The following is a 112,615-nucleotide window of genomic DNA, read 5'->3' as shown; positions in this document are numbered from 1 at the left end:
ACACCGACTCCAAGGCCTACCGCTTCGGTGACGTCCTCAACCTCGTGCACGCCTCCCCCGACCCGGACAGGCCCTGGCAGGGCGAGCTGTTCCGCTACGCCCTGGACCGCAGGCACAACCCGCAGACCGCGCAGGTCCCGGAGGGCGCCCGCACCCTCGCCGCGCACCGGGCGCTGATGGAGCTGCCGGTCTCCGAGCGGCGTGGCGTGGTCCTCGCCGCGGACGGCGCCGAGCGGCTGGCGGCGGCCGGCATGACCTGGGAGGCGCTGGCCGGCTGGCTGCAGGGGCCGCTGGACGCGGCCGCCTGGGAGGCGGTCATCCCGTCGATGGGGGCGATGGCGCTGCTGCGCAACCTGCGCAACTTCGACGAGGCCGGGGTCTCGGACGCGGTGGCCGCGCAGGTCGCCGCGAAGATCTCCGACCCGGAGGTCGTCGCCCGGTCCCGGCAGTTCCCCTTCCGCTACCTGGCCGCCTACCAGCACGCGCCCTCGCTGCGCTGGGCGTACCCGCTGGAGCAGGCGCTCGGCCATTCGCTGGCCAACGTACCGGCGCTGCCCGGCCGCACGCTGGTCCTCGTCGACCGTTCCGGGTCGATGTGGTCCCCGCTGTCGGACCGCTCCCGGCTCAACCGGGCCGACGCCGCGGCCGTCTTCGGAGCGGCGCTGGCACTGCGGGCCGAGCGTGCCGACCTCGTGCAGTTCGGCACGTCCAGCGCGGCGGTCCCCCACACCCGGGGCGAGTCCGTGCTGAAGGTGCTCGAACGGTTCGGGGACCTCGGTGGCACCTACACGGCCGAGGCCGTGAAGAAGCACTACCGGGACCACGACCGGGTGTTGATCGTGACGGACGAGCAGGCGGGCGCCTTCGGCCACAACGGGGACCCGACGCAGCACGTGCCGTCCGACGTGCCCGTCTACACCTGGAACCTGGCGGGTTACCAGGTGGGCCACGCCCCCTCGGGCAGCGGGAACCGGCACACCTTCGGCGGGCTCACGGACGCGGCCTTCCGGATGGTCTCGCTGATCGAGGGCGGCCGGAACGCCGACTGGCCGTGGCTTCAGACCCGTTCGTGAAGCCGTGAGTCCGAATACGGGCTCTCGCGGCGCGGGCTGTCCTCCCATTCGCCGTCGAGGAACGGGGCGAACATGGCGAACAACATCAGGAGGCCCAGCGCGATGCCGACCCCGCCCAGGATGATGCCGGCCAGGGCCATCCCGCCGTTGTCGGCTTCCCCGCGGTTGGCCTTGCCCTTGCCCAGGGCGCCGAAGACGACGGCGCCGATGCCGAGCGCCACGGCCATGAAGCTGGTGATGCAGCCCACGACCGCGAGGATGCCGAGGACGAGCGAGGTGATGCCGAAGCCGTTGCTGGGCCGGCGCCCGTACGGCGGGTACGCGCCGGGGAACGGGTACCCCTGCTGGGCGGGATACCCCGGATACCCGGGATACCCCGGATACCCGGGACCGGGATGTCCCGCGTCGCCGGGGTATCCGTAGCCGGGCTGGGCCGCCGGGTAGCCGTACGCCGCCGAGGCGGGGCCGGCCGCCGGCGCGCTCGCGGCGGGGCCGGGCGCGGCGGGGGTCGTCTGCTCGCCCGGCATCCCGGCGAGCGTCGGCTGGTCGTGCACGGACGGCGGGCCCGACACGCCCGGCGTGCCGTGCGTACCCTGCGACTTGCCCAGGTCCACCACGGGCCGCTCCGGCGGCGCCCACGGGTCCCGCGGCTCGGGACTGCTGTCGTTCATACGGAGCCCCCCTCTCTCGTACAGCCATGCTAAGCGCTGCCACCGACGGTCACGGCCGTGCCTACGATGAGGCGTCCTGCCCGCACCCCCGCCCATCCGGAGGCATCCCCCATGACCGACCTGCACCCCTTCATCGCGGGGCTGCCCAAGGCCGAGCTCCACGTCCACCACGTCGGCTCGGCCTCCCCTCGGATCGTGGCCGAGCTCGCCGCCCGGCACCCCGACTCGAAGGTGCCCACCGACCCCGACGCCCTCGCGGACTACTTCACCTTCACCGACTTCGCCCACTTCATCGAGGTCTACCTGTCGGTCGTCGACCTCGTCCGCACCCCCGAGGACGTACGGCTGCTGACCTTCGAGGTCGCCCGCGACATGGCCCGGCAGAACATCCGCTACGCCGAGCTGACCATCACCCCGTACTCCTCCACCCGCCGCGGCATCGACGAGAAGGCCTTCATGGAGGCCATCGAGGACGCCCGCAAGGCCGCCGAGAAGGAACTCGGCGTCATCCTGCGCTGGTGCTTCGACATCCCCGGCGAGGCCGGCCTGGAGGCCGCCGCCGAGACCGCGCGGCTCGCCGTCGACCTGCGCCCCGAGGGCCTGGTCTCCTTCGGCCTGGGCGGACCCGAGATCGGCGTTCCGCGCCCGCAGTTCAAGCCGTACTTCGACGCCGCGCGGGCCGCCGGCCTGCACAGCGTGCCGCACGCCGGCGAGACCACCGGCCCGGAGACCGTCTGGGACGCCATCCGCGAACTGGGCGCCGAGCGCATCGGCCACGGCATCAGCTCCGTCCAGGACCCGGAGCTGCTCGCCCACCTCGCCGAGCACCGCATCGCGCTGGAGGTCTGCCCGACCTCGAACATCGCCACGCGCGCGGTGACCGACCTGGACCGGCACCCGGTCAAGGAGATGGTCGCGGCGGGCGTGCTCGTCACGATCAACAGCGACGACCCGCCGATGTTCGGCTCCGACCTCAACAACGAGTACGCGGTGGCCGCGCGCCTCCTGGACCTCGACGAGCGCGGGCTGGCGCAGCTCGCGAAGAACGCCGTCGAGGCGTCCTTCCTGGACCCGGCCGGCAAGGAGAAGCTCAACGCGGAGATCGACACGTACACCGAGCAATGGCTCGCGCGCTGAAGTCCCCCCGAGAATGGGGCCATGCGCACCCTGACTGCCATCGGCCACCGCGGCGATCCCTACCGCGTCCGTGAGAACACCCTGCCCTCGATCCGCTCCGCCTTCGCCCGCGGGGCGGACGCGGTCGAGGTCGACGTACGGCTGACCCGTGACGGGGTGCCGGTCCTCCTCCACGACGAGTCGCTCCAGCGGCTGTGGAACCACGACGTGCGGCTCGACGAGATCTCGGCCGCACAGCTGGCGGAGCTGACCGGGGGCGCCGTTCCGACGCTGCGCGACGCGCTGATGACGGCCGGGGCGGGCCGGCTGATGCTCGACCTCCCGGGCGCCACGCCCGAGGCGGTCCGCAGTGTCGTGGGCCTGGTCCGGGAGTGCGGTGCGCGCGAGCGTACGTTCTACTGCGCGGGACCGGGGTCGATGCTGGCGCTCCGCGCGGCCGATCCCGGCGCGGAGATCGCGCTGACCTGGACCACGCTCTCGCCGCCCCGGCGGGTCCTCATCGACGCGGTGGCTCCGCGCTGGCTCAACTACCGCTTCGGGCTGGTGAGCCGGGAGCTGGCGGACGCACTGCACCGGGACGGCCTGCTGGTGTCGGCCTGGACCGCCGACACCAGGCGGACGATGAAGGGGCTCATCGCGGCGGGGGTCGATGCGATCACCACGAACCGGGTGGACGCGCTGACGGCCGTGCGGGCCGAGTTCGGCCGGTGATACCCGCGCTGGGCCGGCCCGTGCGGCGGTTGCGCGGGGCCCGGCCGTGGGTCGTGGACCTGGGCCTGACGGTGCTGGTGCAACTGGCCGTGACGATGCCGTTCGTGCTGCCGCGGGAGCCCGGGCTGCCTCCGGTGACCTGGGCCTCGTACGCGGTCACCACGCTGAGCGTGGTGCCACTGGTGTGGCGGCGGCGCCGGCCCGTCCTGGTCCTGGTGGCGATCCTGCTGATCGGCGGCGTCTACAAGGTGATGATGGACGGCCCCGGCCAGCCGCTCCCCTACGCCGGGCTGATGGCCTTCTACACGGTCGCCCTGCAGTGTCCGGGACGGGTGCGGGCGGCGGTCGGGGCGGGTTCGGTGGTGGCGGTCGGCGCTTCGGTGGGGCTGGGGACGGGCTCGGCCAGGGAGCTGTCCTTCACCCTGTTCTGCGCGGGCGCCGCCTACGTGCTGGGCCGGCTCCAGTACACCCGGCAGGCCTACACCGCGGCCGTCGAGGACCGGGCGGCGCAGCTGGAGCGGGCCAACCGGATCGAGGCGGAGCAGGCCGTGGCCCGGGAGCGGGCCCGGATCGCGCGGGAGATGCACGACATCCTTTCGCACGCAGTCAGCATCATGATCGTGCAGGCGGAGGCCGGGCCGGTGGCGGTGCGGCGGGCGCCGGAGCGGGCCGAGGCGGCCTTCGAGGCGATCTCGGAGACGGGCCGGGAGGCGATGGCGCAGCTGCGCACGATGCTGGGGGTGCTCCGCGAGGCGGACGGCCCAGCGCCGCGCGAGCCGCAGCCGGGGGTGGCGGCGCTCCCGGCTCTGCTGGACCGGGTGCGCCGGGGCGGGCCGGAGATCGCCTACGAGGAGACGGGCGAGGTCAGGGGGCTTTCTCCGGCGGTGGACACGGCCGTCTACCGCATCGTGCAGGAGGCGCTGACGAACGTGGTGAAGCACGCGCGGGCCCGGCGGGTGGGCGTACGGCTGCACCACGGGGCGCGCGAGGTGGCGATCACCGTGACCGACGACGGGCGGGGGCCGGCGGGCGGGAGCGTCGGCGGGGGTCACGGACTGGTCGGGATCCGGGAACGGGCGGCGGCGCACGGGGGCACGGCGGTGTGCGGCCCGGGGCCGGACGGGACCGGCTTCTCGGTGCGGGCGGTGCTTGTAACCTCACCGCTGGGGGTGGGCAATTGACGATCCGTGTGGTGGTGGCCGACGACCAGGAGCTGGTGCGCAGCGGGTTCGCGATGATCCTCGGCGTCCAGGAGGACATCGAGGTGGTGGCGGAGGTCGGGGACGGTGCGGCGGCGGTCGCGGCCGTGGAGCGGCTGGCTGCGGACGTGGCGCTGCTGGACGTGCGGATGCCGGTGCTGGACGGGATCGAGGCGTGCCGGTCGATCTCGGCGGGCAGCGCGTGCCGGACGGTGATGCTGACGACCTTCGACTCGGACGAGTACGTGTACGAGGCGCTGCACGCCGGGGCGAGCGGGTTCCTGCTGAAGGACGTGCGGCGGGACGACCTGGTCCACGCGGTACGGGTGGTGGCGGCGGGCGAGTCCCTGCTGGCGCCCTCGGTGGCGCGTCGGCTGATCGAGGAGTACACGGCGGCGAGGGTGCGGGCGCCCGCGCTGCCGGTGGAGCGGCTGGAGGTGCTGACCGCGCGGGAGCGGGAGACGCTGCTGCACCTGGGGCGGGGGCTGTCGAACGCGGAGATCGCGGCGGCGCTGGTGGTGAGCGAGCACACGGTGAAGTCCCATGTGGGGAACGTGCTGGCGAAGCTGGGGCTGCGCGACCGGATCCAGGCGGTGATCTGCGCGTACGAGACGGGGCTGATCGCGGCGGGTACTCCCTCTGGCGGGTGAGGGGACGGCGTGTCGCCTCCCTCGCACCGGTGAGTTGTCGTACCGGTGAAGACCCCTCTCACTGGTGATCCGCAGACACCCCTGTGAGCTGGAGCATTGGGGTCATCGGGGCGGAGGGCTCCGAGGGATCGCAGGGGGAGCACACCGTCATGAACGCAAGGATGCGCACGTTGATCGCCGCGGCGCTGGTCGTCGGGCTGGTGTCGGGGCCGGCCGTCGCCCACGCCGCGTCGGCTTCCGGACCGGTAGCGGCGTCCGCCGGCTCGGGGCGGAGCGCGCCGCTGGTGTCGACACCGCCGAACGCGGCCGCGCTGGAGGCCGCGATCGCCGGGCTCGGTCCGCGGCACCGGGACGCGACGGCCGCGCTGGTCCGGGTGGGCGGCACGGCCGGCTGCTGGCAGGGCAGTTCCGGTGTGGCGGACGTCCGTACGGGGCGCGATGCCGTCGAGCAGGGCCGGTTCCGGGCGGGGTCGGTGACCAAGGCGTTCACGACGGCGGTCGTCCTCCAGCTGGCGGCGGAGGGCCGGCTGGATCTCGACGGGCCGGTCCGGCGCCACCTGCCCGGGACACTCCCCGATGCCTACGGGGGCGTCACCGTACGGCAGTTGCTCGACCACACCAGCGGGATACCGGCGGCCGACGGGCCGGGCGACTCCTTCGAGGCGCAGTGGGAGCACCGGTTCGACGTGACCGATCCGCGCGTACAGGTCGCCAACGCGGTCGCGAAAGAGCGGGAGTTCGCGCCCGGCACGGCCCAGCACTACCTGAACATCAACTACACGGTGCTCGGTCTGCTGATCGAGAAGGTGACGGGCATGCGGTACGAGGACGCCGTCGGCGCCCGGATCCTGCGGCCGCTGGGTCTGTACCGGACGTCGTTCCCGGGGCGGACCGAGACGGGGATCCGAGGTCCGCACAACCGGGGGTACCAGGCGATACCGAAGGCGGACGGGTCGCGCGAGCTGCGTGACGTGACCGAGTGGAACTCCTCGGACCGGTGGGCGGCGGGCGACATCATCTCGACGACGGCGGACCTGGAGCGTTTCACCGTGGCCCTGTTCAGCGGCCGGGTCGTGCCGCAGGCACAGCTGGAGGCCATGTTCACGGTGCCGGGGGTGAAGGACTTCGAGAGCGGTGAGCCGGCGGCGATGACGGCCGGGCTGTCCAGGATCGTCCTGCCGGACGGCACGGTGGCCTGGGGCAAGTCGGGCGGCCGGCACGGCTACAACACCGCGATAGGTGCGACCCGGGACCTCTCCCGCACCCTGGTCTACTCGGTGAACGCGACGGACGCCAAGGGCCAGGACATGAACCCGGTGGCCCTCGGCGTCATCATGGCGGCCTTTACGAAGTAGCGCCCGCCTCCAGGCGTTTGATCATGCGGCGCAGGATCAGGAGGGGGATCACCCCGAAGACCCCGAACGACATGTCGATGACGCTCCACCAGAAGGGGATGCCGCGGATCGGGCCGCAGATGAGGGCCAGGGGGATCACTCCGGCACAGGCGATCATGCCGGCCTCGATGATCCAGATGTTGCGGACGGGGTCGCGGTACACGCCGTAGAAGAAGACGGCGATGACGAGGTGGGCGAAGGCGAGCCAGTCGGTCCCGTACAGGAGGAAGGGGTAGTCGGCATCGGCCCGCTCCAGCCCTTCGCCCACCCGTCGCAGCCATATGTTGTCGACCAGGGCGTTGCCCCAGCGGACCTCGCTGACCAGGGGGAAGGCCGTGAGGCCGCTGAGCACCAGGCAGACGACGAAGACGAACAGCCAGGCACGGATCCGCCGCTCAAGGGCGCTTCTCTCGCTCATGGAAGGAAGCCTACGCCTATTTCTGAACACGTTCAGCCAAAGGGCTGAACATGTTCAATTCTGTGTCCGGACGGTGATCAGAGCCCGACGATCGCGTTCCACCGCCTGGCGAGGGAGCGTCGCTCGGCCGAGGAGATGTCGCGGGCGACGGCGAGCCGCCGGCGCATGTCGTCGTCGGGGAAGACCAGCGGGTTCTCGGCGAGTTCGGCGGTCTCCTTGTCGTCCGAGCCGGCCAGCACCTCCCGGGCCGCCGGGACGGGGCAGACGTAGTTCACGGAGGCGGCGAGCTGCGCGGCCACCTGTGGGTCGTAGTAGTGGTCGACGAGGGCCTCGGCATTGGCCTTGTGCCGGGCCAGGTTGGGGACGAGCAGGCTCTCGGCCCACAGTTCGCCGCCCTCCTCGGGGACCACGAACTCGATGTCCGGGTTGTCGGCCTGGAGCTGGATGGCGTCGCCGGAGTAGGCCTGGCAGGCGAGGACGTCGCCCTTGCTGAGATCGGAGGTGTAGTCGTTGCCGGTGAAGCGGCGGATGTGCCTCTTCTTCACCAGGCTCTCGACCTGGTCGCACATCCGGTGGAAGTCGGATTCGGTCCAGCGCGTGACGTCGACCCCGTTGCCCTGCATCAGCAGGCCGAAGGATTCGTCGAGCCCGGAGAAGAGGGTGACCTTGCCCGCCAGGTCGGGGTGCCACAGGTCCTGGACGGACTTGATCTCCCGGCCCAGGGCCTTGCGGTTGTAGGCGATGCCGGTGATCCCGGACTGCCACGGGACGGTGTGCAGCCGGCCTTCGTCGAAGGCGGGGGAACGCAGCTGCGGATCGAGGTGACGGGTGACGTTGGGCTGCGCCGACCGGTCCATCTTCTGGGCCCAGCCCAGGTGGACGAAGCGGGCGGCCATCCAGTCGCTGACCACGACCAGGTCGTGGCCGGTCTCCTGGCGGTTCATCAGGGCCGGGCTGACCTTGCCGAAGAACTCGTCGTTGTCGTTGATCTCCTCGCTGTAGCGGACCTCGATGCCGGTCCGCTCGGAGAAGGCATCCAGAGTCGGGCGGCTCTCCTCGTCCTCCTCGTCGGTGTCGATGTAGAGCGGCCAGTTGGAGAAGGCGACGCTGCGGTCCCGCTCCGAGAGGTCCGGACCCACCCGCCCTTCCTCGGGGACGTAGGCGGGCGGAACGCCGCATCCGACGAGGGCGGCCGACAGGCCCGCGGCACCGAGTCCGGCGAGCGCGGCGCGGCGGGAGAAGGCGAGTTGAGGCATGGGCACAGCCTCGGCGAACGCGGAAGGGCGGGCAATAGACATGTTGTCTACTGCCCGCCCCTTCAACGCTCTGCTGTGATCGATGCGGCCGATCAGCCGTCGAGCGAGGTCATCACGTGCTTGATGCGCGTGTAGTCCTCGAAGCCGTAGGCGGAGAGGTCCTTGCCGTAGCCGGACTTCTTGAAGCCGCCGTGCGGCATCTCGGCGACGAGCGGGATGTGGGTGTTGATCCACACGCAGCCGAAGTCGAGGTTCTTGGACATGCGCATCGCACGGCCGTGGTCCTTGGTCCACACGGAGGAGGCGAGGGCGAACTCGACGCCGTTCGCGTACTCCAGGGCCTGGGACTCGTCCGTGAAGGACTGGACGGTGATGACGGGGCCGAAGACCTCGTTCTGGATGATCTCGTCGTCCTGCTTGAGGCCGGAGACCACGGTCGGGGCGTAGAAGTAGCCCTTCTCGCCCACCTGGTGACCGCCCGCCTCGACCTTGGCGTGGGCGGGGAGCCGCTCGATGAAGCCCGCCACCTGCTTGAGCTGGTTCGGGTTGTTCAGCGGGCCGTACAGCACGTCCTCGTCGTCCGGCGCACCGGTCCTGGTGTCGGCGGCGGCCTTGGCGAGCGCGGCCACGAACTCGTCGTGGATCGACTCGTGCACGAGCACGCGGGTGGCGGCGGTGCAGTCCTGACCGGCGTTGAAGTAGCCGGCGACCGCGATGTCCTCGACGGCCTTCGGGATGTCGGCGTCCTCGAAGACGACGACCGGGGCCTTGCCGCCGAGCTCCAGGTGGACGCGCTTGACGTCCTTGGACGCGCTTTCGGCGACCTGCATGCCCGCGCGCACCGAGCCGGTGATGGAGGCCATCGCCGGGGTCGAGTGCTCGACCATGGCCCGGCCGGTCTCGCGGTCACCGCAGATGACGTTGAAGACGCCCTTGGGCAGGACCGAGTCGATGATCTCCGCCATCAGGACGGTGGAGGCCGGGGTGGTGTCGGAGGGCTTGAGCACGACCGTGTTGCCCGCCGCGATGGCCGGGGCGAACTTCCACACGGCCATCATCATCGGGTAGTTCCACGGCGCGACCTGGGCGCACACGCCGACCGGCTCGCGGCGGATGATCGAGGTCATCCCGTCCATGTACTCGCCGGCCGAGCGGCCCTCGAGCAGGCGGGCCGCACCCGCGAAGAAGCGGATCTGGTCCACCATCGGCGGCAGCTCCTCGCTGGCCGTGAGGCCCAGCGGCTTGCCGGTGTTCTCCGACTCCGCGGCGACGAGCTCGTCCGCGCGCGCCTCGAAGGCGTCCGCGATCTTCAGCAGCGCCTTCTGGCGCTCGGCGGGGGTGGTGTCGCGCCAACCCGGGAACGCGGCCGCGGCGGCGGCCATGGCGGCGTCGACATCGGCCTGGCCCGAGAGCGGGGCGGTCGCGTACACCTCGCCGGTGGCGGGGTTGACCACCTCGGTGGTGCGCCCGTCGGCGGCGTCCTTGAACTCCCCGCCGATGTAGTTGCGCAGACGACGCAGTTCGGTGGTCACTACAGCCACACTCCTGATCACATGTCCAACGATTGAGACGAATACCAAGCCTAGCCTCTTGGCGGAGGCTTTCGACAGACCCGAACCTCACCAACTACGAAATCAGTGAGATCCGAGTCGCCAAACAACGGATTTCATTGATTCCGTCTTGCGGAACAGACGACTCCTCGTGCACAGTGGGCTCGTGGTCAGTCGAAGCGCAGATTCCAGGAACAGACAACCGTCCCCTTCGGTCGATGCTGTGTCCCTGGCGATCATCGAGCAACTGCAGGAGGACGGCCGCCGTCCTTATGCGTCGATCGGCAAGGCCGTCGGCCTGTCGGAGGCGGCTGTGCGCCAACGCGTGCAGAAGCTGCTCGACCAGGGCGTCATGCAGATCGTCGCCGTCACCGACCCGCTCACCGTGGGCCTGCGGCGTCAGGCCATGGTCGGCATCAACGTCGAGGGTGACCTCGATCCGGTGGCCGACGCGCTGACCGCGATGGCCGAGTGCGAGTACGTGGTGATGACCGCGGGGTCGTTCGACCTGATGGTGGAGATCGTCTGCGAGGACGACGACCACCTGCTCGAAACGATCAACAAGAAGATCCGCACGCTCCCCGGCGTGCGATCAACCGAAAGCTTCGTTTATCTGAAGCTGAAGAAGCAGACCTACATGTGGGGAACTCGATAGCCCGTGAGCCAGGACCTCTCCAAGACCGCATACGACCACCTGTGGATGCACTTCACCCGCATGTCGTCGTACGAGAACGCACCCGTCCCCACCATCGTGCGTGGTGAGGGCACCTACATCTTCGACGACAAGGGCAAGCGCTACCTCGACGGTCTCGCCGGACTGTTCGTGGTCAACGCCGGTCACGGCCGCAAGGAGCTGGCCGAGGTCGCCTACAAGCAGGCGCAGCAGCTGGCGTTCTTCCCGGTGTGGTCCTACGCCCACCCGATGGCCGTCGAGCTCGCCGAGCGCCTGGCGAACTACGCCCCGGGCGACCTCAACAAGGTCTTCTTCACCACCGGCGGCGGCGAGGCCGTCGAGACCGCGTGGAAGCTGGCCAAGCAGTACTTCAAGCTGCAGGGCAAGCCCACCAAGTACAAGGTCATCTCGCGTGCGGTCGCCTACCACGGCACCCCGCAGGGCGCCCTGTCGATCACGGGTCTGCCGGCCCTCAAGGCTCCCTTCGAGCCGCTGGTGCCCGGTGCGCACAAGGTGCCGAACACCAACATCTACCGCGCCCCGATCTACGGCGACGACCCCGAGGCCTTCGGCCGCTGGTGCGCCGACCAGATCGAGCAGCAGATCCTCTTCGAGGGCGCCGACACCGTCGCCGCCGTCTTCCTGGAGCCGGTGCAGAACGCCGGCGGCTGCTTCCCGCCCCCGCCCGGCTACTTCCAGCGGGTCCGCGAGATCTGCGACGAGTACGACGTGCTCCTCGTCTCCGACGAGACGATCTGTGCCTTCGGCCGCCTCGGCACGATGTTCGCCTGTGACAAGTTCGGCTACGTGCCGGACATGATCACCTGCGCAAAGGGCATGACCTCGGGCTACTCCCCGATCGGCGCCTGCATCATCTCGGACCGCCTCGCGGAGCCGTTCTACAAGGGCGACAACACCTTCCTGCACGGCTACACCTTCGGCGGACACCCGGTGTCCTCCGCGGTGGCCCTCGCCAACCTCGACATCTTCGACAAGGAAGGCCTCAACCAGCACGTGCTGGACAACGAGGGCGCCTTCCTCCAGACGCTGCAGAAGCTGCACGACCTGCCGATCGTCGGCGACGTCCGCGGCAACGGCTACTTCTACGGCATCGAGCTCGTCAAGGACAAGGTCACCAAGGAGTCCTTCACGGACGAGGAGACCGAGCGCGTGCTCTACGGCTTCCTCTCCAAGGCCCTCTTCGAGAACGGCCTGTACTGCCGGGCCGACGACCGCGGCGACCCGGTCATCCAGCTGGCGCCGCCGCTCACCGCGGACCAGGGCACCTTCGACGAGATCGAGGGCATCCTGCGCACGGTGCTCACCGAAGCGTGGACCAAGCTCTGACCAGGCTCCGAACAGTCTGACGGTGCGGTAGTCCGATCACACGGCCCGGATCCTTCGTTCGAGTGAGAACGCGGGGGTCCGGGCCGTGTGCTGTCACCATCCAAGCGGTTCATCTCTTTACATCTCAGTGCGGCGCCAGTGACCGAAAGGGCTCCGTTTCGTTCCCTCGGACGGAGGTGTACGCCATGGTGGCCCCACCGGACAATGCCCCGCCGGACAATGACGTTCTCTGGGCGCGGTCCCTTCACTACGCGCACGGCGGTGCCCCCGCCCTCGTCGACGTCTCCCTCGGAGTCCGCCAGGGCGAGATCGTGGCCCTGACCGGAGCCCGCGGCAGCGGCAAGACCACGCTGCTGCGGTGCCTGTCCGGACAGCTGCTCCCCTCCGAGGGCGAGGTCTGGTTCAACAGCGTCCCCGTGCACACCATGGGGGACCTGTCCCGCGAGCGGCTGCGCCGCGACCGCTTCGGCTGGCTCGGCCCCGAACCCCAGCTGCTGCCCGAGCTGAAGGTCTGGGAGAACGCGGCCCTGCCGCTGCTGCTCACCGGGGCCTCCCACCGCAGCGCCAAGCACGCCGCCTGCGAATGGCTCGACCGCCTGGACATCGCGGCCTTCGCCCGCAAGCGGCCCGCCGCGCTCAGCCGCGCCGAGTGCCAGCGGGTCGCCCTCGCCCGGGCCCTGGTCACCGTGCCCTCGGTGATCTACGCCGACGAGCCCACCGCCCCGCTGCACCGGTCCGACCGGGCCCTGCTGCTGCGGACGCTGACCACCGCGGCCCGCTCCCACGAGATCACCGTGCTGCTGGCCACCGACGACGAGGCCACCGCGGCCGTCGCGGACCGTCGCCTGACCCTGGTCGACGGCCGCCTCGCGGGGACCGCCGACGCCTCCCCGCTCCCCGACACCCCGGAGGGCCAGGCCGCGTGCTCGCTCTCCGCCTAGCCCGCGGCTCCCGGCCCGTCGTCCAGCTGCGGCGGCTGCTCGTCGCCGCCGCCTCCGCCGGGACCGGCTTCCTGCTGCTGTACGTACTCGCCGGAGCCGTGGACCGGCCCGCCGGATCGTTCCCTCGCCTGCTGTGGGCGCTGGTCCCGCTGGCCGCGACGGTCCACTTCGCCGTCGCCGTCGCCCGGGCCGACCCCTCGACCCGGCCCCGCGAGGGGCTGGACGCCGCCGGGCTGGGACCCGTACGGCTGACCCTGACCGCCGCGATCTCCACGGCCGTCGCCTGCACCCTGGGCAGCGCCATGGCCCTGGCCGTCTTCCTCCACCTGCGCGGGGACCTCGCCGGGCTGCCGTTCGACGGCACCGGCGCGCGGCTGCTCCACGCCGAGCAGCCGCTGCCCCTGGCGGCCGCCCTCATCCTGCTGGCCCTCGTACCGGTGACCGCTTCGGCCGCCACCGTGCTCGCGCTGCGTCCGCACCGGCCGCTGGCCCCGCAGACCGCCCTGCCCTGGGGCATCGCACTGACCGCCTGCGGGCTCGCCGTCGAGGCCTACGCGGGCCGGGACGGCGGCGGGGTGCTCGCCGGCTGGGCGCTGACCGCCGTCGGGCTGGCCCTCGCCGGGCCGGGTCTGGCCTACGCCTGCGGCAGCCTGGTCCAGGCCGTGCGCCCGGGCGCGCTCCGGCTGCTGGCCGGGCGGTCCCTGCAGGAGCAGGCCTCCCGGATCGGGCCGCCGCTGGGCGTGCTGTGCTCCGTCGCCGCCGGGGCCCTGACCGCCCTCGCCCTGCGGGACCGGGGCGGACTGCACGTACCGCTGGGTCCGCTGGCCTGGCCGGCCGCCGCCCTGGTGGCCCTGTGCGCCGCCGCGACCCTTCTCACATCCGCGGTGGAGGGCCGTCGGAGCGGCGCCGCCGGGCGCGAGGCCATGCTCGATCTGGCAGCCCCCGCAAGGGTCCTGCGTGCGGCGGCGGGTCTGCGGGCCACGGCGCTCGTGGCCGTGTGCGTACCGCTCAGCTGGGGTGTGGCACAGCTGACGTCGCTGGCGCTGACCCGCTGAGGCACGCAGCCCTTAGGGTGGGCCGAATGGTCAACGCAGACATCGAGATCGAGACGCTCGCCGAATTCGACCAGGTCGTGGCCCGCGGCTCGCTCAGCGGCTACCGGATCCAGTCGGTCAACCTGCTGGAGCGGACCTTCGCGCTGCTGGCCGCCGACACCTCGGCGGCCGTCTTCCTGGGCTGCGCGATGGAGCCCGATGCCTCGGCGAAGGTCCGCGCGGACGGCGCGCTGGTCTTCCCGCCCGTTCCGGACCTGCCCTTCAACCCGTACCGGGGCCTGCTCTACACGCCGGAGGAGCTCTTCGAGGGGCTGCCCGACGGCTACGAGGCCACCCCGGACGCCGGGGCGTACTCCTGGTTCCGGGAGACCGCGACCGACGGGGACGTCTTCTCCTCGATGCTGCGCTCCGTGCACGACGACGCCATCTCCGACGCCCTCGACGAGCATCTCGCCGCCGCCCGCGTGGTGGGCGTGATGGGCGGCCACGCCATGTCCCGGGGCAGTGCCGACTACCGCGGTGCGGCGGAGCTCGGCCGGGCGCTGACCCGGTCCGGGCTGACCGTGGCCACGGGCGGCGGACCCGGCGCGATGGAGGCCGCCAACCTCGGCGCCTACCTGGCGCCGGCCCCGGACGAGGCCCTGGTGGAGGCCCTGGAGCTGCTGGCCAAGGCCCCGTCCTTCGAGCCGTCGGTGTCCGACTGGGCGCGCGCCGCCTTCGCCGTACGCGACCGCTGGCCCGGCGGCGGCGACTCGGTGGGCATCCCCACCTGGTTCTACGGTCACGAGCCGCCGAACGCCTTCGCCGCGCACATCGCCAAGTACTTCGCGAACGCCACGCGCGAGGACGGGCTCCTGGCCCGGTCCACCGCGGGCGTGGTCTTCCTGCCCGGCGCGGCCGGCACCGTCCAGGAGATATTCGACGCCGCGACGCCGAACTACTACGGCTCCCGGGGTGAGCCGGCACCGATGGTCCTGGTCGGCCACACCCACTGGACCGAACACCTCCCGGCCTGGCCCCTGCTCCGGGCGCTGGCCCGGGGCCGGGCGATGGAGTCGCGGATCGCGCTCGTCGACTCGGTGGACGAGGTTCCCGGCGTGCTCGCCTCGATGCGCTGACCCGCGCTTTCGAAGAGCTGGGCCGCCGAGGCAACTTCCGGGCCGATTCCCACGTCTGGCAGAGGTACCGCAAAACCTGCCAGACGTGAACGGAGCCATCGGTGCTCATAGGCCTGCTGACCGCTGTCGCGGCATCCATCTGCTACGGCACGGGATCCGTGCTGCAAGCCGTCGGATCGCGCCGCGCCGCCCGGATGTCCCCCACGGCGGCCGGGGTGACCGCCCACGGCGGCCCCAACCTCTCGTCCACCGCGAAGGCGGCGATGACGTGGGAGTTCATCGTCGGCACGATCCTGGACTTCGTCGGCTTCGGACTCGGCGCGCTGGCCGCCCGCCTCCTGCCGCTCTTCCTGTCCCAGACGGTGATCAGCGCCAACCTGGTGATCACGGCCGTGCTGAGCGTGAAGATGCTGGGCATCCGGCTGAGCCGCAAGGAATGGGCCTCCATCGGAGTCGTCTGCACCGCGCTGGTGCTGCTGGCGACGGCGGCGGGCCACGAGGGCGGCCACCACGCGCCGATGTCCACGCACTGGTGGCTGCTGGGGATCACCACGCTGCTGATGGTCGGCGGCACGGTGGCCGTCCGCCTCCTCGGTGGCGGCGCCGCGATCCTGGCGGGCCTGCTGTCGGGCCTGGGCTTCGGCGCACTCGGCGTCGGCGTGCGGATCCTGGACGGCATCGACCCGTTCGACCTCGGCACCCTGCTCACCGACCCGGCCCTCTACGCCATCCTGCTGGCCGGCGTCGGCGGCATGTACCTGCACACCGTCGCCCTGCAGATCGGCTCGGTCAACGGAGCCACGGCGGCCCTCGTCGTCGGCGAGACGGTGCTCCCCGGCGCGATCGGAGTGCTCTGGCTCGGCGACGCGTCCCGCCCGGGCCTCGCCTGGCTGGCGGTGGCCGGTTTCGTCATGGCCGTGACCGGCGCCGTCGCGGTCGCCTGGTACGGCAAGCACGAGGGCGCCGAGGAGGACACCGCGGCCCCGGTACCGCAGCCGGTCGGCTGACCCCCGGCCGGCCGGGCGGCGCCGCCCCGCTCCCTCACCCGGTCGGCCGTCCCCCGCTGGTGACGCGGCGACGGCTGTCGCTTGCTGGACCGGGGGGAGAGAGCGAGGGGTTCATGGAGCCCACGACCGATCGGCTGAAGACGCCGCGCGCGGCCGGAATGGCCGGTGTCGCCTTCGCCCTGCTGCTCGGTGCGGCGATCGTCCTGATGCGGATCTCCATTCCTGGCGACGCCGCCGACGCGACCATCGACCAGGACCGCCGCTGGGCGGTCCAGCTGGCCCTGCAGATCGTGCCGTTCGCCGGCATCTTCTTCCTCTGGTTCATGGGCGCCCTCCGCGCGCACACCGGTGAGGCCGAGGACCGGTTCATCGCGACCGTGTTCCTCGGCAGCGGCTTCGTGTTCGTGGCCGCCCTCTTCGCGGCCGCCGCGGCGGCCGGCACCGTGCTGAACGAGGAGACGCCCTCCGACTTCGGCCGCCACTACGCCTACACCCTGCTCGCGACGTACGCCATGCGCATGGCCGCGGTGTTCGTCCTCGCGACCTCGATGATCGGGCGGACGCTCGGCGTCTTCCCCCGGCCGCTGGCCATGCTGGGCACCCTCGTCGGCCTGATCCTGATCGTGGTGGGCGCCGGCGTCCCCTGGTCGGAGCTGCTGTTCCCGGCCTGGGCTCTGGTCATCAGCCTCTACATCCTGCGCGTCCGGCGCACGGCCGCGCCGACGGACCGCGCCGGGCCGCCCTGAACCCCTCCTGACCTGGCGGTCCGTGCTCCGGCAGGCGGCCCGTGGGTACCGCGTGCATGCTGGTGGGCAGGGGAGGAAACGGGGGGTACCCGGGGGGCGACGGGGATCAACAGCCGAGGGAAAGGCAGATCCGTCATGAGGCTTGTCGTCGACCTCAACCGCTGCCAGGGATACGCCCAGTGCGCTTTCCTCGCTCCCGACGTCTTCGCCATGCACGGCGACGAGTCGCTCCTCTACAACCCGGAGGCGGCTGCCGAGCAGCGCGAGGACGTCGCCCGCGCTGTTGCGGCCTGCCCCGTCGGCGCGATCCTCCTCGAACTCACCGACGAGGACATGGCGGACATTGGGTCCCAGGACGCCGTGGCCGGGGCCGGCGCCGGTTCCGGAGGTTCACGGTGACCGGTGAACACACACGCGACGGGGCCCTGGAGCACCTCAAGCGCGAGGGCCGCATCGTCATCGTCGGCGCTTCGCTCGCGGGTCTGCGGGCCGCCGAAACCATGCGTGACAAGGGGTTCGCCGGTTCGCTCACGATGATCGGCGACGAACCCTACGAGCCGTACGACCGGCCCCCGCTGTCCAAGCAGGTCCTGCTGGGCAACGCGGTGGCGGACCACACGGCGCTCCCCCGCCGCCGGGCGATCGACGCCGACTGGCGTCTCGGAGTCCCGGCGACGGGCCTGGACATGGCCGCCCGCCGGGTCCGGCTCGGCAACGGCGACGAGGTCGAGTACGACCGGCTGCTGATCGCCACCGGCGTCCGCGCCCGGCCCTGGCCCAACCCCGAGGAGGGCGAGCTCGAAGGGGTCTTCGTCCTGCGCACCCGCGACGACGGCGAAGGACTGCAGCGCGCCCTCGCCGCCAACCCCCGCCGGGTACTCGTCATCGGAGCCGGGTTCACCGGGTCCGAGATCGCCTCCGCCTGCCGGGAACGCGGCCTGAAGGTGACCGTCGCCGAACGCGGCTCGGCCCCGCTGGTCGGCGCGCTCGGCGCAGTGATCGGCGAAGTGGCGGCCGAAATGCACCGGGAGCACGAGGTCGACCTGCGCACCGGCGTCATGGTCACCGCGCTGGAGGGCGATCCCGCGGGCCGGGTCCGCGCCGCCCACCTCTCCGACGGCTCCACCGTGGAGGCCGACGTGGTCGTCGTCTCCCTCGGCGCACAGCGCAACACCGAGTGGCTCGCCGGGTCCGGACTGGGCGCCGGGCCCCGGGGCATCGCCTGCGACGCGGGCTGCCGGGCCTTCGACGTCCGGGGCATCGTCACCGACGACATCTACGTGGCGGGTGACGTGGCACGTTCCCCGCACGCCCTGTTCGGCTACCAGTTCCTCTCCCTGGAGCACTGGGGCAACGCCGTCGCACAGGCCGACACCGCCGCGCACAACATGCTCAGCGAGAGCGCGGACCGCCGCCCCCACCTGTGGGTGCCGGCCTTCTGGTCCTCGCAGTTCGGCGTGAACATCAAGTCGGTCGGGGTACCGCCGATGGGGACGGAAATCCTCATCACCCAGGGCTCGCTGAGCGAGCGCCGGTTCGCGGCCGTCTACGGGTACCAGGGGCGGGTGATCGCCGCAGTGACCTTCGACAACTGCCGCTGGCTGCCCTTCTACGAGCAGCAGATCGAGAGCACCGCGCCGTTCCCGCCGCCGTTCTCCACGGTGGACCGCAGGCCGGAGGGGAACAAGCCGGTGCCGGCGGACTTCCCCGACCCTTCGGTGCCGACCCACGGCCCGACCATCACCCTCAGCGGCTACTCGCCGGCCGACCGGAAGATGACCTTCACCCCCGGGCGCTGACCGCGCCGCGACCGCCCCCGAGGATCACGAGGACCCGTCATGACACAAGCCCTCCTGCGGGAGATCATCGACTACGCGAACCGGGCCAATCCGTACCCGCTGTACGAGGAGCTCCGCCAGACCCCGGTGTCCCACGAGGGCAACGGCCCGTACGTCGTCAGCACGTACTACGAGATCCAGAGCCTGCTGCACGACCCCCGGATCAGCTCCGACTCGCGCAACCTGAAGGCGACCGGTGACGATCCGCTGGGGCAGTCCGCCGACGACGAGGGGACGGCCCTGCCCCCCTCCTTCCTCAAGCTCGACCCGCCGGACCACGACCGCCTGCGCCGCATGACGAACCGGCCCTTCGGGCCGCCGCACTCCCCGCACCGGGTGCACGACATGCGCGACGAACTCGACGGCCTGGTCGCCGGGCTCATCGACGGCATCGCCGGCTCCGGCGACCTGGACCGGGTCGACCTGGTCGACCAGTTCGCGTACCCCTTCCCGGTCACGGTGATCTGCCGCCTGCTCGGGGTGCCCCACGAGGACGAACCGCGCTTCCACGTCTGGGCGGAGACCCTCGCCGCCAGCCTGGACCCCGACCCGGACGCGGACCCCACCCAGCGGGGCAAGGGCACCACGGACGCCCGGATGGAGCTGGGCATGTACCTGGCCGGGCTGATCGAGGAGCGGCGCAAGAACCCCGGCGACGACATGCTGTCCCAGCTGGCGACCGCGGACGGCCCGGACGGCGCGATGACCACGATGGAGGCGCTCAGCACCTCCGCGCTGCTGCTGATCGCGGGCCACGAGACCACGGTCAACCTCATCACCAACGGCATGCTGACGCTGCTGCGCCACCCGGACGTCCTCAAGCGGCTGCGCGAGGAACCCGGTCTGTCGGTCCCGATCGTGGAAGAGCTGCTGCGGTACGAGCCGCCGGTGCAGCTGCTGCCGCAGCGCACCACGCTCTCCGACATCGAGGTCGCGGGGGTCACCATCCCCAAGGGCGCGTCCCTGTGGCTGATGCTGGCCTCCGGCAACCGTGACCCGAAGCGGTTCGAGAACCCGGACCGCTTCGACCCCGACCGCAAGGACATCCAGCACCTGGGGCTCGGCAGCGGCATCCACAGCTGCTTCGGGGCGCCGCTCGCCCGGCAGGAGGCGCAGCTGGCGCTGAGCGAGCTGGCCCGCCGGCTGGTGAACCCGCGACTGCTGGAGGACCCGCCGCCGTACCGCCAGAACGCGGTGCTGCGCGGCCCCCGGCACCTGCCGATCGCCTGCGACGGCGTCCTGCCGAGGGCCGGCTGAGCCCTAGGTCGTATCCGCTAGCAGCCGCCCGGGGGGAGGACGACGACCTCGGCGGGGGCGAAGGACACGGCGACCCGGTCGCCGGTGGCCGGAGCCCCCGCCAGGCCGCACTCGGCCTCCAGCACCGGGCCGCCCTCCGGCCGCAACAGCAGGGCGACGTGGGTTCCGCGGAAGGTCCGGGACACCACCTCGCACCGCAGGCCCGCCTCGCAGAGCACCACTCCCGCCGGGCGGATCAGTAGGCGCTGCTCCCCCTCGGGGGAGCCGGCCGGGACCGGAACCTTGCCCCAGGCGGTCGCCGCGACCGCTCCCGTGACCGTCGCCGGGACGACGTTCTCGAAGCCGAGGAAGCGTGCCACGAACTCCGATGCGGGCCGTTGCCACACCTCCAGGGGGGTCCCGGCCTGCGCGATCCGGCCGTCCCGCATCACCACGACCCGGTCGGCCAGGGCGAAGGCCTCCCCCTGGTCGTGCGTGACGGCCAGGACCGTCGTCCCCAGCCGCGAGAACAGCCCCCGCAGCTCGACGACGAGCCGCTCCCGCAGCCCCCGGTCCAGCTGTCCGAGCGGTTCGTCGAGCATCAGCAGCCGCGGTGACGGCGCCAGCGCGCGGGCCAGCGCCACCCGCTGCTGCTCGCCGCCGGACAGGGAGGCCACCGCCCGGCCCTGCGCCCCGGGGAGCCCGACCAGTTCCAGCAGCTCCGCGACCCGGGCGGCGTACGACGCGCGACCGCCGCCGCGCATCCGCAGGCCGAAGGAGACGTTCGCGCCGACGTCGCGGTGCGGGAAGAGCTGGTGGTCCTGGAACATCAGGCCCACGCCCCGCCGGTGCACGGGGACGCCGGCCTGGTCCGCCCCGCCCAGCAGCACCCGCCCGCCGGACACCTGCTGGAGCCCGGCGACGACCCGCAGCAGCGTGGACTTCCCGCTGCCGCTCGGGCCCAGGACGCACACGGTCTCGTGCTCGGCGACCGCCAGGTCCACGGCGTCGACGACCGCGCGCTCACCGAAGCGGACCGACACCCCGTCCAGCTGAAGCAGTGTCATCAGAACTCTCCGGAGGTCTTGTCGGGTCGCAGTCGCTCCAGCACCAGCAGGGACACCGCGCACACCAGCATCAGGATCGTGCTCAGGGCCATCGCCTGCCCGTAGTTCAGCTCGCCGGCCCGACCCAGCAGCCGCGCCACGGCCACCGGCAGCGTCGGCTGGTCGGGCCGCGCGATGAAGACGGTCGCGCCGAACTCCCCCAGCGACACGGCGAAGGCGAACCCGGCCGCGATCAGCAGCGCCCTGCGCACCAGCGGGAGGTCCACCTCCCGCCAGGCGCGCAGCGGTGACGCGCCGAGCACGGCGGCGGCCTCCCGCAGCCGCCCGTCGACCGCGCGCAGGACCGGCAGCATGGTCCGTACGACGAAGGGCACGCCCACCAGGGCCTGCGCCAGCGGCACCAGGATCCACGAAGTCCGCAGGTCCAGCGGCGGTTCGTCCAGGGTGATCAGGAAGCCGAAGCCGACGGTCACGGCGGACACGCCCAGCGGGAGCATCAGCATCGCGTCGAAGCCCCGTACGAAGCGGCCCCCGCGCCGGGTGAGCGCCGCGGCCGCGAGTCCCCCGATGACCAGGGCGATCGCGGTGGCGGCGAGCGCGTACTGCAGGGAGTTCCAGATCGCCTCCAGCGGCGGCACCAGGAAGGTTCCGCCACCGGCGCCGGCGTCCTGCAGGGCCCGGTAGAAGCCGAGGCCGTAGCCGCCGGGGGTGTCGAAGGACCGCTCGACCAGTACGGCCAGCGGCGCCACGATCAACAGCCCGACGGTCAGCAGGACACCGCCCAGCAGGGTGCGCTGCGCCCAGCCGCGCGGCCGGTGGGTGGTGCGGCCCGGATCGACCAGGCGCAGCGCGGTCTCGCGCCGGCGCACGGTCCAGGCGTGCAGGGCGAGGATCGCGCCGATCGCGGCGAACTGCACCATCGTCAGTACGGCCGCCGTCGACAGGTCCAGCAGCTGCGCGGTCTGCCGGTAGACCTCCACCTCCAGGGTGGAGTAGGCGGGTCCGCCCAGGATCAGGACGACGCCGAATGAGCTGAAGGTGAAGAGGAACACCATCAGGGAGGCCGCGGCCACGGCCGGGGCCAACGCGGGCAGCGTCACCTTGCGCCAGGCGGCGAACCGGCCGGCGCCCAGCACCCGGGCGGCCTCCTCCTGGCGCGGGTCGAGCTGGGCCCACAGGCCGCCGACCGTGCGGACGATGACGGCGTAGTTGAAGAAGACGTGCGCCAGCAGGATCGCCCAGACGGTGGTGTCGAGGCGGACGCCCGCCGTTTCGTCCAGCAGTCCGCCGCGCCCCAGCAGTGCGAGGAAGGCGGTGCCCACGACCACCGTCGGGAGCACGAAGGGAACGGTCACCACGGCCCGCAGCAGCTGCTTGCCGGGGAACTCGAAGCGCGCGAAGACGTACGCGCCGGGCAGTGCGATCAGCAGCGTGAGCACGGTGGAGGCGAGCGCCTGCCACGTGGTGAACCACAGCACGTCGGCGATGTCGGGGCGGGCCAGCACCTCGCCGAACCGGTCGAACTGCCATCCGGTGTCGGTCTTGAGGCCGCGGCCCACGATCGCGGCGACGGGGTAGGCGAAGAACAGCCCGAAGAAGGCGAGGGGGAGGGCCATCAGGGCGAGACGGACGACGGTGGCCCGCCGGCTCTCGCCCTGTCCGGGTACCCGCCCCGGTCCGGGGACCGGGGCGGCGTCGGCCGACGCCGCGCCCGGCTCCTTCGTACCGCCTACTTCACGACGAGCGCGGTCCATGCCTTGACCCACTGCTCACGGTTCTTGGCGATGGTCTCCGGGGTGACGTTCTCCGGCTTCTCGACCACCACACCGTGCTTGGTGAACAGCTCCGGCAGCGCGGCGTCCTTGGTCACCGGGTTCACGAACATCTGGAGCGGCATGTCCTCCTGGAACTTCTTGCTGATCAGGAAGTCCACGAGGGCCTTGCCGCCCTCCTCGTTCTTCGCGCCCTTGAGCAGGCCCGCGAACTCGATCTGACGGAAGCAGGTGCCGGTGGCGACGCCCGTCGGCGCCTCGGCCGGCTGGGGCTCGCCGTACAGCACCTCGACCGGCGGGCTGGAGGCGTAGGAGACGACCAGCGGGCGGTCGCCCTTGGCCTTCTTGCCGCCCGCGGAACCGGAGAAGCGCTCGTTGTAGGCCTGCTCCCAGCCGTCGACGACCTCGACGCCGTTGGCCTTCAGCTTGCTCCAGTAGTCCTTCCAGCCGTCCTCGCCGTACTTGCCGACGGAGGCGAGCACGAAGCCGAGACCGGGAGAGGAGGTGGCGGCGTTCTCGACCACCAGCAGGTTCTTGTACTCCGGCTTGGTCAGGTCGTCCAGCGTCTGCGGCGGGGCGATCTTCTTGTCGGCGAAGTAGGCCTTGTCGTAGTTGACGCAGATGTCGCCGGAGTCGATCGGGGTGACCCGGTGCTCCTTGTCGAGCACGTACTCGGGCTTCACCTCGGCCAGGCCCTTGGCCTCGTAGGGGGTGAAGATGCCGTTGTCGAGGGCGCGCGAGAGCAGGGTGTTGTCCACGCCGAAGAAGACGTCTCCGCGCGGGGAGCCCTTGGTGAGGATCTCCTGGTTCAGGGCGGCGCCGGCGTCCCCGGACTTCAGGACCTTGACGGTGTAGCCGCTCTGCTGCTCGAACTCCTTGAGGACCGACTCGGTCACGTTGAAGGAGTCGTGGGAGACGAGCGTGACGGTCTTGGACTTCGGGGCGTCGCTCGCACCCGCGGGCTTGTCCTTGGCGTCGCCGCAGGCGCTGAGCGTGGTGACGCCCAGCGCGGCCGCGAGCGCGGCGCCCGCGATCTTCTTGGTGGTGCTCACTGGTGAATTCCTCCTGGGATGACCAGGAGAAGACGCGGCCCTGCCCGGCGCTCTGTGCGAGCGGACGCCGGGCAGGGCGCAACAGCTTGAGTGGTGACCGAACTTCCTACCCCGAATGACCGGGGCGAGGTTCAGAGGGTCTGCGGATGACGGAACCGCACTCTCAGCGCTGTGGCGCTCCCCTGTCGGAATATGCAATTGGTTCGGCCACAGGGTACCCCGTGGCCGAATGTGACCGGCCGGAAGCGGACGCTAGCGCTCCGAGGCGGCCAGCTGGCCGCACGCGCCGTCGATCTCCTGGCCGCGGGTGTCACGCACGGTCACGGGCACGCCGTGGCGGGCGATGGCGTCGACGAAGGCCTTCTCGTCCTCGGGCCGCGAGGCGGTCCACTTGGAACCGGGCGTCGGGTTCAGCGGGATCAGGTTGACGTGTACGCGCTTGCCCTTGAGCAGCCGGCCCAGGAGGTCGCCACGCCACGCCTGGTCGTTGATGTCGCGGATCAGGGCGTACTCGATCGAGATCCGGCGGCCGGACTTCTCGGCGTACTCCCATGCGGCGTCGAGGACCTCACGGACCTTCCAGCGGGTGTTCACCGGGACCAGGGTGTCGCGCAGCTCGTCGTCCGGGGCGTGCAGCGAGACGGCCAGACGGCACTTGAAGCCCTCGTCGGCGAAGCGCAGCATGGCAGGGACCAGGCCGACGGTGGAGACGGTGATGCCGCGCTGGGACAGGCCCAGGCCGTCGGGCTCGGGGTCGGTGAGCCGGCGGATGGCGCCGACGACGCGGTTGTAGTTGGCCAGCGGCTCGCCCATGCCCATGAAGACGATGTTCGACAGCCGGGCGGGGCCGCCGGGGACCTCGCCGTCGCGCAGGGCGCGCATGCCGTCGACGATCTGGTGCACGATCTCGGCGGTGGAGAGGTTGCGGTCCAGGCCCGCCTGGCCGGTGGCGCAGAACGGGCAGTTCATGCCGCAGCCGGCCTGCGAGGAGATGCACATGGTGACCCGGTCGGGGTAGCGCATCAGCACGGACTCCACGAGGGTGCCGTCGTGCAGCTTCCACAGGGTCTTGCGGGTGGTGTCGTTGTCACAGCTGATGTGCCGGACGACGTTCATCAGGTCCGGGAGGAGCTCCTGCTGGAGCTTGGTCCGGGAGCCCGCGGGGATGTCCGTCCACTCCGCCGGGTCGTGCGCGTAGCGGGCGAAGTAGTGCTGAGAGAGCTGCTTGGCCCGGAAGGGCTTCTCACCGATCGCGGCGACCGCCTCGCGGCGCTCGGCCGGAGTCATGTCGGCGAGGTGGCGGGGCGGCTTCTTGACCCCGCGGGGAGCGACGAAGGTGAGCTCACCCGGAGCGGGACGGGGGGCCATGCGGTACTCCTCAGTACGACGAGGTGGGGGTCACCCCGCGCGTGCAGGGCCGGTCCGCGGCTCGGCCGCTGGACGGAAAGGGCGCGCCGCGTACACGCGGCGCGCCCTCCAGGATAACCCGACCGGGACCGGTCAGCCGGTGCCGACGAAAGCCGCCAGCAGCAGCCACACCACGGGAGCGGTGGGCAGCAGCGAGTCCAGCCGGTCCATGATGCCGCCGTGCCCCGGCAGCAGGGTGCCCATGTCCTTGATGCCCAGGTCCCTCTTGATCATCGACTCGCCCAGGTCGCCCAGGGTGGCGCTGACCGCGACGGCGAGGCCGAGCAGCAGGCCCTGCCACCAGGCGCCGCCGTCGATCAGGAACTCCATGCAGAGCGCGCCGGCGACCATGGCGAAGGCCACCGCGCCGAACAGTCCCTCGCGGGTCTTGCCGGGGCTGATGCGCGGCGCGAGCTTGGTCTTCCCGAAGCGCCAGCCCACCGCGTAGGCCCCGGTGTCGCTGACCACGGTCAGGAGCAGGAAGGTGATCACGCGCTGCGGGCCGTCGTCTGCGGTGAGCAGCATCGCGACGAAGGTGGCCAGGAAAGGCACGTAGAACGCCGCGAAGGCACCCGCCGTGACGTCCTTGAGGTAGTCCTCGGGCGGTTCGGTCATCCGCCACACCAGGACGGCCAGCACCGTCAGCGCCATGGCCACCCAGGCGCCCTCGGCCCCCCGGACGTATCCGGCGATGACCATGGCCGCGCCACCGACCGCGAGCGGGACCAGAGGGGCCTTGATGCCCTTCTTCTCCTGCAGACGGGAAGTGAGCTCCCACAGGCCGACGACGACCGCGACGACGACGACGCCGACGAAGACCGCCTTGACGATCAGCAGCGATGCGAAGATCACCGCGCCGAGACCGACGCCCACCCCTATCGCGGCACGCAGGTCCCGCCCCGCGCGCTTCTTCTGCGGCGGGGGGGAGGAGTCCTGCGGGTGCTCGGCATGCGGAGGCGGGGGGCTGGGCATGGGCTCCTGCGGCGGCGTATCGGCGCGGAAGAGGGAGCCGCCGTCCGAGGCGGCCCCCCGATCGCGTGCTTCCCGGTCGTCGAAGTCACGGCCGGCGGCATCGGGCACGATGGGCATGGGCCGAGTGTGCGGGCCCACCTGCGCATCGTATGCGGGACCCGCCGGAACCGGCTCCGGCTGCCAGGAAGAGTCGTTCATCAGACTTCGAGGAGCTCGGCTTCCTTGTGCTTGAGGAGCTCGTCCACCTGCGCGACGTACTTCGCGGTGGTGTCGTCGAGCTCCTTCTCGGCGCGACGGACCTCGTCCTCGCCGGCCTCCTTGTCCTTGACGAGCTTGTCGAGCGCGTCCTTGGCCTTGCGGCGCACGGAACGGATGGAGACCTTGGAGTCCTCGGCCTTGTTCTTGGCGACCTTGATGTACTCCTTGCGGCGCTCACCGGTCAGCTCCGGGAACGTCACCCGGATGATCCGGCCGTCGTTGCTCGGGTTGACACCGAGGTCGGAGTCGCGGATGGCCTGCTCGATGTTGCGCAGCGCGGACGCGTCGAACGGCGTCACGATGGCCATGCGCGGCTCGGGGACCGCGAACGAGGCGAGCTGGTTGATGGGCGTGATGGCGCCGTAGTAGTCGGCGACGATCTTGTTGAACATCGCCGGGTGCGCACGGCCGGTGCGGATCGCGGCGAAGTCCTCCTTCGCGACGACGACGGCCTTCTCCATCTTCTCCTCGGCCTCGAGGAGGATTTCTTCGATCACCACGTGCTCCTGCATGTCTTGAATGGATGGTTCAGGCGGGCGGGCGGGCCGGTCCGGGCCGCCCGGACCGGCAGCGGACTGCTCAGGCCCGGGTTTCCTGGTCGCTGACGAGCGTGCCGATCTTCTCACCCTTGACGGCGCGGGCGATATTGCCCTCGGCGAGCAGCTCGAAGACGAGGATCGGCAGCTTGTTGTCGCGGCAGAGGGTGATCGCGGTGGCGTCGGCGACCTTGAGGTCGCGCGAGAGGACCTCTCCGTACTCCAGCGCGTCGAACTTCACCGCGTCCGGGTTCTTCTTCGGGTCGGAGTCGTAGACCCCGTCGACACCGTTCTTGCCCATGAGGAGGGCTTCGGCGTCGATCTCCAGGGCGCGCTGGGCGGCCGTGGTGTCGGTGGAGAAGTAGGGCATGCCCATGCCCGCGCCGAAGATGACGACGCGGCCCTTCTCCAGGTGGCGCACGGCGCGCAGCGGGATGTACGGCTCCGCGACCTGGCCCATGGTGATGGCGGTCTGCACGCGGGAGTCGATGCCCTCCTTCTCCAGGAAGTCCTGGAGCGCGAGGCAGTTCATCACCGTTCCGAGCATGCCCATGTAGTCGGACCGCGCCCGGTCCATGCCGCGCTGCTGGAGCTCGGCGCCTCGGAAGAAGTTGCCGCCGCCGATCACGACGGCGATCTCCGCGCCGTCGCGGACCACCGCGGCGATCTCACGCGCGATGGCGTGGACGACGTCGGGATCGACGCCCAGTCCTCCGCCACCGGAGAAGGCCTCGCCCGACAGCTTCAGCATGAAGCGGCGGCCCTTCTTGAACTGGTCGCTCTTGTCGTCGGAAGCGGTGTGGGGGTCCACGCCCTGATTCATGGAGATCTCCTCGTGCACATACGAAGAAGGCCATTGCCGGTGGGTCCTTGCGGTTCCCTCTACGGCAATGGCCTCCTCGTCAGATCTGCGGTCGCCTCGCGCAAGCGCGGACGACTGCTTCAGACCCTACCGGGGTCCGGTGTCCGTCGCGTACGGACGGACTCAGATGCCGACCTTGATGCGGGTGAAGCGCTTCAGGGTGACACCGGCCTCGTCCAGAACCTTCTGGACGGACTTCTTGTTGTCCAGGGCGTAGGCCTGGCCGAGCAGCGTGGCGTCCTTGAAGAAGCCGTTGACGCGACCCTCGACGATCTTGGCGATGGCAGCCTCGGGCTTGCCCTCCGCGCGGGTGACCTCTTCGGCGATGCGGCGCTCGGACTCGACCTTCTCGGCCGGGACGTCCTCGGCGGACAGCCACTGCGGGGCGAACGCGGCGATGTGCTGCGCGACGCCGCGGGCGACCTCGGCGTTCTCCTTGTCGAGCTCGACCAAGACGCCGATCTGGAACGGCAGGTCGGGCATCGTGCGGTGCATGTACGCGGTCACGTAGCCGCCGGTGAACTGCGCGAAGCGGTCCAGGACGATCTTCTCGCCGAGGTTGGCGTTGGCCTCGTCGACGAAAGCGGTGACGGTCTGACCGGGCTTGATCTCGGACGCGAGCAGCGCCTCGATGTCGGCCGGGGAGGTGGCGGCGACGTGCGCGGCCAGCTCGTTGGCGACGGCCAGGAACTTCTCGCCCTTGGCGACGAAGTCGGTCTCGCACTTCAGCTCGACGATGACACCGGAGGTGTTGTCGTCGGCGATGAGGGAGACGACGGCACCGTTCTCGGCAGAACGGCCCTCGCGCTTGGCGACGCCCTTCTGGCCCTTGATGCGGAGCGCTTCCTGGGCCTTGTCGACGTCACCGTCGGCGTCCACGAGCGCGTTCTTGCAGTCCAGCATGCCGGCGCCGGTGAGCTCGCGGAGCTTCTTGACGTCAGCGGCGGTGTAGTTCGCCATGAGTCTGTGATTCTCTCTCGAAGTCGTAGATCTACGGGTGAACGGCGGAGGCGCCGCGCTCGTGGCGCGGCTCCCCCGCCGTCATCGTCCGTGCTGTGAGTGCCCGGCGCGTGAACGCCGGGCGCTCTCAGTGGGTCAGGCCTGCTCGGCGTCGGCGGCCGGGGCCTCGACAGCCTCGGCGGCCGGGGCCTCGGCGGCAGGGGCCTCGGCGGCCGGGGCGGCAGCGGCCTCGGCGTCGTCGGCCTTCTTCTCGCCCTCGAGCAGGTCGCGCTCCCACTCGGCGAGCGGCTCGGCGGCGGCCTTCTCGCCCGGCTTCGAGTCGCCGGTCGCAGCGCCGGAGCGGGCGATGAGGCCCTCGGCGACGGCGTCGGCGATCACGCGGGTGAGCAGGGTGACGGAACGGATCGCGTCGTCGTTGCCCGGGATCTTGTAGTCGACCTCGTCGGGGTCGCAGTTGGTGTCGAGGATCGCGACGACCGGGATGTGGAGCTTGCGCGCCTCACCGACGGCGATGTGCTCCTTCTTGGTGTCGACGATCCAGACGGCGCTGGGAACCTTCGACATCTCGCGGATACCACCGAGGGTCTTCTCCAGCTTGGCCTTCTCGCGGGAGAGGACCAGGAGCTCCTTCTTGGTGAGACCCGAGGCGGCGACGTCCTCGAAGTCGATCGCCTCAAGCTCCTTCAGACGCTGGAGGCGCTTGTAGACGGTGGAGAAGTTGGTGAGCATGCCACCGAGCCAGCGCTGGTTGACGTACGGCATGCCAACGCGCGTCGCCTGCTCGGCGATGGCCTCCTGGGCCTGCTTCTTGGTACCGACGAACATGATGGAGCCACCGTGCGCGACGGTCTCCTTCACGAACTCGTAGGCGCGGTCGATGTACGACAGCGACTGCAGCAGGTCGATGATGTAGATGCCGTTGCGCTCCGTGAAGATGAAGCGCTTCATCTTCGGGTTCCAACGGCGGGTCTGGTGACCGAAGTGGACGCCGCTTTCCAGCAGCTCCCGCATCGTGACGACGGCCATGGCCATCTCCTTGGTTTCTCGGTTTGGTTCCTGACGCCCCACCGCGCCCTGCCCCCATGAGGGGACCGAGAGACGCTGTCACCTGGCCGTTTCGGGCTGATGCCGGGGCGTGCGAAGTCGACCCGGTGACCCGGATCGCCACAAGAAGTGTACGGGACCCGGCGGTATGCCGGGTGACGCCGTTGTCCACAGTGCCCCGACCGTCCACAGTCCGGCCCACCGGCCGGGGGGCCGCGGGACGCTGAGCGGCATGACGACACTGCTGCTCAGCCTGCTCCTGCTCCTGGCCCAGACGGCCCTGCCCGCGGCGCCGCCCGTGGTCCGGCCGCTGCCCGCGCCGCTGTCGGTGGCGCGCTGGTGGGACCCGCCCCCGACCCCGTACGCGGCCGGACACCGCGGGGTGGACCTGGCCGCCCCGGTGGGCGCGGAGCTGCGCGCCGTCGCCGCGGGCCGGGTCCACCACGCCGGGCCGGTCGCGGGCCGCGGGGTCCTCTCGCTCGCCCTGCCGAACGGTCTGCGCACGACCTACGAACCGGTCCGGCCGCTGGTCACGGAGGGCGAGGAGGTCTCGGCGGGGCAGGTGGTGGCGGTGCTCACGGAGGGGTCGCACTGCCCGACGGCGTGCCTGCACTGGGGGCTGTTGTCGGGCGAGGTGTACCTCAATCCGCTGGCGCTCCTGGCGCGGCCCACCCCGCGCCTGCTGCCGCACCCGCGACCGGACGGCGCGTGGAGCGGGCCGGCGGGGACCGACGGCAGCGGGCTCAGCCCTGGACGCCCCGCAGGGCGATGGCCAGGGCCGTCTCCGTGATGACCTCGGGATCCTCCGCGGCGCCGAGTTCGATGCGGCGCACGGCGGCGTCCACGACCCCCTGCAGGAGCATCGCGGCCAGCCTGGGCTGTTCCTGCCCGAGGGCGGCCAGCGCCTCGACGATCATCGCGATCAGCCCGCCGTGGGCGGCCCGGATCTTCTCCCGGGCCCCCGCGTCCAGCTCGCTGGCCGAGATCGCCACGACCGCCCGGTGCCGCCGGTCCCCCACCAGTCCCAGCTGGCTGCGCACGTAGGCCTCGACCTTCGCCTCCGGCGAGTCGGCCCGCTCCATCGCCGCCTCGATCTCGGCGGCCCACACGGGGAAGTCCACGGCGCACAGCTCTTCGACCACGGCCGCGCGGGAGCGGAAGTACTCGTACACGGAGGACCGGGCGAGTCCGGTCCGCTCCGCCAGGGCGGGGAAGGTCAGCGCCTCCGTACCGCCTTCGGACAGCAGGGAACGCGCGGCGTCCAAGAGGGCGCCGCGCTGCATCGACCGGTGCTCGGCCACGGAGGCCGCTCGAATCCTGGGCACACATCCACTCTACGGAGGTACCGCAAGCTCACCGCCCCACATCTGCCAACTTCGCTCGCAGTTGCAGCACTGACTTGGTGTGGATCTGGCTGACCCGGCTCTCGGTGACGCCCAGCACGTTGCCGATCTCGGCCAGGGTGAGGCCCTCGTAGTAGTAGAGGGTCACGACGGTCTTCTCGCGTTCGGGCAGCGTGTTGATGGCCCGTGCCAGCAGGCGCCGCAGTTCGCGGTCCTCCGCCACCTCCACCGGATTGTCGGCGGCGGTGTCCTCCAGCGTGTCCATCAGCGAGAGACGGTCGCCGCCCTCGCCGCCGACGTGCAGCAGCTCCTCCAGGGCGACCACGTTCGCCAGCGACAACTGGCTGAAGACGGTGTGGAGGTCCTCCACGCCGATCCCCATCTCGCCGGCGACCTCGGTCTCCGTCGGGGTGCGCCGCAGCTGGGCCTCCAGCGTGGCGTAGGCCCGCTCCACGGCGCGCGCCTTCTGCCGGACCGAGCGGGGGATCCAGTCCAGCGCCCGCAGTTCGTCGATCATCGCGCCGCGGATCCGGGTGATCGCGTACGTCTCGAACTTGATCGAGCGGTCGATGTCGAACTTCTCGATGGCGTCGATCAGCCCGAAGACCCCGGAGGAGACGAAGTCGGCCTGCTCCACGTTGGGCGGCAGGCCCACGCTGACCCGGCCTGCCACGTACTTCACCAGGGGTGAGTAGTGCAGGATCAGCTGCTCCCGCAGCCGTTCGTCACCCGAGTCCTTGTACGAGCGCCACAGCACCTCCAGGGACGAGGGCGCGGTGGACCGCACGCTGCCGCGGGCAGCGGGAGGCACCGCAGCGCGGTCGGACCCTGAGGTGTGTGGGGGCATGCTTCGCCTTTGCCGGAGCCGGATTCCTTGGGAGCGTAGCGTGACGAAAGTGTCGCGGTGCGCGAAGAGTACGGGATGGCGCGGGGGCCGAGGGGCGCCCCGGCTCGCGCGGGCGACCCGGGACCGGCGCCTGGCGCACGGTCCCGGCGACTGCCACCGGGAGGACCGCGTCTCTCATCTCTTTCACTCTTCCACCGGAAGTCCCCAGGTCAACGACCGCCTCGCCGGGTGGCTCGGGTTTGTATGCCCCCTCCAGCCGTTCATCCGCTCAACTGCCAGCCGTCGCCCTGCCGTTCGACGAACCCCAGAGAGTGAAGTTCGTACAGTCTGCCGATGACTTCATCGGTGCCGGTGCCGCAGGCAAGTGCCAGCTCGGCCGCGGTCGTGGGGCGTCCGGCCGGGAGGGCTTCGAGTACGCGGGCCGTTTCGCGGTCCAGCAGGTCGCGGGCGAGCACGGGGCCGCGCCGCTCGGGGGCCAGCTCCCCCATGGAGCCGACGAGTTCGACCACTTCCGCCGCGTCGGTGACCAGCACGGCCTCACCTCTGAGGAGTTCGTGCACGCCCGCCGAGAGCCCGCTGGTGGCGGGCCCGGGGACGCCCATCGTGAACCGTCCGAGCCGCTGCGCGCGCCGGGCGGTGACCAGGGAGCCGCTGCGGTGGGCGGCCTCCACGACGACGGTGCCGCGGGTGAGGGCGGCGATGACCCGGTTGCGCAGGACGAACCGGCTGGGTGTGGGGTGGCTGCCCGGCGGCAGCTCCCCGACGACGAGTCCTTGGCCGGCGATCCGGCCGAGCAGCCCTGCGTGTCCGCGGGGATAGGCGACGTCCACCCCGCAGGCGAGCACCGCCGCGGTCGCCCCGCCGGAGGCGAGGGCCCCCCTGTGCGCGGCCCCGTCGATCCCGAAGGCGGCGCCGGAGACCACGACCCAGCCGCGCTCGGCGAGGCCGGCGGCCAGCGTCTGCGCCATGTGCGCGCCGTACGGGGTGCAGGCCCGGGCCCCGACCACGGCGACCGAACGCAGTGCCCACGTACGCAGGTTGGAGCGGCCCCGCAGCCAGAGGCCGACGGGGCGTTCGTCGCCCAGGTCGTCCAGCTGCGTCGGCCACTCCGCCGACCCCGGGAAGACGAACCGGCCTCCCGACCCGGCGGCCAGTTCGAGGTCGCGCCGGGGGTCGGCCAGCGCCGCCCGTCTGCGGTAGGCGGCGAGCCGCTCCGGTCCGACCCCGGGCGGAGTCCGCCATGGCGCCTCCGGGCCGGTCAGCAGCCGGAGCAGTCCCGTGGCGCCGTGCTCCCGGATCCAGCGCCCGCCGTGCGCGTCCCCGGGCTCCAGCACCCGCGTCAGGGCCGCCCGCGCCAGCAGCTCCTCGTCCTGTGCGCCCGTCATGTCCCGGCCCCCGGAACCGACATGGCCCCACGGGCGATACCGGTCCGCAGCTCCAGCGCCACGGCCACGTCCAGCGCCTCGGGCCGGTCCCGTCCCCGCAGGTCGGCGACGGTCCAGGCGACCCGCAGGACCCGGTCCAGCCCGCGCGCGGTGAGCAGTCCCCGCTCCAGTTCCCGCTCGGCCTGCGCCAGCGCCCCCGGCGCCGCCTGCCAACGGGTCCTCAGTTCCTGCCCCGGCACTTCCGAGTTGAGCCGCCAGGCCGTGCCGGTGAGCCGGGCCCCGGCGCGCTCCCGGGCCTCCCGCACCCGGTCGGCGACCACCGCGGTGGACTCCCCCCGGCCGCCCCGGCCCAGCAGGTCGCTGCGGGTCACGGGCTCGACCTCCACCCTCAGGTCCACCCGGTCCAGCAGCGGCCCGGACAGCCGGGCCTGGTAGCGCCGGATCACCGAGGGCGGGCATTCGCATCCCGCGCCGTGCAGGGTGTGCCGTCCGCACGGGCAGGGGTTCGCGGCGAGGACCATCAGGAATCTGGCGGGCAGCCGCACCACGCCGGCGGCGCGGGCGATGACCACGTGCCCCGATTCCAGGGGCTGGCGCAGCGCGTCGAGCGCCCGGCCGTGGAACTCCGCGGCCTCGTCCAGGAAGAGCACCCCTCTATGGGCCAGGGAGACCGCTCCGGGCCTGGGCACCCCGGTACCACCGCCCACCAGGGACTGCATGGTCGCCGAATGGTGCGGGGCGCAGTAGGGCGGCCGGGAGACCAGGGGTTCGCCGGGCGGCAGGATTCCCGCGACCGAGTGGACCGCGGTGACCTCCACGGAGTCCTGGCGGGTGAGCGGCGGCAGGAGCCAGGGCAGCCGCTCGGCCAGCATCGTCTTCCCGGCGCCGGGGGGCCCGCTGAGGAACAGGTGGTGGCCCCCGGCGGCGGCCACTTCGAGGGCGCGGCGGGCCGTGTGCTGCCCGGTCACGTCGGCGAGGTCGGGAAAGTCGGCGCAGTCCCCGTCGGGGCGGCCCGGGGCGAGACCCGTGCCCAGGCCCGCTCCCGGGACGAGCAGTCCGGCCAGCATCGGGTCCGGGCGGCCCGGCGGGTCCCCGGGCTCCTCCTCGGGCACCTCCCCGTCGGTCAGGACGGCGATCAGCTGGCGCAGGCTGCGCACGCCGAGCACCGAGACGTCCGGTACGAGTGCGGCCTCCGCGGCGCACTGCCGGGGGACGACCACCTGCCGGTAGCCGGCCTCGGCCGCGGCGAGGACGGCCGGCAGGATCCCCCGGACCGGACGCACCCGCCCGTCCAGCCCCAGCTCGCCGATCAGGACGAGGTCGGCGATGGCCGCCGGGTCGACCACCTCGGCCGCCCCGAGCACGGCCGCCGCGACGGCCAGGTCGAATCCGGCGCCGCCCTTGGGTACGGAGGCCGGGCTCAGCCCGACCGTGAGCTTCTTCTGCGGCCAGGCCGCTCCGGAATTGACCACGGCCGCACGCACCCGGTCCCGGCTCTCGACGAGGGTCTTGTCCGGCAGCCCCACCAGAGTGAAGGCCGCGACTCCGGGCTCCAGGTCGGCCTGGACCTCGACCACCACGCCGTCGACGCCGACCAGGGCCACGGAGCAGGCTCGCGCGAACCCCATCAGGCCACCCCCCTGACGTGTTCCACCAGGGGCGCGCCGCGCCGCGGCAGCAGGACTCCCACCAGGTCGATGCGGACCCCGCCCGGCGGTGGTCCGCCGTGATCGGCGAGCCACCGCCCGGCGAGGCGCCGCAGCCGGTCCGCCTTCGCGGCCCGTAGGGCGGCCATCGGATGCTCGAAGTCACCCGCACGCCGGGTCTTCACCTCGCACACGACGAGGGCGTCCCCGTCGCGCGCGACGATGTCGATCTCCCCGCCGCGGCACCGCCAGTTCCGCGCGATCACGGTCATCCCGGCCTCGGTCAGCCGCCGTGCCGCGAGCTCCTCGCCGTACCGCCCCATCGCCTGCCGTGCCACGCTCTTCGCGTCCATCCGGCACCACCTCCGGCACCGACGGTCCCGCGTCCCCGCCCACCTTGTGGATCTTGGTGGACAACCGGACGGCTGTGGACGGACCCGTCACCCTTCCGGGTGAGGCGATCAGCTGCCGGGCAGTTCGAGGTCGCTCTTGTTGAGCTCCTCGATGTTCACGTCCTTGAAGGTCAGCACCCGGACCTGCTTGACGAAGCGGGCCGGCCGGTACATGTCCCAGACCCAGGCATCGGCCATCGAGACCTCGAAGAACACCTCCCCCTGGACCGAGTGCACCTGCATCTCGTAGTCGTTGGTGAGGTAGAAACGGCGTTCGGTCTCGATCACATACTTGAACAGCCCGACGACGTCGCGGTACTCCCGATAGAGCTTCAGCTCCATCTCGGTCTCGTACTTTTCGAGGTCCTCGGCACTCATGGCATGTTCCCCTTCAGCCGTGCGTCCCCCTATTGTGCGCCAGCGCCCTGCGCCCCTAAACGATTTCCGGGGCCAGGACCACCGGGGCACCCGGAGGACCGTCGTCGAGCAGCGTGCGGAGCAGCTCGGCGAGTCTGGTCGGGTACACCGTCTCATGTGCCGTGAGAAGTTCCTCGGAGGTCCACCACCTGGCTCCGGTGACGCTGCGCCGCTCCAGCTCCGTCAGACCGCCCATCCAGGTCGTGGTCTGGCTGGTCCGGGCCAGGAAGTACCACTCGTCCTGCTCCCAGCGCCGGCCGTCGAAGGGGAAGGAGCAGTAGCGGTGCCACAGCACCGGCCCCAGCTCCACCTCGGTGATCCCGGTCTCCTCGGCCAGCTCGCGCAGCGCGGCCTGCTCCCGGGTCTCCGTCCCCTCGAGTCCGCCGCCCGGGGTGAACCACCAGTCGTCCGAGGGATCGGCCGGTTCGAAACCGTGCAGCAGCAGGATCCGGTCCGCCGGGTCCAGCAGGATCACCCGGGACACCTGGCGGGGGCTGTGGTCACCCGCCGGGTCAGGCGACACCGGCCCGCTCCCGCCGCCCGCGCCCCAGGACCCGCGCGAGGGGCCCGTACGCGGCTCCCAGCACCACCAGGGCGGCTCCGGCGATCACGGCCGTCACCTGGAGCCGCAGCGGGCCGTGCCCCGATGTCCCGCCGGGCAGGGCGGCGTACGTCCGCGGCCGCTCCAGCATCGTCATGGACGGCCAGGCCAGGGCGTCGACGCGGGCGCTGACGGCGGACCGCGGGACGGTGCCCTGGCCTGCCTCCTGGAGGTGGGAGCGCGAGTCGAGCGAGGCGGCACGCCGGTCGCCGAGCAGGAAGAGGTTCTCCTCGGGGACCGTCACCTCGAAGGGGGTGCCGGGCGGCGGGGCCTGTCCGGGCGGCATGGCCAGGCCCGAGTCCGGCCGGCTGGTGTCGGCGTAGGGCTCGTCCAGCGGGACGCCGTTCACGGTCAGCTCGCCGGCCGCGCCGCAGCACTTCACGGTGTCGCCGCCGACGCCGACGACCCGCTTGACCATGGGCGAATCGCTCCACATGGAATCAGTAAAGATGACCACGTCCCCGCGGCGCACCTCACCGCCGTCGATGCGCTGTGCCAGCAGCCGGTCGCCGGGCCGCACCGTCGGCATCATCGAGTCCGTCGGGACCGTGTAGGGCTGATACACGAGCGCCCCCCACACGAAGCCGCCGAGGAAGAGCGCAAAGCCGATGGCCACGACGATTCCCGACAACACGTTGCCGAGACCGCCGCGGCCATCCTTGCCACTGCGTATCGCTTCTGTTCCGCCCATTCCAGCGCCCCCACATCGGGATCGTCGACCTGGGCGGCACCCTACCCGTCGGTACGGCCCCCGGTCAGCTTCCGGCGGCGCCACATGACGAGCGGGACGGCTCCGGCGAGCCCCAGCGCGCCCGGGCCGAGCCCGACCGGCGCCAGTCCGGCGGCCCCGAGGCCGAGCGCGGTGGCCGCGGCCTGGTTGCCGATGCCCGGCTGGTCGAAGGTGTCCGGGATCGGCAGCGTGGACCAGCGGGTCACCGGCCACGCGATCACGACGGCCCGCCCGACGACCTTGTCGACCGGCACGAAGCCCTGGGTGGAGTCCTCCATGTGGTAGCGGGAGTCCTGCGAGTTCTGCCGGTGGTCGCCCATCACCCAGATCTTGCCCTCGGGCACCTTGAGCGGGCCGAAGGGGTGGTCGTCGCACGGGGTGTTGCCGGGGTAGATGTACGGCTCGTCGAGCGCCTTGCCGTTGACGACGACCGGTCCCCCCTTCTTGCACTCGACCGTGTCACCGCCGATGGCGATGGTCCGCTTGATCAGGTCCTTCTCCTCGGCGGACGGCATCAGGCCGATCCAGCTGAGGGCCTTCTGCGCGATGTTCGGCTCCGGCGTGGGCTCGCCCGACAGCCAGTTCGCGGGGTCGTGGAAGACCACGACCTCGCCGCGCTCCGGCTCGGAGCCGAACCACGGGGTCAGCTTGTCGACCAGCACCCGGTCCCCGCGCTGCAGTGTGTCCTGCATCGAGTCCGAGGGGATCGAGAACGCCTGGACCAGGAAGGTCTTGATCAGCAGGGCCAGCAGCAGGGCGATGCCGATGAGGAGCGGGAGCTCCTTCCAGAAGGAACGGTGCGGCTTCTCCAGAGCGCCGTCCTCCTCGGTCTCGCGCGCGACGGCGTCGTCCGGCCGCTCCTCGCCCTCGTCGCGTCCGGACCGTGCGCCTACCGCCACGTCCCCCACATCCACTCCTCACTCACGATCGCCGCCCGCGCCGAACCGGACACGGGCCCTCCCCTCCCTTAACGAGCGGGAGTTCCCTAAGGCTCGGGAGACCGAGGACACACTATGCGAACGGCACGCCCGAACCGCGCCGCCTGCGGCCGCGTCCCGCACGCCGTGCCTGATCGGGCACCATGCGGAAGGTCGCGGGCTGCTCCAGACGGGTCCAGTGTCCGAACGGCCAGGCGATCACCACGGCCTCCCCCACGACCCCGTTCTCGTCGATGGTGCCCTCGAAGGCCTCGTCGAGGTGAAAACGGGAATCGGCCGAATTCGCTCGGTGGTCGCCCATCACGAACAGCCGTCCGGCCGGCACCTCCACCTCGAAGGGGATGTCGGAGGGGGTGTTGCCCGGGTTCACGTACGGCTCGTCGAGCGGCGAGCCGTTGACGGTGACCCGGCCCTTGGCGTCGCAGCACTTGACGGTGTCGCCGCCGACGCCGATGACGCGCTTGATCAGGTCCTGTTCGTCGGACGAGGGCAGCAGGCCGATGAAGGTCAGCGTCTGCTTGATCTGCTTGACCACGATCGGGTCCGGGGCCTGCCGGGCCGACTCGCCCTTGAGCCAGCCGCCGGGGTCCTTGAACACGACGACGTCCCCGCGCTCGATCTTGGAGCCGAACCACGGGGTCAGCTTGTCCACGAGGACCCGGTCGCCGATCCGGATGGTCTGCTCCATCGAGCCCGACGGGATGAAGAAGGCCTGCACCAGGAAGGTCTTGAGGAGCAGGGCTATGCACAGCGCCACCACCACGAGCAGGGGCAGCTCGCCCGCCCGGCGCGTGCGGCGGCGCCGCCGGACCTTGCGCGCCAGCCGGCGCCGCTGGGCCCGGCCGCCCTCCGCCACGACCGGCTCCGGCTCCCGCTCGGGCTCGCGACGGCCCCGCGGTCTTGCGCGCGGCTGCGGCTGGGGCTCGGGCTCGTCATCGAGCCAGTCCCGTCGGCCCCGCGTCCTTGCGCGCTGCTCCGGTTCGGGCTCCTGCTCCCGTCGGCCCCGCGGCCGCCCGCGGCTACCCATGGCCGCCGCCGACGGCGCCCCAGCGCGAAACCGGCCAGCCGATCCAGTCGGCCCGCCCGATCACTTTCTCCACCGGCACCATCCCCCCGCCCGGTTCCCCGAGGTGGTCCCGCGAGTCCCGGGACTGGGAACGATGATCACCCATCACCCACAGGGTCCCCACGGGCACGACGATCCGGAAGGGCACCGCCGAGGGCGCGTCCCCCGGAAACAGGTAAGGCTCGTCCAGCGGCACGCCGTTCACCGCGACCCGGCCGCCCGCGTCACAGCAGACCACGTCGTCACCACCCACGCCCACCACCCGCTTCACGAAGTCGGTGTCGGAGGGCTCCGCCAGCCCGAGCGCCGAGGCCGCGCCGTGCACCAGGCCACCGACCGGGTTGCCGTCCGCGCGCTCCCGTACGAAGGATCCCGTGCCGTCGAAGACCACCAGGTCCCCGCGGCGCGGCTGATCACCGAAACGGTACGCCAGCTTGTTGACCAGCACCCGGTCCCCGACCCTGAGCGTCGGCTCCATGGAGCGGCTGGGGATCAGGAAGGGCTGGACGACGAAGTTGCTGAGCAGCAGCAGGAAGACGGTGCAGACCACGCCGAGCACCCCGGCCCGGCGCCAGGTCAGCTGCCGCCCCGAGGCCCGCCGGCCGTGCCCGGCCGCGCCGGTCCCGGAGAACGCAGAACGCGGCCACCCTTGCCCCTCGCGGGGGGAAGAGTGACCGCGCTGCGTGTGAGGTGCTTCGGTGTCCATCGGGGGCGAGCCTATCCGGCCGCCCCCGGACACCGGTGGCGACCTTACTTGTCGCGCTTCTCCTTGATCTTCGCGGCCTTGCCGCGGAGCTCACGGAGGTAGTACAGCTTCGCACGGCGCACGTCACCGCGGGTGACGAGCTCGATCTTCTCGAAGATCGGGGAGTGGACCGGGAAGGTACGCTCCACGCCGACGCTGAAGGAGACCTTGCGAACGGTGAAGGTCTCGGAGACACCGGCGCCCTGGCGGCGGATGACGACACCCTTGAACTGCTGGATACGGGAGCGGTTGCCCTCGATCACGCGGACGTGCACGTTGATCGTGTCACCCGGGCGGAAGGCCGGGACGTCCGAGCGGAGCGCGGCGGCGTTGACGCCATCGAGCAGGTGAGACATGTTCTTCGTCTGCTTTCTTCGCATGACGCCACAGGTCGCCAGTGCGGGTTTCCGTAGAGAATTCCGGAGCCGTGCCACTCGGCGGCCGACGGTCCCCCTGTGGCAGGGGCGTCCGGCGAGCACACAGCAGCCGCCTATTCTTCCACGGCTTGCGGCCTGCGCCAAAATCGGCCGTCCGGCGACGGCTGCCAGCCCAGGATGGAGAGGATCTCGCGGTCCTTCTTGTCGAAGGCGGAAGCCTCGCAACGCTCGATCAGGTCGGGGCGGTTGCTCGCGGTCCGGCGGAACGCCTCGTCCCGGCGCCACCGGGCGATCTTGCCGTGGTGGCCGCTGAGCAGCACGTCGGGGATGTCCCGGCCGCGCCACACCGGCGGCTTGGTGTAGACGGGCCCCTCCAGCAGGTTCGCCATCTCGCCGGGCGCGAAGGAGTCGTCCCGGTGCGACTCGGCATTGCCGAGGACCCCGGGCAGCAAGCGGGCCACGGCCTCGGTGACGACCAGGACGGCCGCTTCGCCGCCCGCCAGGACGTAGTCGCCGATGGAGACCTCGTACACCGGCATGCGCGTGGCGTACTCGTCCATCACGCGGCGGTCGATGCCCTCGTAGCGGGCGGGCGTGAAGATCAGCCAGGGCCGCTCGGAGAGCTCGACGGCCAGTTCCTGGGTGAACGGACGGCCGCTGGGCGTGGGGACCACCATGACGGGGCCGTGCGCGCCCGCCTCGTAGCCGTCGGCCAGCGCCTCGTCCAGCGCCTCGCCCCACGGTTCGGTCTTCATGACCATGCCGGGGCCGCCGCCGTACGGGGTGTCGTCGACCGTGTTGTGCCGGTCGTGGGTCCAGTCCCGCAGGTCGTGGACGTGCACGTCGAGCTGGCCGCGGGCGCGGGCCTTGCCGACGAGGGAGACGTTCAGCGGTTCCAGGTACTCGGGGAAGATCGTGACGACGTCGAGCCGCATCAGGCGTCGCCCTCGGAGCTCGCGGCCTCGGCGTCACGGGTGGAGACGATCTCGGCGCGGTCGTCGATCAGCCCGGGCGGCGGCGTGATGACGCAGCGCTGCTCCTCCAGGTCGATCTCGGCGACGATCTCCTCGACGAAGGGGATCATCACCTCGGTGCCGTCGGGGCGCTCGACGATGAAGAGGTCCTGCGAGGGCAGGTGGGAGATCTCGGTGATCCGGCCGATCTCGGTGCCGTCCTCGAGCACCACGTCCAGGTCCATCAGCTGGTGGTCGTAGTACTCGTCCTCCTCCTCGGGCAGCTCCGCCGGGTCCACGTCGGCGATGAGGAGGGTGTTGCGCAGCGATTCCGCGGCGGTGCGGTCCTTGACGCCGGCGAAGCGCAGCATCAGCCGGCCGCTGTGCACCCGGCCCGTCTCGATGGTCAGCGGGCCGACCGAAGCCGGTTCGGTGCGCAGCACGGCACCGGGGCTGAGCCGCAGTTCCGGCTCGTCCGTGCGCACCTCGACGGTGACCTCACCCTTGATGCCGTGGGCGCGGCCGATCCGCGCGACTACCAGCTCCACTGTCTGTGCCTCTCCTGTTCAGACGACGACGGGCCGGGGCGGGCACGTATGCCCTCCCCGGCCCGTGCCGGTGATTCAACTGCTCAGCGGACCTGGTCCACGTCGACGAGGTCGACGCGGATCCCCCGGCCGCCGATGGCGCCCACGACGGTACGCAGGGCACGTGCGGTGCGGCCGTTGCGGCCGATCACCTTGCCGAGGTCGTCGGGGTGGACCCGAACCTCGAGCACCTGCCCGCGGCGCAGGTTGCGCGAGGCGACCTGCACTTCGTCGGGGTTGTCCACAATGCCCTTTACGAGGTGCTCAAGAGCCTCCTCGAGCATGCTCAGGCCTCGGTCGACTCGGCGGCGGCCTCAGCCTCGTCCGCCTTCTTGTCGGCCTTCTTCTTCTGCGTGATGGCCTCGCCCTTGCCCTCGCCGATGCCCTCGAGGGCCTTGGCGAACTCGTCGAAGGAGCGACGCTTGTCTTCCTTCGTGGCCGGCTGCAGCAGCGGCGCGGGGGCCGGGAGGCCCTTGTGCGCCTGCCAGTCACCGGTGAGCTTCAGGATGGCGAGAACGGCCTCGGTCGGCTGGGCGCCGACAGAAAGCCAGTACTGGGCGCGCTCGCCGTTGACCTCGATGCGCGACGGGTTGTAGGTCGGCTGGTAGATGCCGATCTCCTCGATCGCGCGGCCGTCCCGACGGGTGCGGGCGTCGGCGACGACGATGCGGTAGTGGGGAGAGCGGATCTTACCGAGGCGCTTGAGCTTGATCTTGACTGCCACTGGAGTGGTGTCTCCTGAACTTGACGTGGTTGGGCACATGAGATGCCACGTGGGGTTGCGGTACTCGGGTGCCCGATGGACGCGTCAGCCGGAGGAGAGAGGGGTCCTATGCGACTGTCGAGTACAGCTAGCCATTGTGCCATACGCCTGCGGCGCACTCGGCCGGGCGGGCAGGACGGACTGCCGCCGGCGGTGGCCGCGGGGTGCCCGCGCGTGCGCAGACCGGCCGCCCCGGTGGGGGCGGGGGTCCGGCGGTCGCTTCACCGTGGGGCGGTGGCCCCGTCGGCGGGCGGGAGGGCGGTCAGGAGGCCGCCGCGATCGCGACTTCGGGGATGCGGAAGGGCTTCATGCAGCCGCCGCACACGATCGGCGCCTGGGCGAGCACGGAGGGGACGACCCGTACGTTGCGCCCGCAGTCGCAGACCGCCTTGACCCGCACGCCTCCGCCCGAGGAGCCGTGCCGGGCCGCGGGTCCGCGGAAGGTGCGCTTGGTGTCGGCGGCGGTGGCGACGGTGTGCGCCTTGAGGGCGCGCTGCAGCCGCTCGATGGTGGGACGGTAGCGCCGCTTGGCCTCGGGATTGAGCGTGACCAGCGAGAAGCCGCTGCTCGCGTGCGGCTCGTCGGAGTGGTCCAGCCCCATCTCCTCGGCGATCGCGAGGAATCTGCGGTTGTGGTAGCGGCCTGCGCGCGAGGTGTCACGGACACCGCGGGCGGCCGCGATGCCGTGGACTGCCTCGTGCAGCAGTCGCTCGAAGGAGAGCTCGGCGCCGCAGGCGGACGAGGACTCTCCGATCAGGGACTCGGGCGCGGCAAGGTCAGGCAGCTCGGGGTGGTACCGCTGAATGTCGGCCCACGCCTGCGCCAGCTCTGCGGCGAGAACAGGTGGTGTCGTGCTCACGTCGTGACAACGAGCCGGGGTGCCCGGGTGTTCCGATTCCGGGCCATTCCAAATTTTTTGCACGTACCAGTCAGTTCATGCTCATGCGTCCCGACGAGGACGGGTGCGCCGAACTCAGGAGGAGTCGGTACGTAACGACGACCAAAAAGGACCGGCCCCGGCGTGCGGCACCTGCCGCACGCCGGGGCCCGGGAGCCTCGGCGGCGTGATCAGTACGAGCGCGCCACGATCGCGAGGGTACCGGGAGCGTCGTCGGCCTCCGGCACGGACCCGTCCTCGGCCACCAGGCAGCGTACGGAGACGGCCTGCTCGGCCAGCTTCGCCTCGCCCTCCGGGCCGAGGTCGGCCCACGGGATCCGCGCCCAGCCGCCGGCGACCGCGGCCTCGGCGGCCTCCTCGATGGTCGCCACGTCGGAGGTGCGGGACTCGCGGCGCTCGCGGGACTCGCGCAGCAGCTGCGCCTGGTCCTCGTCCAGCACCTTGGGCAGCAGGTCGACGAGCGCGTCGATCTGGACCGGGGTCTTCCCGCCCGGGATCCGGCGGGCGAGCATCGCGGTGCCGGCCTCCAGGTCGCGGGGGCCGATCTCGATGCGGACCGGCACGCCCTTGAGCTCCCAGTCCACGGCGCGGCGGCCGAAGGGGGTGTCGACGCGGTCGTCGACGTGCACGCGGATGCCGGCGGCCTTGAGCCGGTCGCCCAGCTCGCGGACCTTGGCGACGGCCTCGTCACCCTTGATCGCCATGACGACGACCTGGACGTGCGCGAGACGCGGCGGGACGCGCAGGCCGTTGTCGTCGCCGTGGGACATGATCAGACCGCCGACCATGCGGGTCGACACGCCCCACGAGGTCTGCCAGACGAGTTCCTGCTTGCCTTCCTTCGACAGGTACTGGGTGTTGAAGGCCTTGGCGAAGTTGGTGCCGAGCTCGTGGCTGGTGCCCATCTGCAGGGCCTTGCCGTCGCCCATCATGCCCTCGAGGGTGAGGGTGTTGATGGCGCCGGCGAAGCGCTCCTTGGCGGTCTTGCGGCCGAGCACGACGTCGATGCCGAGCACGTTCGTCATGAAGTCGCCGTAGACGTCGCGGTGGATGCGGGCGGCGTAGTCGCGGGCGTCCTCGTAGGTGGCGTGGGCCGTGTGGCCCTCCTGCCAGAGGAACTCGCTCGTGCGGAGGAAGACGCGGGGGCGCATCTCCCAGCGGACCACGTTGGCCCACTGGTTGATCAGCAGGGGCAGGTCCCGGTAGCTCTGGACCCACTTGGAGAAGTAGTCGTTGATGATCGTCTCGGACGTGGGCCGGACGACGACCGGCTCCTCCAGCTCCTTGCCGCCGCCGTGCGTGACGACCGCGAGCTCGGGGGCGAAGCCCTCCACGTGCTCGGCCTCGCGCGTCAGGTACGACTGCGGGATGAAGAGGGGGAAGTACGCGTTCTGGGCGCCCTGGTCCTTGATCCGGGCGTCCATCTCCTGCTGCATCCGCTCCCACAGGCCGTAGCCGTACGGTCGGATGACCATGGTGCCGCGGACCGGACCGTTGTCGGCCAGCTCGGCCTTGTTGATCAGATCCTGGTACCAGCGGGGGAAATCCTCCGCCTGCGGGGTGAGAACGGGTGCCTTTGCCATGCCGCGAATCGTACGGCGCCCGGCACAGGATGCGTGAATCGGGTGCCGCGCTCCTCTGGACGCGGGGGCGAATGGGGAGTTCTCTGGCAACGGGGGCTGGGGGGCGACACGGAATCAGGAGCGCTTCTTCGATGACACCGACGCCGACCGCGACGCTCGTCGCCCGGGACTGGGCGGAGATCCAGGAACGGATGCTGGTACCGCTGTACGAGGCGGTCTACGACCGGCTGGAGGTCGGGCCGGGTGACCGGCTGCTGGGCCTCGACTGCGGGGCCGGCCTGGCCCTGCTGCTGGCGGCCGCGCGGGGAGCCGCGGCCACGGGTGTGGAGGCGGATCCGGCCCGGCGGGCGCTGGCCCGCGAACGGCTGCTGGAGGTGCTGGCGGCCCCGCCCGCGACGCCCCCGCCGCCCCGCCCCTACGACGCCCTGCTGGCGTTCTCCCCCGCGCCGGCGGCCCTGTCCTCGGCGCTGCCGGTGGTCAGACGCGGCGGAGCCGTGGTGCTGGCCGACTGGGGTCCCGCCGAACGCTGCACGGTGCCCTCGGTGCTGGGCGGCGGCCCGGCGCCCGGGGACCTGGACGCGGTGGTGGAGAGCGCCGGGCTGCGGCCGGACGGTTCGGGGCGGGTGTTCTGCCCCTTCGGCTACGCGGACGTGGACAGCGCGGTGCGGGGGCTCCTGTCGACCGGGCTCTACGACGGCACGTCCGATGCCGCGCTCGCGGAGAAGGAGCTCGCCGAGGCGCTTCATCCGTTCGAGCGACCCGACGGCACCGTGTGGCTGCCGAACATCTTCCGGTACGTCATCGCCCGGGTGGCGTAACGGCCTGCGGGCGCATCGGGGCGGGGGAGAGCGGCACGTCGGCGAACGGAAGGGCCCCGACCGTGTGAACTGCTGCTCACACCCCGGCCGGGGCCCTCGTCGCGACTGTCCGCGGACTACTTCATGAACTTCTTGAACTCGTCCGGGAGGTCGAAGTCCTGACCGCCCTGACCGCCGGCGGGAAGGCCGAACGGGTTGGAAGCGGCCGCCGGGTCCACCGTCTGCGGGCCCTGCTCGCGCCGGGCCGCGGCTGCGGCCTCCTCTTCCTTGCGCTTCATCGGGTTGCCGCTCTTGCGCTTGCCCTTGGCCTGCTTGACCTGCTTCTTCTGCCGGCCGGGGCCGCCGCCCATCCCGGGGATGCCCGGCATGCCGGGCATGCCGCCGCCCTGGGCCATGCGGGACATCATCTTGCGGGCGTCGAAGAACCGCTCGACCAGGGACTTGACGGCGCTGACCTCGGTGCCGGAGCCCTTGGCGATACGGGCGCGCCGCGAGCCGTTGATGATCGTCGGGTCCTGGCGCTCGGCCGGGGTCATCGACTTGATGATCGCGGCAGTGCGGTCGACGTCGCGCTCGTCGATGTTGTTGATCTGGTCCTTGATCTGCCCCATGCCGGGCAGCATGCCGAGCAGCTTGGAGATGGAGCCCATCTTGCGGACCTGCTCCATCTGGGCCAGGAAGTCGTCGAGCGTGAACTCCTTGGGACCCTTGGCGAGCTTGGCCGCCATCTTCTCGGCCTCGGCCTGCGAGAAGGTCTTCTCGGCCTGCTCGATGAGGGTGAGCATGTCACCCATGTCGAGGATCCGGCCCGCCATGCGGTCGGGGTGGAACGCGTCGAATTCGTCGAGCTTCTCGCCGTTCGAGGCGAACATGATCTGCTTGCCGGTGACGTGCGCGATGGAGAGCGCGGCACCGCCGCGGGCGTCGCCGTCGAGCTTGGAGAGCACCACGCCGTCGAAGCCGACGCCGTCGCGGAAGGCCTCGGCGGTGTTGACCGCGTCCTGGCCGATCATGGCGTCGACGACGAAGAGGATCTCGTCCGGGCTGACGGCGTCGCGGATGTCCGCGGCCTGCTGCATCAGCTCGGCGTCGATGCCGAGGCGGCCGGCGGTGTCGACGATGACGATGTCGAACTGCTTGGTGCGCGCGTACTCGACGGAGTCCTTCGCGACCTGGACCGGGTCGCCGACGCCGTTGCCGGGCTGGGGCGCGTACACGGCCACGCCGGCGCGCTCGGCGACGACGCTCAGCTGGTTGACGGCGTTGGGGCGCTGGAGGTCGCAGGCGACGAGCAGCGGGGCGTGGCCCTGCCCCTTCAGCCAGAGGCCGAGCTTTCCGGCGAGGGTGGTCTTGCCCGCACCCTGGAGACCGGCCAGCATGATCACGGTGGGGGCGGTCTTGGCGAAGCGCAGCCGCCGGGTCTCGCCACCGAGGATGGTGATGAGCTCGTCGTTGACGATCTTCAGGACCTGCTGGCCCGGGTTCAGGGCCTTGCTGACCTCCTCACCGCGCGCGCGTTCCTTGACGTTCGCGATGAAGGAGCGGACGACCGGGAGGGCGACGTCGGCCTCGAGGAGCGCGATACGGATTTCCCGGGCCGCTGCGTCGATGTCAGCCTCGGACAGCCGGCCTTTGCCGCGCAGGCCCTTGAAGGTATTCGCCAAGCGGTCGGAGAGCGTATCGAACACGGTGGTCGCGATTCCTCGGGTCGGGGGCGTTGTGGTCGTCCCCCAGGGTATCGGGCCCTTCCCCCGTCCGGGGACCTGCCTGCTCCTGGTGCGGGTCCGCCGCTGCTCGGGAGCCCCTCGCAGCGGCGTCGCACCCGGCTACGACAGGGCGGCCGCCACCGAGGCGGCGAGGGCGGCCGCGTCCGCGGCGTCCAAGGGCTTGCCTTCCGCCGTGGTCACGTACAGGGTGTCCACCGCGTTCGCGCCCAGCGTGGAGACGTGGGCGCTGCGCACCCGGACGCCCGCCGACTCCAGGGCCCGCCCGATGCGGTGCAGCAGGCCCACGGCGTCGGGCGCGCGCACCTCCAGCACCGTGGCCAGCGAGGAGACGTCCGGGACCACCGTGACCCGGGGCGGCGGCGGGACGACCCCGCGCCGGCGCGGGTAGGCCGCCTCGCGGTCGGCCAGCTTCGCCGGAACGTCCAGCGAACCGTCCAGGGCGCGCACCAGGTCGGTGCGCAGCCGGGCGGCCTCGGGCAGCGACCCGTATTCGGCCGCCACCCGCCAGCGCAGGACCAGGACCTCCCCCAGCCGGTCCGGGAGCTCTACGGAGCGCAGGTCCGCCGCCCGTACGGTGAGCCGGTGCAGGGCCAGCACCCCGGCCGCCGCGGGCAGGACCCCCGGCTGGTCGGGCACCGCCACCACCAGCTCCACGCCGACCGCGTCCTCCTCCTGGCGGGCTTGGAGCGCCACGACCGGCTCGCGCGTGCGCAGCGCCTCCACCGCCAGGCGCTCTTGTTCGGCGCCCGGGATCTCCGGTTCCCGCTCGGCCGGGGCCGCGCCGCGCAGCACGGCGGCGACGCGCGCGACGAGGTCCGCCACGAGCGAGCCCCGCCAGGCGCTCCACGCGGCCGGCCCGGTGGCCAGGGCGTCCGCCTCGGTGAGGGCGTGCAGTATCTCCAGCGTGCCCACCGATCCGACGGCCTCGGCGACGGATCGGACGGTGGCCGGGTCGTCGAGGTCGCGCCGGGTCGCGGTGTCGATCAGCAGCAGGTGGTGCCGTACGAGGGACCCCAGCACGGCGACGTCCCGGGCGTCGAAGCCCACCCGTGCGGCGACGTCCCGGGCGATGGTCTCCCCGGCGACCGAGTGGTCGCCGGGCCAGCCCTTGCCGATGTCGTGCAGGAGCGCTGCCATCAGCAGCAGGTCGGGGCGGCCCACCCGGCGGGTGAGGGCCGCGGCCCGCACGGCCGTCTCGATCAGGTGCCGGTCCACGGTCCAGGTGTGGACGGGGTTGCGCTGGGGGCGGCAGCGCACCCGCTCCCAGTCGGGGAGCAGCCGGGTGATCAGCCCTTCCGCCTCCATGGCCTCCCAGACGGCCACCGTCGGCTCCCCCGCGCCCAGGAGCGTGAGCAGCTGCTCACGGGCCTCGGCGGGCCAGGGCACCGGCAGCGCCCTGCCCTGCTGGGCGAGCCGGCGTACGGCGTGCGGCGAGACGGGGAGTCCCGCCTGCGCGGCCGCCGCGGCCAGCCGCAGGGCCAGTACGGCATCGCGGTCCGGGCGGGCGGCCAGGGCCAGGACGGCCTCCCCGTCGGACTCCACCACGCCTTCGGCCAGGGGTGCCCGGGCGGCGGCGGTGGCGCCGCGGCCGCCCAGCAGTCCGCGCAGCCTGGGGCGGGCGGCGCGGGCCCGCAGCACCCGTCCGACCTCGCGCCAGGTCACGTCGCCGGCGTAGGCGACCACGCGCGCGGCTTCGTAGACCTCGCGCAGCAGGGCGTCGGCGTCGAGCAGCCCGAGCTGCGCCGCGACCTGGTCCTGTTCCTGCAGGGAGAGCCGGTCGGTGGCCCGGCCGGTGACCAGGTGGAGGGCGTCGCGCGCGTCCAGGAGCCGGCGCCTGGCTTCGGCGAGGCCTTCGCGCGGGGCGTCGGCGAGCCAGGACGCGGCGACCGCCCGCAGCGCGGTGGCGTCCCGGAGCCCGCCGCGGGCCTCCTTGAGGTCGGGTTCGAGCAGGAAGCGGAGCTCCCCGGCCCGCTCGGCCCGCTCGCGGCACAGGGAGTGCAGCTGCGGGAGCCGTTCGGGCGCCTGGTTGCGCCAGTCGGCCAGTACGGAGGTCCGCAGGCCCGCGAGGAGTCCGGCGTCGCCGGCGACCGTGCGGGCGTCCAGCAGGCCCAGGTGCACCTTGAGGTCCTCGGCGGCTGTCCTGCGGGCCTCGGCGGGGGTGCGTACCGAGTGGTCGAGGGCGAGGCCGAGGTCCCACACCGGGTACCAGAGACGGTCGGCGAGTGCGGCGAGCGCCTGCGGGCCGGCCTTGCCGTCGTGCAGCAGCAGGAGGTCGAGGTCGCTGCGCGGGGAGAGTTCGGCCCTGCCGTAGCCGCCCACGGCCACGAGGGTGGCGCCGCGGACGCCGGTCTCGCGTACGGCGGTGGCGAAGAGGGCGTTCAGCCAGTCGTCGGTCAGTCCGGCCAGGGCGGAACGCCGCGACGGCCCGGACCGCGACTCCTCCTGGAGGAGTCGCAGCCGGGCCGCGGCGTATCCGCTGGGTCCCGAGTCGGCCGTGTGGTCCGTGGTGTCTTCCGTGCTCGTCACCCAGCAGCTCCCGTCAGCCTCAGAGCGCGTCGGCGCCGCGCTCGCCGGTGCGGACCCGGACGACCGAGTCCACGGGGACGCTCCACACCTTGCCGTCGCCGATCTTGCCGGTGGCCGCCGCGCTCACGACGACCCGGATGAGCTCTTCGGCGTCGGAGTCCTCGACCAGTACCTCGATGCGGATCTTGGGGACGAGGTCGACCTGGTACTCGGCGCCCCGGTAGACCTCGGTGTGGCCGCGCTGGCGGCCGTAGCCGCTGGCCTCGCTGACCGTGAGGCCCTGCACTCCGAAGGCCTGGAGGGCCTCCTTGATCTCGTCCAGCTTGTGCGGCTTGACGATCGCGGTGATCAGCTTCATGCGTCAACCTTCTTGCTCGCGGCGGAGGGGAGGGGTGCGGTGGTGCTCCGCGCGGCGGCTCCGCCACCGGCGCCGCTGAAGTCGTAGGCGGTCTCGGCGTGTTCGCTCTGGTCGATGCCGGCCACCTCGACGTCTTCGGCGACGCGCATCCCGATCGTCTTGTCGAGGAGGAAGGCGAGCACCGCGGATGCCACCAGAGAGTAGGCGAGGACGGAGAAGACTCCGACGGCCTGCTTGCCGAGCTGCTCCAGGCCGCCGCCGTAGAAGAGGCCGGCCACGTCGGACTGGACCCCGCCGGTGGCGAAGAGGCCGACGAGCAGGGAGCCGGCGATGCCGCCGACGAGGTGGACGCCGACGACGTCGAGGGAGTCGTCGTAGCCGAACTTGTACTTGAGGCCGACCGCCATGGCGCACAGCACACCGGCGATGGCGCCGACGGCGATCGCGCCGAGCGGGCTGACCGCGCCGCCGGCGGGGGTGATGGCGACGAGGCCGGCGACCGCGCCGGAGGCGGCGCCGAGGGTGGTGAAGGAGCCGTGGCGCAGCTTCTCGTAGCCGAGCCAGGCCAGCATGGCGGCGGCGGTGGCGACCTGGGTGTTGACGAACATGACCGCGCCGACGCCGTCGTCGTTGCCGAGCCAGGAGCCCGCGTTGAATCCGAACCAGCCGAACCAGAGGAGACCGGCGCCCAGCATCACGAGGGGCAGGCTGTGCGGGCGCATCGGGTCCTTCTTGAAGCCGACGCGCTTGCCGATGACGAGGATCACGCCGAGGGCGGCGGCGCCGGCGTTGATGTGGACGGCGGTGCCGCCGGCGAAGTCGATGACGCCCAGCTCGAAGAGCCAGCCGCCGGCGCCCCAGACCCAGTGGGCGACGGGGAAGTAGACGACGGTGACCCACAGCGCGGTGAAGAGGACCCAGGCGCTGAACTTCACGCGGTCGGCGAGGGCGCCGCTGATCAGGGCCGGGGTGATGACGGCGAACATCAGCTGGAAGACGGCGAAGACGTAGACCGGGATGGTGTAGCCGTCCCAGAGCTCGGTGATGCCGATGCCGCTGAGGCCCACGTAGTCGGAGTTCCAGCCGATGAGGGAGCCGGAGTCGGTGCCGAAGGCGAGGCTGAAGCCGTAGAGGACCCAGAGGATCGTGACGATCCCGAGGCTGATGAAGCTCATCATCAGCATGTTGAGGCTGCTCTTGACGCGGACCATGCCTCCGTAGAAGAAGGCGAGTCCCGGGGTCATCAGCATGACCAGGGCGGAGCAGATGAGCATGAACCCGGTGTTCGCGGCAGACAGCGTCGGGGCGTCTGCAGCGAGGGTCGTGATGGCTGATGCCATCGGCGTCTCCTCGTCGTCGGTACGTTCGCGTGCGGGCGATCGTGAAAACCTGAGCGGCGGCAGAAGGAACTGGCCGGTTATTGGCCATGAGATTCGCGCAGGCCGGTTTCCGGCGGCACCGCCCGATGTTTCGCGCCCGTGACGAAGAGGTCTGTGCTGTTACGCAGCGATGAACACGGCAACCATCGATGGAGCAACCACGACGGCGAGCAGCCCCTCCGCGGGAGCGGCGCCGGTTCAGGGGCAAAGGGGGGTGACCGGCCGCGGCAGCACCCGGACGTCCTGGCTGGGGGAGCCTGATCGGGCTTCTCGGGGTGACTGCCGCGGCCGGGGCCTCGGGGACGGCCTCCAGGGCCGTCAGACGGCCTCCGCGGCTTCGGGGAGCCGGGAGGCGAGGTGGTCGGTGAGCCGGACCACCTCGGCGACGTCGCCGTATTCACGGGCGGCGCTGTCCACGGTCTTGCGCAGGCGGGTGTTCACCCGTTCGGAGCGCACCTTTCCCGCCACGTCGAGGGCCCGGTCGACGAGGGTGGCGGCCTGCTCGGGCTCGCGCTGGAGCAGGTGGACGGTGGCCATTCCGATGAGGTTGAGGGCGTAGGAGCGCTGGTGCTCCTGGTCCTTCTCGAAGAGTTCGACGGCCCGCTCCATGACGGGCTCGGCGAGGGAGGCGTACATGGGGCTGCGCCCGGCGACGTAGGCCAGGTCCCGGTACGAGTGGGAGTTCTCGCCGTTCAGCTCGGCCTCGGAGAAGAAGCGGATCCAGTCCGGCTCCGGCTCGTCGGCGAAGCCGACGTCGGAGAAGGTGTCCTCGGCCATCCGCACGGCCCGCTTGCAGCGGCTGGGCTGGCCCATGTTGGCGTAGGCGCGGGCCTCCATCGCATACAGCATGGCCTGGGTGCGCGGGCCGGCGCAGTCGCGGCTGCCGTACTGCGCGAGGTGGACGAGTTCCAGGGCGTCCTCCGGCCGGCCCAGGTGGATCATCTGGCGGCTCATGCCGGAGAGGATGTACGAGCCGAGCGGCTTGTCCCCGGCCTCCTTGGCGGCGTGCAGCGCGAGTACGAAGTACTTCTGCGCGGTGGGGTGCAGGCCGATGTCGTAGCTCATCCAGCCGGCCAGTTCGGCCAGTTCCGCGGCGACCTTGAAGAGCCGTTTCATGACGGGGGCGGGGTGGTTCTCCTGGAGCAGGTCGGTGACCTCGTGGAGCTGGCCCACGACGGCCTTGCGGCGCAGGCCTCCCCCGCACTGGGCGTCCCACTGGCGGAACATCACGGTGGTGGCGTCGAGGAGGTCGAGTTCCGGTTCGGAGAGCCGGGGCGGCCGGTGGCCGCCGAGGGCCCCCGTCGGCCCCGCCCCGCGCGGTCCCGGGTCGGCGGCCGGGGCCGGGACGAGCCAGCGCTGCATGGGCTCGATGAGGGCGGGGCCGGCGGAGAGCGCGAGGGAGGTCCCGAGGAAGCCGCGGCGGGCCAGCATCAGGTCGCTGCGGGAGAACTCGCCGAGGAGTTCGACGGTCTGCGGGCCGGCCCAGGGCAGGTCGACCCCGGAGACGGAGGGGGTCTGGTGGGCGGTGCGCAGGCCGAGCTGTTCGATGGCGACGACGGAGCCGAAGCGTTCGGAGAACAGCTCGGACAGGATCCGCGGAACGGGCTCGCGGGGCTGTTCGCCGTCCAGCCAGCGGCGCACCCGGGAGGTGTCGGTGCTGATGTGGTGGGCGCCCATCTGCCGGGCCCTGCGGTTGACCTGCCGGGCGAGTTCGCCCTTCGACCATCCGCTGCGGACGAACCACGAGGTCAGCTGGTCGTTGCGCGCAGCAGCATCCTCGATCGTTCCGCTTGCGCCGTTGCCGCTCACTGGAACGCCCCCATCCGCTCAGCCTCTTCCATACGAAACCCTGGCCGGTACGCCGAGCGTCACCACGGACCTTCACAGGTCCTTCACGCATTGCCTCCGGCATACCCACGCACGGGCCCGCCTCAGGGTTCGTGTACCGAAAGTAATCCTACGATCACCCCTGCGGCGAGGCCGTTTCCAGAAACGCCACCATTCGCCACCCCTTCGAATGAACTAGCCACCGGCCAGGCGCGATTCACTTGACACCAAGGTGAAACGGACCGGTTGGACTGGAGTGCGCTCGGGGCGCGCGCGGCGAGGAGTGCGCCGGGCAGCAGCGGCGGGCACTCCCCCGGCGGCCCCGCGGCGGGCAGCCGGGCGGCCCCGTCGGCGGCCTCCGCCGACGTCCTCACCGAGGCGTCGTAACCACCGGCGCGTCCGACCCGTTGGAGGGGGCATGGGCATGGGCATGGGCTTCACGATCGGCGGCAGCCGCGGTACCAGGGAGTTCCGTTCCGGCACCCGGCGCCGCGGCCGGACCTCGGAGTGCACGACGGTGGCGGAGTACACCGGGCTGTGGGGCTGGGACGTGGTCCCCGGGGCCCGCGCCGCGGCGCCCTCGCGCGACTGCTCCTGCGGAGACGCCCGGTGCGCCGCACCCGGAGCGCACCCCCTGGCCTTCGCCCCGACGGTCCCGGCCGGCGCCACCCTGGACGAGGTCACCGAGGCCTGGGGCCACTGTCCCGGCGCCGCGGTCCTGCTCCCGGTGGGCCGCGCCTTCGACGTCATCGAGGTCTCCGAGGAGGCCGGGCGGCGCGCCCTGGTGCGACTGGAGCGGATGGGGCTGCCGCTCGGCCCGGTCATCGTCACCGCGGACGGCCGGGCGCAGTTCTTCGTGGCTCCCGGCGCGGCGGCGGAGCTGCCGCAGCTGCTGTACCGGATGGGCTGGGACGACGCCGACCTGGACCTGCGCGCCCTGGGCCCGGGAACCTTCGTGACCGCCCCGCCCTCCGACCGCGGCGGGCTCGGCCAGGTCGGCTGGCTGCGGCCGCCCGCGCTCGACTCCGCCGGGGGCCCGCCGCAGGCCCGACTGCTGCTGGGCACCCTGGCCTACATCTGCCACCGTTTCCGCCGCTGAGCGGCGCACACACACCGGTGCCCCCGGCTTCCGGACGGAAGGCGGGGGCACCGGTGTGTGCGCGGGTGGTGCCGCTCAGTCGCCGATCAGGGCGTCCACGAACGCCTCGGGCTCGAACGGGGCCAGGTCGTCGGCGCCCTCGCCGAGACCCACGAGCTTGACCGGGACGCCCAGCTCGCGCTGGACGGCGACCACGATGCCGCCCTTGGCCGTGCCGTCGAGCTTGGTCAGCACGATGCCGGTGATGTCCACGACCTCGGCGAAGACGCGCGCCTGCGTCAGGCCGTTCTGCCCGGTGGTGGCGTCCAGGACCAGCAGGATCTCGTCCAGCGGGCCGTGCTTCTCGACGACGCGCTTGACCTTGCCGAGCTCGTCCATGAGGCCGGTCTTGGTGTGCAGGCGGCCGGCGGTGTCGATGAGCACGACGTCGGCGCCCTCGGCGATGCCCTCCTTGACCGCGTCGTAGGCGATCGAGGCCGGGTCGCCGCCCTCGGGGCCGCGCACGGTACGGGCGCCGACGCGCTCGCCCCAGGTCTGCAGCTGGTCGGCGGCGGCGGCGCGGAAGGTGTCGGCCGCGCCGAGCACCACGCTGCGGCCGTCGGCGACGAGCACCCGCGCCAGCTTGCCGGTGGTGGTGGTCTTGCCGGTGCCGTTGACGCCGACGACCATGATCACGCCGGGGGTGTCCTCGCCGCTCTCCGTCTTCACGGCGCGGTCGAGGTCGGTGCCGACCAGGGTCAGCAGCTCCTCCTTGAGCAGGGTGCGCAGCTCCGCCGGGGTGCGGGTGCCGAGGACCTTGACCCGCTCGCGGAGGCGCCCGACGAGCTCCTGGGTCGGCACGACGCCGACGTCGGCGATGAGGAGGGTCTCCTCGATCTCTTCCCAGGTGTCCTCGTCGAGGTGCTCGCGCGAGAGCAGCGTGAGCAGCCCCTTGCCGAGGGAGTTCTGCGACCGGGCGAGGCGGGCGCGCAGCCGGACCAGGCGGCCGGCGGTGGGCTCGGGCACCTCGATCTCGGGCGCGGCCGGAACCTCGGGCTCGACGACGACGGGCGCCGCGGCGGGAGCCTCGGCCTCCGGGAGTCCGACCTCCTCGATCGTGCGGCGCGGCTCTTCCGCCGTCTCTACGGCGTCCTCCCCCACCTGCGGCTCGGCAGGCGGGGCAGTGATGGTCGGCGTGCTCGGCGGTGCCGGGGGCGGCAGCTGCTTCTTCTTGCGGCTGCTGACCACGAGCCCGCTGATCGCACCGACCGCGACCAGGGCGATGACTACAGCAAGGATGAGGATGTCCATAACCCCACCAGTATCGGTTACGGCCACCTCGGAGCCGGGAACCCCGGCGTTCGGACCGGGACGTAAGCCTCTGTTTGTTGTTTTACCGGCACATCTACGATGATGGGCGACTTCCCCTCACACCTCCCAGGGAGCAGCCGCATGCCTGCCGAGCCCGCCGACGGCGCAGCCGAATCCGCGATAGAGACCCGCGGCCTGGAGCCCGTCCCGGACGGCGAGCGCGGCGGCCGGGTCCGCGAGCTCGTCCCCACCTGGGTCGCCGCCAACATCAGCGTGTTGCTGCTGACCATGGGCGCGGGCCTGGTGATCTTCAACGGGCTCAACATCTGGCAGGTGCTCGTCGTCGCGGCCGTCGCGCCGGTCGTCTCGTACGGGATCGTCGGCCTGATCTCGATCGCCGGCAAGCGCGGCGGATCCCCGGGCATGGCGCTCTCGCGGGCGGTGTTCGGGCAGCGCGGCAACCTCTTCCCGGGCGCTCTGATCTGGGTGGCCCGCTGGGGCTGGGAGACCATCAACGCGGTCAGCGGCGCCTATGCCGTGCTGACCGTGCTCGACCTGCTCTTCGGGGTCAGGAGCAGCACCCCCCTCATCGTGGTCACCCTGCTGTTCTTCGTGGGCTGCACCTTCGTGGTCTCGGGGCTCGGCATCAGCGCCCTGCGGGTGTGCTCCAAGTGGTCGACGTACCTCTTCGGAGCCTTCAGCGTGCTCGTCCTCGGCTACCTGCTCTTCACCACGGACTGGTCGGCCGTCTTCGGCAAGCCGGCCGGCTCCACCGCGATGATGGTCGCGGGCATCGGCACCATCGCGGCCGGCGGCATCAGCTGGGTGCCCTCGGGCCCCGACTTCACCCGCTACCTGCCGCGCACCGCCTCCTCCCGGGGCATGGTCGGCGCGACGATCGGCGGCGCCGGCATCGTGGTGCTCCCGATGGTCCTCATGGGCGCGGTGATGGCCGTCGGCACGCCGGACCTGGCCACCGCCCAGGACCCGGTGTCCTTCATCGGCGAGCTCCTGCCCACCTGGATCGCGGTCCCGTACCTGCTGATCGCGCTCGTCGGCATGCTGCTGATCAACTCGATGTCCATGTACTCGGCCGGCTTCACCGCGCAGACCCTCGGCATCAAGGTCCCGCGCGCCTGGGCGGTCAGTGTCAACGCGGCCATCAGCCTGGTCTTCGGCTTCCTGCTGATGGTGGTCGCGACCAGCTTCTTCGGCTCCTTCATCTCCTTCCTGACCCTGCTGGCCGTGGCGTTCTCGGCGTGGATCGGCGTGTTCGGCGTGGACATGCTGCGCCGTACGTCCTACGACGGGCCCGCTCTGCTGGACACCACGCGGACCAGCGCCTACTGGTACACGGGCGGATTCGCCTGGCAGGCCATGACGGCATGGGCGCTCGCCCTGGTGGTGGGCCTGCTCTTCACGAAGGTGGACTGGTTCAGCGGGCCGCTCGCCGGCAGCTGGATCGGGCAGAACGGTCTCGGCTGGGTGGCCGGCATCGTGACCTCCGGCGCGCTGTACGCCGCACTGCCGCGCACGGCGCCCTCCGGGCCGACGCCGGAGCCGGAGCGGGAGCCCGAGCTCGCCGGATCCCTGTCCAACTGACGCCACGTCAGCTAACGTCCCCCTTCGCCAGCGCACCCCATCCGGCGAAGGGGGACTTCTCCATGCCCATCACCGTGGCCCGGTTCAATCTCGTCGACCCCGGCGGCACCCCCGAGTCCCTCTCCGCCCGCTACAAGGCGGCGCTGGAGATGGCGCGCTACGCGGACGACCGGGGGATCGACACCGTCCAGACCGAGGAGCACCACGGCACGGACAACAACTGGCTGCCCTCCCCCTTCGCCTTCGCCGGCGCGGTCTTCGGCGCGACACGCCGGATCGCCGTCACCGTCTCGGCGATCATCGGTCCGCTGTACGACCCGCTGAAGGCCGCCGAGGACATCGCCGTCCTCGACCTGCTGAGCGGCGGCCGCCTGGTCACGGTCGCGGGGATCGGCTACCGGCCCGAGGAGTACGAGCAGCACGGCGTGGAGTGGGGCCGGCGCGGCAAGCTCCAGGACGAGCTGCTGGAGACCCTGCTGAAGGCGTGGACCGGGGAGCCCTTCGAGTTCCGCGGCCGCACGGTACGGGTCACGCCGACGCCCTTCACCCGGCCGCACCCGCTGCTGCTGGTGGGCGGCAGCTCGGAGGCGGCCGCGCGCCGCGCCGCCCGGCTCGGGCTGCCCTTCTTCCCCAGCGCGCACCTGCCGGAGCTGGAGGCCTACTACACGGCGCGGCTGGCGGAGTACGGCACGGAGGGCTTCTGCATGATGCCCGCGGCGGAGACCCCGCTGCTGCACATCGCGGAGGACCCGGACCGGGTCTGGGCGCAGTACGGGCAGCACTTCCTGCACGAGGCGGGGATGTACGCGTCCTGGCAGTCCAAGGACATCCGCAGCGCCGTACGGTCGTCGGCGCGCTCGGTGGCGGAGCTGCGCGCGGAGGGCGTCTACCGGGTGCTCACGCCGGACGAGGCGGTGGCGTACGGCCGGGGCGCGGGCGAGGCCGGGAACCTGGTGCTGCACCCGCTGTGCGGCGGGATGCCGCTGGACGAGGGCTGGCGCAGCCTGCACCTGCTGTGCGAACAGGTACTGCCCCGGCTCAAGGGCTGAGCCGGGGCAGTACCGAGGAGAGGGGGTGGTGGCGGGGATGGTTACCCCATCTCCTCCAGCGCCTTGCCCTTGGTCTCCGGCACCCACTTGAGGACGAACGGGATCGAGAGCAGTGCGAAGACGGTGTAGATCACATAGGCACCGGACAGGCTCCAGTCCGAGAGGGACGGGAACGAGACGGTGATGACCCAGTTGGCGATCCACTGGGCCGAGGCGGCGACGCCGAGCGCCGCGGCACGGATGCGGTTGGGGAACATCTCGCCGAGCAGCACCCAGACCACCACGCCCCAGGACAGGGCGAAGAAGAGCACGAAGGTGTGCGCGGAGACCAGGGCCACCGTGGCCTGGGCGTCGGGCATGGTGATGTCGTCGCCGGTGCCGGACGTGAAGGAGAACGCCCACGCGCACAGTCCGAGGGAGACGGCCATGCCCGCCGAGCCGATGAGGGCGAGCGGCTTGCGGCCGATCCGGTCGACGAAGATCATCGCGATCACCGTGCCGACGATGTTGATGATCGACGTGGTGAAGGAGTAGAGGAACGAGCTGCTCGGGTCGATGCCGACGGACTGCCACAGCGAGGAGCTGTAGTAGAAGATCACGTTGATGCCGACGAGCTGCTGGAAGACCGAGAGGCCGATGCCGATCCAGACGATGGGCAGGAAGCCGAAGCGGCCGCCGAGCAGGTCCTTGAAGGTGGACTTGTGCTCGGAGTGCATCGCGTGCTCGATCTCGTGGACGCGCCCGTCGAGGTCGATCTTGGAACCCTCGACCTCGGCCAGCACCTTCTTGGCCTCGTCGGTGCGGCCGACGGAGACCAGGAAGCGCGGGGACTCCGGGATGACGAAGGACAGCAGCCCGTAGAGCACGGCCGGGACGACCATGACGCCCAGCATCCACTGCCAGGCCTCCAGGCCGCCGATCTCGCCGCGCTGGTCGCCGTCGGCGAGGTTGAGGATGCCCCAGTTGACGAGCTGGGAGACGGCGATGCCGATGACGATGGCGGCCTGCTGGAAGGAGGCGAGCCGGCCGCGGTAGGCGGGCGGGGACACCTCGGCGATGTAGGCGGGGCCGATGACGGAGGCCATGCCGATGCCGAAGCCGCCGATCACGCGCCACATGGCGAGGTCCCAGAGGGCGAACGGCAGGGCCGAACCGATGGCGCTGGCGGTGAAGAGGACGGCAGCGATCTGCATGCAGCGGATTCGGCCGATCCGGTCGGCGAGCCGGCCCGCGGTGGCGGCACCGATGGCGCAGCCGATCAGCGCGGCGGCGATCACCTGGGCGAGCGCCTCCGAGCCGACGTCGAACCGCTCGCGGATCGCGACGACGGCGCCGTTGATGACGGAGCTGTCGTACCCGAAGAGGAAGCCGCCCATGGCAGCGGCCGCGGTGATGAAGATGACGTGGCCGAGGTGGTCGGGATGGGGCGAGGCTCCGCCGCCGGGCGCCGAGGCCCGCGATGTGCTGCTGGTCAAGGTGTGCTCCGTGGGGGTTTCGTCCGTCTTCACAGTGGCGCACAGTTCAAGATCGGGCACCACTCGAAGCCGGGAGACAGCGGAGCGAGCCTATGCGTTCAGTTCCTGAAGTCAAGACCTGATGCTAAGTTCACATACCGCAGAGACTGGCACCCTTGAATTCACTTCTTGAATTTATGCGGCTCAGCGGAGACGTTGGCTGATGACCTTCGATACCCCGTCGCCCTGCATGGAAACGCCATAGAGGGCGTCCGCGACCTCCATGGTCCGCTTCTGATGGGTGATCACGATCAGCTGAGAGCTCTCCTGGAGCTCCTCCATGATCCGGATCAGCCGCTGCAGGTTGGTGTCGTCGAGCGCGGCCTCGACCTCGTCCATCACGTAGAACGGGCTGGGGCGCGCCTTGAAGATGGACACCAGCATGGCCACGGCGGTCAGCGAGCGCTCGCCGCCCGAGAGCAGCGACAGCCGCTTGACCTTCTTGCCCGGCGGGCGGGCTTCGACGTCGACGCCCGTGGTCAGCATGTTGTCCGGGTCGGTCAGGATCAGCCGGCCCTCGCCGCCGGGGAACAGGCGTGAGAAGACGCCCTCGAACTCCCGGGCCGTGTCCCGGTACGCCTCGGTGAACACCTGCTCGACGCGCTCGTCGACCTCCTTCACCACTTGAAGGAGATCGGCCCGGGTCTTCCGGAGATCCTCCAGCTGCTCGCTGAGGAACTTGTGGCGCTCTTCGAGGGCCGCGAACTCCTCCAGGGCGAGCGGATTGACCTTGCCGAGCTGCTGGTAGGCCCGTTCGGCCGCCTTGAACCGCTTCTCCTGCTGCGCCCGTACGAAGGGGCCGGGCCGGTTGCGCGGGTGCTCGGGGTCCTGCGGCAGCTCCTCGCCGTCGGCCGGCGGGGACGGCGGCACCGGCTGGTCCGGGCCGTACTCGGCGACCAGCGCGCCCGGCTCCATGCCGAACTCCTCCAGGGCCCTGGCCTCCAGGGCCTCGATGCGCAGCCGCTGTTCGGCGCCGAGCACCTCGCCGCGGTGGACGGAGTCGGTGAGCTTGTCGAGCTCCCCCTTCAGGTCGCGGCCGCTGTTGCGGGCGTCGGCGAGCTCGCGTTCGCGCAGGCCCTTGGCCCGTTCGGCCAGGGCGCGCTCCTCGTCGGCCCGGAGGAGGGAGACCTCCACGTGCGCGAGGAGCTGGCGGGACCCGCCGGCCACCGCGCGGGCCACGTCCGCCTCGTGGCGCCTACGCGTCCGGCGGCGCTCTGCGCGGGCGCGGGCCTCGCGTTCCGCCCGGGCCGCCCGGTCGAGGGAATCCGCTCGTCCGGCCAGCCCCTTGACCCGCTCCTCGTGGGTCCGCAGCTGGAGCCGGGCCTCCATCTCGGTCTGGCGGGCGTTGGCCCCGTCGGCCGCGAGCCGGTCGCGGCGGGAGCTGTCCGGCTCCTCCTCCACCGGCATCTCCTCGGCGGTGGCGAGCCGCTCCGCGCACTCCTCGACCTCGGCCAGCGCCTGCTCCAGGGCGTCCTGGGCCTTGGCCGCGGCGGTGGCGGCGCGCTCTGCCTCACCGGCGGCCCCCTTCGCCTGCCCGGCGAGCCGGCCGAGCTGCTGGGCGACCCCGGCCCGGGCCTGCTCCGCGGCGCGCCGCCGCTCGGCGAGGTCCTCCACCAGGGCGGTCGCGTCCTGTCGGCGGGCCTGTGCGGTCCCCTGCGCCTGTTCGAGCTCCTCGCACCGCACGCCCAGCCGGGTCAGCTCCGCCGCGGCCTCGTCGACGGCGGCCTGCACCTCGATCAGGCTGGGCGCCCCGGCGGATCCGCCGTGCGCGAGGTGGGCGCCGAGGACGTCGCCCTCGACGGTCACGGCCACGGCGTCGGGGCGCCGCGCGACGAGCGCCTCGGCCTCTTCGAGCGTGCCGACGGCCACGTGGTCGCGCAGCACCCACGCCAGGGCCCGCAGCACCTCGCCGTCCCCGGCCAGCAGCGCGACGACGGGTACGGGCAGAACCGCCCCGTCCGTGCGCTGTTCCCCGAGCGCCACACCCCGGCCGGGCAGGGCCGGCGGGCCGGCGTCCACTCCCGATACGGCCGCCGACGCAGCCCGCACGCCCGCGCCCGGCCGAACCGCGTCCGCCGGAGCGCTGCCTGGCCCGGCATCCTGACTCGGCACGCACGCGTCGGTACCCCCGTTCGGGGGAACAGGGGCGGGCGGTGGCCCGGAGGCCTGGCCCGGCAGGGCGGCGGCGACGGACGGGTCCGCCACCCCGTCCGGGAGGACGGGCGGCGGGGTGATCAGGAGCGTGGCCCGGCCCGCGTCCGCTCCGCGCAGGTGACGGATGGCCCCGGCCGCCGCCGACGGGGAGGCCACCGCCAGCGCGTCCGCCGCCGCGCCCAGCGCGGCGGCCACGGCGGCTTCGTACCCGGGGGTCACCGACAGCCGTTCCGCCGCCGGTCCGAGCACACCGGCCAGCCGTTCGCGGGCCGCGAGCAGCGCCCCCGTACCGTCCTTGCGGCGCAGCCCCAGCGCCAGCGCGTCCCGGCGGGCCGACACCGCCGCCCGCGCGCGCTCCGCCGCCGCCAGCGCCTCCCGGGCGGCCCCGAGAGCGGCCTCGGCCTCCTTCAGCTCCGCCCGCGCGGCCTCGTGGTCCGACTCCGCCGACGGGTCGTCGAGCCCGCCGACCTCCTCCGCCAGCGCCTCGTACTCGGCCTGCGCGGTCTCGGCCCGGGTCCGTGCCTCGTCCCGGGCCAGCGCCAGCCGGTCGATCTCCGCCTGGGCCGCCCCGGCGCGCGAGCGGGCCGCGCCGAGCCGCCCGGTCAGCCGGGCCAGTCCCTCGCGCCGGTCGGCGATGGCCCGCGCGGCGTCCCGCAGCCGGCGTTCCTCCTCGGCCAGTTCCCGCTCCAGCTCCGCGCGGTGCCCTGTGGTGTCCTCCAGGGCCCGGGAGGCCGCCTCCAGGGCGGCCGTCAGCTCCGCCTCCTGCTCGCGGATCCGCTCGGCCTCCCGCTCCATGTCCTCGGGGTCGCGGCCCCTGCGCTCCTCCTCGACGGGGGCGGTCGCGCTCTTGACCCGCGCGTCCGCCAGGGACGCGGTGCCCCGTACCCGCTCGGCGAGCTGCGACAGCTCGTACCAGGTCTGCTGCGCCCGCCGCAGCCGCGGCGCGAGTTCCCGTACCGCTTCCTCCAGCTCGGCCTCGCGCCGCAGCGCGCCGGCGAGCTGGGCCTCGGCGGCCTCCTTGCGTTCCTTCAGCGCGGCCTCGTCGGCGATCTCCGCGTCGAGCGCGCGCCGCAGGGCGACCAGGTCGTCGGCGAGCAGGCGCAGCCGGGCGTCGCGCAGGTCGGCCTGGATCACGGCCGCCCGCCGGGCGACCGCGGCCTGCCGGCCCAGGGGCTTGAGCTGCCGGCGAAGTTCGTCGCCGAGGTCCTGTACGCGAGCGAGGTTGGCCTGCATCGCGTCGAGCTTCCGCAGCGCCTTCTCCTTGCGCTTGCGGTGCTTCAGGACGCCGGCCGCCTCCTCGATGAAGGCGCGGCGGCCCATGGGGTCGGCGTGCAGGACGGAGTCCAGCTGGCCCTGCCCGACGATGACGTGCATCTCGCGGCCGATGCCGGAGTCGGAGAGCAGTTCCTGGATGTCGAGCAGCCGGCAGGTGTCACCGTTGATCTGGTACTCGCTGCTGCCGCCGCGGAACATGATCCGGGTGATGGTGACTTCTGCGTAGTCGATGGGCAGCGCGCCGTCGGAGTTGTCGATCGTCAGGGAGACCTCGGCGCGCCCGAGCGGCGGGCGTCCGGTGGTCCCGGCGAAGATGACGTCCTCCATCTTCCCGCCGCGCAGGGACTTGGCCCCTTGTTCGCCCATGACCCAGGACAGCGCGTCGACGACGTTGGACTTGCCCGAGCCGTTCGGACCCACGACGCAGGTGATGCCGGGTTCGAAGCGCAGGGTGGTGGCGGAGGCGAAGGATTTGAAGCCACGCAGGGTCAGGGACTTGAGGTGCACGCCGCCGGACTCTACCTTTCACGTTCGGTTTCACCCATGAAGGTGCAGGGCACGACTGACGTCAAAGGCATCAGGCCCCCCGCCTGGCCCTGTGGTCCCTGATGCGGAGTCCAAAGAAAGAAGGGACGCCGGAGCGTCCCTTGCAGATCATGCGGGCTGGATACGAGCGACGAGTGAGCGCGGATCAGGTGAGCGCAGGCTCCGCCTGGGGTACGTCGATGTCGATGCTGTCCAGCAGCGAGTCTCCGTCGTGCTGAGCGGCGGCCGCGTTCAGCGCGTCATTTTCGGACTGAATCCGTACGAGCTCGGACTCGAGGTCCTGGACGCGCTGCTGAAGCCGTCGCATCTCGGCGAGGAGTCGCGGGTCGGAACCGCCGACGTAACCGAGAAGCGCCTTTGCCATGATGGATGGTCCTCCACACTGAGTGACCGACCGAAGCGGTGTGGGTCGTGAGGGAATCGCACCCGCGGATGTCCGGCAGCGACTGTCAGTCACTGCGCTTACTACTGCCAGCACTGCCAAACAGCTCAGGTGCGCGGGGCTTCCAGCGTCTCACCAAAAAGTTTGACGGTCAACACGATCACGCCCCGTATCGGCGGGCACCCCGGCCCCCGCGGGGGGCGTGGAGATCATCCTCATCTCCGAGCCTTCCACGGATCGTCCGCGTCGGCAACGCCTCGGCGACGAATGCCCAGTTCCGACCGGGTCCGGGCGATCAGAGATGTGATGAGTCCATGATCAGTCGATCGCTCACCGCATCCCGAATCCCTCGTAGCCACCGCGCGGTGTGCCCCAGATCTCTGTCACCCCGTCCACCCGGCCGGGCGTGTCGGCGGACCGCAGCCAGTCGAGCAGCCGGTGGCAATTCTCACGTTGACCTTCGGCGACCACCTGCACTCGCCCGTCGTCGAGGTTGAGCGCGAAGCCGACCACCCCGCCGATCTCCAAGGCGTTCTCCCTGGTGAACCAGCGGAAGCCCACTCCCTGCACACGGCCGCGCACCCACGCGGTCAGACGGACGTCTTCATTCATGCGTGAACGCTAACCGGGCGGCCACTTTCCGGTCACATCGCCCCCAGGGCCCCATGGCGTACAGTCGCGCACCAATGAACTCACCCATTTGGGTGGGTTAGGGATGATCTTGATCCGGCCAGGAAGGCACGACACCGATGGGACGTCACCGGCTCCCCGCCCCGCCGCGCCGCGGCGGCCCGCACGGCACCGCCCTGCGCACCGGCCTGCTCGGGGTCTCGGTGGCCGTCGCCCTCGGCACCGCGGCCGTCACCACCGGCATGGTGCCGGTCGGCGGCTCGTTCCCCTATGTGGGCGTCAGCGCCACGGACACCACCGCCGCCAAGGCCGGGGCCGGGGCCACGCCCGGCCCGGACGATTCCGTCCTCCAGAAGCAGGGCGGACTCGCGAGCCTCTCCGGCCGCGGTGCCGTGACGCCGACCGCCTCCGCGCCCGCGCCGGCCTCGCCGACCCCGTCGGCCACGCCCACCCCGTCGGCTACGCCGACCCCGTCCGCCTCGCCGACCCCGTCGGCCTCGCCCACCCCGACGGCTCCGCCCGCCCCCTCCGCGCCGCCCGCACGGCCGAAGGCGTCGCCGAGCACCGAGCGCCCGGCGCCGGCCGCACCCGCCCCCTCCACCGAGGCCCCGGAGAAGACCCAGGCCCCGGCCCCGACCACACCGGCCCCGACCGCCGCCGCGACCCGGCCGAGCCTGGACGGCCACTCCTCGGAGGAGGCCGCCGTGGTCACCCTGGTGAACCAGGAGCGTGCCCAGGCGGGCTGCGGTCCGGTCCGCGCCAACCCGCCGCTCGCCGCCCTGGCCGGCGCCTTCAGCAAGGACATGGCCACCCGCGGCTTCTTCGGCCACGACGACCCCGACGGCAACACACCCTGGGACCGCGCCGCCAAGGCCGGCCTCTCGGGCCTCGGCGCCGAGAACATAGCCCGTGGCCAGGGCGACGCCGAGTCGGTGATGAAGGCCTGGATGAACAGCCCCGGCCACAAGGCGAACATCCTCAACTGCGAGTTCCGCACGCTGGGCGTCGGCGCCCACTTCGCCGCCGGCGGCCCCTGGTGGACCCAGGACTTCGGCTTCTGACGTCACCGCCCCCGCGGGCCGCCGCCGAGCGCGGCGGCCTCGGGGTCAGACCGCTGCGGTCGCCAGGGCGGCGCGGCCCGCGACGATGACGCGGGTGTGCTCCGCGACGCGGCGGCCCAGGTGCTCCGCCGTCGCGATGTCGGCCTTGTGGACCGCGTCCGCGCCCTCGTCGGAGTTGGACTGGGCGGCGGCGCCGGAGAAGAAGCCCAGGCGGTTGAGGTCGTTCTCGGAGGCCGTGCTGGAGTTCCAGCCCGGCTTCAGGCCCAGGTTGACCCAGTTCATGCCGTGCTGCGCGGCCAGGACCTGGAAGAACTGCAGCGTGTGCAGCTTGTCGCCGCTCTTCGAGGCGGAGTTGGTGAAGCCGGCCGCCACCTTGTCCTGCCAGGCGTCGCCGAACCAGCGCTTGGAGGAGGCCTCGGCGAAGACGTGGAAGGCGCCCGAGGCGGTGCCCATGTACGTCGGGGAGCCGAAGACGATCGCGTCGGAGGCGTCGAGCAGCTCCCACTGGGCGTCGTCGATCTCGTCGACCTTGATCAGGTGGACGGTCGCCCCGGCGTCCACGGCGCCGCTGCGGACCGCCTCGGCGACGACGGCGGTGTGGCCGTAGCCGGAGTGGTAGGCGATCGAGACGACGGGGGTGTGCGTGATACCGGACAAGGCTGATCTCTCCCTCGGGAAGGCTCGCGTCGCAGCACGAGCGCGGTGCGACGAGGAAAAGAGAACCACTAACTTTTAGAAAGCGCAAGCTCCGAGTTAGCGCTGCCCGGGAGTACGCTTGTTCTATGGAGACCCCTGTCTGTACCGATGCCTGCGGGCCCGAGCAACCGTTCGACGTCTTCGCGCGCACCTGCCCGTCCCGCGAGACTCTGGAGCACGTCACCGGCCGCTGGGGCAGCCTCACCGTGGGCGCCCTGCGCGAGGGCCCGTGCCGGTTCAACGAGCTGCGCCGCCGGGTGGAGGGCGTGAGCGAGAAGATGCTCTCCCAGACACTGCACGCCCTGGAGCGCGACGGCATCGTCAACCGTGAGGCGCAGCCGACCAACCCGCCGCGCGTCGACTACGAACTGACCCCCCTCGGCATCGAGGTCGCCGACCGGCTCCTCGCCCTGATCCACTACCTGGAGGGGAACATGTCGGCGGTCCTGACCGCCCGGGAGACCTACGACGGCACGCGCGGCGGCCGCTGACAGCGCGGGCAGAAGTAGCTCGACCTGTTCATCCACGGCCGGCGCCGCATCGGCGTGCCGCAGCGCCGGCAGGGCTCGTCCTCGCGCCCGTAGGCGTCGAGCGAACGGTCGAAGTACCCCGACTCCCCGTTGACGTTGACGTAGAGGCTGTCGAAGCTCGTGCCGCCCACGGCGAGGGCCGCGTTCATGACGTCCCGGACATGGCCGAGGAGTTCCGCGCTCCGGGGGCGCGTGAGGTTCCCCGTGGGGCGCTCGTAGTGCAGCTTGGCGCGCCACAGCGCCTCGTCGGCGTAGATGTTGCCGACCCCGCTGATCAGGGACTGGTCGAGCAGGGCCCGCTTGACCGTGGTCCGCTTGGCGCGCAGCGCGAGGTGGTAGGCCGCCTCGTCGAACAGTGGGTCCAGGGGGTCCCGCGCGATGTGCGCGATGACGTCGGGCAGCGCTTCGGCGCTGCCGGCGACGGTCTCGTGCAGCGAGAGCCCGCCGAAGGTCCGCTGGTCCACGAAGCGCAGCTCCGTCCCGGCGTCGTCGCCGAAGCGCACGCGGATCCGCAGGTGCTTCTCGTCGGGGGCGTCCTCGGGCTGCACGAGGAGCTGGCCGCTCATGCCCAGGTGCCCGAGCACCGACAGGTCACGTCCCGCCAGGGGCAGCCACAGGTACTTGCCGCGCCGCTGCGGCACCCCGAGGGTCTCCCCCCGCAGCCGCGCCGCGAAGTCGGCCCCGCCGCCCGCATGGCGCCTCACCGCACGGGGGTGCAGTACCTCGACGGCCTCTACGGTCCGTCCGGCCACCCAGCGCTCCAGCCCCCGCCGTACGACTTCGACTTCGGGCAGCTCGGGCACGGGGTACCTCCGTTGGGTGCGGATCTGGGCGCTGCCGCGAGCGTACCGGCCGCCCGGAAACGGCTTCGCCCGCCCCTGCGGTGCAGGGACGGGCGAAGGGATACCCGAAAGGAGGGTGTCCGAAGGAAGGTCAGGCGTCCGGCGCCGGTTCGGCGGGCGTCGGCACCCCGCCGTCCACGGCCTCGGCCGGAGCCGGGGCCTCTGCCGGAGCGGCGGCCGCTGCCGCCGCCGCCGCGGTCCGCTCGTCCGCCGCGGCGCGGATCCCGCGCCATGCGGACTCCGCGGCCTGCTGTTCCGCTTCCTTCTTGCTGCGGCCGGTGCCGGTGCCGTACGAGACACCACCGACGCGGGCGGCAGCAGTGAAGGTCTTCTCGTGGTCCGGACCGGTCTCGGTGACCAGGTATTCCGGTACGCCAAGACCTTCGGCCGCCGTGAGCTCCTGGAGACTGGTCTTCCAGTCCAGGCCGGCCCCGAGGTTCGAGGACTTCTCGATGAGCGGGTCGAAGAGCCGGTGGACCAGCTCCGAGGCCGCGTCGAGGCCCTGGTCGAGGTAGACCGCGCCGATGACCGCTTCAAGGGTGTCGGCGAGGATGGAGGCCTTGTCCCGGCCGCCCGTGCCCTCTTCGCCCCGGCCGAGCCGGATGAAGGAGCCGAGTTCGAGGCCGCGCCCGACCTCCGCCAGTGCGCGCGAGTTGACCACCGCGGCCCGAAGCTTGGCCAGCTGGCCTTCGGGGAGGTCCGGGTGGGTCGCGTACAGCGTGTCCGTGACCACCAGGCCCAGCACGGAGTCCCCGAGGAACTCCAGGCGTTCGTTGGTGGGCAGACCGCCGTTCTCGTACGCGTACGAGCGGTGGGTCAGCGCACGCACCAGAAGGGCGGACTCGAGTCGGTACCCGAGCCGCCCTTCCAGAAGCGTGTGGGACGAGGCCGCGTTGTTACTGTCTGCCTGCTTCTCAGCGTTGGACAGCTCAGACATTGCGCCTCTCACCAGCCGCTCAGACCTCGAGGACCTGGCGCTTGTTGTAGGTGCCGCAGCTCGGGCACGCGATGTGCTGGAGCTTCGGCTCCTGGCAACGCTCACACGAAACCAGGGTGGGGACCGCAGCCTTCCACTGCGACCGGCGGTGGCGCGTGTTGCTGCGCGACATCTTCCGCTTCGGAACAGCCACGGCTACTTCTCCTGCTTCTCGGCGGCGCTCTGAACTCCGTCAGACGCAGTGCCGCTCATGTTGTCCTTCTCATCGCCCTGATCGGTGACGAGTCCCTGCAATGCCGCCCAACGGATGTCGACGGCGTCGTGGTGGTGGTCCGGGTCCTCGTTCAGGCCGGCCCCGCAATCGGGGCACAGTCCGAGACAGTCCTCCCGGCACACCGGCTGCATCGGCAGTGCGAGCACCACCGCATCCCGCAGCACGGGTTCGAGGTCGAACAAACCGTCCTCGAGGAAGAGCGTGTCCTCGTCGTCCTCGGCGTCGTCGGCCGGCTCCGCTTTGGCGCGGCCCCGGTCGTCGGCGTCAGGGTACGAGAACATCTCCTGGAAGTCCGCCTTGAGCTCACGCTCGACGGCCTCCAGACACCTTACGCACTCCCCCGTCGCCGATGCACGGACGGTGCCTGTGACAAGCACCCCTTCCATGACCGACTCCAGGCGGAGGTTGAGCTTCACCGGGGCGCCTTCCGGCACTCCGATCACGCCGGCGAGACCGAGGTCCGCCGGTGCGTCGATCTCACGGGACAGCCGCTGCATGGCACCAGGACGCCGACCCAGCTCGTGCGTGTCGAACACGAGGGGGTTGCGGTGGTCGAGGCGGGTGTTCAGGGCCGTTCCTGCTTTCACAGATCGCTGAAGATCGAAGAATGCTGCGTAGATCCCGCACGTACGGGCAGCACGGATCGCGGTGCATACGCGCGACCGAAGAGCCAGGATACCCGGCGCTTCGCTCTGAGCCCAATCCGGCCCTAGCGCCCCTGTTCGTACTGGCGCAGCTGGTCCAGGTTGATCATGCTCGTGTCGAAGAAGCTGGTCTCGTCGAGCGAGGGCTGCTGCGCGTGCTGCGGGTGCTGGGCCTGCTGCGGCTGCTGGTAGGCGGCGTAGGGATCGGGCTGCTGCGCGTCGTAGTGCGCGGCGTAGGCCGCTCCGGTGGAGCCGGTGCCCGCACCGGAATACGGGTCCGGCTGCTGCTGGTAGCCCGCGTACGGGTCCTGGTAGGAGTACGCGTCCTGCTGCTGGGCGGCGGGCTGCTGGTAGGCGTACGAGTCGTACAGGGGCTCCGGCTGGGCCGGGATCGGCGCGGGCGCGTGCGGGGGCTCCGGCTCCGCCAGGCCCGCCAGGAAGTCCGAGTCGCTCGCCGAGCGGGAGCCCTGGCCCGCGGCCGCGTCCTGGGCCGCCATGTGCACGCCCAGGTCGTCCGTCGGGACCCGGCCGAGCAGCTTCTGGCGGCCGCGGCCCACGGCCTCCAGGGTCTTGGAGAGCACCGCCTCGAAGGTCGCGAGCTTGGTGTCCACGTAGGCGTCCGCCTGCTGCCGCTGCGTCTCGGGGTCGTGGCTGCGCTCGGGGGCGTCCGCGTCCGGGTAGCCGTCCTCGTCCAGGCCCGGGCCGCGGCCCAGCAGCTTCTCCCGGCCCCGGTCCACCGAACCGATCGTCTTGGTCAGCACGACCTCGAAGTTCGCGAGCTTGCTGTCGACGTAGTCGTCGGCCTCGGCCCGGATCTCCTCCGCCTCCCGGCGGGCCTCCTCCAGGATCCGGTCCGCCTCGGCCTGGGAGCGCCGCGCGATCTCGGTGTCGGCGATCAGCGAACCGCGCTGGTCGTGGGCGGCGCCGATGATCCGCTCCGCCTCCCGACGGGCGTCCTCGACCATCTGCTCCCGGCCGCCGATGAGCTCCTGCGCCTGCGCGAGCGAGCCGGGGAGCGCCTGGCGGACCTCTTCGAGCTGGGCGAGCAGCTCGGCGCGGTTGATCACACAGGAGGCCGACATGGGCATGGACCGGGCGCCGCCGACGGCCGCGACGATCTCGTCGAGCTTCTTCTGCACGTCCATGGGGGCTCGCACTCTCTCGGCCTCGGGCGGTTCCTGAGACGGACGGGACGACTGTAAGGCCAGCGGGCGGGCCCCCGACACCGCCTGACGTCCTGTCAGTCGGTCAGCGGTCGCGCAGCCTCTCCAGGAGCGCCGCGTGGACGTGCGCCGGCAGCAGGTGGGCGACGTCGCCGCCCCAGGTCGCGACCTCCTTGACCAGCGAGGAGGACAGGAAGCTGTAGGTGGGGATGGTCGGGACGAACAGCGTCTCGACGCCCGACAGGCCCAGGTTCATCTGGGCCATCTGCAGCTCGTAGTCGAAGTCGCTGACCGCGCGCAGGCCCTTGACGATGGCCGGGATGTCCCGCTGCTTGCAGAAGTCGACGAGCAGGCCGTGGAAGGCCTCGACCTGGATGTTGCCGTAGTCGGCCGTCGCCTCGCGGATCAGCTCGACCCGCTCCTCGACGGTGAACAGGCTCTGCTTCGACTTGTTGATCATCACGGCGACGTGCACGACGTCGTAGAGCCTGGAGGCGCGTCCGATGATGTCGAGGTGTCCGTTGTGGATGGGATCGAAGGACCCCGGACAGACGGCGCGGCGCAACTGAACTCCCTCGTTCATGAGTCTTCGCTCGTGCATGCGGCGCGGCCGTACCAAAGGGTGCCCTCGCCGTACTTGCGCGACCGGAGCGGCTCGAAGCCCTCGGGCCACGGGAAGGCGCCGCTCCTGGTGCTGCGTTCCACGGTGACGAGCGCATCGTCCGTGATCCAGCCATTGGACCGGAGTGTGAGGAGGATCTCCCGCAGGTCCGCGCTGTCCACGGCGTACGGCGGGTCCAGGAAGACGACGTCGTAGGGGTCCCCGGCGGCGCGGGCGGCCACGATCTGCTCGGCCTTGCCGGCGCGGAACTCCGCCCCGGGCAGTCCCAGGGTCCGGATGTTGTCGCGGATCGCCTTGGCGGCCTTGGCGTCGGACTCGACGAGCAGGGCGTGGGACGCGCCCCGGGAGAGGGCCTCCAGGCCGACGGCGCCGGAGCCGCCGTACAGGTCCAGGACCCGGGCGCCTTCGACCCCGTGCAGGGACTCCCAGGTGGAGAAGAGGCCTTCGCGCATCCGGTCCGAGGTCGGCCGGGTGCCGGTGCCGGGGGGCACGGCCAGCCGTCGCCCGCCGGCGCTGCCGGCGATCACGCGGGTCATCTGGGGTCCTTCGGTACGGCGGTAGGGGGCGCGCGGCGGGTCCGCCGCGGCACAACAACGATAGGTCGTGCCGCTCAGCCCTTCTCCAGGTACTGCTCGCGCTCGGTGTCGAGCAGGGCGTCCAGCGCGGTCCGCAAGCCCGGCAGCCGCTCCAGCGCCGGGTCCTCGGCCACGACGCGGGTGGCCTCCTCCCGGGCCTGGGCGATGACCTCCTCGTCCTCGATGACGGCGAGCATGCGCAGCGAGGAGCGCACTCCGGACTGGGCCTGGCCCAGGACGTCGCCCTCGCGGCGCTGTTCCAGGTCGATGCGGGAGAGCTCGAAGCCGTCGAGGGTGGCGGCGACGGCGGCCAGCCGGGCCCGGGCGGGGCTCGCCTCGTGCATCTCGCTGACCAGCAGGCACAGGCCGGGGGCGGACCCGCGGCCGACGCGGCCGCGCAGCTGGTGGAGCTGGGAGACGCCGAACCGGTCCGCGTCCATGATCACCATCACGGTGGAGTTCGGGACGTTCACACCGACCTCGATGACGGTGGTGGCGACCAGCACCTTGACCTCGCCGGCCGCGAACCGGCGCATGACGTCGTCCTTGTCGGCGGGATCCATCCGGCCGTGCAGCACCTCGACGCTCAGTCCGGCCAGCGGGCCGCGGCCGAGCTGCTCGGCGATCTCCAGGACCGCGAGCGGCGGCCGCCTGTCGGCCTCCTCCGCGGCCTGCTTCTTCTTCGGGTCGTCCTCCCCGTCGCCGATGCGCGGGCAGACCACATACGCCTGGTGGCCCTTCTCCACCTCCTCGCGGACCCGCTCCCAGGCCCGGGCGAGGAAGTGCGGCTTGTCCTGGGACGGCACCACGTGGGTGGCGATCGGCGAGCGGCCCGCGGGCAGCTGGTCGAGGACGGAGGTCTCCAGGTCGCCGAAGACGGTCATGGCGACGGTGCGCGGGATCGGGGTGGCGGTCATCACGAGCAGGTGCGGGGGCTGCTTGCCCTTGGAGCGCAGTGCGTCGCGCTGCTCCACGCCGAAGCGGTGCTGTTCGTCGACGACGACCAGGCCGAGGTCGTGGAACTGCACCTTGTCCTCGATCAGCGCGTGCGTGCCGATGACGATCCCGGCCTCACCGGTGACCAGGTCGAGCAGGGCCTGGCGGCGCGCGGGCATCCCCATCGACCCGGTGAGCAGCACGACCTTGGTGCCCTGGTCGGACCCGCCGAGCATGCCGCCCTCGGCCAGCTCGCCCATCATCTCGACGATGGAGCGGTGGTGCTGCTGGGCGAGCACCTCGGTGGGCGCGAGCATCGCCGCCTGCCCGCCGGAGTCCACGACGGCCAGCATCGCCCGCAGGGCCACCATCGTCTTTCCGCTTCCGACCTCGCCCTGGAGGAGGCGGTGCATGGGGTGGCTGGTGGCGAGGTCGTCGAAGATCTCCTTCGAGACCTTCTGCTGGCCCTCGGTGAGGGTGAAGGGGAGCTTGGCGTCGAAGGCGTCGAGCAGGCCGCCGGGGGCGGGACGGCGCGGGACGGCCGGGAGCTGGGCGTCGGCGTGGCGGCGGCGGGCCAGGGCGACCTGGAGGACGAAGGCCTCGTCCCACTTCAGGCGCTGCCGGGCGTCCTCGATGTCGGCCTTGGTGGCCGGCCGGTGGATCTTCAGCAGGGCCTCGGTGAGCGGGACCAGGCCGCGGCCCTCGCGCAGGGCGGGCGGCAGCGGGTCCACGGCCTCCTGGGCGCTGGGCAGCACGGCGTCCACGCACTTGGCGATCTTCCAGGACTCCAGCTTCGCGCAGGCCGGGTAGATCGGGATCAGCTGGTTGGCGAAGGCGGTGGCGGCGTCCCGGTCGGAGGCGTCGGCGCCGAGCGGCTCGTACGCCGGGTGCGCGAGCTGGAGCTTGTGGTTGAACTTGGAGACCTTGCCGGCGAACATCGCGCGGCTGCCGGGGAGCAGTTCCTTGTGCGGTTTGTGGACCCCGGCGCCGAAGAAGACCAGCTGGAGCCGACCGCTGCCGTCGGTGATGGTCACCTCCAGCCGCTTGCCCCGGCCCCCGTTGAAGGTCAGGACGCGGGCGTCGGCGACCTGCGCGACGACGGTGACGTGCTCGTCGATCTGGTCGGCGAGCTCGGCCAGCGAGGTCAGCTCGCCGCGCTCGGCGTACCGCCTCGGGTAGTGGTGGAGCAGGTCCAGGGCCGTGTGCAGGCCTAGCTGCTCGGCCAGCACCTTGGCGGTGGCGGGACCGAGCGTCTTCTTGAGGTCTTCGTCGAGCGCGGGCACGTGTTCCATTGCACACCATGGCGCTGACAAGCCCGCTATTCCACCCCGATGAGGAGCGGCGCCGAGTAGCGGCCGCCCCGGTAGGTGACGGTGTCCACGGCCAGGTGGCCGGACTGGACGTACGCCTCCAGGCGCTCGGCGACGGCGTCCGGCACGTCGGGTCCCAGGACCAGGGTGACGAGTTCGCCGCCGGAGCCCAGCATCCGGTCCAGCACGGCCTCGGCTGTCTCGGGCAGTCCGGCGCCGATCACGGCGACGTCGCCGTCGATGAGGCCGAGCACGTCGCCGGCCTGGCAGATTCCGGCCGAGGTGAAGGACTGGCGTTCCGCGACGGCCAGTTCCCCGTACCGGGTGGCGCCGGCGGCGGCGGTCATGGCCACCACGTCCTCGTCGAAGCTGCCGTCCGGGTCGTGGACGGCGAGGGCCGCCAGGCCCTGGACCGCCGACCGGGTGGGGATCACGGCCACCCGCACGCCCTCGGCGCGGGCCTGTTCGGCGGCTGTGGCCGCGGCGGCGCGCAGCTCGGTGCCGCCCGGCAGGAGCACCACTTCGCGGGCGTGGGCGCGGCGGACGGCGTCGAGGAGTTCGGCGGTGGCCGGGGCCTCGCCGGGGCGCACGAGTACGGGGGTGGCGCCGGCCTCGGCGCACAGGCCCGCCAGTCCCTCGCCGGGGACCACGGCGACCACGGCCCGCTGGGCGCGTTCGCCGCGGCCCCGGCGGCGCTCGTCGCCGAAGTGCGTGATCCGGATCCGGTACGGCCGCCCCGCGACGACCCCCGCCTCCACGGCGGCGCCGGGATCGTCGACGTGGACGTGGACGTTCCACAGCCCGTCGCCGCCGACCACGACCAGGGAGTCGCCGAGTCCGTCGAGGTGCGCGCGCAGTTCCGCGACCGCCGTCTCGGAGGCCTCCAGCAGGTAGATCACCTCGTAGGCGGGGCCGTCCTCGTCCTGCTCGCAGGGGTCGGCCGGCTGCGTCGCCGGGGTCGCGGCCCCGCGCGCCGGCGCTTCGGCGGCCGGCTCCTGGCCGGACAGTGCCTGCCAGAGGGCGCCGAGTACGGCGACGAGCCCGCAGCCGCCGGCGTCGACCACGCCGGCCCGGCCCAGCGCGGCGAGCTGCCCGGGGGTCTCGGCGAGTGCGGCGCGGGCGCCGTCGTAGGCGGCGCGGGCCACGTCGGCCGCGGTGCCGGCGGCCGCCGAGGCCGCTTCTCCGGCGCGTGCGGCGGCGCCCGCGACGGTGAGCATGGTGCCCTCCACCGGGTGCGCGACGGCCGCGTACGCCTCCTCGGCGGCCCGGGTGAGGGCGTGGGCCAGCAGCCCGCCGGGGCCGGTCTGCCGGCCTTCGGGTTCGGCGCCGAGTACGTCGGCCACTCCGCGCAGCAGCTGCGCGAGGATCGTGCCGGAGTTGCCGCGGGCGCCGACGAGCGCGCCGTGCGCCCAGGCCCGTACCGCCTCGGACAGGGAGGTCGGCTCCGTGGCGCCGGTCACTTCCGCGGTCCCGTTCCCGCTGCGGGCTGCGCGGGCGGCGTTGTCGAAGGTCTCGGTGAGCGCGCGGTCGGCGGACTCCGCGGTGAGGTAGAGGTTGGTGCCGGTGTCCGCGTCGGCGACGGGGTACACGTTGATCGCGTCGATGTCGTCGCGGGCCCGTCCCAGTGCGGCGAGGGCGAGCGAGCTCCAGGTGCGCACGGCTTCGGCGTCGAGCTCGTCGGCGGGCTGCGGCTGAGCCTCGTGCGGCACCGGGCGTTCCTCCTTGTGCGGGCCAGGGTTCACCGCAGGGTAACGAAGGACCGCGCCCGTGGGGTCCGGACCGCGGGACGGGGGAGGCGGGCGCCATGGTAGTTTTCTAGGACGGGCGCAGTCGTTGTATGCTGCTCCGGTTGCCCGATGAAAGTCGGGCCTTTTCCCCGGCAAACCACTTCAGACCTCTGAACCGGTGCGCCGGTTTCACTGTAATTGCATCTGAAGTCTTTGGAGTGACCTGTGGCTGCCAACTGCGACGTTTGCGCCAAGGGGCCGAGCTTCGGCAACAACATCTCCCACTCGCACCGCCGCACCTCGCGTCGCTGGAACCCGAACATCCAGCGCGTCCGTGCCGTGGTCAATGGGACGCCGAAGCGCCTCAACGCCTGCACCTCGTGCATCAAGGCCGGCAAGGTCTCGCGCTGACGCCCGTCGTAGCGCAGCCCCTTCCGGTTGCCAAGAAGGCCGGTCCACCTCTGGTGGACCGGCCTTTTGCCTTGTCCGGGGGTGCGGGCCGGGGCGCCGGCGCGGTCGGCTCCGGCACCGGGCCCCGTCAGCGCTGACGCCAGGCGTGGTCCACGGGGCCGATGCCCCCGCCGAGCGCGAAGCCGGCGGCGATGCCGCCCGTCACGTACTCCTTGGCCGCCGTGACGGCCGCCGGGACGGTCAGTCCCTTGGCCAGCCCGGCCGCGATCGCGCTGGCGAGGGTGCAGCCGGTGCCGTGGGTGTGCCGGTTGGAGTGGCGCGGGGCGCGCAGCCACCGCTCCTCGGCGCCGTCGGTGAGCAGGTCCACCGCCTCGCCGCCGTGCGCCGCGAGGTGCCCGCCCTTGATCAGCGCCCAGCGGGACCCGTGGCCGAGGATCGCGTCGGCGGCCCGGCGCATGTCGTCCTCGTTCTCCACGACGACGCCGGTGAGCTGGGCGACCTCGTCCAGGTTGGGCGTGGCCACGGTGGCCCGCGGCAGCAGCTCGCCGCGTACGGCGTCCAGTGCCGAGGCGGCGAGCAGCGCGTCACCGTGCTTGGAGACTCCGACCGGGTCCACGACGGCCGGGGCGTCGGTGTCGGCCAGCAGCGCTGCGACGGTCTCCACCAGTGCGGTGGAGGACAGCATGCCGGTCTTCACGGCGTGCACGCCGATGTCGTCCACGACGGCCCGGTACTGGGCCGTGACGGCCTCGGCGGGCAGCTCCCATGCTCCCCGTACCCCGAGGGAGTTCTGTGCGGTCACGGCGGTCACCACGCTCATGCCGTGCACGCCCAGGGCCAGCATGGTCTTGAGGTCGGCCTGGATGCCCGCGCCGCCGCCGGAGTCCGATCCGGCGACGGTCAGGCACAGCGGCGGTGCGGTGTTCACTGCGTGCCGTTCTGGGCGGCCGGGTCGGCCCCGAAGTGGTCCCAGCCGCCGGTGCTGGTCCAGGGTGCGCCGTCCACGGTCACCTGGGGCAGCGCGGAGCGGTTCAGCACCTCGCCGATGACCTTCCAGCGGGCCGGCAGCTTCACGTCGGGCGGGAAGGTCGCCACGATCGCGTGGTCCTCTCCGCCGGTGAGCACCCACTGGAGCGGGTCCACGCCGACGGCCTGCCCGATGTCGTGCATCTGTGTCGGGATGTCGACGGCCGCCGAGCGCAGGTCGATGCGGACCTTGCTGGCCTCGGCGATGTGCCCGAGGTCGGCGATCAGGCCGTCGCTGACGTCCGTCATGGCGGTGGCGCCGAGCCCGGCCGCCGCGGGACCCGCGTGGTAGGGCGGCTCGGGGCGCCGGTGGGCCTCCACGAACGCCCGGGGGGAGCGGAAGCCGCGCGAGAGCACGGCGAAGCCCGCCGCGGACCAGCCGAGCCAGCCGGTGACGGCGACGACGTCGCCGGGCTGGGCGCCGGAGCGCAGTACGGGCTCGTGGTTGCGCAGGTCGCCGAGGGCGGTGATGGAGACGGTGATGGTGTCGCCGCGGACGACGTCGCCGCCGACCACGGCGGCTCCGGCGACCTGGCACTCGTCGCGGATGCCGTCCATCAGCTCGGTGGGCCAGGTGACCGGGAGTTCGGCGGGTACGACGAGGCCGAGGAGCAGCGCGGTCGGCACGGCTCCCATGGCCGCGATGTCCGCCAGGTTCTGCGCGGCGGCCTTGCGGCCGACGTCGTAGGCCGTGGACCAGTCGCGCCGGAAGTGCCGGCCCTCCAGCAGGATGTCGGTGCTCGCCACGACCCGCCGGTCGGGGGCCGACACCACCGCGGCGTCGTCACCGGGTCCGAGCCGGACGGCCGGGGTGGTGGTGAGCCGTGAGGTGAGCTCCCTGATCAGCCCGAACTCCCCCAGCTCGCCGACAGTGCCCTTCATCGCTGTGCCCCTTCTTGCCCAGTCCGCTTGCGGTCGCGAGCCGTCACAGCTCTGGGTACCGTCAACAGATACGTCAACTTCTGCTCTCCGTACGCCCCGCTGTGCGTGGCGCCGGGCCCGCAGGTCTCCCCGTGGCGCACGGCGACGCGGTACCGTGGCGTCCCTTCTTCCCCCGGCCCTGTCCATCGTGTGGGGTCCACCCGAAGATTAGGGGAAATGACCCTCGTGGCCGCCCTGGAGGTTCCGTGGTACAGGCGTACATCCTCATCCAGACCGAAGTGGGCAAGGCGTCGTTCGTCGCCGAGTCCATCGGCCAGATCCCGGGGGTGATCCAGGCCGAGGACGTGACGGGTCCGTACGACGTGATCGTGCGCGCCCAGGCCGACACCGTGGACGAGCTCGGCCGCATGGTCGTCGCCAAGGTCCAGCAGGTGGAGGGGATCACCCGCACCCTGACCTGCCCGGTGGTCCATCTGTAGCCCCCGTCTACTCTTGGCCGGTGATGTCCCTCCACCGCCGGCCCCTCCGTGTCCTGGCCATGCCCGTCGCCCTGGCCGTGTCCGCCGCCGCGGCGGCGTGCTCCCCGGGCGGTTCCGAGGCCCGGGTGGAACCGCCGCCCGCGCCGCCGACCGACGTCGCGGGGTTCTGTGCGGCACTGCACAAGGAGCTCCCGGAGACGGTGGGCGGCCTGGCGCGGACCCGGACCGAACCGGAGTCCGACCTGACCGCCTCGTGGGGCGGCTCGGCGATCGTACTGCGGTGCGGTATCGCCAAGCCCCCCCAGATGCTGGATCCGAAGCAGGAGGGCGTCCACGTGAACGACGTGGCCTGGCTGCTGGAGAAGACCGGCGACGGCGGATTCCGTTTCACCACCGGTATGCGGCTGGCTTACACGGAGGTCCGGGTCGACAAGGAGCATGCCACGGACGCGGGGATGCTCGTCGGTCTGTCCACGGCGATCGCCGCGACCGTGCCCGAGGGCATCGCCTCCTACTGAGCTCCGGCACACCGCCGCCCGCCGGCCGCCCCCGTGGAGGGGCGGCCGGCGGGCGGCGGCCGTACGTGGTGCTAGCGCAGCCCCGTGGAGCGGCGCAGGGCGGCCTGGATCAGGCGGTCCACCAGCTCCGGGTAGGCGATGCCGGTCTTCTCCCACATCAGCGGGTACATCGAGATCGGCGTGAAACCGGGCATCGTGTTGATCTCGTTGATGACGAACTCGCCGTCCTCGGTGAGGAAGAAGTCGGCGCGCACGAGGCCCTCGCACGACGCCGCCTCGAAGGCCTCGATCGCGAGCCGCTGGACCTCGGCGGTCTGCTCCGGGGTCAGCGGGGCGGGCACGATCCCGGAGGCGGAGTCGATGTACTTCGCCTCGAAGTCGTAGAAGTCGTGGCTGGAGACCGGCGGGATCTCGGCGGGCACGCTGGCCCGCGGTCCGTCCTCGAACTCCAGGACGCCGCACTCGATCTCGCGGCCGCGCAGCAGCGCCTCGACGATGAACTTCGGGTCGTGGCGGCGGGCCTCCTTGACGGCGGCCTCCAGGCCCGAGGGGTCGTCGACCTTGGTGATGCCGATCGAGGAGCCGGCCCGGGCGGGCTTCACGAAGAGCGGCCAGCCGTGCTCGGCGGCGAAGTCCAGGATCCTGGCCGTGGCGGCGTCCCGGTCGGCTTCCCACTCGCGGGGGCGGATGGTCACGTACGGGCCGACGCTCAGCCCGAAGGACGTGAACACGCGCTTCATGTAGTCCTTGTCCTGCCCGACGGCCGAGGCGAGGACGCCCGAGCCGACGTACGGGATGCCGGAGAGCTCCAGGAGGCCCTGGAGGGTGCCGTCCTCGCCGTAGGGGCCGTGCAGCACGGGGAAGACGACGTCGACCTCGCCAAGGGCCTTCGGTACGGCGCCCGGCTCGGTGTAGACGACCTGGCGGCTGGCCGGGTCGACCGAGAGCACGACGGCGCCGTCCTCGGAATCGGCGAGGTCCTCGACGCTCGGGAGCCTGCGGTCGGCGATGGCCATCCGCGCGGGCTCGTCGGCGGTCAGCGCCCACCGGCCGTCCGTGGTGATGCCGATGGGCAGCACCTCGTACTTGGACCGGTCGATGGAGCGCAGTACGGCGCCCGCCGTGACGACCGAGATGGCGTGTTCCGAGCTGCGGCCGCCGAACACGACGGCCACGCGGGGCTTGCGGCCCTGCTGCTCAGGGGTCTGGGGGAGGTTCTCGCTGCTCATATCGGCATGAGAGTACCCGCTCATGCGTCCGGAAAGGAGTTAGCGACGTTCCGGTTTGGCGCTGCGGCCCATCAGCTCCTTCAGGGCCACGAGGGTGGGCTTGCCGTGGTGGACGATGTCCACGACGGTCTCGGTGATCGGCATGTCCACCCCGTGCCGGCCCGCCAGATCGGCCACCGACTGGCACGACTTGACTCCCTCGGCGGTCTGCTTGGTGACCGCGATGGTCTCCTCCAGGGTCATCCCGCGGCCGAGGTTGGTGCCGAAGGTGTGGTTCCGGGAGAGCGGCGAGGAGCAGGTGGCGACGAGGTCGCCGAGGCCGGCGAGGCCGGAGAAGGTGAGCGGGTCGGCGCCCATGGCCACGCCGAGGCGGGTGGCTTCGGCGAGTCCGCGGGTGATGAGCGAGCCCTTGGTGTTGTCGCCGAGGCCCATGCCGTCCGCGATGCCGACGGCGAGGCCGATGACGTTCTTGACCGCGCCGCCGAGCTCGCATCCGATGACGTCGGTGCTGGTGTACGGGCGGAAGTACGCGGTGTGGCAGGCGGCCTGGAGGCGCTGGGCGACGGCCTCGTCCACGCAGGCGACGACGGAGGCCGCGGGCTGGCGGGCGGCGATCTCCGCGGCCAGGTTGGGGCCGGTGACGACGGCGATGCGCTCGGCGGGAACCTTGGCCACCTCTTCGATGACCTCGCTCATCCGCTTGGCGGTGCCGAGTTCGATGCCCTTCATGAGGGAGACGAGCACCGTGTCGGGGGCCAGCAGCGGCGCCCAGGCGGCGAGGTTGTCGCGCAGGGTCTGGGAGGGGACGGCCAGGACGGTGAAGTCGGCGCCCGCCGCGGCCTCGGCCGGGTCGCCGGTGGCCCGGATGTTCGCGGGGAGTTCGACGTCGGGGAAGTAGTCCGAGTTGGTCCGCCCCGTGTTGATGGCGTCGACGACCTCGCTGCGGCGGCCCCAGAGGGTCACCTCGCAGCCGGCGTCGGCGAGCACGATGGCGAAGGCCGTGCCCCAGGAGCCTGTTCCGAAGACGGTCGCCTTCACGGGACGTGTCACTTCTTGCCCTCCCCTGCGGCCTTGCGCCGCTGTTCCGCCCTGGCGTTGCGATGGTCGTACGGCTGCTCGGGCGCGGTCTCCCCCCGCACCTCCTCCAAGAGGCCGGTGACGGCCGCCATGATGACCTCGGTGGCTTCCTTGAGGACGTCCGGGGTGGGTTCCCGGTCGTAGTAGGCCGAGAGGTCGACGGGCGGTCCCGCGAGCACCTGGAGGGTCTTGCGCGGGAAGAGCCGGACCTTGTCCTCCTTGGCGTACGGCGGCATCGCGAGGTTGGCGCCCCACTGGGCCACCGGAATGACGGGCGCCTTGGTGATCAGCGCGACGCGAGCGACGCCGGTCTTGCCTGCCATCGGCCACATGTCGGGATCCCGGGTCAGGGTGCCCTCCGGGTAAAAGGCCACGCATTCGCCGCGCTCGATGGCGTCGACGGCGGCCCGGAATGCGTCCAGGGCGTTGGTGCTCTCCCGGTAGACGGGGATCTGCCCGCTGCCGCGGAGGATCGACCCGACAAAGGGGACCTTGAAGAGGGCGGCCTTGGCGAGCAATCGGGGCACCCGGCCGGTGTTGTACTGGAAGTGCGCGTACGAGAGCGGGTCCAGATACGAGTTGTGATTGACGGCGGTGATAAAGCCGCCATCGGCCGGAATGTGCTCCATTCCCCGCCAGTCCCGCTTGAACAGCACTACCAGCGGCGGTTTTGCGATGACCGCCGCCAGGCGGTACCAGAAGCCGATTCTGCGGCGGGACACTCGGACACCTTCCTCTAGGACCGGAGCGCGGCCGGGGCACCTCGTCGTCGGGCCGGACAAGTGTCACCCCGGGCCCGGTCTCTGTCGAGAACACCGTACGCCCCGCTCAGGCCGCCGGACTCCCGGGCTGCCCGGGCGGGGGCGACAATGGGGCGACACATGACCCGGCCATGACCCGACCTTGGCCCGGGGAGGGGCCGGAGCGCACCGGAGGGAAGGGGTCCGTCACGAACGCCGTCTGGAGTCTGGTGGTCCCGCTGAAACCCCTGTCGGTGGCCAAGAGCCGTCTCGCCGCTGCCGTGGGGGCTTCGCGTCCGGGGCTCGCCCTGGCGTTCGCGCAGGACACCGTCGCGGGAGCGCTGGCCTGCGCGGCGGTCGCGGATGTGGTGGTCGTCACGGACGACGCCGGGGCCGGTGCGGAACTGGCCAGGCTGGGGGCGCGGATCGTCCCGGACGCCCCGGCGGCCGGGCTCAACGCGGCGCTGGCGCACGGTGCGCGGGCGGCGCGCGCGGGGCGTCCGGGGATCGCGGTGGCGGCGATGAACGCCGACCTGCCGGCCCTGCGGCCCCCCGAATTGCTACGCGTGCTCGAAAACGCCTCGGCATTTCCACGGGCATTTCTGGCGGATGCGGCCGGAATCGGGACGACCCTGCTTTCCGCGGCACCGGACGTGGAATTGGCCCCGTCCTTCGGAGGGCCGTCGCGGGCCAGGCATTCCGCCTCGGGGGCGGTGGAAATCGCACTGACGGGCGTGGACAGCGTGCGGCGGGACGTGGACACCGCGGCCGATCTGCGGATGGCGCTCGCCCTCGGCGTGGGGCGTCACACGGCCCGATACAGTGCGGGTATGCAGGCGACCGCGTACACGTACGACTCCCAGACCCGCAGCGGCAGTGTGCTGCTGGACGACGGCACCCCGGTGTCCTTCGAGGCCCCGGCGTTCGACGCGGGCGGCCTGCGGCTGCTGCGGCCGGGACAGCGGGTGCGGATCGAGACGGACGGCAAGGGCGCGCAACTGCGGATCACCCTGATCACGCTCCAGACCTTCTGAACCGGTCGGCCGCGGCGCCCGAAGGGCGGCCGGCGGCCCCGGAACGCACCGCGGGCCGGCTTCCCCAGAGGGGGGAAGCCGGCCCGGCGTGTGTGACTCGTGCCCCTACTTCTTGCGGGCGGTGGTCTTCTTCGCGGTGGCCTTGCGGGTCGCCGTCTTCTTGGCCGGCGCCTTCGTCGCTGCGGTGACCTTCTTGGCCGCCGGGGCGGTCTTCTTCGCGGCGGTGGTGGTGGTCTTCTTCGCCGCGGCCGTGGCCTTCTTGGCGGTGGTGGCCTTCTTGGCGGTGGCCGTTGCCTTCTTCGCCGTGGCCGTGCTCTTCACCGCCGCCTTCTTGGCGGTCGCGGTGGTCTTCCTCGCCGTGGTCTTCTTCGCGACCGCGGTCTTCGCCGCGGCCTTCTTGGCGGTGGTGGCCTTCTTCGCGGCGGCCTTCTTGACCGTCGCGGAGGCACCTCCGGTGAGGCTGCCCTTCGGCGCCTTCTTCACCGACACCTCGCCGCCCTTGGGCAGCTTCTTGGTGCCGCTGACCAGGTCCTTGAAGCCCTGGCCGGCGCGGAAACGCGGCACCGAGGTCTTCTTGACCCGGACGCGCTCACCCGTCTGCGGGTTGCGGGCGTAACGGGCCGGACGGTCGACCTTCTCGAACGAGCCGAAGCCCGTGACCGAGACCCGGTCGCCCGCGACGGTAGCGCGGACGATCGCGTCCAGTACCGCGTCGACAGCGTCCGCGGCCTGCTGGCGGCCGCCCAGCTTGTCGGCAATCGCTTCTACGAGCTGCGCCTTGTTCACGTCTTCCCCTTCGGAGACATCGCCAGAACGAATGTGTTCAAGCTTATTTCGCACGTTAGGCGGATATATACCGCAAATCAAACACGAAACGGGCTAATCACCCTAGTGCCGCAACGCCGGAGGCGGTTACGGAGTTCCTTCGCATCAGTCGCCTTCAGGGAATCGACCCTCGTCGAGGTCCTTCATCAACCTGTCCAGGCGCCTTGCCGCATCGGCGAGATCATGCTTCGCCGCGGCCGTGACGACCAACAGCTTCCGGGACAGCGCCATCCTTACGCCCTCCGGGACTTGCAGTGAGCGCACCCGTGTGTGTGCTTCTTTCAGCCGGTCCGCGACGAGTTCGTAGAGCTCGAGTTGACTGTCGCGTTCCATGCACAGATTGTGCCATCTGGGGCGAGTTGTCGCCTCACGGGGCCTCAACAAACGGCTGTGCCCCCCGCCGGAGGGCGGGGGGCACAGTGTTGTCGATGTGATCACCCGAGGGTGAATAAGCGCTGATCAGGCAGGAATCAGGCCCGAATCGTGCGCGGCTTGAAGGCCGGACGGGCGCTTTCGTAGGTGGCGATGTCCGCTTCGTTCTGAAGGGTGAGCGAGATGTCGTCCAGGCCTTCCAGCAGACGCCAGCGGGCGTTGTCGTCGAGTTCGAACTCGGCCACGACGCCTTCCGCGCGCACCTGGCGGTCGACCAGGTCGACCGTGATCTCGGCGGTGGGGTCGGCCTCGGTCAGCTTCCACAGCTGCTCGACGGTCTCCTGCGGGAGCACGACGGTCAGCAGGCCGTTCTTCAGCGAGTTCCCGCGGAAGATGTCGGCGAAGCGGGAGGAGATGACCGTCTTGAAGCCGAAGTTCTGCAGGGCCCAGACGGCGTGTTCGCGCGAGGAGCCGGTGCCGAAGTCGGGGCCGGCGACGAGCACCGTCGCGCCGGCGCGCTCGGGGCGGTTCGTGATGAACTCCGGGTCCTTGCGCCAGGCCTCGAAGAGCCCGTCCTCGAACCCGTCGCGGGTGATCTTCTTGAGCCAGTGGGCCGGGATGATCTGGTCGGTGTCGACGTTGCTGCGGCGCAGCGGAACGGCCCGGCCGGTGTGGACGGTGAAGGCTTCCATGGTTCAGACTCCGGCGGTCGCGTCGGCGGCGGACAGGTCGGCGGGCGAGGCCAGATGGCCCAGCACCGCGGTGGCGGCGGCCACCTGCGGGGAGACCAGGTGGGTGCGCCCGCCCTTGCCCTGCCGGCCCTCGAAGTTGCGGTTGGAGGTGGACGCGGAGCGTTCACCGGGCGCCAGTTGGTCGGGGTTCATGCCCAGACACATCGAACAGCCCGCGTGCCGCCATTCGGCGCCGGCCTCCTTGAAGACCGTGTCCAGGCCCTCTTCCACGGCCTGGAGGGCGACGCGGACCGAGCCCGGGACGACCAGCATCCGTACGCCGTCGGCGACTTTGCGGCCCTCGATGATCCCGGCGACGGCGCGCAGGTCCTCGATGCGGCCGTTGGTGCAGGAACCTACGAAGACGGTGTCGACCTTGATGTCGCGCAGCGGCTGCCCGGCGGTCAACCCCATGTACTCCAGGGCCTTTTCGGCCGCGAGGCGCTCCGAAGCGTCCTCGTACGAAGCCGGGTCGGGGACGTTCGCCGACAGCGGGGCGCCCTGGCCCGGGTTGGTGCCCCAGGTGACGAACGGCGACAGCGCGGCGCCGTCGATGACGACCTCCGCGTCGAAGACGGCGTCGTCGTCGGTGCGCAGGGTCTTCCAGTACGCGACGGCCGCGTCCCAGTCCTCGCCCACGGGGGCGTGGTCACGGCCCTGGAGGTAGTCGAAGGTGGTCTGGTCGGGGGCGATCATGCCCGCCCGGGCGCCGGCCTCGATCGACATGTTGCAGATGGTCATGCGGGCTTCCATCGAGAGCCGCTCCACGGCCTCGCCGCGGTACTCCAGGATGTAGCCCTGGCCGCCACCGGTGCCGATCTTGGCGATGATCGCCAGGATCAGGTCCTTCGCGGTCACCCCGTCCGCCAGCTCGCCGGTAACGGTGATCGCCATCGTCTTCGGGCGGGCCAGCGGCAGGGTCTGGGTGGCCAGCACGTGCTCGACCTGGCTGGTGCCGATGCCGAAGGCCAGCGCGCCGAAGGCGCCGTGCGTGGAGGTGTGCGAGTCGCCGCAGACCACGGTGGTGCCGGGCTGGGTCAGGCCGAGCTGGGGTCCCACGACGTGGACGACGCCCTGCTCGACGTCGCCCAGCGGGTGCAGGCGCACACCGAACTCGGCGCAGTTCTTGCGCAGCGTCTCCAGCTGGGCCCGGGAGACCGGGTCCGCGATCGGCTTGTCGATGTCGATGGTGGGGGTGTTGTGGTCCTCGGTCGCGATGGTGAGGTCGAGGCGTCGGACCTTGCGGCCGGCCTGGCGCAGACCCTCGAAGGCCTGCGGGCTGGTCACCTCGTGCAGCAGGTGCAGATCGATGAAGAGGAGGTCGGGCTCGCCTTCGGCGCGCCGGACGACATGGTCGTCCCAGACCTTCTCCGCGAGTGTCCTACCCATCGCTTTCCCTCCGGCCGGCGGGTTGTGCCGGCGCTTCATAGAGATTCGTGCGCCAGACGCCCGTACCCCACGTCCCGGACGACGGCTCGGACCCAGTGGTTCGTGGACCCGCACATACAGACTCGCTGGTTCTTGGAAAAATTGAACTTGCGTTTCACAGTGTGAGACGCGAATATCGTTTCATGGACAACTCTAGCGGCGTCGGCGTTCTCGACAAGGCAGCTCTGGTATTGAGCGCACTGGAGTCCGGTCCGGCCACCCTCGCCGGGCTGGTCGCGGCGACAGGGCTCGCACGACCCACGGCACATCGCCTTGCCGTGGCACTGGAACACCACCGGATGGTGGCGAGGGACATGCAGGGCCGGTTCATCCTCGGTCCGCGGCTGGCGGAGCTCGCCGCCGCGGCCGGCGAGGACCGTCTGCTGGCCACGGCGGGACCGGTACTCACCCACCTCCGTGACGTGACGGGCGAGAGCGCGCAGCTCTACCGCCGTCAGGGAGACATGCGCATCTGCGTGGCGGCCGCGGAGCGGCTGTCCGGCCTTCGGGACACCGTCCCGGTGGGCTCGACCCTGCCGATGAAGGCCGGTTCGGCCGCGCAGATCCTGATGGCCTGGGAGGAGCCCGAGCGGCTCCACCGGGGCCTGCAGGGCGCGCGCTTCACGGCGACGGCGCTCTCGGGCGTACGGCGCCGCGGCTGGGCGCAGTCGATCGGCGAGCGGGAGCCCGGCGTGGCGTCCGTCTCGGCGCCGGTGCGCGGGCCGTCGAACCGCGTGGTGGCCTCCGTGTCGGTCTCCGGGCCCATCGAGCGGCTGACCCGCCACCCGGGCCGGATGCACGCCCAGGCCGTCATCGACGCGGCCGCCCGGCTCACGGAGGCGCTGCGCCGCTCCGGCTGACGCCCGACCCCATCCGTTCACCCCCGGGTCCGGGGGCGCGTTCGACGCCGCACACGTCCGAACACGCGCCTCCGGGCCCGTACTTACATCACTCGCGTCCGCGTCGGCACGGCCGTCGGCGCACAGCGAAGAGGCCCTCCGCGATGAACGCGGAGGGCCTCTTCCATGCGTACCCCCGACCGGATTCGAACCGGCGCTACCGCCTTGAGAGGGCGGCGTGCTAGGCCGCTACACAACGGGGGCTTGCTCGTACTGCGCTGGGCTACCAGGACTCGAACCTAGAACAAAGGAACCAGAAACCTTCGTGTTGCCAATTACACCATAGCCCAATGTGGTCTATACCAGACCAGTACCCCCGACCGGATTCGAACCGGCGCTACCGCCTTGAGAGGGCGGCGTGCTAGGCCGCTACACAACGGGGGCCCTAGCGATCCTGCATCAAGACGTCCGGGAGCTACCCAATGGAGATCTTGCGGGAAGGATCTGTACCCCCGACCGGATTCGAACCGGCGCTACCGCCTTGAGAGGGCGGCGTGCTAGGCCGCTACACAACGGGGGCAAAGCACTGCGTTACTGCTGCACTGCGCTGGGGTACCAGGACTCGAACCTAGAATAAGGGAACCAGAAACCCTCGTGTTGCCAATTACACTATACCCCACCGAAAGTCAAGCCCCTGGGGGACTTTCTTTCGATTGGCGCCTCCGTCCGGCCTTTCGGCCCGCTCCGGCGGCGCAGAAAGAACATTACCGGATGCCTGACCGTGCTCCAAAACGGGTATCCCGTGCCAGCAGCTCCGGCAGTCGGTCAAGGCCTTCGATCCGGTGCGCCCCCTCGGGGCCGGACCCGCGGCGGCCGTCCCGGTCGATCCAGACGGCCAGCAGTCCCGCGTCGCGCGCGCCGCGCGCGTCGATCTCGGGCTGGTCCCCGACGTACGCCACCTCCTCGGGCGGCAGTCCGAGCGCCTCGCACGCGGCGAGGAACGCCTGCGCCTCGGGCTTGCTGACGCCGAGTTCCACGGCGCAGACCAGCACCTCGAAGCGCTCGCGCAGCCCGAGGTGACGCAGTTTGGGGTCCTGGTTGGCGGTGGAGGAGTTGGAGAGCACCCCGTGCCGGTAGTCGGCCGCGAGGGCGTCGAGCGCCGGCACCACGTCGGGGAAGACGACCCAGGCGGCCTTGTAGTGCTCGACGTAACTGTCGAACCAGGCGTCGGCCTCGGCTGCGGTCATGCGGGGCTCGTCGAGGAACTCCCGTACCCGCTCCTGCCGCTGCCCCTGGAAGGTGCCCACCCCCGCGGCGAAGCGCGCCCAGTGGCGGTCGGTGATCTCCCGCCAGCGCGCGAGGGCCTGCGCGGGGGTGCCGTAGCGCTCCGCGAGCCGGACGGCCTCCAGTTGCGCCGCGAGTCCGGCCGCGTCGGCCCCCGTGTAGTCGAAGAGGGTGTCGTCGATGTCCCACAGCACGGCGCGGATCGGCATACGCCCGAGCCTACGCCGCGGGCACCCGCTCGGTGGGCACGACGAGGAAGTCCGTCACGAAACAGGTGACCCGCCCCTCGGAGTCGCGCCCGATCCAGGTCGGGTAGCAGCCGTCGCCCCATCCGGAGGTGAAACCGGCGAGGGTGTGACCGTCCTCCCCCCGGGCCAGGAAGACCTGCGGTCCCTCCACGACGGCGTCCAGAGCCGACCACAGCGGCCCGTCGTCGTCCTCGGCGCCGGGGAACGACTCGTGGGCCGCGGCGTCGTGGAAGCAGCCGGTGCCCGCGTCGACGCCGTAGCCGAAGAACTCGCCCTCACCCAGTGCGGAGGGGTCCTGGCCCGCGACCACCGCCATCTCCCAGCCGACCGAGGGGGTGTCCCGGATCACCAGGCGCGCCGCGGCGATCCTGGTGTGCGGGTGGGGATCCGGCGCGGAGCCGGCGCGCGCCAGGGTGGCGACCGCGGCCTCGGCCCGGTACCGGCCCGGTTCCACCGCGACGGTGAACGGCTCGGCCTCTCCCTCCCCCAGGCAGATGAAGGGGTCGCAGGCCACGACCCGGCCCGTGGGCAACGTCACCTCGCCGATGACGACGGGGGCGAGGGTCCCCGTTTCGCCGTCCCGGTGGGCGAACGCGGAACCCGGCGTGAAGTGCCAGGCGTAGTCGGGCGGGGTCATCGGCACGGCGCAGCCTCCGGGAACGCAACGGGTGATCGGTTCCGCCGGAGCCTAGGGGGCACCGCCGACAACGCCGCAGGGGGCGGCGCCCGGGGTCCGGGCGCCGCCCCCTGCGGGACGTACGGGTGGTGCGGGCCGGACTAGCCGGCCAGCTTGGCCAGGGCGGCGTCGATGCGGGCCAGCGAGCGCTCCTTGCCCAGGATCTCCAGGGACTCGAAGAGCGGCAGGCCGACCGTGCGGCCGGTGACGGCGACGCGCACCGGGGCCTGGGCCTTGCCGAGCTTGAGGCCGTGGGCCTCGCCGGCGGTCAGGACGGCCTGCTTGAGGGACTCGGGGTCCGACCAGTCGGCGTCGGCCAGCTTCTCGCGGGCGGTGGTCAGCAGGGCCGCCGGCTCGCCCTTCATCGCCTTGTCCCAGGAGGCCTGGTCCTCGACGGGCTCCTTGCGGAACAGGAAGTCGACGTTGGCGGTGATCTCCGACAGGACGCCCACGCGGGTCTGGGCGTACGGCGCGATGCGCTCCCAGGCCTCGGTGTCGAAGTCCTCGGGCGCCCAGTTGGCGTGCGGGGCCCGCAGCCACGGGGCGCAGCGGTCCGCGAAGACCTTCGGGTCGAGCAGGCGGATGTGGTCGCCGTTGATCGACTCGGCCTTCTTCAGGTCGAAGCGCGCCGGGTTGGCGTTCACGCCGTCGATGTCGAACTTCTGGACCATCTCCTCGATCGAGAAGACGTCCTGGTCCTTGGAGAAGGACCAGCCGAGGAGCGAGAGGTAGTTCAGCAGGCCCTCGGGGAGGAAGCCGCGCTCGCGGTACAGGTTGAGCGAGGCCTCGGGGTCGCGCTTGGAGAGCTTCTTGTTGCCCTCGCCCATCACGTACGGCAGGTGACCGAAGGCGGGGGTGCCCTTGGCGACGCCCAGCTCGATCAGCGCCCTGTACAGGGCGATCTGGCGCGGGGTCGACGAGAGGAGGTCCTCGCCGCGGAGCACGTGCGTGATCTCCATCAGCGCGTCGTCCACCGGGTTGACCAGGGTGTAGAGCGGGGCGCCGTTGGCCCGGACGATGCCGAAGTCCGGCACGTTGTCGGGGGTGAAGGTCAGCTCGCCGCGCACCAGGTCGGTGAAGGTGATGGGCTCGTCGGGCATCCGGAAGCGGACGATCGCGGGCCGGTGCTCGCCCTGGTAGGCCTCGATCTGCACGGTGGTGAGCTCGCGGCAGTGGCCGTCGTAGCCGGAGGGCTTGCCGGCGGCGCGGGCGGCGGCACGGCGCGCGTCGAGCTCCTCGGTGCTGCAGTAGCAGTGGTAGGCGTAGCCGCCGTCGAGGAGCTTCTGCGCGACGTCCTTGTAGATGTCCATGCGCTCGGACTGGCGGTACGGGGCGTGCGGGCCGCCGACCTCGGGGCCCTCGTCCCAGGTGAAGCCGAGCCACCGCAGCGAGTCGAGCAGCTGCTCGTAGGACTCCTCGGAGTCACGGGCCGCGTCGGTGTCCTCGATGCGGAAGACGAACGTACCGCCGTGGTGGCGCGCGAACGCCCAGTTGAACAGGGCGGTGCGGACCAGGCCCACGTGGGGGTTGCCGGTCGGGGAGGGACAGAAACGTACGCGGACGGGTCCGTTAACCACGCTTGATCACCTTGTTGGTGAGAGTGCCGATGCCTTCGATGGTGACGGCGACCTCGTCGCCGACGTTGAGGGGGCCGACTCCGGCCGGGGTCCCCGTGAGGATGACGTCGCCGGGGAGCAGCGTCATGGCCTCGGTGATGTGGACGATCAGGTCCTCGATGGAGCGGACCATGTCACTGGTGCGGCCCAGCTGGCGCTGCTGGCCGTTGACCGTGCACTGGATGGTCAGGTCCGTGGGGTCCAGGTCGGTCTCGATCCAGGGGCCGAGGGGGCAGGAACTGTCGAAGCCCTTGGCCCGGGCCCACTGCTTCTCCCGCTGCTGGACGTCGCGCGCCGTGACGTCGTTGGCGCAGGTGTAGCCGAGGATGACGTCCTTGACGCGTTCCTTGGGGACCTCGCGGCACATGCGGCCGATGACCACGGCGAGCTCCGCCTCGTGGTGGAGGTCCTGGGAGAAGGAGGGGTAGGTGATCGGGTCACCCGGGCCGACCACGGAGGTGGAGGGCTTGAAGAAGGTGATCGGGGCGTCCGGGACCTCGTTTCCGAGCTCCGCCGCGTGCTCCGCGTAGTTGCGGCCGATGGCCACGACCTTGTTCGGGAGCACGGGCGGCAGCAGCCGGACCTTGCTCAGCGGGACCTTCGTACCGGAGAGCTCGAAGTCCGCGAACGGGATGCCCTTGATGATGTCGAGCACGAGCGACGCTTCGTTGCCGGGGGCGGCGTCGCCCTCGACCGCGCCGAACGCGACATTGCCGTCGATCGAGAACCTGGCGATGCGCACGTGTTGCGTCTGCCCCTCTGTTTCCGCTGGCTGGAGTCTGCGTTCCCCAGGCTAACGCGGCGGGCGGCGGCGCTTCACGTTCCGTGCGGGACGGCTTACTGCGCGGCGGCGGCGACCGGCGCGTCCATCAGGACCGTGCGCCGGGGGTTGGCGGTCTGCGTCGGCAGCTCGACGGCGTGCTCCGGGGTGGCCGGGGCCGCCTGCAGCTCCTCGGCGTCCTTGAGGTGCGCGAGGGTGGTGCGGCGGGGGTTGGCTATGTTGCGGAACATCGTCGTCGTCTTCATCGGAGTTCGGGGTCCTCGGTTCGGTCTGTGGATGTCGGCCGGCGCCCGCACCAGCCCTGGCGCCAACCCTTTAAGGGGCAAGGCTAAACATCTGAATCCCCTGCCGAACCAGGAAGTAATGGCCATGGCTATGTGAGTTTGCTCACCCGTGACCCGACATTTCCGCCATAACGGACGGTCAACCAGACCCACCGAAACGGACATTGCGCCACTGAATGCGTCATTCCGCTCCTGATCATCGCGACTGGGACACCTTGCCAGCCGTGTTGTTTGGATGGCGTAAGTCCGATTTCAACCGAATGCGGTCGCACATCGCGTAATGCGTCAGTCACAAGCCGTGACCGACTCTCCGGGGGAACACGCGCACCTTGTTGGAGATCCGCCACTGTGCTGGAATTCGCGGGACCGCCGCGGGACTCAGTCCGGCGCGCAGGTGGCGCGACTCAGCGCCGTGCGGCGGAAAGAAAGGGAGACGCGCCGGTCACCGACGACCACCATGGGGCCGAAAGTGCCCCACGACTCGACACCGTTCCGCCGGTCGCCCGGCGGGACGCCTGGTCCAGAGGTTGCGACGCTAGTGCAGGGACGATTCAAGAGGGATGGCAGCGCTGCGGCGGAGCAGGAGCCGCGCGGCGGGACCGACCGTGGCTCCTCGCCCCAGCACGCCCAGAACCGCGGGCCGGCTGTCGAAGGCGCAGGCCCCGACGCCTCCGCCGCGGTGAAGGCGAAGGGCCGCGCGAAGAGCCTGAAGGCCAAGTCCAAGGACAAGGCGGCCGGGTCGGCTGAGCAGGACGTGGCGATACCGAAGGCCCCCAGTGGGCCCGGATCCCGCCTCGCCATGCAGAACTGGCGCATCAGCACGCGACTGGTGTCGCTGCTGACCCTGCCGGTCGTCGCCGCCACCACGCTCGGTGGCTTCCGCATCAACGACTCGCTCAACGACATCGCGCAGCTCGAGCACATGCAGCTGCTGACGACGATGACGCGACAGGCCACCAACCTGGCCGCCATGCTCCAGGAGGAGCGCGACCTCTCCGCAGGTCCGCTCTCGCTCTCCGGGGGCAAGAGCAACAGCCAGGTCGACAGTGCCCGCGCGCAGACCGACATCGCCGCCAAGGCCTTCAACGCCGCGACCGACCGCGTCGACAGCACGGGCAAGAAGGACGACACCCTCAAGTCGATCCGCAACAACGTGCTGCAGATCGGCCGTCAGCTCACGAACATCGAGACGATCCGCATCAAGGCGTACTCCACCGGCGCCCAGCAGACCGTCAGCGAGTACAACGCGATGATCGTCTCGCTGCTCTCGCTCTCCCAGGACATGGCGCAGGCCACCTCCAACCCGGAGATGATCAAGCGTACGCGTGCCCTGGCCGCGTTCTCCGCCGCCAAGGAATACGCCTCCATCCAGCGCGCGATCATCGCCGCCTCGCTTCCCGACACCAACGAGAAGCAGGGCAAGCTGCAGGAGAACGACCGGCTCTACGCCCTCTCCGCGCAGAAGGGCGAGCAGCAGGCGAAGACCACCTTCGAGCTCGTCTACCAGGGCCGCACCGAGGAACTCCTCGCGGGTCTGGGCGACAGCAACTCCGAGATCTCCAGCGCCGACCACTACGCACGCCGCGTGCTGGCCAGCCAGGACGCCTTCCTCCGCGAGAAGAACCGGTCCTGGCTGGACTGGTACGACGCGGACGGCACCAAGCTCCAGGCGATGAAGGTCATCGAGCTGACCCTGCTCGAGGAGATGGAGCAGAAGGCCCGCGAGCTGAAGAACGAGGCCCAGCAGGACGCCATCATCAACGGTGCGCTGATCCTCCTCGTCCTCGGCGTCTCCCTCGTCGGCGCCTTCGTCATGGCCCGGTCCATGATCCGCTCGCTGCGCCGCCTGCAGGACACCGCGACGCGCGTCGCCCAGGACCGCCTGCCCGAGCTCGTCAAGCAGCTGTCCGAGTCCGACCCGCAGGACGTCGACACGTCCGTGGAGTCGGTCGGTGTGCACACCCGCGACGAGATCGGCCAGGTGGCCGCGGCGTTCGACGACGTGCACCGCGAGGCGGTCCGCCTCGCCGCCGAGCAGGCCCTCCTGCGAGGCAACGTCAACGCGATGTTCACCAACCTCTCGCGCCGCTCGCAGGGCCTCATCCAGCGTCAGCTCTCGCTCATCTCCGAACTGGAGTCGCGCGAGGCCGACCCGGACCAGCTCTCCTCCCTCTTCAAGCTCGACCACCTCGCGACCCGCATGCGCCGTAACGGCGAAAACCTCCTCGTCCTCGCGGGCGAGGAGCCGGGCCGCCGGTGGACCCGCCCCGTCCCGCTGGTCGACGTGCTCCGCGCCGCCGCGTCCGAGGTGGAGCAGTACGAGCGCGTCGAGCTGGCCTCGGTGCCCGGCACCGACGTCGCCGGCCGCGTCGTCAACGACCTCGTGCACGTGCTCGCCGAGCTGCTGGAGAACGCCACCTCGTTCTCCTCCCCGCAGACGAAGGTCAAGGTCACCGGTCACGCGCTGCCCGACGGCCGTGTGCTCGTCGAGATCCACGACACCGGCATCGGTCTCTCCCCCGAGGACCTCGCCGCGATCAACGAGCGGCTCGCGTCGCCGCCCACCGTGGACGTCTCCGTCTCCCGCCGCATGGGTCTGTTCGTGGTCGGCCGCCTGTCCCTGCGACACGGCATCCGCATCCAGCTGCGCCCCTCCGACTCGGGTGGTACGACGGCCCTCGTCATGCTGCCGGTGGACGTCGCCCAGGGCGGCAAGAAGCCGGGCCCGACGCCGGGGCAGGGCGGCCCGGGCGGTGCCCAGGGCGCTCCCGGTGCCCAGGCCTCGGTGCCCGGTCCGGGCGGACGCCCCCCCGTGGGCGCTGCCCCGCAGCGCGGTCAGGTCGCGGGGGGTGGCCAGCGCGCCGCCCTGCCGGGACGCGACGGCGCCCCCGGTCAGCAGCGTCCGCAGGGCGGACGGCCCCAGGGCGGCCCCGGTGCTCCCGGTGCCCGTCCGCAGCAGGGCGGTCCGACCACCGCGGGCCAGGGTCAGGGCGCCTTCGGCGCCGGCGGCCCGCTGCCGACCCGCGGTCCGGTCCCCAGCGTCGGCTTCGGCGGCGGCCCGCAGTCCCGTCCCGCGTCCGGCCAGCCCGGGTTCCCGCAGGGCAACGGCTTCGAGCGTCCGCAGCAGCCCCAGCCGCAGCAGGCTCAGCAGCAGCCCCCGCAGCAGCCGAACGGTCCCGCGGCCCCGGGCGGTCCCCGGCCGCAGCTGCCGCCGCGCGGTGGCGCCGGCGCCCGTCCGGAGCTGCCCGGCCCGCAGACCACCAGCTGGGGTTCGGACCAGGCCCGTGGCCACGACGAGCTCTCGGGCCCCGGCTCGACGGCCGAGTTCGCGCGCCCCGACTTCAACGCGCCGATGCCCCAGGGCGACGGCGTGGGCAGCACCACCGGTCAGTTCGAGCGTCCGGACGTACGGGGCCCCATCGACCCGTCCGCCACCGGCCAGTTCGAGCGCCCGGGCTACCAGCCCCAGCGTCCCGGCGGCCCCGGCGTCGGCGGGTTCGCCCGCCAGCCGCAGGCCCCGCAGCAGCCTCAGCCGCAGCACATGCAGCCGCAGGCTCCGCAGCCGGGCGGCGAGTACGCACCCGTACCGCCCGCGCGGCCCGAGGCTCCGCGGCTCCCGCAGGGCCACCGGCCCGAGGCGCTGCCGCCGGCCCAGAGCTCGGGCGACGCCCGCAGCCCGATCTTCGACACCCTGGAGTCGAACTGGTTCCGCGAGGAGGGGCAGCAGCCCCCCGCGCAGGTCCCGGCCGTACCCCAGCAGCCGCAGCAGTCCGCTCAGGCGGCCCCGGCCCCGCAGCAGCAGCTGCCGCAGCGCGGCCAGGAGCAGGCGGCCGAGCCCGCCGCGGCGACGACCGGCGCCATGCCGACCGTCAGCTGGAAGTCCTCGCCGAACGACGAGCTGATGCGGCAGGCCGAGCGCGTGCGCCAGCCCGCCGCCGGCGGCATCACGACGTCGGGGCTGCCCCGCCGGGTCCCGCGGGCGAACCTCGTGGCCGGCACCGCGCAGCAGCAGGCCGACGCACAGGCCGGTCCGCAGGTCTCGCGGGCGCCGGACGACGTCCGCGGCCGTCTGACCAACCTCCGACGCGGTATCCAGCAGGGCCGTCAGGCTGGCAACAACAGCCAGACGACCGGCAGTTACCACATCGACCCCACTTACCAGCAGGAGCGATAGTTGAGTTCGATGAGCCCGTGGCCTCCGGACTGACCTCGCTGACCGCCGGTGCCTCCCGCATCTTCGAGGGTGGCGCCGTCAACCAGACCGTGGTCGAGATGGACCGGGGATTCCTCTTCCTCATGTCCGTCTCGGACGGATCCTCGCTGGCCGTACTGGCGCACCCGGAGTGCGACATCGGCCTCGTGGGCTACGAGATGGCTCTTCTGGTGGATCGCGCGGGCAGTGTCCTGACCCCGGACCTGCGCGCCGAACTGCAGGGAAGCCTGCTCGGCTGACTTCCCAGCTCCCGGCCGGACGGTACTACCGGCCGGGAGACCGGGGCCCACGCCCCGGAATCCAGTACCACCGCCAGGCCGTCATACCGTTCCCCCCACCGGCCGCCCCGTCAGACGGCACGCTGACCACTGCTGTCCAGCCCGGAGGATCAATGACCCCGCCCCCCGCCTACCCCGATGCGTACGGAGACTCGTACTCGGAAGGCGATCAGCCGCTGGTGCGTCCCTACGCGATGACCGGCGGCCGGACCCGGCCCCGCTACCAGCTCGCCATCGAGGCGCTGGTCAGCACCACCGCCGATCCGATGCACCTGTCCGGCCTGCTCCCGGAGCACCAGCGCATCTGCACCCTGTGCCGCGAGGTCAAGTCGGTCGCCGAGGTCTCCGCACTGCTTTCCATGCCGCTCGGCGTGGCACGCATCCTCGTCGCCGACCTGGCGGAGGCCGGCATGGTGGCCATCCACCAGCCGGGCAATGGAGAGGCCGGCGGCACGCCGGATGTAACGCTGCGCGAAGATCGTGGTGGCGGGCGGCTTCGGCGTGGGCAAGACCACGTTCGTCGGAGCCGTGTCCGAGATCAACCCGCTGCGCACCGAAGCCGTCATGACCAGCGCCTCGGCCGGTATCGACGACCTCACGCACACCGGTGACAAGACGACCACCACGGTCGCCATGGACTTCGGCCGCATCACGCTGGACCAGGACCTGATCCTGTACCTCTTCGGTACGCCGGGCCAGGACCGCTTCTGGTTCATGTGGGACGACCTGGTCCGCGGCGCCATCGGTGCGATCGTGCTCGTCGACACGCGCCGCCTCGCCGACTGCTTCCCCGCCGTCGACTACTTCGAGAACAGCGGCCTGCCCTTCGTCGTGGCGCTCAACGGCTTCGAGGGACACCAGCCCTACACGCCGGAGGAAGTCCGCGAGGCGCTGCAGATCGGTCCGGGCGCTCCCATCATCACCACGGACGCCCGCCACCGCGCGGATGCCAAGAGCGCGCTCATCACGCTCGTCGAGCACGCCCTGATGGCGCGGCTCAAGTAGCGGAGCGGCTCCAACTGCCGCACGGGAGGGGCGGGCTGTGTCGTATGACACGGCCCGCCCCTGTCGTTCATAACGTTTCGACAGAGAATTGAAGCCAGTTGGCAACGGGTTGCGTTCGGTCGGTACCGCTGTGCTCACAACCGCCCCGGTTTTTGCAGCGGGACGCTCTTTATGTCCGATTTATGTGAGGCATAAGTCTCTAGGAACGGCGGATTTCAACTGTTTGGAACAGGGCCGTCAACCGTGCTGGAATTCAACGAACTAGCTAGTAGCACCGCCGAGAGGTTGTTGGTCGAGTGAGGCGAAGCAACGCAAGCCCCGCGGATGAACCCGCGCGCGGCAACTTCACCCCGCCGCGAGCGGCCGCGTCGCCCGCCGACGTGCCCGTGGAACCGCCTGTGAAGAGTGGGAGCACCAGCCGGTTCTCTCCCCGCAACTGGCGCGTGCCGACCCGCCTGAACGCGATCCTGCTCGTGCCGGCCCTCGTGGGCCTGGTCATGGGCGGCTTCCAGGTGAAGGGCTCCATCGACACGTGGAACGAGGCCCAGGACGCCGAGCAGATAGCCCGGGTCGTCCAGGCGGCCTCGGAATACAGCCAGGCACTGCTCAACGAGCGTGACCTCACGGCCGAGCCCCTCCTGAACGGCCTGACCAAGGACGACAAGGTCAACAAGGCCTACGCGGCGACCACCGCCGCGAAGGAGAAGTTCGACAAGGTCGTCCAGGACATGCCCAAGAACCAGGGCATGGAACGGCGTCTGGAGCTCTTCCGCACGGAGGAGCCCAAGCTGACGGACGTCCGCCAGACCGCGTACCAGGCCGGGATCGAGAGTCCCAAGAAGAACCCGCCCGCCTCCTTCGGTCCCATCCCGACCGAAGAGGGCTACGTAACGGTCCAGCACTACCTCATGCAGTTCGCCAACGAGCTCGGTCTCGGCACCGGCAACGTGACCTCGTACGGCCGCATGGTCTACGCGATCCAGCTCGCCAAGGCGGCGAACTCGCTGCAGCGCTCCGTCGGCACGCACCTCCTGGTGCGCCCGAGCGCCGACGAGAACACCCGCAAGGCCCAGCTCGTCGCCTTCTCCTCCTACGCCTACCTCGAGGAAATCGCCATCGGCGAGTACGTCGCGGCGGGTACCGAGGAGGACGTGACCCGTCTGAAGACGGTCATGGGCAAGAAGGCCGAAGAGGGCGCCGCCAAGCTCGCCGAGGCCAAGGGCGCCGCCGAGCAGGCCGGCACCCCCTTCAAGTCCCCGCCCGTCTCGCCGATCAACAAGTCGATCCTCACCGGCATGACCGAGGCGATCGCCAGCGGCGACCCCAAGAAGAAGGTCATCGAGGGCGGCACGACGCCGACGGCCTGGCAGTACGCCGCCACCGCGAAGTTCGACGGCTACGACGAGATCGAGAAGGAACTCCTCGAGAAGGCCGTCAACGACGCCGTCGCGGTCTCCGACGACGCCCGCACCGACGCCATCACCAACGGCGCCATCGTGGTCGTGGCCCTGCTCGCCGCCTTCATCCTGGCCGGCATGATGGCCCGCCAGATGGGCCGTGCGATGAGCCGTCTGCGGTCCGCCGCCTTCGACATCGCCGAGCAGCGCCTGCCGTCGCTCGTCGACCAGCTCTCGCGCACCGACCCGGGCAAGGTCGACACCCGTGTCCACCCGATCCCGATCGACTCCCAGGACGAGATCGGCGAGGTCGCCCGCGCGTTCGACCAGGTCCACCGGGAAGCGGTCCGGCTCGCCGCCGAGCAGGCGCTCCTGCGAGGGAACGTCAACGCGATCTTCACGAACCTCTCCATGCGCAACCAGTCGCTGATCGAGGGCCAGCTGACCCTCATCACCGACCTGGAGAACAACGAGGCCGACCCGGACCAGCTGGAGAACCTCTTCCGCCTGGACCACCTGGCCACCCGTATGCGCCGCAACGGCGAGAACCTCCTCATCCTCGCGGGTGAGGAGCCGGGCCGCCGCTGGGACCAGCCCGTGCCCCTCGTGGACGTGCTCCGCGCCGCCTCCTCCGAGGTGGAGCAGTACGAGCGCATCGAGCTCTCCGGCGTCTCCGAGGCCGAGATCCACGGCCAGGCCGTGACCGACCTCGTGCACCTGCTCGCCGAGCTGCTGGAGAACGCCACCACGTTCTCCTCCCCGCAGACCAAGGTGCGTGTCAACGCCACGCGTCTGCCCGACGGCCGCGTGATGGTCGAGATCCACGACAAGGGCATCGGCCTCACCGCCGAGGACTTCGCGGACATCAACCACAAGCTCGCCAACCCGCCGACCGTGGACGCCGCGATCTCGCAGCGCATGGGTCTGTTCGTGGTCGGCCGGCTGGCGGACCGCCACAGCATCCGCGTCCAGCTGCGCCCCTCGGGCGAGGCGGCCGGCACCACGTCGCTGATCATGCTTCCCGACGCCATCACGCACGGTGGCGGTGGTGAGGGCATCCCGGACGACGACTTCACGGTCTCCCAGATCATTCCGGAGCAGAAGACCCAGCAGGCCGCCCCGATGCGCACGGCGGCGGAGCTCGGGTTCGACGACTCGCGCTACGAGCAGGGCGGCGACGGGCCCGGTCTGGACCCGGTCGGCCGTTCCCTCGGCCGCGAGGAGCGCCGCGCGGCGCTGGAGGCCCAGGTCGGCTTCCCGCAGGATCAGCAGGGTTACGCCGGCCAGGGCGACCAGGGCGGCCAGGATTATCCGGAACCTCAGCCTGAGCACGGCTACCAGCCGTACCAGGGCTACGAGCAGCAGTCCGAGCAGGGTTACGAACCCGCGTACGACGGACAGCGCTCGGAGCAGGGGTACGAGGCGTACCCGCAGCAGGACTACGCCTATACGGAAGACGGCTACCCGGACCAGCAGTCGAGCACTCAGGGCTACGACGGCGGGTACGAAGCCCAGTCGGGGCAGGCCGAGTGGCCCGAACAGAACACGTATCCGGCTGCCTACCAGCAGGATTACGGGACTGAATCGGAATCCCAGGCCGTCCCCGAACCGGCCGCGGAGCGCGTAGGCTTCGACCGTCCGGGCGCCGCTGCCGACACCGGTCACACCATGACCGGAGCGGGCCTGCCGCGACGCGGCAGCCAGCAGCAGTGGCAGCCGGCACAGCAGGAAGCGGAGTCCTCCGGGTCCCTCTTCGAGCAGCGACCGCAGCGTCAGCGGCAGGCCGCGGCGCAGGAGCAGGACCAGGACGGTGGCACGGCGTGGCGCTCGGGCAACGACGAGCGCTGGCAGCAGGCCGCCAAACTCCGTGAGCCGAAGGCGGGCGGGGTCACCCCGTCCGGTCTCCCTCGGCGCGTGCCCAAGGCCAACCTGGTCGAGGGCGCAGCGGAGACGACCCCGCAGGGCGGCCCCCAGGTCTCCCGCGCTCCGGAGGACGTCCGCGGCAGGTTGAGCAACCTGCGGCGAGGTGTCCAGCAGGGACGCAGCGCGGGTACTGAGCAGTCAAGTAACAGCTATGACCAGGAGCGTTAGTGTGAGCCCGATGAGCCAGGCGGCACAGAACCTGAACTGGTTGATCACCAACTTCGTGGACAACACCCCTGGGGTGTCGCACACGGTGGTGGTCTCCGCCGACGGCCTTCTTCTGGCGATGTCCGACGGATTTCCGCGCGACCGCGCCGATCAGCTGGCGGCCGTGGCCTCCGGACTGACCTCGCTGACCGCCGGTGCCTCCCGCATCTTCGAGGGTGGCGCCGTCAACCAGACCTGGCTCTTCTGGTGGATCGTGCGGGCAGTGTCCTGACCCCGGACCTGCGCGCCGAACTGCAGGGAAGCCTTCTCAACTAGCAAACAGGCAGTGCGTTTCGCGCCATCGCACCGTAGGGTGCGGTGGCGCGGTTCCACAGGGAGTACTGCGTTCTTGGAGTCGGAGGAGGAGACGTGACAACACCCGGAGGACATCCTTATGGCGGCGCGCAGCAGCCGCAGGGTGGGCACGACCAGAACCGCTTCAACTTCCCCTCCGCACCAAGCCGGCCCGTGCCGGAGCAGAACCACTACCAGCAGTACGGCCAGCCCCAGCAGCCCCAGATGCCTCCGCAGCCGCCTCCGCGCGCCGCGCGGCAGCCGGCCCCGAAGGCCCACAACCCGCTGGTGCGCCCGTACGCGATGACCGGCGGCCGTACTCGGCCGCGCTACCAGCTCGCCATCGAGGCGCTGGTCAGTACCACGGCGGATCCCGCGCGTCTGCAAGGGCAGTTGCCCGAGCACCAGCGCATCTGCCGCCTGTGCCAGGAGATCAAATCCGTCGCGGAGATCTCGGCACTCCTCTCCATTCCTCTTGGTGTCGCCCGCATCCTCGTCGCCGACCTGGACGTGACACTGCTCGAAAGGGTGCTCAGTGGACTTCGCAAGCTCTAACGGCGGAGCGGCTCCCCGCTCCACCACCTCCGCGAAGATCGTGGTGGCGGGCACGTTCGTCGGAGCCGTGTCCGAGATCAACCCGCTGCGCACCGAAGCCGTCATGACGTCCGCGAGCGCGGGCATCGACGACCTCACCCACACCGGTGACAAGACGACCACCACGGTCGCCATGGACTTCGGCCGCATCACGCTCGACCAGGACCTGATCCTGTACCTCTTCGGCACCCCGGGCCAGGACCGTTTCTGGTTCATGTGGGACGACCTGGTCCGCGGCGCCATCGGCGCCGTCGTGCTCGTCGACACGCGCCGCCTCGCCGACTGCTTCCCCGCCGTCGACTACTTCGAGAACAGCGGCCTGCCCTTCGTCATCGCCCTCAACGGCTTCGACGGGCACCAGCCCTACACGCCGGAGGAAGTCCGCGAGGCCCTGCAGATCGGCCCGGACGCCCCCATCATCACCACGGACGCCCGCCACCGCGCGGACGCCAAGAGCGCGCTCATCACGCTCGTCGAGCACGCCCTGATGGCGCGCCTGCGGTAGGAACCGGCGCCGCAGCCGCATCGGACAGGCCCCTGTGTCCAGGACGCGGGGGCCTTCGCCTTGCCCTGGTGCCCGCCCTACGCGCACGGCGGTACGTCGGCGGCGCTCCGTACGGCGCTCCGTACGGCGCTCCGTACGGGGCACGCGGAAGGCCCCGCACCCTGGACGGGTGCGGGGCCTTCGGGGCTTTCGGGAGCTCGGGGCTCAGCCCTGCCAGCTGTGCGGGGCGCGGAAGCCCGGGGTGCGCTCCAGGCGGCGCCAGCCGGCCTGGCGCGGCAGGCGGACCGTGGTCTCCTCGGGCGTGGCGGCGGCGCGGGCGAGCAGGATCGCGGTGATCGCGGCCAGCTCCTCGGGCTCGGCGTTGCCCTTCTCGACGCGGAGCAGGGTGTCAGAGGCGTTGGTCATGGGGTGGCAGATCTCCTTCGCGGTTACTGCGGCGGGTTGCCGTGCTTGCGGGACGGCAGATCGGCGTGCTTGTTGCGGAGCATCGAGAGGGCGCTGACGAGCACCTCGCGGGTCTCGGCGGGGTCGATGACGTCGTCGACGAGGCCGCGCTCGGCCGCGTAGTACGGGTGCATCAGCTCGGCCTTGTACTCCTTGACCATGCGCACGCGCATGGCCTCGGGGTCCTCGGCGTCCGCGATCTGCTTGCGGAAGATGACGTTGGCCGCGCCCTCGGCGCCCATCACGGCGATCTCGTTGGTGGGCCAGGCGTAGGTGAGGTCGGCGCCGATGGACTGCGAGTCCATGACGATGTACGCGCCGCCGTAGGCCTTGCGCAGGATCAGCGAGATCCGCGGGACGGTGGCGTTGCAGTACGCGTACAGCAGCTTGGCGCCGTGGCGGATGATGCCGCCGTGCTCCTGGTCGACGCCCGGCAGGAAGCCGGGGACGTCCAGCAGCGTGATGATCGGGATGTTGAAGGCGTCGCACATCTGGACGAAGCGCGCGGACTTCTCGGAGGCCTCGATGTCGAGGACGCCGGCGAGGTGGGCGGGCTGGTTGGCGACGATGCCGACGACCTGGCCGTCCATGCGCGCCAGGGCGCAGATGATGTTGCGGGCCCAGCGCTCGTGGATCTCCAGGACGTCGCCGTCGTCGACGAGTTCCTCGATGACCTTGTGCATGTCGTACGGGCGGTTGCCGTCCGCGGGGACCAGGTCCAGCAGGACCTCGCTGCGGCGGTCCGCCGGGTCGCTCGTCTCGTGGACGGGCGGGTTCTCGCGGTTGTTGGAGGGCAGCATCGAGATGAGGTAGCGCACCTCGGAGATGCAGGTCTCCTCGTCGTCGTAAGCGAAGTGCGCGACGCCCGAGGTCTCGGCGTGCACGTCGGCGCCGCCGAGGCCGTTCTGGGTGATCTCCTCGCCGGTCACCGCGCGGACCACGTCCGGGCCGGTGATGAACATCTGCGAGGTGTCACGGACCATGAAGACGAAGTCCGTGAGGGCCGGGGAGTACGCGGCTCCGCCGGCGCACGGGCCGAGCATCACGGAGATCTGCGGGATGACGCCCGAGGCCTTGGTGTTGCGCTGGAAGATGCCGCCGTAGCCGGCGAGGGCGGAGACGCCCTCCTGGATACGGGCGCCGGCGCCGTCGTTGAGGGAGACCAGCGGGGCCCCGGCCGCGATGGCCATGTCCATGATCTTGTGGATCTTCGTGGCGTGGGCCTCGCCCAGGGCGCCGCCGAAGATCCGGAAGTCGTGTGCGTAGACGAAGACCGTGCGGCCCTCGACCGTGCCCCAGCCGGTGATCACACCGTCGGTGTACGGCTTCTTGCTCTCGAGGCCGAAGCCGGTCGCACGGTGGCGGCGCAGCTGCTCGACCTCCTTGAAGGAACCCTCGTCGAGGAGCAGTGCGATGCGCTCGCGCGCGGTCAGCTTGCCCTTCGCGTGCTGGGCCTCGGTCGCACGGTCACTCGGTCCACGCCGCGCCTGCTCGCGCAGGGAGTGCAGCTCGGCCACGCGCCCACGGGCGTCCGTCGGCTCGCTCGGGATCTGGTCCACAACGGTCATGTACCGACCTTACGAAGATCGTGATGAAAAACCTCCGTTCATTCCGCACAGTCTCGGGAGTCTTCCGCTGTCCGGCCCGCACAGAACCACCGGTGGAAGTAAGGACTCCGCCATATGGGGCCACGCCCGCTTGTAGGAACTTCACAGAAATCACCGACACGCCGACCATTGGTTGAAATTTGAACGGAATGGTTCTAGTGTCGGTGGTGTCGAAGTCGTTGAAAGTTAAACCGCTTTGGCGCCCCCCACACAGGAACCACTACCGAGGAGTAAGTCATGGGCCTCTTCAACCGCCGCGTCCAGGAGAACACCGCCGCCGTCGCCACCCTGGACGTGGACCCGGCCCTCGCCGCGCTCACGGGCGACTACGTCATCGACGCCGCCCACAGCCGCATCGGCTTCACCGTCCGCCACGCCATGGTCACCAACGTCCGCGGCGCCTTCGAGGAGCACGAGGGCACCCTGCACCTGGACGGAGCCGACCCGGCCCGCTCCACGGCCTCGATCGACGTGAAGATCGCCTCCGTGGACACCGGCATCGCCGACCGCGACGGCCACCTGCGCAGCGGCGACTTCTTCGACGCCGAGGCCTTCCCGCTGATGACCTTCCGCTCCACCGAGGCCGCGTTCCTCGGCGGGGACACCTACCGGATCACCGGCGACCTCACCATCAAGGACGTCACCCGGCCGCTCTCCATCGACCTGGAGTTCAACGGCTCCGCCACCGACCCGTACGGCAACCAGCGCGTCGGCTTCGAGGGCAGCGCCGACATCCTGCGCTCGGACTGGGGCCTGACCTGGAACGCGGCCCTGGAGACCGGCGGCGTCGTGGTCAGCGACAAGGTGAAGCTGACCTTCGACATCTCCGCCATCAAGCAGGCCTGACCGGCCGCCCGGCGACCCGGGGGCGGCCCGCTCTAGAAGCCGCCCCCGTCGAAGCCGCCGCCGTCGAAACCGCCTCCGCCGCCGAAGTCCCCGCCGCCGAAGTCGGACCGGTTGAAGTCGGCCCCGGAGACGTCCCCACCGCCGTAGCCCCCGTCGTAGCCGCCGTAGTCCGCGGCGTAGGCGGGGCTCGACATCATCGAACCGAGCATCGTGCCCACGAGCAGGCCGGGCAGGATGCCGCCGCCGAAGTAGCCGCCGGCCCAGGGACCGTACGCCGGGCCGGCGTCGTAGTACGGCCGCGGCCCGCGCTCGGTGTCGACCGTACGGACCGCCGGGTCGAGTCCGTCGCGCAGCCGCACCGCGTCCGCCGTGCAGACGGGTACGGTCCGCGCCGCACCCGTGGCCGGGGCCCAGGTCGCGTCCTCGGCGCTCGGCCCGTGGCGCGGGTCGAAGAAGCAGGGCGCGCGGCGCTCCGGCACCGGCCGGCCCTGCCGGCGCGCGTCCAGACAAGCCAGGGCGTACCGGCCGTCCTCCAGGGCCTGGGTCACCCCGGTGACCTCTTCCGGATACCGCACGGACGCCATGATCTGCTTGGCCTTCTCGTACGAGTCGAGCCCGCGCTCGTAGTCCTCGCGCATCGCGTCGTCGGCGCCGGGCTCGCCGGGGTGGAAGTCCAGGCGCTCCAGTTCCTCGCCGAAGGCCGTGATGTCCTCGTCGACGACCACGCCGAGCCGCTCGACGGCCTCGCGCCGGGCCTCTTCCTTCTTCTTGCGGTTCCTGCGGACCAGCGCGTACGCACCGCCGCCGCCGATCGCGGCCACCGCTCCGAGGGTGATCAGCCCGCCGACCGGGACGCCGGCGTCGGCGCCGGTGGTGCCCCAGGAGGCGGGGGCGCTGCCCTCGGTCTGGGGCAGGGCCTGGTCCACGAAGTTGTTCAGCTGGGTGCTCGCGTCGACGGGTGCGCCGGTCTTGACCGCCTCGGTGAGGTTGCGTACGGCGTTGGTCGGCATGACGGCCCGGTCGGCGCCGGCGTTGAAGCCGTCGCCGAGCCGGATCGCGTAGAGCCCGGTGATGCCGGTCTCCGCGCGGACCGCGGCGAGCACCTTGTCCTGCGGGAACTCGGCGGTGGCCGGGAGCACGGCGACGAAGACCGGCTTTCCGGCGTCCTTGATCTTCTCGGCGAGCGCGTCGGCCTCGGCCTTCGGCAGCTGCGCCTCGGCCCGGGGGTCGACGTACACGGGACCCTCCTTGAGGGCCTCCCCCACGGCGGCGACTCCGGTGGCGGCCGCCGCCTGCGGAGCGACCGCCAGGGCGGTCGCGGACAGGGCCAGCAGCAGACCGGACAGCAGCGATCCCCAACGTACGGATGTCAGCCTGGTCCTCATATCCATGACGCTACCCGAACCGGTACTTTCCCGTGTGAGCAGGACATAAGGGCTCCCCTGCCGGACGCGGGGGCTCCCCGCCTACCCGTCCGGCAAGGCGGTGGTGGGCGATGCGGCGCGCACGGCTGGTGACGGCTTGGACCGTGGTGGGTGCGGGGGTGCTGACGGGCTGCGCAGCGGCGGGCGACCTGCCGCTCGTCGCGGTGCATCACGGAGCGGACGGAACACCGCAGGTGACTTTGGCCCCGTGCGGCGAGGACGGGGTCGGGGCGGCGGAGCTGCGCGCCTTCCCGCCCGGGGCAGCCTCCGGCCCGGGGCCGGACGGACCGGCCACGCCGGGCGGGCCGATGTCGGAGAGCTGGATGGCGGCGGGCTCGCGCCACTCCACCGGCGCGGCCGCCTTCCCCCTCTTCTCCCCGCCCGCCTCCTGGGCGGTCCGGCGGTGGGACGGGGAGCGGCGGCTCCTGCCCGGCTTCCGCCACACCGTGCGGTTCCGGCCGCCGGGCTCCGACGCGTACGCGGGCGTGCTGGCCTTCACCACGGAGGACCTCGACGGCCTGGCGGCCGACGAGGTGTGGGCGGACGGCAGGGCCATGTCCCCGGCGGCGTTCCGCCGGCCCGCCGAGGACGCGTGCTGACGGCGGCTATTCGGCCGGTTCGACGCCCGCGTGCAGGAGACCGTAGGTGAACGCGTCCTCTAGGGCCTGCCAGGAGGCGGCGATCACGTTCGGGGCGACGCCGACCGTCGACCACTCGCGGACGCCGTCCGTCGTGGCGATGAGCACGCGGGTCGTGGACTCCGTACCGTGCGTGCCCTCCAGGATGCGGACCTTGTAGTCGACCAGCTCGAACTTGGCGAGCTGCGGGTAGAACCGCTCCAGCGCCACCCGCAGGGCCCGGTCCAGCGCGTTGACCGGGCCGTTGCCCTCGGCCGTCGCGACGATCCGCTCGCCCTTGGCCCACAGCTTGACCGTGGCCTCGTTGGCGTGGGTGCCGTCCGGGCGGTCCTCGACGATGGCCCGCCAGGACTCGATGCGGAAGTACTTGCGGGCCCTCCCCTCGGCCTCGGCACGCAGCAGCAGCTCGAAGGAGGCGTCGGCCGCCTCGTAGGTGTAGCCCTGGAGCTCGCGCTCCTTGACACGCTCCACGACCCGGGAGATCAGCGCGCGGTCCCCGCCGAGCTCGACGCCGAGCTCCCTGCCCTTGAGCTCGATGGAGGCGCGGCCGGCCATGTCGGAGACCAGCATGCGCATGGTGTTGCCGACCCGCTCGGGGTCGATGTGCTGGTAGAGGTCCGGGTCGACCTTGATCGCCGAGGCGTGCAGGCCCGCCTTGTGCGCGAAGGCGGAAACGCCGACGTACGGCTGGTGGGTGGAGGGCGTGAGGTTGACGACCTCGGCGATGGCGTGCGAGATCCGGGTCATCTCGGCGAGCGCGCCGTCGGGGAGCACCTTGCGCCCGTACTTGATCTCCAGTGCGGCGACGACGGGGAACAGGTTGGCGTTGCCGACGCGCTCGCCGTAGCCGTTCGCGGTGCACTGGACGTGGGTGGCGCCGGCGTCGACGGCGGCCAGGGTGTTGGCGACGGCGCAGCCGGTGTCGTCCTGGGCGTGGATGCCGAGGCGGGCGCCGGTGTCGGCGAGGACGGTGGCGACGGTCGCCGACACCTGCGCGGGCAGCATGCCGCCGTTGGTGTCGCAGAGGATGACGACGTCGGCGCCCGCCTCGTAGGCGGTCCGTACGACGGACTTCGCGTACTCGGCGTTGGCCCGGTAGCCGTCGAAGAAGTGCTCGCAGTCGACGAAGACCCGGCGGCCCTTGGCCACGAGGTGGGCGACGGTGTCCCGGACCATCTCCAGGTTCTCGTCCAGGGTGGTGCGCAGGGCGAGTTCGACGTGACGGTCGTGGGACTTGGCGACGAGCGTGATGACGGGGGCGCCGGACTCCAGCAGGGCTCGTACCTGCGGGTCCTGGTCGGCCGAGCCGCCGGCCCGGCGGGTGGCGCCGAAGGCCACCAGCTGGGCGTTCTTGAAGTCGATCTCCGCGCGGGCGCGGGCGAAGAACTCGGTGTCGCGGGGGTTGGCGCCGGGCCAGCCGCCCTCGATGAAACCCACTCCGAAGTCGTCCAGATGGCGCGCGATCGTCAGCTTGTCGGCGACCGTGAGGTTGATGCCCTCACGCTGGGCGCCGTCGCGCAGGGTGGTGTCGAAGACGTGGAAGCTGTCGTCGAGGACCGCTGCTGCCGCCTCTGGTGTCGTCGTCATGCTGATCTGACTCCTGTCGGATGAGTGGTTCCGTAAAACCCGGGATCCACTGCCCCCATCATCGCGCGCAGTCCGCTCCCGGCAGGGATGGCCGGGAAACGAAAAAACCTCTCGCGGGTAGCGAGAGGTCTGCACGCGGGTCCGAGGCACGGTGGCCGCGTCCGCGAAGTTCTTCCACGGTTCAGCGGCCACTGGGGACCGGCGCGCTGCTGGCGATAATCATGAGCTGAGCAGGCACGCTCGCAGTGTGCCACACCGCTCGCCGCGGATGGACAGGCATCTCACCATGCGGTCATCCCTTCCGCGGCGGACGGCCGCGCCGTTGCGGGGGCTCCGGCGCCGAGCCCCCGCGCCTCACGGGCCGGCGGGGCCGAGGGTGTCGGTGAGGAACTCGCGGACGTGGGCCAGGATGGCCGTCCGGTCGAGCGTGGGGAGGCCCACCGCGAGCTGGATGCTGAAGCCGTCGAGGAGGGCGCGGATGCGGGTCGCCACGCGTTCGGCGTCCACCGGGCGGAACTCCCCGCGGGAGATGCCCTCGGCGAGCAGCGCCACCAGGTCGCGGTGCCAGGCCCCCTCGATGGCCGCCTGCCGGTCGCGTTCCTGGGGCCCGGCGTTCTGGGAGCGGTTCCACACCTCCAGCCACAGCGTCCAGTGCGGGTCGCGGGGCTGCGTGGGCACGTACAGGTCCACGTACGCCCGCAGGCGCTCGGCCACCGGACCGCGGCGGGCGAGCAGGGCCCGCCGCGCACTGCCCAGTTCCGCCTCGCTCCACTCCAGGGTCTGCAGCAGGAGCTCGTCCTTGCTGCGGAAGTAGTAGAGGAGGTGGCCGCTGCTCATGCCGACCTCGCGGCCCAGGCCGGCCATGGTCAGGCCTTCCAGCCCGCGCTCGGCGATCGTGGCCATGGCGGCGACGAGTACGTCCTCGCGCGGGGGCGCGTTCTTGCGCGCCGCCCGTACCGGTACTCCACCCGCCGCCATGGGCCACTCCTTCGTGAGGTCCGCCGCAGGTCACACCTTCGGCTGCTGCTGGGTGATGCAGTGGATACCGCCACCCCCGGCGAAAATCGTACGTGCGTCAACGAGCGTCACGGTCCGCTCGGGGAACAGACCGCGGAAGATCTCGGCGGCCTCCTCGTCGCGCGGGTCGTCGAAGGAGCACAGCACGACGCCGTCGTTGCACAGGTAGTGGTTGATGTAGGAGTAGTCCACCCACTCGCCGTCCTCCTCCAGCACGGTCGGCGCCGGGATCTCCACGACCTCCAGCTGCCGGCCCCGGGCGTCGGTGGACGCGCGGAGGATCGCCGCGATGGTCTTGCAGCGTTCGTGGTCCGGGTGGGACGGGTCGGGCTGGGTGTGCACCATGACCACGCCCGGGCGGGCGAAGGCCGCGACGATGTCGACGTGGCCCTGGGTGCCGTAGGTGCCGTAGTCGCCGGCCAGGCCGTACGGCAGCCAGATCGCCTTGGTGGTGCCGAGGTGGGCGTGGATCTCGGTCTCGACCTGCTCGCGGGTCCAGTCGGGGTTGCGGCCCTTGCCCAGCTGGACGGTGTCGGTGAGCAGTACGGTGCCCTCGCCGTCGACGTGGATCGCGCCGCCCTCGTTGACCAGCGGGGTGCTGAACGTGCGGGTGCCGAGCACGTCCGAGACCTGCCGGGCGATCTTCGAGTCGTGGTCCCAGCGGGCCCACTCCTGGGCGCCCCAGCCGTTGAAGGTCCAGTCGACGGCCGCCAGCTCGCCCGTGTCGTTGGTGACGAAGGTCGGGCCGATGTCGCGCATCCAGGCGTCGTCGAGTTCGCGCTCGACCACGTCGAGCGAGTGGCCGTCGCCGGCGCCGGCGATCGCGCGGGCGTTCTCCGCGTCGCCCGGGGAGACGACCAGGGTCACGGGCTCGTACGCGCGGACCGCGCGGGCGACGGCGCCCCACGCCTCGCGGGCCTCGGCGAGCTCCTGCTCGTTGGTGAAGGTCGGGTTCGGGCGGGGCCAGGCCATCCAGGTGCGCTCGTGGGGCGTCCACTCGGCGGGCATCCGGAATCCGTTGTGTACGGGCTTGGCGGTCATGGCAGGCAGGTCCTTACGGGCTGTGCTGACTTACAGGAAGTACAGGCGGTTGAGGGAGACCGATTCGGCGGCTTCGGAGCGCAGGGGTTCGCCGTCGAGGGAGACGAGTCCGCTGCGCGCGTCCACGTCGACCGCGCCCACCCGGGAGTTGAGGAGCAGGTCGCCGGGGCCGATGCCGCGGGTGCCGCGGACGGCGACACGGCGGCGGCGGGTCGGCATCTCGTCGCTGCCCAGGGCCGCCGCGGCGGCCGAGACGAAGGCGACGGAGATGTCGGCCGCGGTGGCCCCGTACGAGCCGAACTGCGGTCCGAGGACGAGGGGTTCGCAGGTGTCGGTGGCGGCGTTGGGATCGCCGGTGACACCGTAGGCGGGGAAACCGGACTTCAGGACGAGCTGCGGCT

The 112,615-nt window shown here is 71.5% G+C and carries 106 protein-coding genes, 5 tRNA genes and 5 pseudogenes (1 of these 116 cut by a window edge); 39 read left to right on the top strand and 77 right to left on the bottom strand.

Features of this window, described 5'->3' with window-relative positions; genetic code table 11:
- Positions 1–1,073 carry the 3' portion of a TROVE domain-containing protein gene (locus tag IG86_RS0118650; RefSeq protein ID WP_030823840.1) on the top strand. Its footprint begins 526 nt before the window's first position, so only the last 1,073 of its 1,599 coding nucleotides appear in the window; its start codon lies beyond the left edge, outside the window; it ends in the stop codon at positions 1,071–1,073.
- Here the strand turns inward: IG86_RS0118650 and IG86_RS42310 are convergent.
- Positions 1,058–1,744, bottom strand: a complete 687-nt coding sequence (locus tag IG86_RS42310; RefSeq protein ID WP_030823836.1) for a DUF4190 domain-containing protein — start codon at positions 1,742–1,744, stop codon at positions 1,058–1,060. The two genes, IG86_RS0118650 and IG86_RS42310, sit on opposite strands and share 16 nt — an antisense overlap.
- Before the next feature lie 111 nt (positions 1,745–1,855).
- Between IG86_RS42310 and IG86_RS0118640 the strand changes: the two genes are divergently transcribed.
- The 5 genes from IG86_RS0118640 to IG86_RS0118620 all read left to right on the top strand — a co-directional run bounded on the left by IG86_RS0118640 (position 1,856) and on the right by IG86_RS0118620 (position 6,796).
- Positions 1,856–2,881 carry an adenosine deaminase gene (locus IG86_RS0118640; RefSeq protein ID WP_030898106.1) on the top strand — a complete coding sequence of 342 codons (1,026 nt, stop codon included), beginning with the start codon at positions 1,856–1,858 and terminating at the stop codon, positions 2,879–2,881.
- 21 nt (positions 2,882–2,902) lie between these two features.
- Positions 2,903–3,592, top strand: coding sequence for a glycerophosphodiester phosphodiesterase (locus tag IG86_RS0118635; protein WP_030823830.1), 690 nt, complete (start codon positions 2,903–2,905; stop codon positions 3,590–3,592).
- The gene (locus tag IG86_RS0118630) at positions 3,592–4,773 is read left to right on the top strand and encodes a sensor histidine kinase (protein WP_045936350.1); all 1,182 of its coding nucleotides are present in this window, start codon (positions 3,592–3,594) and stop codon (positions 4,771–4,773) included. Before IG86_RS0118635 ends, IG86_RS0118630 begins: the two co-directional genes overlap by 1 nt.
- Entirely contained in the window at positions 4,770–5,441 is a 672-nt protein-coding gene (locus IG86_RS0118625; RefSeq protein ID WP_030823817.1) for a response regulator, read from the top strand. The genes IG86_RS0118630 and IG86_RS0118625 overlap by 4 nt, the downstream gene beginning before the upstream one ends.
- 149 nt (positions 5,442–5,590) lie before the next feature.
- Positions 5,591–6,796 carry a serine hydrolase domain-containing protein gene (locus IG86_RS0118620; RefSeq protein WP_030898103.1) on the top strand — a complete coding sequence of 402 codons (1,206 nt, stop codon included), beginning with the start codon at positions 5,591–5,593 and terminating at the stop codon, positions 6,794–6,796.
- Here IG86_RS0118620 and IG86_RS0118615 read toward each other — a convergent pair.
- The 3 genes from IG86_RS0118615 to IG86_RS0118605 form a co-directional block, all read right to left on the bottom strand.
- Positions 6,786–7,253, bottom strand: coding sequence for a hypothetical protein (locus IG86_RS0118615; protein ID WP_030898101.1), 468 nt, complete (start codon positions 7,251–7,253; stop codon positions 6,786–6,788). The genes IG86_RS0118620 and IG86_RS0118615 overlap by 11 nt on opposite strands.
- A gap of 77 nt (positions 7,254–7,330) precedes the next feature.
- The gene (locus tag IG86_RS0118610; RefSeq protein WP_030823808.1) at positions 7,331–8,509 is read right to left on the bottom strand and encodes a polyamine ABC transporter substrate-binding protein; all 1,179 of its coding nucleotides are present in this window, start codon (positions 8,507–8,509) and stop codon (positions 7,331–7,333) included.
- 92 nt (positions 8,510–8,601) lie between these two features.
- Positions 8,602–10,041, bottom strand: a complete 1,440-nt coding sequence (locus tag IG86_RS0118605; protein ID WP_030037256.1) for a gamma-aminobutyraldehyde dehydrogenase — start codon at positions 10,039–10,041, stop codon at positions 8,602–8,604.
- 169 nt (positions 10,042–10,210) lie between these two features.
- Here IG86_RS0118605 and IG86_RS0118600 point away from each other — a divergent pair, with 169 nt between their 5' ends.
- The 10 genes from IG86_RS0118600 to IG86_RS0118555 all read left to right on the top strand — a co-directional run bounded on the left by IG86_RS0118600 (position 10,211) and on the right by IG86_RS0118555 (position 20,041).
- Positions 10,211–10,714 (top strand): Lrp/AsnC family transcriptional regulator, encoded by a 504-nt coding sequence (locus tag IG86_RS0118600; protein WP_030651035.1) that lies wholly within the window; start codon positions 10,211–10,213, stop codon positions 10,712–10,714.
- 3 nt (positions 10,715–10,717) lie between these two features.
- Positions 10,718–12,079 carry an aspartate aminotransferase family protein gene (locus IG86_RS0118595; RefSeq protein ID WP_030823805.1) on the top strand — a complete coding sequence of 454 codons (1,362 nt, stop codon included), beginning with the start codon at positions 10,718–10,720 and terminating at the stop codon, positions 12,077–12,079.
- A 185-nt stretch (positions 12,080–12,264) separates the two neighbouring features.
- Entirely contained in the window at positions 12,265–13,020 is a 756-nt protein-coding gene (locus IG86_RS0118590; protein ID WP_030823802.1) for an ABC transporter ATP-binding protein, read from the top strand.
- Positions 13,002–14,075 (top strand): hypothetical protein, encoded by a 1,074-nt coding sequence (locus IG86_RS0118585; RefSeq protein ID WP_030823799.1) that lies wholly within the window; start codon positions 13,002–13,004, stop codon positions 14,073–14,075. Before IG86_RS0118590 ends, IG86_RS0118585 begins: the two co-directional genes overlap by 19 nt.
- Before the next feature lie 26 nt (positions 14,076–14,101).
- Positions 14,102–15,193 (top strand): LOG family protein, encoded by a 1,092-nt coding sequence (locus tag IG86_RS0118580; protein WP_030898096.1) that lies wholly within the window; start codon positions 14,102–14,104, stop codon positions 15,191–15,193.
- A 101-nt stretch (positions 15,194–15,294) separates the two neighbouring features.
- Positions 15,295–16,200 carry a DMT family protein gene (locus tag IG86_RS0118575; RefSeq protein WP_030823794.1) on the top strand — a complete coding sequence of 302 codons (906 nt, stop codon included), beginning with the start codon at positions 15,295–15,297 and terminating at the stop codon, positions 16,198–16,200.
- Between the two features lie 113 nt (positions 16,201–16,313).
- Complete coding sequence (locus IG86_RS0118570) at positions 16,314–16,946, top strand: hypothetical protein (protein ID WP_030823791.1); 633 nt, start codon at positions 16,314–16,316, stop codon at positions 16,944–16,946.
- Positions 16,947–17,081: 135 nt separating this feature from the next.
- Positions 17,082–17,345, top strand: a complete 264-nt coding sequence (locus IG86_RS0118565) for a ferredoxin (protein ID WP_030823788.1) — start codon at positions 17,082–17,084, stop codon at positions 17,343–17,345.
- A complete protein-coding gene (locus IG86_RS0118560) occupies positions 17,342–18,745 on the top strand; it encodes an NAD(P)/FAD-dependent oxidoreductase (protein WP_030823785.1) in 1,404 nt (467 codons plus the stop codon). Before IG86_RS0118565 ends, IG86_RS0118560 begins: the two co-directional genes overlap by 4 nt.
- Before the next feature lie 39 nt (positions 18,746–18,784).
- Positions 18,785–20,041, top strand: coding sequence for a cytochrome P450 (locus tag IG86_RS0118555; protein ID WP_030823782.1), 1,257 nt, complete (start codon positions 18,785–18,787; stop codon positions 20,039–20,041).
- 17 nt (positions 20,042–20,058) lie between these two features.
- On the opposite strand, the gene IG86_RS0118550 is transcribed toward IG86_RS0118555, so the two are convergent.
- The 9 genes from IG86_RS0118550 to rpsB form a co-directional block, all read right to left on the bottom strand.
- Positions 20,059–21,087 (bottom strand): ABC transporter ATP-binding protein, encoded by a 1,029-nt coding sequence (locus tag IG86_RS0118550; RefSeq protein WP_030898093.1) that lies wholly within the window; start codon positions 21,085–21,087, stop codon positions 20,059–20,061.
- Positions 21,087–22,703: an ABC transporter permease gene (locus IG86_RS0118545; protein WP_030898090.1), complete on the bottom strand. Its 1,617-nt coding sequence runs from the start codon at positions 22,701–22,703 to the stop codon at positions 21,087–21,089. Before IG86_RS0118545 ends, IG86_RS0118550 begins: the two co-directional genes overlap by 1 nt.
- 113 nt (positions 22,704–22,816) lie before the next feature.
- Positions 22,817–23,911, bottom strand: a complete 1,095-nt coding sequence (locus tag IG86_RS0118540; RefSeq protein ID WP_030823776.1) for a thiamine ABC transporter substrate-binding protein — start codon at positions 23,909–23,911, stop codon at positions 22,817–22,819.
- A gap of 252 nt (positions 23,912–24,163) precedes the next feature.
- Positions 24,164–25,279, bottom strand: coding sequence for a dual-specificity RNA methyltransferase RlmN (gene rlmN / locus IG86_RS0118535; RefSeq protein ID WP_030823775.1), 1,116 nt, complete (start codon positions 25,277–25,279; stop codon positions 24,164–24,166).
- A 132-nt stretch (positions 25,280–25,411) separates the two neighbouring features.
- The gene (locus IG86_RS0118530; protein ID WP_030650998.1) at positions 25,412–26,488 is read right to left on the bottom strand and encodes a phosphatidate cytidylyltransferase; all 1,077 of its coding nucleotides are present in this window, start codon (positions 26,486–26,488) and stop codon (positions 25,412–25,414) included.
- Positions 26,488–27,045, bottom strand: a complete 558-nt coding sequence (gene frr, locus IG86_RS0118525) for a ribosome recycling factor (RefSeq protein ID WP_030028670.1) — start codon at positions 27,043–27,045, stop codon at positions 26,488–26,490. Before frr ends, IG86_RS0118530 begins: the two co-directional genes overlap by 1 nt.
- A gap of 82 nt (positions 27,046–27,127) precedes the next feature.
- The gene (pyrH, locus tag IG86_RS0118520; protein WP_030028671.1) at positions 27,128–27,907 is read right to left on the bottom strand and encodes a UMP kinase; all 780 of its coding nucleotides are present in this window, start codon (positions 27,905–27,907) and stop codon (positions 27,128–27,130) included.
- Between the two features lie 162 nt (positions 27,908–28,069).
- Positions 28,070–28,906, bottom strand: a complete 837-nt coding sequence (gene tsf, locus IG86_RS0118515; protein WP_030650996.1) for a translation elongation factor Ts — start codon at positions 28,904–28,906, stop codon at positions 28,070–28,072.
- A 135-nt stretch (positions 28,907–29,041) separates the two neighbouring features.
- Positions 29,042–29,932 carry a 30S ribosomal protein S2 gene (rpsB, locus tag IG86_RS0118510; protein WP_030898086.1) on the bottom strand — a complete coding sequence of 297 codons (891 nt, stop codon included), beginning with the start codon at positions 29,930–29,932 and terminating at the stop codon, positions 29,042–29,044.
- A 250-nt stretch (positions 29,933–30,182) separates the two neighbouring features.
- On the opposite strand from rpsB, the gene IG86_RS0118505 reads away from it, so the two are divergent.
- The gene (locus IG86_RS0118505; protein ID WP_063761545.1) at positions 30,183–30,740 is read left to right on the top strand and encodes a M23 family metallopeptidase; all 558 of its coding nucleotides are present in this window, start codon (positions 30,183–30,185) and stop codon (positions 30,738–30,740) included.
- On the opposite strand, the gene IG86_RS0118500 is transcribed toward IG86_RS0118505, so the two are convergent.
- The 18 genes from IG86_RS0118500 to proS all read right to left on the bottom strand — a co-directional run bounded on the left by IG86_RS0118500 (position 30,694) and on the right by proS (position 45,221).
- Positions 30,694–31,251: a TetR/AcrR family transcriptional regulator gene (locus tag IG86_RS0118500; protein ID WP_030823768.1), complete on the bottom strand. Its 558-nt coding sequence runs from the start codon at positions 31,249–31,251 to the stop codon at positions 30,694–30,696. The two genes, IG86_RS0118505 and IG86_RS0118500, sit on opposite strands and share 47 nt — an antisense overlap.
- 52 nt (positions 31,252–31,303) lie before the next feature.
- On the bottom strand, positions 31,304–32,140 hold the full coding sequence (whiG, locus tag IG86_RS0118495) for an RNA polymerase sigma factor WhiG (protein ID WP_045936347.1): 837 nt from the start codon (positions 32,138–32,140) through the stop codon (positions 31,304–31,306).
- Positions 32,141–32,400: 260 nt separating this feature from the next.
- Positions 32,401–33,525: a DNA-processing protein DprA gene (gene dprA, locus IG86_RS0118490; RefSeq protein WP_051785269.1), complete on the bottom strand. Its 1,125-nt coding sequence runs from the start codon at positions 33,523–33,525 to the stop codon at positions 32,401–32,403.
- Positions 33,522–35,153: a YifB family Mg chelatase-like AAA ATPase gene (locus IG86_RS0118485; protein WP_030898079.1), complete on the bottom strand. Its 1,632-nt coding sequence runs from the start codon at positions 35,151–35,153 to the stop codon at positions 33,522–33,524. Before IG86_RS0118485 ends, dprA begins: the two co-directional genes overlap by 4 nt.
- The gene (locus IG86_RS0118480) at positions 35,153–35,524 is read right to left on the bottom strand and encodes a YraN family protein (RefSeq protein WP_030823762.1); all 372 of its coding nucleotides are present in this window, start codon (positions 35,522–35,524) and stop codon (positions 35,153–35,155) included. Before IG86_RS0118480 ends, IG86_RS0118485 begins: the two co-directional genes overlap by 1 nt.
- 108 nt (positions 35,525–35,632) lie before the next feature.
- Entirely contained in the window at positions 35,633–35,941 is a 309-nt protein-coding gene (locus IG86_RS0118475) for a DUF2469 domain-containing protein (protein ID WP_005311352.1), read from the bottom strand.
- Positions 35,942–35,996: 55 nt separating this feature from the next.
- Positions 35,997–36,503 carry an NUDIX hydrolase gene (locus IG86_RS0118470; RefSeq protein WP_030898072.1) on the bottom strand — a complete coding sequence of 169 codons (507 nt, stop codon included), beginning with the start codon at positions 36,501–36,503 and terminating at the stop codon, positions 35,997–35,999.
- On the bottom strand, positions 36,493–37,272 hold the full coding sequence (gene lepB / locus IG86_RS0118465; protein WP_030650954.1) for a signal peptidase I: 780 nt from the start codon (positions 37,270–37,272) through the stop codon (positions 36,493–36,495). The genes IG86_RS0118470 and lepB (IG86_RS0118465) overlap by 11 nt, the downstream gene beginning before the upstream one ends.
- 41 nt (positions 37,273–37,313) lie before the next feature.
- Positions 37,314–38,210: a signal peptidase I gene (gene lepB / locus IG86_RS0118460; protein WP_078848099.1), complete on the bottom strand. Its 897-nt coding sequence runs from the start codon at positions 38,208–38,210 to the stop codon at positions 37,314–37,316.
- Positions 38,211–38,322: 112 nt separating this feature from the next.
- Positions 38,323–39,105 carry a signal peptidase I gene (gene lepB / locus IG86_RS0118455; RefSeq protein ID WP_385871840.1) on the bottom strand — a complete coding sequence of 261 codons (783 nt, stop codon included), beginning with the start codon at positions 39,103–39,105 and terminating at the stop codon, positions 38,323–38,325.
- A gap of 163 nt (positions 39,106–39,268) precedes the next feature.
- On the bottom strand, positions 39,269–40,021 hold the full coding sequence (gene lepB / locus IG86_RS0118450; RefSeq protein WP_037942703.1) for a signal peptidase I: 753 nt from the start codon (positions 40,019–40,021) through the stop codon (positions 39,269–39,271).
- 44 nt (positions 40,022–40,065) lie between these two features.
- Complete coding sequence (gene rplS, locus IG86_RS0118445) at positions 40,066–40,416, bottom strand: 50S ribosomal protein L19 (RefSeq protein WP_030823745.1); 351 nt, start codon at positions 40,414–40,416, stop codon at positions 40,066–40,068.
- Between the two features lie 134 nt (positions 40,417–40,550).
- Positions 40,551–41,372 (bottom strand): tRNA (guanosine(37)-N1)-methyltransferase TrmD, encoded by an 822-nt coding sequence (trmD, locus tag IG86_RS0118440; protein ID WP_030823742.1) that lies wholly within the window; start codon positions 41,370–41,372, stop codon positions 40,551–40,553.
- Positions 41,372–41,938 (bottom strand): ribosome maturation factor RimM, encoded by a 567-nt coding sequence (rimM, locus tag IG86_RS0118435; RefSeq protein ID WP_030031060.1) that lies wholly within the window; start codon positions 41,936–41,938, stop codon positions 41,372–41,374. The genes trmD and rimM overlap by 1 nt, the downstream gene beginning before the upstream one ends.
- Positions 41,939–42,021: 83 nt before the next feature.
- Entirely contained in the window at positions 42,022–42,261 is a 240-nt protein-coding gene (locus tag IG86_RS0118430) for an RNA-binding protein (protein ID WP_030011889.1), read from the bottom strand.
- 2 nt (positions 42,262–42,263) lie between these two features.
- The gene (rpsP, locus tag IG86_RS0118425) at positions 42,264–42,701 is read right to left on the bottom strand and encodes a 30S ribosomal protein S16 (protein WP_030031059.1); all 438 of its coding nucleotides are present in this window, start codon (positions 42,699–42,701) and stop codon (positions 42,264–42,266) included.
- Positions 42,702–43,002: 301 nt separating this feature from the next.
- On the bottom strand, positions 43,003–43,599 hold the full coding sequence (locus IG86_RS0118420) for a hypothetical protein (protein WP_030823737.1): 597 nt from the start codon (positions 43,597–43,599) through the stop codon (positions 43,003–43,005).
- Positions 43,600–43,808: 209 nt separating this feature from the next.
- On the bottom strand, positions 43,809–45,221 hold the full coding sequence (gene proS / locus IG86_RS0118415; protein WP_030898062.1) for a proline--tRNA ligase: 1,413 nt from the start codon (positions 45,219–45,221) through the stop codon (positions 43,809–43,811).
- Positions 45,222–45,352: 131 nt separating this feature from the next.
- Here proS and IG86_RS0118410 point away from each other — a divergent pair, with 131 nt between their 5' ends.
- Entirely contained in the window at positions 45,353–46,039 is a 687-nt protein-coding gene (locus IG86_RS0118410; protein WP_030823732.1) for a hypothetical protein, read from the top strand.
- Positions 46,040–46,155: 116 nt separating this feature from the next.
- On the opposite strand, the gene ffh is transcribed toward IG86_RS0118410, so the two are convergent.
- The 5 genes from ffh to nsdA all read right to left on the bottom strand — a co-directional run bounded on the left by ffh (position 46,156) and on the right by nsdA (position 53,838).
- Positions 46,156–47,727: a signal recognition particle protein gene (gene ffh / locus IG86_RS0118405; protein WP_030823729.1), complete on the bottom strand. Its 1,572-nt coding sequence runs from the start codon at positions 47,725–47,727 to the stop codon at positions 46,156–46,158.
- A 138-nt stretch (positions 47,728–47,865) separates the two neighbouring features.
- A complete protein-coding gene (locus IG86_RS0118400) occupies positions 47,866–50,292 on the bottom strand; it encodes a [protein-PII] uridylyltransferase (protein WP_030823727.1) in 2,427 nt (808 codons plus the stop codon).
- Between the two features lie 19 nt (positions 50,293–50,311).
- On the bottom strand, positions 50,312–50,650 hold the full coding sequence (locus IG86_RS0118395; RefSeq protein ID WP_030823724.1) for a P-II family nitrogen regulator: 339 nt from the start codon (positions 50,648–50,650) through the stop codon (positions 50,312–50,314).
- Positions 50,647–51,990, bottom strand: a complete 1,344-nt coding sequence (locus IG86_RS0118390) for an ammonium transporter (RefSeq protein WP_030823721.1) — start codon at positions 51,988–51,990, stop codon at positions 50,647–50,649. Before IG86_RS0118390 ends, IG86_RS0118395 begins: the two co-directional genes overlap by 4 nt.
- A gap of 357 nt (positions 51,991–52,347) precedes the next feature.
- On the bottom strand, positions 52,348–53,838 hold the full coding sequence (gene nsdA / locus IG86_RS0118385) for a transcriptional repressor NsdA (protein ID WP_030823718.1): 1,491 nt from the start codon (positions 53,836–53,838) through the stop codon (positions 52,348–52,350).
- A 264-nt stretch (positions 53,839–54,102) separates the two neighbouring features.
- On the opposite strand from nsdA, the gene IG86_RS43005 reads away from it, so the two are divergent.
- Positions 54,103–54,243: a hypothetical protein gene (locus tag IG86_RS43005; RefSeq protein ID WP_157854848.1), complete on the top strand. Its 141-nt coding sequence runs from the start codon at positions 54,103–54,105 to the stop codon at positions 54,241–54,243.
- Positions 54,244–54,286: 43 nt separating this feature from the next.
- Entirely contained in the window at positions 54,287–54,955 is a 669-nt protein-coding gene (locus tag IG86_RS0118380) for a bifunctional DNA primase/polymerase (RefSeq protein ID WP_030898058.1), read from the top strand.
- A gap of 75 nt (positions 54,956–55,030) precedes the next feature.
- Here the strand turns inward: IG86_RS0118380 and ftsY are convergent, their stop codons facing one another.
- Positions 55,031–56,245, bottom strand: a complete 1,215-nt coding sequence (gene ftsY, locus IG86_RS0118375) for a signal recognition particle-docking protein FtsY (RefSeq protein WP_030898056.1) — start codon at positions 56,243–56,245, stop codon at positions 55,031–55,033.
- 141 nt (positions 56,246–56,386) lie between these two features.
- Between ftsY and IG86_RS0118370 the strand changes: the two genes are divergently transcribed.
- Complete coding sequence (locus tag IG86_RS0118370) at positions 56,387–57,847, top strand: purine-cytosine permease family protein (protein WP_030898053.1); 1,461 nt, start codon at positions 56,387–56,389, stop codon at positions 57,845–57,847.
- A gap of 62 nt (positions 57,848–57,909) precedes the next feature.
- On the top strand, positions 57,910–58,896 hold the full coding sequence (locus IG86_RS0118365) for an LLM class flavin-dependent oxidoreductase (RefSeq protein ID WP_030898050.1): 987 nt from the start codon (positions 57,910–57,912) through the stop codon (positions 58,894–58,896).
- Between the two features lie 41 nt (positions 58,897–58,937).
- On the opposite strand, the gene IG86_RS0118360 is transcribed toward IG86_RS0118365, so the two are convergent.
- From IG86_RS0118360 to IG86_RS0118345, 4 genes are all read right to left on the bottom strand, one after another.
- Entirely contained in the window at positions 58,938–60,371 is a 1,434-nt protein-coding gene (locus IG86_RS0118360) for a sugar porter family MFS transporter (RefSeq protein ID WP_030823703.1), read from the bottom strand.
- Positions 60,372–60,554: 183 nt separating this feature from the next.
- Entirely contained in the window at positions 60,555–64,346 is a 3,792-nt protein-coding gene (locus tag IG86_RS0118355) for an AAA family ATPase (protein ID WP_030898047.1), read from the bottom strand.
- A 184-nt stretch (positions 64,347–64,530) separates the two neighbouring features.
- Entirely contained in the window at positions 64,531–64,749 is a 219-nt protein-coding gene (locus IG86_RS0118350) for a hypothetical protein (protein WP_030032603.1), read from the bottom strand.
- A gap of 348 nt (positions 64,750–65,097) precedes the next feature.
- The gene (locus IG86_RS0118345; protein ID WP_030032600.1) at positions 65,098–65,379 is read right to left on the bottom strand and encodes an acylphosphatase; all 282 of its coding nucleotides are present in this window, start codon (positions 65,377–65,379) and stop codon (positions 65,098–65,100) included.
- A gap of 137 nt (positions 65,380–65,516) precedes the next feature.
- Between IG86_RS0118345 and IG86_RS45060 the strand changes: the two genes are divergently transcribed.
- Positions 65,517–66,458 carry a CAP domain-containing protein gene (locus IG86_RS45060; RefSeq protein ID WP_051785268.1) on the top strand — a complete coding sequence of 314 codons (942 nt, stop codon included), beginning with the start codon at positions 65,517–65,519 and terminating at the stop codon, positions 66,456–66,458.
- A 45-nt stretch (positions 66,459–66,503) separates the two neighbouring features.
- On the opposite strand, the gene IG86_RS0118335 is transcribed toward IG86_RS45060, so the two are convergent.
- Positions 66,504–67,106, bottom strand: coding sequence for a flavodoxin family protein (locus IG86_RS0118335; protein ID WP_455755427.1), 603 nt, complete (start codon positions 67,104–67,106; stop codon positions 66,504–66,506).
- Between the two features lie 134 nt (positions 67,107–67,240).
- On the opposite strand from IG86_RS0118335, the gene IG86_RS0118330 reads away from it, so the two are divergent.
- Positions 67,241–67,645: a winged helix-turn-helix transcriptional regulator gene (locus IG86_RS0118330; RefSeq protein WP_030823694.1), complete on the top strand. Its 405-nt coding sequence runs from the start codon at positions 67,241–67,243 to the stop codon at positions 67,643–67,645.
- Here IG86_RS0118330 and mutM read toward each other — a convergent pair.
- The 9 genes from mutM to IG86_RS0118285 form a co-directional block, all read right to left on the bottom strand.
- A complete protein-coding gene (mutM, locus tag IG86_RS0118325) occupies positions 67,618–68,487 on the bottom strand; it encodes a bifunctional DNA-formamidopyrimidine glycosylase/DNA-(apurinic or apyrimidinic site) lyase (protein WP_030898041.1) in 870 nt (289 codons plus the stop codon). The two genes, IG86_RS0118330 and mutM, sit on opposite strands and share 28 nt — an antisense overlap.
- Positions 68,488–68,617: 130 nt before the next feature.
- Positions 68,618–69,463, bottom strand: coding sequence for a ribonuclease III (gene rnc, locus IG86_RS0118320; protein WP_030898039.1), 846 nt, complete (start codon positions 69,461–69,463; stop codon positions 68,618–68,620).
- 19 nt (positions 69,464–69,482) lie between these two features.
- Positions 69,483–69,656: a 50S ribosomal protein L32 gene (gene rpmF / locus IG86_RS0118315; protein WP_003965982.1), complete on the bottom strand. Its 174-nt coding sequence runs from the start codon at positions 69,654–69,656 to the stop codon at positions 69,483–69,485.
- Positions 69,657–69,658: 2 nt separating this feature from the next.
- A complete protein-coding gene (locus IG86_RS0118310) occupies positions 69,659–70,306 on the bottom strand; it encodes a YceD family protein (RefSeq protein WP_030898037.1) in 648 nt (215 codons plus the stop codon).
- Between the two features lie 140 nt (positions 70,307–70,446).
- On the bottom strand, positions 70,447–71,526 hold the full coding sequence (locus IG86_RS0118305; protein WP_030898035.1) for an ATP synthase subunit B family protein: 1,080 nt from the start codon (positions 71,524–71,526) through the stop codon (positions 70,447–70,449).
- A 103-nt stretch (positions 71,527–71,629) separates the two neighbouring features.
- Positions 71,630–72,109, bottom strand: a complete 480-nt coding sequence (coaD, locus tag IG86_RS0118300; protein WP_199825983.1) for a pantetheine-phosphate adenylyltransferase — start codon at positions 72,107–72,109, stop codon at positions 71,630–71,632.
- A 14-nt stretch (positions 72,110–72,123) separates the two neighbouring features.
- The gene (rsmD, locus tag IG86_RS0118295) at positions 72,124–72,702 is read right to left on the bottom strand and encodes a 16S rRNA (guanine(966)-N(2))-methyltransferase RsmD (RefSeq protein WP_030650870.1); all 579 of its coding nucleotides are present in this window, start codon (positions 72,700–72,702) and stop codon (positions 72,124–72,126) included.
- 74 nt (positions 72,703–72,776) lie between these two features.
- On the bottom strand, positions 72,777–74,969 hold the full coding sequence (gene recG, locus IG86_RS0118290; RefSeq protein ID WP_030898032.1) for an ATP-dependent DNA helicase RecG: 2,193 nt from the start codon (positions 74,967–74,969) through the stop codon (positions 72,777–72,779).
- Positions 74,970–74,995: 26 nt separating this feature from the next.
- Entirely contained in the window at positions 74,996–76,729 is a 1,734-nt protein-coding gene (locus IG86_RS0118285; RefSeq protein ID WP_078905951.1) for a DAK2 domain-containing protein, read from the bottom strand.
- Between the two features lie 210 nt (positions 76,730–76,939).
- On the opposite strand from IG86_RS0118285, the gene rpmB reads away from it, so the two are divergent.
- Entirely contained in the window at positions 76,940–77,125 is a 186-nt protein-coding gene (gene rpmB / locus IG86_RS0118280; RefSeq protein ID WP_007266795.1) for a 50S ribosomal protein L28, read from the top strand.
- A 127-nt stretch (positions 77,126–77,252) separates the two neighbouring features.
- Here rpmB and thiD read toward each other — a convergent pair whose 3' ends face one another.
- Together thiD and IG86_RS0118270 are read right to left on the bottom strand one after the other, a co-directional pair.
- Positions 77,253–78,053 (bottom strand): bifunctional hydroxymethylpyrimidine kinase/phosphomethylpyrimidine kinase, encoded by an 801-nt coding sequence (gene thiD, locus IG86_RS0118275; protein WP_030898026.1) that lies wholly within the window; start codon positions 78,051–78,053, stop codon positions 77,253–77,255.
- A complete protein-coding gene (locus IG86_RS0118270; RefSeq protein ID WP_030823673.1) occupies positions 78,050–79,033 on the bottom strand; it encodes a thiamine-phosphate kinase in 984 nt (327 codons plus the stop codon). Before IG86_RS0118270 ends, thiD begins: the two co-directional genes overlap by 4 nt.
- 245 nt (positions 79,034–79,278) lie before the next feature.
- Between IG86_RS0118270 and IG86_RS0118265 the strand changes: the two genes are divergently transcribed.
- Positions 79,279–79,512 carry an Lrp/AsnC family transcriptional regulator gene (locus IG86_RS0118265; protein ID WP_030028650.1) on the top strand — a complete coding sequence of 78 codons (234 nt, stop codon included), beginning with the start codon at positions 79,279–79,281 and terminating at the stop codon, positions 79,510–79,512.
- A 23-nt stretch (positions 79,513–79,535) separates the two neighbouring features.
- A complete protein-coding gene (locus IG86_RS0118260; protein WP_030823669.1) occupies positions 79,536–80,030 on the top strand; it encodes a DUF3515 family protein in 495 nt (164 codons plus the stop codon).
- 71 nt (positions 80,031–80,101) lie between these two features.
- Here the strand turns inward: IG86_RS0118260 and IG86_RS0118255 are convergent, their stop codons facing one another.
- The 3 genes from IG86_RS0118255 to IG86_RS0118245 are packed head-to-tail and all read right to left on the bottom strand — an operon-like array spanning position 80,102 to position 83,058.
- Positions 80,102–81,259 (bottom strand): D-alanine--D-alanine ligase family protein, encoded by a 1,158-nt coding sequence (locus IG86_RS0118255; RefSeq protein WP_030823666.1) that lies wholly within the window; start codon positions 81,257–81,259, stop codon positions 80,102–80,104.
- 39 nt (positions 81,260–81,298) lie between these two features.
- Positions 81,299–82,309: an NAD(P)H-dependent glycerol-3-phosphate dehydrogenase gene (locus IG86_RS0118250; protein WP_030898022.1), complete on the bottom strand. Its 1,011-nt coding sequence runs from the start codon at positions 82,307–82,309 to the stop codon at positions 81,299–81,301.
- Complete coding sequence (locus IG86_RS0118245; RefSeq protein WP_030898020.1) at positions 82,306–83,058, bottom strand: lysophospholipid acyltransferase family protein; 753 nt, start codon at positions 83,056–83,058, stop codon at positions 82,306–82,308. The genes IG86_RS0118250 and IG86_RS0118245 overlap by 4 nt, the downstream gene beginning before the upstream one ends.
- Positions 83,059–83,303: 245 nt before the next feature.
- Between IG86_RS0118245 and cofC the strand changes: the two are divergent.
- A pseudogene (gene cofC, locus IG86_RS0118240) lies at positions 83,304–83,906 on the top strand (2-phospho-L-lactate guanylyltransferase); the annotation flags it as partial.
- 309 nt (positions 83,907–84,215) lie between these two features.
- On the opposite strand, the gene IG86_RS0118235 reads toward cofC, so the two are convergent.
- The 4 genes from IG86_RS0118235 to leuC form a co-directional block, all read right to left on the bottom strand.
- Positions 84,216–84,896: an HU family DNA-binding protein gene (locus tag IG86_RS0118235; RefSeq protein WP_030898015.1), complete on the bottom strand. Its 681-nt coding sequence runs from the start codon at positions 84,894–84,896 to the stop codon at positions 84,216–84,218.
- A gap of 144 nt (positions 84,897–85,040) precedes the next feature.
- Positions 85,041–85,268 (bottom strand): SCO5555 family protein, encoded by a 228-nt coding sequence (locus IG86_RS0118230; protein ID WP_030009267.1) that lies wholly within the window; start codon positions 85,266–85,268, stop codon positions 85,041–85,043.
- Between the two features lie 137 nt (positions 85,269–85,405).
- Positions 85,406–85,999 carry a 3-isopropylmalate dehydratase small subunit gene (gene leuD / locus IG86_RS0118225; RefSeq protein WP_030823653.1) on the bottom strand — a complete coding sequence of 198 codons (594 nt, stop codon included), beginning with the start codon at positions 85,997–85,999 and terminating at the stop codon, positions 85,406–85,408.
- Between the two features lie 3 nt (positions 86,000–86,002).
- Complete coding sequence (gene leuC / locus IG86_RS0118220) at positions 86,003–87,427, bottom strand: 3-isopropylmalate dehydratase large subunit (protein WP_030823650.1); 1,425 nt, start codon at positions 87,425–87,427, stop codon at positions 86,003–86,005.
- A gap of 182 nt (positions 87,428–87,609) precedes the next feature.
- Between leuC and ndgR the strand changes: the two genes are divergently transcribed.
- A complete protein-coding gene (gene ndgR / locus IG86_RS0118215) occupies positions 87,610–88,326 on the top strand; it encodes an IclR family transcriptional regulator NdgR (RefSeq protein WP_007266782.1) in 717 nt (238 codons plus the stop codon).
- A gap of 170 nt (positions 88,327–88,496) precedes the next feature.
- Here ndgR and IG86_RS0118210 read toward each other — a convergent pair.
- The 10 genes from IG86_RS0118210 to IG86_RS0118165 form a co-directional block, all read right to left on the bottom strand.
- A tRNA-Glu gene (locus IG86_RS0118210) sits at positions 88,497–88,569 on the bottom strand.
- A 14-nt stretch (positions 88,570–88,583) separates the two neighbouring features.
- Positions 88,584–88,655 (bottom strand) — tRNA-Gln (locus IG86_RS0118205).
- Positions 88,656–88,676: 21 nt separating this feature from the next.
- A tRNA-Glu gene (locus tag IG86_RS0118200) sits at positions 88,677–88,749 on the bottom strand.
- Between the two features lie 63 nt (positions 88,750–88,812).
- A tRNA-Glu gene (locus IG86_RS0118195) sits at positions 88,813–88,885 on the bottom strand.
- Positions 88,886–88,912: 27 nt separating this feature from the next.
- Positions 88,913–88,984, bottom strand: a tRNA-Gln gene (locus tag IG86_RS0118190).
- Positions 88,985–89,069: 85 nt separating this feature from the next.
- Positions 89,070–89,798: an HAD family hydrolase gene (locus IG86_RS0118185; RefSeq protein WP_030898006.1), complete on the bottom strand. Its 729-nt coding sequence runs from the start codon at positions 89,796–89,798 to the stop codon at positions 89,070–89,072.
- 10 nt (positions 89,799–89,808) lie between these two features.
- Complete coding sequence (locus IG86_RS0118180) at positions 89,809–90,480, bottom strand: DUF4241 domain-containing protein (RefSeq protein ID WP_030898003.1); 672 nt, start codon at positions 90,478–90,480, stop codon at positions 89,809–89,811.
- A gap of 134 nt (positions 90,481–90,614) precedes the next feature.
- Entirely contained in the window at positions 90,615–92,090 is a 1,476-nt protein-coding gene (gltX, locus tag IG86_RS0118175) for a glutamate--tRNA ligase (protein ID WP_030898001.1), read from the bottom strand.
- On the bottom strand, positions 92,083–92,871 hold the full coding sequence (locus IG86_RS0118170) for a fumarylacetoacetate hydrolase family protein (protein WP_030823639.1): 789 nt from the start codon (positions 92,869–92,871) through the stop codon (positions 92,083–92,085). The genes gltX and IG86_RS0118170 overlap by 8 nt, the downstream gene beginning before the upstream one ends.
- 95 nt (positions 92,872–92,966) lie before the next feature.
- Positions 92,967–93,155, bottom strand: coding sequence for a hypothetical protein (locus tag IG86_RS0118165; RefSeq protein ID WP_030029864.1), 189 nt, complete (start codon positions 93,153–93,155; stop codon positions 92,967–92,969).
- A gap of 577 nt (positions 93,156–93,732) precedes the next feature.
- On the opposite strand from IG86_RS0118165, the gene IG86_RS0118160 reads away from it, so the two are divergent.
- The 8 genes and pseudogenes from IG86_RS0118160 to IG86_RS0118125 all read left to right on the top strand — a co-directional run bounded on the left by IG86_RS0118160 (position 93,733) and on the right by IG86_RS0118125 (position 103,610).
- Positions 93,733–97,368, top strand: coding sequence for a nitrate- and nitrite sensing domain-containing protein (locus IG86_RS0118160; RefSeq protein ID WP_030897997.1), 3,636 nt, complete (start codon positions 93,733–93,735; stop codon positions 97,366–97,368).
- Positions 97,369–97,385: 17 nt separating this feature from the next.
- Positions 97,386–97,646, top strand: a pseudogene (locus tag IG86_RS0118155) (roadblock/LC7 domain-containing protein); the annotation flags it as partial.
- 152 nt (positions 97,647–97,798) lie between these two features.
- A pseudogene (locus IG86_RS41290) lies at positions 97,799–98,161 on the top strand (DUF742 domain-containing protein); the annotation flags it as partial.
- Between the two features lies 1 nt (position 98,162).
- The gene (locus IG86_RS0118145; protein ID WP_078959199.1) at positions 98,163–98,690 is read left to right on the top strand and encodes a GTP-binding protein; all 528 of its coding nucleotides are present in this window, start codon (positions 98,163–98,165) and stop codon (positions 98,688–98,690) included.
- 296 nt (positions 98,691–98,986) lie between these two features.
- Complete coding sequence (locus tag IG86_RS0118140; protein ID WP_030897993.1) at positions 98,987–102,178, top strand: sensor histidine kinase; 3,192 nt, start codon at positions 98,987–98,989, stop codon at positions 102,176–102,178.
- Between the two features lie 10 nt (positions 102,179–102,188).
- A pseudogene (locus IG86_RS38850) lies at positions 102,189–102,493 on the top strand (roadblock/LC7 domain-containing protein).
- A 93-nt stretch (positions 102,494–102,586) separates the two neighbouring features.
- Positions 102,587–103,066: a DUF742 domain-containing protein gene (locus tag IG86_RS0118130; RefSeq protein ID WP_030897991.1), complete on the top strand. Its 480-nt coding sequence runs from the start codon at positions 102,587–102,589 to the stop codon at positions 103,064–103,066.
- Positions 103,047–103,610: a GTP-binding protein gene (locus IG86_RS0118125; RefSeq protein ID WP_030897989.1), complete on the top strand. Its 564-nt coding sequence runs from the start codon at positions 103,047–103,049 to the stop codon at positions 103,608–103,610. The genes IG86_RS0118130 and IG86_RS0118125 overlap by 20 nt, the downstream gene beginning before the upstream one ends.
- Positions 103,611–103,814: 204 nt before the next feature.
- On the opposite strand, the gene IG86_RS0118120 is transcribed toward IG86_RS0118125, so the two are convergent.
- Together IG86_RS0118120 and IG86_RS0118115 are read right to left on the bottom strand one after the other, a co-directional pair.
- A complete protein-coding gene (locus IG86_RS0118120; RefSeq protein ID WP_030823624.1) occupies positions 103,815–104,015 on the bottom strand; it encodes an acyl-CoA carboxylase subunit epsilon in 201 nt (66 codons plus the stop codon).
- 23 nt (positions 104,016–104,038) lie between these two features.
- Positions 104,039–105,622: an acyl-CoA carboxylase subunit beta gene (locus tag IG86_RS0118115; protein WP_030650794.1), complete on the bottom strand. Its 1,584-nt coding sequence runs from the start codon at positions 105,620–105,622 to the stop codon at positions 104,039–104,041.
- 276 nt (positions 105,623–105,898) lie between these two features.
- On the opposite strand from IG86_RS0118115, the gene IG86_RS0118110 reads away from it, so the two are divergent.
- Entirely contained in the window at positions 105,899–106,507 is a 609-nt protein-coding gene (locus IG86_RS0118110; RefSeq protein WP_030823621.1) for a YceI family protein, read from the top strand.
- A gap of 32 nt (positions 106,508–106,539) precedes the next feature.
- Here the strand turns inward: IG86_RS0118110 and IG86_RS0118105 are convergent, their stop codons facing one another.
- Positions 106,540–107,892, bottom strand: coding sequence for a hypothetical protein (locus IG86_RS0118105; RefSeq protein WP_030897986.1), 1,353 nt, complete (start codon positions 107,890–107,892; stop codon positions 106,540–106,542).
- 233 nt (positions 107,893–108,125) lie between these two features.
- Between IG86_RS0118105 and IG86_RS0118100 the strand changes: the two genes are divergently transcribed.
- The gene (locus tag IG86_RS0118100; protein WP_157854847.1) at positions 108,126–108,530 is read left to right on the top strand and encodes a hypothetical protein; all 405 of its coding nucleotides are present in this window, start codon (positions 108,126–108,128) and stop codon (positions 108,528–108,530) included.
- A 6-nt stretch (positions 108,531–108,536) separates the two neighbouring features.
- On the opposite strand, the gene cimA is transcribed toward IG86_RS0118100, so the two are convergent.
- The 4 genes and pseudogenes from cimA to IG86_RS0118080 all read right to left on the bottom strand — a co-directional run.
- Entirely contained in the window at positions 108,537–110,156 is a 1,620-nt protein-coding gene (gene cimA / locus IG86_RS0118095; protein WP_030823612.1) for a citramalate synthase, read from the bottom strand.
- Between the two features lie 354 nt (positions 110,157–110,510).
- The gene (locus IG86_RS0118090) at positions 110,511–111,134 is read right to left on the bottom strand and encodes a TetR/AcrR family transcriptional regulator (RefSeq protein WP_030823608.1); all 624 of its coding nucleotides are present in this window, start codon (positions 111,132–111,134) and stop codon (positions 110,511–110,513) included.
- A gap of 30 nt (positions 111,135–111,164) precedes the next feature.
- Positions 111,165–112,214 (bottom strand): agmatine deiminase family protein, encoded by a 1,050-nt coding sequence (locus IG86_RS0118085; RefSeq protein WP_037848493.1) that lies wholly within the window; start codon positions 112,212–112,214, stop codon positions 111,165–111,167.
- Between the two features lie 30 nt (positions 112,215–112,244).
- A pseudogene (locus tag IG86_RS0118080) lies at positions 112,245–112,615 on the bottom strand (urease subunit alpha); the annotation flags it as partial.

This window comes from Streptomyces virginiae (genome assembly GCF_000720455.1).
GTDB classification, from domain to species: domain Bacteria; phylum Actinomycetota; class Actinomycetes; order Streptomycetales; family Streptomycetaceae; genus Streptomyces; species Streptomyces virginiae.
The sequence above is the reverse complement of the archived record's forward strand: the minus strand, read 5'-3'. Positions and strand labels throughout refer to the sequence as shown.

Bases quoted from the DNA above. Each gene is read 5' to 3' on its own strand.
- ndgR (WP_007266782.1), top strand. From the start codon at position 87,610: ATGGACAACTCTAGCGGCGTCGGCGTTCTCGACAAGGCAGCTCTGGTA.
- IG86_RS0118640 (WP_030898106.1), top strand. From the start codon at position 1,856: ATGACCGACCTGCACCCCTTCATCGCGGGGCTGCCCAAGGCCGAGCTC.
- rsmD (WP_030650870.1), bottom strand. From the start codon at position 72,702: ATGACCCGCGTGATCGCCGGCAGCGCCGGCGGGCGACGGCTGGCCGTG.
- IG86_RS0118550 (WP_030898093.1), bottom strand. From the start codon at position 21,087: ATGACACTGCTTCAGCTGGACGGGGTGTCGGTCCGCTTCGGTGAGCGC.
- IG86_RS0118590 (WP_030823802.1), top strand. From the start codon at position 12,265: ATGGTGGCCCCACCGGACAATGCCCCGCCGGACAATGACGTTCTCTGG.
- IG86_RS0118350 (WP_030032603.1), bottom strand. From the start codon at position 64,749: ATGGCAAAGGCGCTTCTCGGTTACGTCGGCGGTTCCGACCCGCGACTC.
- proS (WP_030898062.1), bottom strand. From the start codon at position 45,221: ATGGCAAAGGCACCCGTTCTCACCCCGCAGGCGGAGGATTTCCCCCGC.
- IG86_RS0118390 (WP_030823721.1), bottom strand. From the start codon at position 51,990: ATGGCATCAGCCATCACGACCCTCGCTGCAGACGCCCCGACGCTGTCT.
- IG86_RS0118370 (WP_030898053.1), top strand. From the start codon at position 56,387: ATGCCTGCCGAGCCCGCCGACGGCGCAGCCGAATCCGCGATAGAGACC.
- IG86_RS0118610 (WP_030823808.1), bottom strand. From the start codon at position 8,509: ATGCCTCAACTCGCCTTCTCCCGCCGCGCCGCGCTCGCCGGACTCGGT.
- cimA (WP_030823612.1), bottom strand. From the start codon at position 110,156: ATGACGACGACACCAGAGGCGGCAGCAGCGGTCCTCGACGACAGCTTC.
- IG86_RS0118115 (WP_030650794.1), bottom strand. From the start codon at position 105,622: ATGACCGTTGTGGACCAGATCCCGAGCGAGCCGACGGACGCCCGTGGG.
- recG (WP_030898032.1), bottom strand. From the start codon at position 74,969: ATGGAACACGTGCCCGCGCTCGACGAAGACCTCAAGAAGACGCTCGGT.
- tsf (WP_030650996.1), bottom strand. From the start codon at position 28,906: ATGGCGAACTACACCGCCGCTGACGTCAAGAAGCTCCGCGAGCTCACC.
- rnc (WP_030898039.1), bottom strand. From the start codon at position 69,463: ATGTCTGAGCTGTCCAACGCTGAGAAGCAGGCAGACAGTAACAACGCG.
- leuC (WP_030823650.1), bottom strand. From the start codon at position 87,427: ATGGGTAGGACACTCGCGGAGAAGGTCTGGGACGACCATGTCGTCCGG.
- pyrH (WP_030028671.1), bottom strand. From the start codon at position 27,907: ATGAATCAGGGCGTGGACCCCCACACCGCTTCCGACGACAAGAGCGAC.
- ftsY (WP_030898056.1), bottom strand. From the start codon at position 56,245: ATGGACATCCTCATCCTTGCTGTAGTCATCGCCCTGGTCGCGGTCGGT.
- rlmN (WP_030823775.1), bottom strand. From the start codon at position 25,279: ATGGCCCCCCGTCCCGCTCCGGGTGAGCTCACCTTCGTCGCTCCCCGC.
- IG86_RS0118120 (WP_030823624.1), bottom strand. From the start codon at position 104,015: ATGACCAACGCCTCTGACACCCTGCTCCGCGTCGAGAAGGGCAACGCC.
- IG86_RS0118545 (WP_030898090.1), bottom strand. From the start codon at position 22,703: ATGGCCCTCCCCCTCGCCTTCTTCGGGCTGTTCTTCGCCTACCCCGTC.
- IG86_RS0118255 (WP_030823666.1), bottom strand. From the start codon at position 81,259: ATGAGCAGCGAGAACCTCCCCCAGACCCCTGAGCAGCAGGGCCGCAAG.
- IG86_RS0118185 (WP_030898006.1), bottom strand. From the start codon at position 89,798: ATGCCGATCCGCGCCGTGCTGTGGGACATCGACGACACCCTCTTCGAC.
- rplS (WP_030823745.1), bottom strand. From the start codon at position 40,416: ATGTCTCACCTGCTCGATGGCGTCAACGCCGCCGCGCTCCGCTCGGAC.
- dprA (WP_051785269.1), bottom strand. From the start codon at position 33,525: ATGACGGGCGCACAGGACGAGGAGCTGCTGGCGCGGGCGGCCCTGACG.
- IG86_RS0118110 (WP_030823621.1), top strand. From the start codon at position 105,899: ATGGGCCTCTTCAACCGCCGCGTCCAGGAGAACACCGCCGCCGTCGCC.
- trmD (WP_030823742.1), bottom strand. From the start codon at position 41,372: ATGCGGCTCGACGTCGTCACGATCTTCCCCGAGTACCTGGAACCGCTG.
- IG86_RS0118395 (WP_030823724.1), bottom strand. From the start codon at position 50,650: ATGAAGCTGATCACCGCGATCGTCAAGCCGCACAAGCTGGACGAGATC.
- IG86_RS0118410 (WP_030823732.1), top strand. From the start codon at position 45,353: ATGACACCGACGCCGACCGCGACGCTCGTCGCCCGGGACTGGGCGGAG.
- IG86_RS45060 (WP_051785268.1), top strand. From the start codon at position 65,517: ATGGGACGTCACCGGCTCCCCGCCCCGCCGCGCCGCGGCGGCCCGCAC.
- rpsB (WP_030898086.1), bottom strand. From the start codon at position 29,932: ATGGCCGTCGTCACGATGCGGGAGCTGCTGGAAAGCGGCGTCCACTTC.
- IG86_RS0118530 (WP_030650998.1), bottom strand. From the start codon at position 26,488: ATGAACGACTCTTCCTGGCAGCCGGAGCCGGTTCCGGCGGGTCCCGCA.
- whiG (WP_045936347.1), bottom strand. From the start codon at position 32,140: ATGCCCCCACACACCTCAGGGTCCGACCGCGCTGCGGTGCCTCCCGCT.
- IG86_RS0118260 (WP_030823669.1), top strand. From the start codon at position 79,536: ATGTCCCTCCACCGCCGGCCCCTCCGTGTCCTGGCCATGCCCGTCGCC.
- IG86_RS0118570 (WP_030823791.1), top strand. From the start codon at position 16,314: ATGGAGCCCACGACCGATCGGCTGAAGACGCCGCGCGCGGCCGGAATG.
- lepB (WP_030650954.1), bottom strand. From the start codon at position 37,272: ATGGGCGGAACAGAAGCGATACGCAGTGGCAAGGATGGCCGCGGCGGT.
- IG86_RS0118635 (WP_030823830.1), top strand. From the start codon at position 2,903: ATGCGCACCCTGACTGCCATCGGCCACCGCGGCGATCCCTACCGCGTC.
- IG86_RS0118105 (WP_030897986.1), bottom strand. From the start codon at position 107,892: ATGAGGACCAGGCTGACATCCGTACGTTGGGGATCGCTGCTGTCCGGT.
- IG86_RS0118305 (WP_030898035.1), bottom strand. From the start codon at position 71,526: ATGGACGTGCAGAAGAAGCTCGACGAGATCGTCGCGGCCGTCGGCGGC.
- IG86_RS0118230 (WP_030009267.1), bottom strand. From the start codon at position 85,268: ATGGAACGCGACAGTCAACTCGAGCTCTACGAACTCGTCGCGGACCGG.
- lepB (WP_037942703.1), bottom strand. From the start codon at position 40,021: ATGGACACCGAAGCACCTCACACGCAGCGCGGTCACTCTTCCCCCCGC.
- IG86_RS0118480 (WP_030823762.1), bottom strand. From the start codon at position 35,524: ATGGACGCGAAGAGCGTGGCACGGCAGGCGATGGGGCGGTACGGCGAG.
- IG86_RS0118270 (WP_030823673.1), bottom strand. From the start codon at position 79,033: ATGAAGGGCACTGTCGGCGAGCTGGGGGAGTTCGGGCTGATCAGGGAG.
- IG86_RS0118565 (WP_030823788.1), top strand. From the start codon at position 17,082: ATGAGGCTTGTCGTCGACCTCAACCGCTGCCAGGGATACGCCCAGTGC.
- IG86_RS0118485 (WP_030898079.1), bottom strand. From the start codon at position 35,153: ATGGGGTTCGCGCGAGCCTGCTCCGTGGCCCTGGTCGGCGTCGACGGC.
- IG86_RS0118365 (WP_030898050.1), top strand. From the start codon at position 57,910: ATGCCCATCACCGTGGCCCGGTTCAATCTCGTCGACCCCGGCGGCACC.
- IG86_RS0118505 (WP_063761545.1), top strand. From the start codon at position 30,183: ATGACGACACTGCTGCTCAGCCTGCTCCTGCTCCTGGCCCAGACGGCC.
- IG86_RS0118555 (WP_030823782.1), top strand. From the start codon at position 18,785: ATGACACAAGCCCTCCTGCGGGAGATCATCGACTACGCGAACCGGGCC.
- IG86_RS0118085 (WP_037848493.1), bottom strand. From the start codon at position 112,214: ATGACCGCCAAGCCCGTACACAACGGATTCCGGATGCCCGCCGAGTGG.
- IG86_RS0118345 (WP_030032600.1), bottom strand. From the start codon at position 65,379: ATGAATGAAGACGTCCGTCTGACCGCGTGGGTGCGCGGCCGTGTGCAG.
- IG86_RS0118620 (WP_030898103.1), top strand. From the start codon at position 5,591: ATGAACGCAAGGATGCGCACGTTGATCGCCGCGGCGCTGGTCGTCGGG.
- IG86_RS0118330 (WP_030823694.1), top strand. From the start codon at position 67,241: ATGGAGACCCCTGTCTGTACCGATGCCTGCGGGCCCGAGCAACCGTTC.
- IG86_RS42310 (WP_030823836.1), bottom strand. From the start codon at position 1,744: ATGAACGACAGCAGTCCCGAGCCGCGGGACCCGTGGGCGCCGCCGGAG.
- IG86_RS0118380 (WP_030898058.1), top strand. From the start codon at position 54,287: ATGGGCTTCACGATCGGCGGCAGCCGCGGTACCAGGGAGTTCCGTTCC.
- IG86_RS0118430 (WP_030011889.1), bottom strand. From the start codon at position 42,261: ATGCTCGAGGAGGCTCTTGAGCACCTCGTAAAGGGCATTGTGGACAAC.
- IG86_RS0118475 (WP_005311352.1), bottom strand. From the start codon at position 35,941: ATGAGTGCCGAGGACCTCGAAAAGTACGAGACCGAGATGGAGCTGAAG.
- IG86_RS0118615 (WP_030898101.1), bottom strand. From the start codon at position 7,253: ATGAGCGAGAGAAGCGCCCTTGAGCGGCGGATCCGTGCCTGGCTGTTC.
- IG86_RS0118580 (WP_030898096.1), top strand. From the start codon at position 14,102: ATGGTCAACGCAGACATCGAGATCGAGACGCTCGCCGAATTCGACCAG.
- IG86_RS0118165 (WP_030029864.1), bottom strand. From the start codon at position 93,155: ATGAAGACGACGACGATGTTCCGCAACATAGCCAACCCCCGCCGCACC.
- IG86_RS0118090 (WP_030823608.1), bottom strand. From the start codon at position 111,134: ATGGCGGCGGGTGGAGTACCGGTACGGGCGGCGCGCAAGAACGCGCCC.
- leuD (WP_030823653.1), bottom strand. From the start codon at position 85,999: ATGGAAGCCTTCACCGTCCACACCGGCCGGGCCGTTCCGCTGCGCCGC.